Here is a 94,299-nt window from a genome sequence, read left to right as displayed (position 1 = left end):
TTTAAGCGGTTCTCTTTTCTTTGCGAGATTGATTTTCTAAATCTCTGCTCTTTGATCTTGCATTTATGTCTCAATATCAATCAAGAGAGGTTTGTATGATTGCTATAGAACTACTCTCTTGAAATGTAGTTTTTTGAAGGTTATTGTTTTTAATCTTTATATATACCTCATTTGCAAGTTGATTGGAGCAGAAGGTTGCGAGACTCCTGCGGGACAAGCGGTCAGGTGAGACACTTAAGGGCGCAAAGCGGCAAGTGGCTCACCGCCTGCCCCGCGGAAAGCGAGCAACCTGGAGCGGAAATCAACCTCTTTCAAAAGCACCTTACACCTTTTACAAAACCTTTTATGGAAAAAAGATAGATTACTACTGGCATATACCCATGGGATTTGTTTATAATGAAGAGTATGATTCTTCTAAAGAATGAGCACAATGTGTTGATATAAATGAGTGTGGAGAAGGAAAGGAAGTGCCGATGTGGCTATGCTGAACACGTACACGAAAGAACAAGTCGTTGAAATGTCAATGGTCGAAATCGCATTTGAAATTTTGCAGAATGCTAAGCAACCTGTACAATTCTATGATTTAGTAAAACAAATCGCTGAAATCAAAGGTTTGTCTAAAACTGCAGTTGAAAACCGAATTGCGTATTTTTACACAGATATGAATATTGACGGCCGATTCGTTTCATTAGGCGATAATAAATGGGGATTAAAAACGTGGTACCCAGTTGAGAGCTCTGAAGAGGAACTTGGTGCAACGAACAAACCAACAAAACGTAAAAAAGCGTCTGAAGATGACTATGACTTTGAAGAGGACTTCGATGATGAAGACTTCGATGAGTTAGAAGTAGAAGATGAGTTCGTTGATGAAGACGACGATCTTGCTGATGACGATGACGATGATGACGATGAAGAAGAAGAATTAGAATTCGATGAAGAAGATGAAGACTTCGACGAAGACGACGAAGATGAAGATGCAGATGAGGAAGAAAATCTGTAAGTCTTTGTGACTCATTAGAACCAGTGCCTTTTGGCGCTGGTTTTTGTTTTTTAGATGCAACTCGTGGATTGCAGGCAAAAACTTTTGGATTCAGGGCGGAAACTCGTGGATTAACGGCAAAAACTTTTGGATTCAGAGCCTAAACTCGTGGATTAACGGCAAAAACTTTTGGATTCAGGGCGGAAACTCGTGGATTAATGGCAAAAACTTTTGGATTCAGGGCGGAAACTCGTGGATTAATGGCAAAAACTTTGGATTCAGAGCCTAAACTCGTGGATTGCAGGCCGAAACTCGCCGATTGCCTAGGCTGAGCGCCATTTCACAAGCTTGTCACACTAAAAAATGGATTCTCACAGATCATCTTGACATGGGCTCTATACTCGGGTAATATTCTTTTTGGGCTATTCCTGTATCTTTTATTTAAAAGACTAATTTTATATGATATCAAAAGCAAAAGTGCCCCCTAACCATAGGGGAAGTGTCTTTTGCTTTTTATTTTTTTACGGATGAGTCTGTGTACACTTCACGTACACCGCCTCTCCCGATAGTAGAAAAAGCGTTAAACGCACATACTTATTTTAGAAAATTTAGGGGGATTGAAAACATGGCAAAATATATTTTTGTTACAGGCGGTGTTGTTTCTTCTTTAGGAAAAGGAATCACTGCAGCATCATTAGGCCGTTTATTAAAAAACCGCGGAGTGAAAGTGACGACGCAAAAATTCGATCCTTACATCAACGTGGATCCAGGGACGATGAGCCCTTATCAGCATGGTGAAGTTTTCGTAACGGATGACGGTGCGGAAACGGACTTAGACTTAGGTCACTATGAGCGTTTTATCGACATTAACTTAAATAAATACAGCTCAGTAACGACTGGGAAAATCTATTCTACCGTTCTTAGAAAAGAGCGTCGCGGTGAGTATCTTGGCGGAACGGTTCAAGTTATTCCGCATATCACGAACGAGATCAAAGAACGTGTTTTCCGTGCTGGCCGTGAAACAAATGCAGATGTCGTGATCACAGAGATCGGCGGAACAGTTGGGGATATCGAGAGCTTGCCGTTCCTAGAAGCGATCCGTCAGATTAAAAGTGATGTAGGCTCAGAAAACGTAATGTATATCCACTGTACACTGATTCCTTATATCCGTGCAGCAGGTGAGCTGAAGACGAAGCCAACACAACATAGTGTAAAAGAGCTTCGCAGCCTTGGTATTCAGCCGAACATCATCGTAGTTCGTACGGAGATGCCGGTTCCTCAAGAGATGAAAGACAAGATTGGTCTATTCTGCGACATCGATCCTAAAGCGGTTATCGAAGCTAGAGATGCAGATACGCTTTACCAAGTGCCGATCGATCTTCAAGAGCAGAAGATGGACGAGCTCGTTTGTAAACACCTTAAGCTTGAAACACACGAGCCGGATATGGCGGAGTGGAAAGAACTGATCAACCGCGTAACGAACTTAAAAGGAAAAGCAAAGATCGCTTTAGTCGGAAAGTATGTAGCGTTACAAGATGCTTATATTTCTGTTGTTGAAGCGCTTCGTCATGCCGGTTATCAATTTGATACAGATATCGAGATCGATTGGATCAACTCTGAGAACGTGACAGCTGAAAACGTGCACGAACTTCTTCAAGATGCTGATGGTATCTTAGTTCCTGGTGGATTCGGTGACAGAGGGGTAGAAGGTAAGATTCTAGCAACTAAATATGCGCGTGAGAACAAAGTTCCTTTCTTAGGAATTTGTCTTGGTATGCAGCTGGCTTCCGTAGAGTTTGCTCGTAACGTCTTAGGACTTGATGGTGCGCACTCTGCAGAACTTATGCCTGGCACACCGTTCCCGGTTATTGATCTACTTCCTGAACAAAAGGATATCGAGGACCTAGGCGGTACACTACGTCTTGGGCTATATCCGTGTAAGATTAAAGAAGATACAAAAGCGTTCGCAGCTTATAACGATGAAGTTGTTTACGAAAGACACCGTCACCGTTATGAGTTCAACAACGAATACCGTGAACAGATGGAAAAAGCAGGATTCATCTTCTCAGGAACATCTCCTGATGGACGTCTTGTTGAGATCATCGAGTTAGAAGATCACCCGTGGTTTGTTGCGTCACAGTTCCACCCAGAATTCACATCACGACCAACACGCCCGCAAGCACTATTCCGTGACTTTATCGGTGCAGTAACACAATTGAAGAACTAATTATGGCCGGCAGCTTCCCTTTCTGAGTGGGAGCTGCCGTTTTTTTGCGTTTTATGTGATGTTTGTCTATTCTTATGTGATGAGCTCTAATTTTTATGTGATGGATGCCGATTTTTATGTGATTAACTATGCTTTTTATGTGATTGAGTTTTTATGGCGACTAGAAGTACATAATTTTAAAAGCCTGGCATACAGCCAGGCTTCATGTTATTCATCATATTCTTCTAAAATCTCTTCCGTCGTCAAAAATAAGGCGTAATACGCGAATAAAGCGGTCAATCCAGATGGAAAACCGAGTCGTGAGCCATCATCCAGCGGTACTAATCCGCGAACGGCCTTTGTATCGATCACGATATCGGCTAATTCCTCCACATTCACATCCATTTCAGCATCTTTTCGTCGTCCGCCGATCAAAATGACGTTGCAATCAACATTTTTACGTAATTCTGAACAAAGTGATGCTGCTTCTTCGTCATCTAAAAAGCGCGAAGCCACTACTACACTATCGACGGGGAGCAGATCAGACAACGCTACATCTGAAAAATTAGCCCCGGCGAGAAATTTATTCTCTCCAAACAGTGCTTCACTCACAACGGCTTCCATCTCATCAAAGCCTTTAAAATATACAGTTCCTTCAGAAAGTACGCTTTGTGCCAACAAACGTGAAGCTTCTTCGATCGACTGTTCTTCTTTATCTGAAATGGATTTTAGCAATCCTGCAACTTGTGTTGAAAATATTTTTAACATGAAAAAGAACTCCTTACTTTTTTTCAAATCATCGTGTTTTTGTTTATTAATTTAGTATACTTAATTTAACAATACAAATCATCGGGAACAGCAGGAATTGGTATCCTCTGTCTCGAATGGTATAGGGACAATATGGTTTTGTAAAGAAACTCTAGATGAGGTGAGCAATAATGAGCGGGAAAATTTTAATTGTAGACGATCAGTATGGCATCAGAATTCTTTTGAACGAAATCTTTCAAAAAGAAGGTTATAAGACGTATCAGGCAGCGAACGGTGTACAAGCTCTTTCAATTGTGGAGAAGGACCGCCCTGATCTTGTCATTTTAGATATGAAGATTCCTGGAATGGATGGCTTAGAGATCCTTCGTCGTGTAAAAAAACATGATGAAACGATTCAAGTGATTATCATGACCGCTTATGGTGAGCTGGACATGATTCATGAGGCTATGAAGCTGGGAGCTATCACTCATTTTGCAAAACCTTTTGATATTGATGAGATTCGCGCAGCGGTTAGGAAAGAACTTCCATTAAACACGCCATCATCATAAAAGATTAAGAAATGCTGGTGTGTCGGCAATGATAGCGGTTACACCCCGAAAACGTTGATGTGTTGCGGTTTTCAGGCGATATTGGTATGCTATACTAGAATGAAATATGAGCATAATGAAATGTTTAGCAAGACGCCATGAAAGGTAAACTAAAGTGGCTTCTTTTTGCTGTGTATGCGCATTTCAGCAAATATACTATACAAAAATGTAGTTGGTCTGCTCGTGCCAATATCTAAGGAGGACATTACTATGCCTTTAGTTTCAATGAAAGAAATGCTTGAAAAAGCAAAAGCGGAAAATTATGCAGTTGGTCAATTCAACTTGAACAACCTTGAGTTCACTCAAGCGATCCTTAAAGCTGCTCAAGAAGAGAAATCTCCAGTAATTCTTGGTGTTTCTGAAGGTGCTGCTCGTTATATGGGCGGATTCAAACTTGTAGTAGCTATGGTTAAAGCTCTTATCGAAGAGTACAAAGTAACTGTACCTGTAGCGATCCACCTTGACCACGGTTCTAGCTACCAAAAGTGTGCTGAAGCGATTCATGCAGGTTTCACATCTGTAATGATCGACGGATCTCACCACCCATTAGAAGAGAATATCGCTCTTACTAAAAAAGTAGTTGAGCTTGCTCACTTCCACGGTGTTTCTGTTGAAGCAGAACTTGGCCGTATCGGTGGACAAGAAGACGATCTAGTTGTTGAAGATGCAGATGCAGCTTACGCGATCCCTTCTGAGTGTGATCAACTTGTTCGTGAAACTGGTGTTGACTGCTTCGCGCCTGCACTAGGATCTGTTCACGGACCTTACAAAGGTGAGCCTAACTTAGGATTTGACCGCATGAAAGAAGTAATGGAACTAACTGGTGTACCTCTTGTACTTCATGGTGGTACTGGTATCCCAACAAAAGATATCCAAAAAGCAATTTCTTTAGGAACTGCTAAAATTAACGTAAACACAGAAAACCAAATTGCTTCTCACAAAGCAGTTAAAGAATACATCGGATCTAACCCAGACAAGTATGATCCTCGTAGCTACTTAACTGCAGCTCGTGATGCGATCCAAGCTACTGTAGCTGGAAAAATGCGTGAGTTTGGTTCTTCTAACAAAGCTTAATATAACCTTTCTCATGAAACCGCCTATACATCATAGGCGGTTTCATTTACACTATAAGAGTGCAAAAACACGATCCACGTATAGATAATAAAAGTATGATACGAAGTTTTGTAAGCGTAATCCTTCGTGTATGAAGACGAACATGTTATAAAAGAATATAAAAGATAGACATACTCAAAAAAACAGGAGTGATCATTTTTGAAATTCTTTATTGATACTGCAAACATTGATGATATTAAAGAAGCCTATGACCTGGGCATTTTATCTGGAGTAACGACGAACCCTTCTTTAGTCGCTAAAGAAAAAGGCGTTGATTTTCATGAAAGACTGAAGGAAATCACGAGCCTAGTATCGGGTTCTGTTAGTGCTGAGGTGATCGGAACTTCTTATGAAGAAATGGTTTCAGAAGGTCGCGAACTAGCGAAGATCGCACCAAACATCACTGTAAAAGTTCCAATGACACTGGATGGATTAAAAGCTGTAAAAACGTTCTCTGATGAAAACATCAAAACAAACGTAACGCTTATTTTTAATGCAAACCAAGCCTTGCTCGCAGCTCGTGCAGGTGCAACGTATGTATCACCATTCTTAGGTCGTTTAGACGATATCGGTCAAGATGGCTTGGAGCTTGTTTCACAAGTGGCACAAATTTTTGCGATCCATGAGATTCCAACAGAGATCATCGCAGCATCGATCCGCCACCCTGTTCACGTAACAGAAGCGGCATTACGAGGCGCGCACATCGCAACAATTCCGCCAAACGTGATCAAAGGATTAGTAAAGCATCCACTAACAGATCAAGGGATCGAAAAATTCCTAGCTGACTGGGACGCTGCGAATAGAAAGTAATTGTAAACACTGCTTTTGGAAGTGGTTGATTTCCGTTACAGATGCTCGCTTTCCGTGGGGCAGGCCGTGAGCCACATTCGGACGTTTCACTCTTAAGTGTCTCACTTGTCTAGTTGCAGTGGCTAGACCCTCGAGGTCAAAAGTTAAATGGCTAAGAAGGCAAAGTGCGCCTTCAAATCCATTCACCTTTTGCTTGTCGGGTCTTAACGAGCCACTTCCACTTTTCGGACTGCCCGCCTGTCCCGCAGGAGTCTCGCATCTTTCACTCCAATCAACGATCATAGAAGACAAAATTTGAAAGTTACTTTCTTTTAGAAAAGTACGTCCTTTTAGATTTGTTTTTTCATCTTCATTGCAAGTTGATTGTAGCGGAAGGTTGCCGACTCCTATGGGACGAGTGGACTGGTGGAGACTCCTAATGGCGCAAAGCGGCAGGAGGCTCACCGTTCGCCCCATGGAAAGCGCGCAACCTGGAGCGGAAATCGACTACTCTCAAATAAAGCTACCTTAAACACTCAAATTTTCATACATGAAAAGAAAATATTGGTAAATAATAGTACTATCTAAAAAGGTAATGCAATCACAACTTTTGTGACTCTTACTGAAAGGAGTTTACCATGGAAAAACTGATGATTGAAGGGGGCTATCCTCTAGAAGGAACGGTCCATATAAGCGGAGCAAAAAACAGTGCGGTGGCTTTGATCCCCGCAACAATATTAGCAGAATCTACCGTTACCATTGAAGGTTTGCCTAACATATCAGACGTTCGTATTCTACGTGATCTGTTAGAGGAAATCGGAGGGGAAGCTTACCTGGATGAGAATCAGACTCTAACGGTTAACCCTGAAAAAATGATTGCGATGCCGCTGCCGAGCGGAAAAGTGAAAAAGCTTCGTGCTTCGTACTATTTGATGGGAGCGATGCTTGGCCGTTTCAAAAAAGCGGTCATTGGATTGCCAGGAGGCTGTAACCTAGGACCTCGTCCGATCGATCAGCACATCAAAGGCTTTGAAGCGTTAGGTGCAAAAGTAACGAACGAGCAAGGAGCGATCTATCTTCGCGCGGACGAGCTCGTTGGTGCAAAAATCTACTTAGACGTTGTTAGTGTTGGTGCGACCATCAATATCATGCTCGCAGCAGTAAGAGCAAAAGGCCAAACGATCATCGAAAACGCGGCTAAAGAACCTGAGATCATTGATGTGGCTACCCTTTTAACAAGCATGGGTGCCAAGATCAAAGGAGCAGGAACGGATGTTATTCGTATCGATGGTGTCGATGAGATGCATGGCTGCCGTCACTCGATCATACCTGACCGTATTGAAGCGGGAACATACATGATCCTAGCAGCATCTATGGGTCAGCAAGTATTGCTAGATAATGTGATTCCTCTACACTTAGAATCTCTCATTGCTAAATTGAGAGAGATGGGTGTATACATTGAAACAAAAGATGATCAAGTGCTCGTTTATCGTGGAAAAGATCCACTCAAGAGCGTTGACATCAAAACGCTCGTCTATCCAGGGTTTCCAACGGACCTTCAGCAACCGTTCACTTCACTTTTAACAAGCTCAGAAGGAACGAGCATTGTAACAGATACCATCTACAGTGCGCGTTTTAAACATATCGACGAACTTCGCCGTATGGGAGCGAATGTGAAAGTAGAAGGACGTTCTGCTATAATAAATGGGCCAGCCAAACTTGAAGGGGCAAAAGTGAAAGCTTCTGACCTTCGAGCAGGAGCAGCTCTTGTTGTAGCGGGTCTTATGGCTGAAGGTGTAACAGAGATCTCTGGTCTTGAGCATATCGATCGCGGCTATGAATCTTTAGTAGACAAGTTAAAAGGACTTGGAGCTAAGGTATGGCGTGAGAGCTTAGGTGCTGAAGAGTTGGAAGAGCTTAAGAATTCATAAGTTAAAACGAGAAATCACCATCACCTGGTGATTTTTCTTCAGGATAATTATGTAAGCGGTTAAAGTATGGGGAGGGAAACACACATGGAAAGAAGTTTATCGATGGAGCTTGTTCGTGTAACAGAGGCGGCAGCTCTTGCATCAGCACGTTGGATGGGAAGAGGAAAGAAAGACGAAGCGGACGATGCAGCAACAACTGCGATGCGTAACGTTTTTGATACGGTTCCGATGAAAGGGACAGTTGTGATTGGTGAAGGCGAGATGGATGAAGCTCCTATGCTTTATATCGGAGAAAAACTTGGGACAGGCTATGGTCCTCGTGTGGATGTTGCAGTAGATCCGTTAGAAGGAACGAACATCGTTGCATCTGGAACGTGGAACGCTTTAGCTGTTTTAGCGATTGCTGATCACGGAAACCTGCTTCATGCACCAGACATGTACATGGACAAGATTGCAGTTGGACGCGAAAGTGTTGGCAAGATTGACATTAACGCACCTGTTATCGATAACTTACGAGCAGTAGCAGAAGCGAAAAACAAGAATATCGAGGACTTGGTAGCAGTAATCCTAGACCGACCACGTCATGAGCAGATTATTCAAGATATTCGTGAAGCTGGTGCGCGTATCAAGCTGATTTCAGATGGCGATGTAGCAGCGGCGATCAATACGGCGTTTGACGATACCGGTGTTGATATTTTATTCGGTTCAGGAGGAGCTCCTGAAGGTGTAATCGCAGCTGTTGCATTAAAATGCCTTGGCGGAGAACTACAAGGTAAGCTGCTTCCTCAAAACGACGAAGAATTAGAACGCTGCAAACGCATGGGCATTGACGACGTTAATCGTGTATTGTACATGGACGACCTTGTAAAAGGGGACGACGCGATCTTTGCTGCAACAGGTGTTACAGACGGCGAGCTTTTAAAAGGAGTACGTTTTGACGGATCGACAGGTACAACGCAATCTGTTGTTATGCGTGCAAAGTCAGGAACCGTACGATTTATTGATGGAAGACACAGTTTGAAGAAGAAACCAGATCTTGTGATCAAACCATAAATAACGAGTGAGGCCGGACAACTTCGTCCGGTCTTTCCGTTACATTTATATGAATTAATCTTAGATTCAGTTGCAAAAGCTCGAGATGTATTGTAAATTCTCGTTAGAAGTGATTTACTTCTGAGTTTCTGTTGCTTGATTAAAGACCGAATATGTGGTTAAAATAAGAAGTATGATTCATTTTGTTCGATACATTTTCTTCATACCCACTAATACCCTTAACTTTCAAAGGAACTCCTTCCATTAAAAAAACCAAAACCAAACCAACAAAACAAACAAAAAAATCCCATCATAATTTTTAATAGATGTTTAGTTAGTTATTAATAGAAAAGCGTGGTGTCACTATGGGGATAGATTTAGCAACATTAGAGACAAAGAAATTAAAAGAGCTTTATGAGCTTGCCAAACAATATAATATTCAATATTACGGTAAATTAACAAAGCGTGAATTGATGTTTTCAATTTTGAAAGCACAAGCAGAACTTGATGGTTATTCATTCATGGAAGGTGTTTTGGAGATCATCCCGAACGAAGGATTCGGCTTCTTGCGTCCGATCAACTACTCACCGAGTTCTCAAGATATATACATCTCGGCTTCCCAGATCCGTCGATTCGATTTGAGAAACGGAGATAAAGTATCAGGGAAAGTTCGTCCTCCAAAGGAAAACGAACGCTATTATGGACTTTTACAAGTTAACGCGGTTAATGGTGAGGACCCTGAAACGGCAAAAGAGCGTGTGCATTTCCCTGCACTGACGGCTTTATATCCAGAAAAGAAAATGGTTATGGAGACAACAGGGAACAACATTTCAACGCGGATCATCGACATGATGGCGCCTGTTGGTTTTGGTCAGCGTGGTCTGATCGTCGCTCCTCCAAAAGCGGGTAAGACAAGCTTGCTAAAGGAAATCGCACATAGTGTGACGACGAACAACCCGCAAGTGGAGCTGATCGTCTTGCTTATCGATGAGCGTCCTGAGGAAGTAACAGATATCGAGCGTTCTGTTAAAGGAGACGTTGTAAGCTCAACGTTTGATGAAGTGCCAGAAAACCATATTAAAGTGGCAGAGCTTGTATTAGAGCGTGCCATGAGACTTGTTGAGCACAAAAAGGATGTTGTTATCCTGCTCGATAGCATCACTCGTCTGGCACGTGCATACAACCTTGTTATTCCGCCAAGCGGCCGTACACTATCTGGTGGTATCGACCCTGCTGCGTTCCACCGTCCGAAGCGTTTCTTCGGTGCTGCTCGTAACATCGAAGAAGGTGGGAGCTTAACGATCCTAGCAACGGCTCTAGTTGATACGGGATCTCGTATGGATGATGTGATCTACGAGGAGTTCAAAGGAACAGGAAACATGGAGCTTCACTTAGACCGTAAGCTGGCTGAGCGCCGTATTTTCCCTGCGATCGACATTCGCCGTTCTGGAACGAGAAAAGAAGAGATGCTTATCGCAAAGGATCATCTTGAGGCACTTTGGTCGATCCGTAAAACGATGGATGACTCGTTCGATTTCGTAGACAAGTTCATGAAACGCATGCGTAAAACGGAAAATAACGAAGAGTTTTTCGAGCTTTTTGAGAGTGAAAAAAAGGGAGCGCCAAAGCGAGCTAAACCCGTAACAAACTAACGAAAAAGTATGGTTGCAAATGGGTTTTGTCCCTGTTATACTATTTTTATGTGTTTATAACTCTGTCTCCGCATAGGAAACAGGGCAGAAGGAGTGGAATTAGAATGAAACAAGGAATTCATCCGAATTATAAAAAGGTTATCTTTGTTGACGCTCAAAGCGGATTTAGCTTCCTTTCAGGATCAACTTTGTCTTCAAGCGAGACAATGAAGTGGGAAGACGGTAACGAATATCCAGTAATTAAAGTGGATGTTAGTTCTGACACTCACCCGTTCTACACTGGCCGTCAGAAGTTCTCTGATGTTGGTGGACGTGTTGACCGCTTTAAGAAGAAATACAACCTTAAGTAATTTGTTGCAAGTAAAAGGGCAGGAGTCTTTCTTGCCCTTTTTTCTTTTGTATTTTATAGAAAACAAGAACTCGGTAACTGTTTTGATGGACCGGGTTTTTTATACGCCTTAAAAGGAGTAAAGCACTCCTGTAACGAACGTTTATGTATGGTAAAACATCATACATTTCGTACATACTAAGGAAAAGATTGTTGCGAAAGGGGGAGCAGGCCATGTATGTGATGAATCAAAATGGCTGGATCGAATTGATCTGCGGCAGCATGTTCTCTGGAAAATCAGAAGAACTTATTCGCCGCGTAAGAAGAGCGACGTATGCAAAGCAAAAAGTACAGGTGTTTAAGCCGCTTATCGATAACCGCTACAGCGAGGAATCGGTTGTGTCTCATAACGGAACCGCTGTTATGGCTGAACCAGTTGGACGTTCTGTTGAGATCTTAAAAAACGTATTGCCTGAAACCGAAGTCGTAGCGATCGACGAAGTGCAATTCTTTGATGAAGATATCATTCCGGTTGCTCAAGAATTAGCGGATCAAGGAATGCGCGTTATCGTTGCTGGACTAGATCAGGACTTTAAAGGCGAGCCGTTTGGACCCGTTCCAAAGATGATGGCTCTTGCTGAACATGTGACAAAGCTTCAAGCAATCTGCATGGTTTGCGGATCACCTGCGAGCCGTACACAGCGTTTGATCGATAACAGACCTGCTTCTTACGATGATCCAGTGATCTTAGTGGGAGCATCGGAGTCTTATGAGCCGCGCTGCCGCCATTGTCATGAAGTACCAGGAAAAAAAAGAAACCTCCTATCAAGCGCAGAGGGCTTAGAAGGTCGGTTGAAATAATATAGTGTGATCTGATTAGATATAGTCCGGGAGCTTTGTGCTCTCGGGCTTTTTTTGACGTTGGTGGTGCTTGCGGAAGGCAGCATTCAGTTGGAGTGGAGTCGAAACATGTCGTGGTGTGTCGACTCGTGGATAAATGGCCAAAACTTGTGGATTGAACGAAGAAATTTATGGATTGAAGGCCAAAACTTGTGGATTCAAGCTCCAAACTTGTAGATTCATCGCTACCTTTGACAATCATCCAGCCTAAAAACGTCTACCAACTTAACATAATCACCTCCTAAACAGGAAATCCTAACGATATGGGAGGTGTTTATAGTGAAAAAGGCAATCTATGCGCCGCTTTTAGCACTATTGGTAACAACAGCATGTTCACCTATGCAGTCTTATAAAGAAGAAGGGGCTAAAATTGAGCCTGCCGCTCATGAAGATAAACGGGATATTCGGGATAACCTGTTTGGTCATGGGATTATCAATTACCACCTAACCAAAAACGAACCACGAAACAACTACAGCTATGACACCAATATGAATCCAAATGATTATCGGACGATGAATACCACACGATTTGATCTTTCCGATGATCAAGATATGATTCGTCAGGCTGTTATTGATTCATCTGGGATCAATCCGCAGATGGTCACAGTAAACGGAAATTATGCACACATTCATGTGAATGTGCCGCATGATATGTCCAAGAAAGAACGGGCAGCTACGCATCGTAAAATTATGAACGCTGTAGAACGAGCAGTTCCACGATACAATTTCTCATTAAAAATCGATCATTAATGTGGGAAATAAAACGGGAAATGGGGTCAGACCCCATTTCCCAATTTATTTCCCAAGTCTTCGAGATGCTTGCTGGATAGGATCCCATGACCCATTATAAGGAGGAGCGTATGCTAAATCCAAATCTGCCAATTCCTCTACATCCATCTCATGATAAAGTGCTGTTGCGAGGACGTCGATCCGTTTATCTACGCCTTCTTCACCGACAATTTGTGCACCTAGTAATTTCTCTGTTTCTTTGTGATACGTTAATTTTATTTCTAACTTCTTTGGATTAGGATAATAACCGGCATGACTTTTCGAAGTAATCTTGATCTCTGCAAAAGGAATGTTCAGTTTTTCTGCTTCTTTATTCGATAATCCAGTTTTTCCTAGTGTTAGGTCCATGAATTGGATGATGGACGTTCCGACGATTCCTTTAAACGGTTTCTTTACACCCACCATGTTTAATCCGGCAATCCGCCCTTGCTTATTTGCTGTTGTTCCAAGTGGAATATGATCATTTAGTTTTTTTACACGGTGATAGTGAGTCGCACAATCACCAGCGGCATACACACCGTCCACACTCGTTTCCATCGACTCATTTACGACGACAACTCCCTGTTCATTGAGTGCCACGTCCGTTTCTTTTAAAAAGCCTGTGTTGGGTGACACACCGACTGACACGATTACAAGGTCTGTTGGATAATCTTTTTTAGCTGTTTTTACGAATTGAACGTGATCGTCGCCTTTAAAACCGAGCACTTCTTCTTCTAAACAAAGTTCGATCCCATGTTTCTCTGCTTCTTCATGGATGAATGGAGCAAAATCAGGATCAAAGATATTTCCAAGCTGATTGCTGCGCTGGATGATACGTACCTTTTTACCGAGTCTTAGTACGTTTTCGGCCATCTCAAGACCGATGTATCCTCCACCGATGATGGTTACGTGTTGAACATTTTTTAACCCAGCCATGAGATTCTCGGCATCAGGAATCGTCTTAAGCGGATAGATTCCTTGTAGATGCAATCCTGTCCATTGCTTCGGTATGATCGGACTAACCCCTGTCGCAACTAAGAGCTTATCATAAGGCACCTCAAACGATTGCCCTGTCTTCGTATGTATACCACTCACTTTTTTAGAGTTGGTATCTATAGCTTTTACTTCGTGAAACGTACGAGCATCCATGCCGTATTTTTCCCGGAACGTCTCAATACTGCGAGCGATAAGTTCATCAGTAGAAGGGATGAGCCCGCCTACTACATAAGGAAGTCCACATTGTCCATAAGAATAGATACCGCCTTTTTCAAGAACGGTTATGTTAGCATCTTTTTCATTTCGAACAATCTGCATAGCGGCACTCATACCAGCCGCATCTCCACCAATAATGCAATATTTCATCTGATCAGCTCCTTACGTCTCTCTAACCATATAGTATTCCCATTGTTGCGAAAAAAGTAACGTTTATAAGTATGATGCCACAACTCTCTTCACTTTGACCAACAAGAAGTACAGAGTTAAAACGAACTATGATAGTAGAAAGAGGTGGTGGACTGTGCTAGAGATCAAATCGAACGGAACGGACTGGAACGCACCGGTTCAGCCGATTCATACACTGATAAAAAAGCTTGAACAAAAACCATTGGATCCTGTCTATGAAGGCATGGGCAATTTTATTATTAAATATAAGAATGAAAATCAAACGGACAACCCGCGTTATGTTGGTTGTACGCATTTTCTTGGTCATTTTGCGACCATCCCTTATGTGTTCAATGTGATCACGAACGAAAAAGTGGTGATAGAGGAGCTGACGAAAGCGATTCGAATGAACCAAGAACGTATCGATTATGAGCAGTTGCGTCGCAATATCTTTTCCTATTAATTTCCTTTTGTCCTGTGCTATGCTTTTTGTGAGGTGAGGGGAATGATGGGCAATATAGCTTCGTTAAACATTAAGCTGCCAGAAGAAGTTAAGACACAAACTAAAACTTTTTTTACAGCCTACAATAAAAAGCCGCAGCAGCAACCTGTTTTTTTACATAAAACTCATTTTGAAGGTGACGGAGTAGGGGATACGAAGCACCATGGTGGAGCAGATAAAGCAGTATGTGTGTACCCGTTTGAGCATTATGAAAAATGGACCACTGAGCTGAATTTAGAAGCACCGTTGTCTGTCCCAGCATTTGGAGAAAACCTTACTGTTAAAGGTCTTTTAGAGGATGATGTTTGTATTGGTGACGTGTTTTCTGTGGGTAAAGCGATCGTGCAGATCACACAGCCTCGTCAGCCATGTCAGACGTTAGCTTCTATTCTTTGTCGGCCAGATATGATCAAAAAGGTTGTTGATACGGGGCGAACCGGTTATTACCTTCGAGTTTTAAAAGAAGGATTGGTTGCAGCAGGTGATGAGATGTTGCTGATTGAAAAACACCCTGCACACATTTCTGTAACAGAATCGAACAGGATCAAGTATGGGTTTTTAAAAGATGCTGAAAAAATTCAAAGACTGATCGAAGTGAAAGAATTGGCTGAATCGATGAGAGAGTCGCTGCAAAAACGAAAAATGTAAATATCGTCTCAAGTTTCATAAAGGCTCTCTTTTTAAGGAAAGGGCGGCCTTTTTTATTGATTTCGTTCCTTTTTGCTTTTGACTGTAACACCTGTAATAGTCTATAATTATAATGTTATGCATATAAAACAGAGGTGAAAAACCATGTTAGAACGTTTAGAGACGATCGAAGCAAGATATGACAAGTTAAATGAATTACTCAGTGACCCTGAGGTTATAAATGATACGAATAAGCTGCGCGATTATTCAAAAGAGCAATCTTCCCTTCAAGATACAGTAGCGGTTTACCGTGAGTATAAAGAAGCGAAAGAGCAATTAGATGAAGCAAAATTAATGCTCGAAGATAAGCTTGATGCTGAAATGACAGCGATGGTAAAAGAAGAGATCTCAGGGCTAAACCAACAGATCGAAGAATTTACTGCTCAGTTAAAAATTCTATTGCTTCCAAAAGATCCGAACGACGACAAGAACGTTATCGTCGAGGTTCGTGGTGCGGCAGGTGGAGACGAAGCGGCACTTTTCGCTGGCGACCTTTACCGTATGTACACGCGTTATGCAGAGATGCAAGGATGGAAGTCTGAAGTAATCGAAGCTTCTTACACAGAGCTTGGTGGATACAAAGAGATCATCTTTATGATCAATGGTGCTGGTGCTTATTCGAAGCTTAAATATGAAAACGGCGCACACCGTGTTCAGCGTGTCCCTTCAACAGAATCAGGCGGACGTATTCATACGTCAACAGCGACGGTTGCTGTACTGCCTGAGGCTGAAGAGGTTGAAGTTGAGATTCACGAAAAAGACGTTCGCGTTGATACGTTTACATCTTCAGGTCCTGGAGGGCAGTCTGTAAACACGACACAATCAGCGGTTCGTTTAACACACGTTCCTACAGGTACAGTTGTATCGTGTCAGGATGAAAAATCACAGATCAAGAACAAAGAAAAAGCGATGAAGGTTCTTCGTGCGCGTGTATATGATAAAATTCAGCGCGAAATTCAAAAAGAGTACGATGAGACACGTAAGAGTGCGGTTGGTTCTGGAGACCGTTCAGAGCGTATTCGTACGTACAACTTCCCGCAAAACCGTGTGACCGATCACCGTATCGGTCTAACGATTCAAAAGCTTGATCAGATCCTTCTTGGTAAGATGGATGAGTTCGTTGAAGCACTTATTACAGAAGATCAAACAAGCAAGATGAAAGCTCAGGCGGACGCGTAAAATGAGTACAAAAGTTCATGAAGCCCTCGCGTGGGCTTCTTCTTTTTTAGCTGAAAACGGACGTGAAAGTTTTGCTGCAGAAATTTTGATGAGACATGTGTTAGGGGATGTGAACCGAACAGAGATGCTTATGCGCCTTCATGATGTGATGAGTGAGGAGAATGAAGCGCAGCTTAAATCTGTGGTCGCTCGCCACGTTGAAGGAGAGCCTGTTCAATATATTATCGGTAAAGAAGAATTTTACGGTCGGACGTTCTCTGTGAACGAAGAAGTATTAATTCCAAGACCAGAAACAGAAGAGTTGGTCGAACACATCCTAACGCTGATCTCTGAACATTTTCGTGAGGATGAGACTGTTGCAGTTGCAGATATCGGAACAGGAAGCGGAGCCATTTCGATTTCATTAGCATTGGAAAATAATCGACTAAACGTATACACGGTTGATATTGCAGAGGAATCGATTGAGGTAGCGAAAGGAAACGCAGATCGACTTGGTGCAGAGGTTACATTCCTGCACGGAGACCTTTTACAGCCATTTATCGCTAAAGGGAAAAAACTTGATGTAGTCGTATCGAATCCGCCGTACATTCCTGATCATGAGATCGCCGTCCTTGAAACGATCGTAAAAGACCGTGAACCGATGAGAGCACTAAGCGGCGGGGAAGACGGCTATGTGTTCTATCGACGATTTATGGAAGAATTACCGCTCGTTCTGAAAGAAAAAGCGATTGTAGGCTTTGAAGTAGGAGCAGGGCAGGGCGAGACGGTAGCTGGCATGCTTCGTGTCACGTTCCCTGGTGCGGATGTGTATGTAAAGGAAGACATCAGCGGCAAGGATCGCATGGTGTTCGCCATCCTCGGGAAATAACGTGGGAAATGGGGTCTGACCCCGGGTCAGACCCCAAACAATTTACACACAATTCAAAGGCTGACTGAGTCCAAGCATGTTTCGCTTACACCCAGTCGGCCTTTTCTAACTTCATTCTTTCTTTCTATTATTATTTCTCCTCTTCACCTAGCTCTTACTCTTTCACCATCAACTTAAGTGGTGCTGCAATTTTCTTTTCTACTTTCTTTCCTGCTAGTACGTCGGATGCGGCTTTCACTGCAAGTTCACCGATCAGGTCAGGCTGCTGTGCAACGGTTGCTGCAAGCTTTCCTTCTTTTACAGCATTGATCGCATCTTCATTTCCGTCAAAGCCGACTACAAGCACATCTCGACCAGAGCTGTTGATCGCTTGAAGTGCGCCTAGCGCCATCTCATCGTTATGAGCGAATACGGCTTTAATATCTGGATTTCCTTGTAGAACGTTCTCCATAACATTTAATCCTTTTGTTCGATCAAAGTCAGCCGTTTGTTTGGCAACAATATCTAACTTTTGATCCGCTACATTGTGAAACCCTTTTCCGCGCTCACGTGTTGCAGAAGCGCCTGGTACACCTTCTAGTTCAGCTACTTTTGCACCTTCACCAAGCTGCTTCACGATAAAGTCACCCGCCATCTGGCCGCCTTTTACATTATCTGAGGCAACAAGAGTGGAGACATCTCCTTTATCTGTTGAACGGTCTAGTGTGACAACCGGAACATCAAGGTTGTTTGCAGATTGAACAGCAGTGGAGATTGCTGCAGAATCGGTTGGATTGATCAACAGAGCGTCAATGCCTTGCTGCAAAAGATCTTCTACATCGTTTACTTGTTTCGCAGAATCATTCTGTGCATCGACAACAATCACTTCTGCACCTTGCTTTCTCGCTTCATCGATCACGCCGTTTTTCATCGATACGAAGAACGGATTGTTAAGCGTTGAAACGGATAGACCGATTTTAATCTTTTCTCCGTCACCTTTTTTAGCCGGTTTTGCCCATGAAGGGGGCTCTAATGAACAGGCACCTAATAAGAAAATAGATAAAGACATGATGAGTAATAATGCTTTTTTCATTTAGAAACCCTCCTAAGCTGCTTTTTTACGGTCGATTAATACCGCGATTAGAATAACAATCCCTTTTACGACCATTTGGAAGAATGATGATACACCTAACAAGTTCAAACCGTTGTTCAACGTTCCGATAATCAATGCACCGATCAATGTTCCGACGATCAGTCCGCGTCCACCTGATAAGCTTGTTCCACCGAGAACAACAGCTGCGATCGCGTCGAGTTCATACGATGTACCGGCAGTCGGTTGAGCAGAGTTAAGACGTGAAGTAAGAATCGCTCCAGCTAGTGCTGCTAATAGCCCTGCTAGGGAATAGATCATAACTTTTACTTTTGTTACTTTGATTCCTGAGATGATCGCAGCTTTTTCGTTTCCGCCGATCGCATACGTTTTTCGTCCGAACGGTGTTTTATGAAGGATCACCCAAAACGCTGCAAATGCAAGCATCATCGTGATCGCTGGTACCGGAATACCTAAGAAATAACCTCGTCCAAACAGTTGGAACATATAGCTTTCGCCTAGACCCGTAATCGGATTTCCGTCTGTATACACTAACGTTAATCCACGGAAAATGGTCATCGTTGCGAGTGTAGCGATAAAAGGAGCCATTTTTCCTTTTGTGATCAAAAGGCCGTTGATCGCACCCATTACAGCACCTAGCAAACATCCGATCAAGATTGCTAGCATCGGATCGACGCCGGATACGATCATACCTGCCATCAATGCACTCGACAACGCGAGAATGGCACCAACAGATAAGTCGATTCCGCCTGTTAGAATAACGAATGTCATACCAAAGGCGATCAATGCGTTAATTGCGACTTGGCGCAGCAAGTTTAATAAGTTAAGGGGTTCTAGAAAACTAGGATTAAGGATTGAGACGATCGTTACGAGAATCAACAGTCCTAATAGAGGTCCAAGTTTCTGCATCAAATTTTCTACATGATTTACTTTAGCCGGTGACGTTTTCATTTTATTGTCCTCCCGTTGCATATGTCATAATTCTTTCTTGCGTGGCTTCAGTCTTCGTGAGCTCACCACTGATCTGTCCTTCGTGAACGACAAGAATGCGATCACTCATGCCAAGAACTTCTGGAAGTTCTGACGAGACCATAATAATCGCTACACCTCGATCGGTGAGTTCGTTCATCAACTGATAGATCTCACGCTTGGCACCAACATCAACACCTCTTGTTGGCTCGTCCAATATCAATACTTTAGGTCCGATTCCAACCCATTTTGCTATTACAACTTTTTGCTGGTTACCTCCGGAAAGGTTCTTGGCGTTTGTTTCGCTCGATTCGGTCTTGATCTGTAAACGTTTGATGAGCATGTCAACAAAGTCAGACTCTGTTTTATAATCGATCACGCCATTTTTAGAAAAACTTCGTAAGTTCGGCAGTGCCATGTTTTCACGTATCGAAAAATCGAGCACCAAGCCTTCGTTCTTTCTATCTTCTGTGATAAAACCGATTCCGCGTTTTACGGCTTCGTAAGGGTTTTTAATAGAAACCTTCTGACCGCCAACCCAGATCTCGCCCGAATCAAGCTGATCGAGACCGAATAATGCGCGCATGATCTCCGTACGACCTGCACCCATAAGTCCTGAAACGCCAACGATCTCACCGGCTCTTACAGAGAAATTAATATTTTCAAAGATTCCATTTCTTGTCGCGTTCTTTACTTCTAAAACGGTCTCACCAACTTGTGGATTTCGCTCTGGAAAGCGATCTGTAAGCTCGCGACCGACCATCTTTCGTACCACTTCATCAAAGCTAGTCTCTGAGATCGCTTTCGTATCAACCGTTCTACCATCTCTCATCACCGTAATACGGTCACAGATCGCGAAGATCTCTTCCATGCGGTGTGAGATGTAAACGATCGATACACCTTCTTTTCGTAGAGCGTTGATCACGTCAAACAATTTCTCGATCTCACGCTCTGTAAGGGCAGCGGTCGGCTCGTCCATAATGATGATTTTGGCGTTTGTCATAAGCGCCTTCGCGATCTCGATCATCTGCTGTTCACCAACTGAACAGAGTCCAGCGTCTTTTTCAAGTGGAATGGTAACGGCTAACTTTTCAAATTGCTTTTTTGCCAACGCTTTCATTTCTTTTGTTTTTAATAGACCGAACGGTGACCGCAGCTCTTTTCCGATAAAAAGGTTATCAAGCACGGTCATGTCAGGCCATACGTTCAATTCTTGGTGGATGAACGCGACCCCGTGCTTCTCGGCTTCTTTCGGGTTATCAAAATATCGTTCTTGTCCATCGATTCGAATGGTTCCTGAATCTCGTTTATGAAGACCGGTTAAAATGTTCATCAACGTTGATTTTCCAGCGCCGTTTTCACCCATTAAGGCGTGCACTTCGCCTGATTGAAGGTCGAAGTCAACACCTGATAAGACTTGATTGGCACCAAATGCTTTATATATGTCGTTCATTTGAATGTGCAACACGATCACCTCTTTTTAGAAGATTACACCTGCTTGCAGGATACAGTTCGCATACGGAGTGACTTCACCAGTTCGAATGACTACTTTCGCCTGCTTTGTTAATTGTTTAAACGCTTCATGAGAAACGAACTTTTGTTCAGATTCAGAAAACGTCTCGTTCATAAACGTTAAAGTCTTTTCGTTTTTCTCTTTAATCTCACTCGCAAGTATCACTTGTTCCACGACCATATCCTCTGATACAGCAGAAACAACATCCGAGAAGCTCGGTACCCCAAGCGTAAGTGCGAGATCGATCCGCGGAACATCGCTAGGAATCGGAAGGCCAGCATCAGCGATCACGATAAGATCGGTGTGTCCGAGGTCACTTAATACTTTAGAGATATGACTGTTTAAGATGCCGTGTCGTTTCATAGAGATGCCTCCACTTCCGATCGATTCGGCATGCCGCCTTGAGCACCGAACTTTGTAACGGATAGGGAAGCGGCTCGGTTGGCGAACTGCAAACTTTCAGAGATGCTTTTTCCTTCTGCTAATGCAACGGCTAATGCCGCATTGAATGTATCTCCAGCACCTGTCGTATCTATCGCCTCTACTGTGTAAGAAGGAACGGTGATCTCTTTTTTACCATCAAAATAACGAGCGCCTTCTTTTCCCTCTGTAATAAATACTTTGTTCGGATATTGTTTCAGTGCAGCCTCTGTTGACAGTCCATCGAAAAGAACAGCAGCTTCATGTTCGTTCGGTGTAATATAGCTTGCGGAGTCGATCACTTCTTTAGAGAGTTGGCGAGCAGGTGCTGGATTCAATAACAACGGAACATCAAGTTCCTTGCAAAGCTCACTTACATATTCAACCGTTTCTTCCGGAATCTCTTGTTGAATGAGCACCATATCCGCTTGTTTGATGAGTGCTTCTGATTTTTTTACATAATGGGGAGTCACATGATCGTTCGCACCTTTGACAACGACGATGCTGTTATCACCTTCAGCTAAAATGATATGAGCCGTACCGCTCTCTGTATCTGTAACCGGTTCCACATTCGTTACATCAACACCGTTTTGTTTAAAATTTTCTAGAATCGCTGTTCCATAATGATCGTCACCAACACATCCGATCATGTAAACCTCTGCACCAAGACGAGCAGCCGCGACTGCTTGGTTCGCTCCTTTTCCTCCGGGTACGGTTTTAAACGAACGTCCCAAAACAGTTTCTCCCGCTCCTGGACGTTGATCAGATGTCACGACGAGGTCCATCGAAGAACTTCCGATGACTACAATTTTAACCATTTGTATCAACCTTTCTTGTTGTGTTTCGATCTATAAATGTAACAGGCAGTTGAACTTGCTGTTGATGAATCTTTTCTTGATTGATAATCTTCACAAGCAGCTGTGCCGCTTCTTTTCCCATCTCATAAGCCGGTTGGCGGATGGTAGAAAGGGAAGGGAACAACAAACTACTTTGCGGAATATCGTCAAACCCAATAATCTGCAGTTGTTCTGGAATTGATTTTCCGAGACGAAGAGCTTCATGTAAGACGGCTGTGGCCACAATATCATTGCTCGCTAACACACCATCTGTATCAGGATACGTTGCAAAAAGTTCTTTCGCCCATTTCTCTGCATCTTCAAATGCAAAAGAAGTCGTCGACATCACATGAAAATCAATGTTCGATTGACTTAACACTTCTAACGCGCCTTGAAAACGGTCTTGGGCTGGCTGGATATGCGCGGGACCTTTTAAAATCGTGATCCGCTTGCTGCCTCTTTTTACGATCTCTTCTGCAGCTATTCTTCCGCCTTCTTTTCCATCCGCATAGACCGATGGATAATCACTTGAAGTTCGGTCTAGAAAGACTACGGGAATGGACAGGTTTTTATAGTTGTTCTTTGCTTTATTGTTGGTGGCTGAGATGATGCCGACTACATTGTTCTGAGTAAACGTGTTCAAATAATCGAGCTCTTTTTCCGCATTCTCATCACTGTTTCCAAAAAGAATACGATAACCGCCTTTTTGCATCTCATCTTCCACACCTCTTGCCAGCTGTGGAAAGAAGGGGTTCGTGATGTCCGGCAGCAATAAGCCGACCAGTTTGGATTTCTTTTTATAGAGGGAACGGGCGACTTCGTTTGGGCTATACTTCAGCTCAGCAACAGCAGCCATCACTTTTTTACGCGTATCTTCATGAACGTATCCATTCGCATTCAAAACGCGAGATACCGTCGCAACCGATACACCTGATTTCTTTGCCACATCACGAATAGTAACCAAATTTCCGCCTCCTCTAAAACAAATATGTAACCGTTTACACATTTAAGTTAACAGAAAAAGAACCAGCATGCAAGTTGGTAAATATTTCTCTTGTTTGGTTGTGTTTAAAAAGACTTTCTTCAGATCTTACTCTCCCGCATCTTTGAAAAGTTGATTGAAGTGAAAGGTGCGAGACTCCTGGGGGATCAGCGGGACAGGTGAGACACCTAACAGTGCAGAGCGCTAGGTGGCTCACCGCACGCCCCCCGGAAAGCGAGCATCCTGTAACGGAAATCAACCACTTTCATCACGACAAAGCACTAGCAGAAGTGTTTTTGTCGAATCATACAGAACGAAATTTACTAGATTACTAGTATGAAAAAATCCCACCGTGTCCAAACTGTGGTTAGATACGACGGGGGAGGAAAAAACAATGAAAAAGCGCAATCATTTCTTTATTCTAGTCCTTATCTCTTTAGCGGTGATGTTCTTATTCTTTGAAACACAAACCAAGGTGGCGAACGCAACAATGAACGCCTCTGTTAAAATACCGGAAGAGTCGATCAGACTTCGCATTCTAGCAAACAGCAATACGGATGCTGACCAAAAGCTGAAGCGCGAGATCCGTGACGAAGTGAACGCCCAGATTACAACTTGGGTGGATGAGTTATCTACGATTTCTGAAGCACGTGAGATCATTCGTAAACAACTGCCAACGATTGAAAAGATCGTTCAAAGTAAGCTGGATGAAGCAGGGCTTGAGAAGACGTTTTCTGTAGAATTAAACAAAGTAGCTTTCCCTACTAAAATGTATGGCGATTTCATCTATCCGGCAGGACAATATGAAGCAGTACTGATCACACTTGGTGAAGGTGAAGGGAAGAACTGGTGGTGTGTACTTTTCCCGCCATTATGCTTCCTAGATTTTGAAAATGGCGATGCTGTAAAAGAGAACAAAGGTGGCAAAGGTGAGGTAGTGGATACGGCTGCTGATGCAGGTGCGGATGAAGCGGTTCAAGCAGATGAAGCTGAGGAAATCGAGACGAAATTCTTTGTGGTAGAACTATTTGATAGCCTCTTCAGCTTTGTAGGTTCCTTATTCTCGTAAAATGTGCATATTTTCCTCCCTATTTTCATAGATTATAGAAAATGAAGAAGGTGACCGAGTGGTGGTTAGCCTTCTTTTTTAAAATGATTTTTGCGATGAAGGTGAAAAACAGCTGAATGAAGGCTGAAATTATATAGGAATAGGGGAGTTAGTGATGACGATTATTTTAAGGCAGGCTATGCAACACGAAGCAAAAGATCTGTTACAGCTAGTCGGAAAAGCTGGACTTCAGTCTGAAGGGATCAAAGACAGCATCGAAAATTATTTAGTGGTTGTAAACGATCAGGGTGAGACGATCGGTACGGTAGGTTTGGAGAGAATCGGAAACGACGGCTTGCTCCGTTCTTTCGTACTGAAGCAGAAATATTCCTCAGAGACGCTTCTGCTTAAACTCATTGATAAAATTTTGGTATACTCAAAAGATAAAGGAGTCGAAACCCTTTATTTACTTACGAAAGCTGTGCACATGTTTGAGCAACTTTCTTTTAAAACGATTCCTAAAGATAAAGTGCCTCCACACATTGAGAGTGCGGATCATATAAAAAATAACGCAACATCAGGAGCAGAACTTTTAGCATATGCACTGGATTAACAAGTGTTTGTCAACAAGTTGTCCACAATTTCCGACAAATTGTGTATAACTCTGTGGATATAAAAGTTTTGTAATCGACCTTTTCATATCATGTCGGCCTGAGTAATAGAAAGGATTTATCATATGAAATCATTCCAAACGGAACGCTGGCCTGTGGATAAAACAGAAAAATCTTTAGTAAATCATCCACATATTATTCAAGCTTCCCTGTGGATAAATAAGAACGAAGTAGTCGCTATCCCAACAGAAACGGTCTACGGATTGGCTGGAAATGCGAGAAGCGACGACGCCATCAAACGCATTTTTGAAGCGAAGGGAAGACCGAGTGATAACCCTCTGATCGTTCATATCTCTGATAACTCGCAACTGGAAGGTCTCGTTTCTTCTGTTTCACATACCGCTCAGAAATTGATGGACGCTTTTTGGCCGGGACCTTTAACGATTGTATTACCAAAAGGAGAAAGCGTTAGTGAACGAGTAACCGCTGGGTTATCCACAGTTGCTGTAAGGATGCCGGACCACGAGATTGCGCTCGCTGTCATCGCAGCTTCAGATGTTCCACTTGCAGCACCAAGCGCGAACCTTTCTGGAAAACCAAGCCCCACTTCAGCTCAGCATGTATATGAAGATCTGAAGGGTAGGATTCCGGGAATTGTAGATGGCGGTTCAACAGGTGTGGGCGTAGAATCTACGGTCGTGGAATGTACAGATGACCTTGTCACGATTTTAAGACCTGGCGGAATAACGTTAGAAAAGCTTGAAAAAGTAGTGGGTGCAGGTCGTGTCGCTGTTGATCCGGGAATAGAGAACGAAAAGCATGCGCCTAAATCGCCAGGTATGAAATATACACACTATGCACCTGACGCACCGTTCGTTCTTGTGGATGGAAGCCAGGAGTTTTTGCAGAAACTTGTGGATAAAGAACGCGAAGCAGGAAAACGGATTGGAATTCTGACGACAGAAGAAAGAGCTGGTGTTTATAAAGCGGATAGTGTAATTCCAGCTGGCAATCGTTCCAATCCTGAAACGGTGGCTCAACATCTATACGAAGCGTTACGAGCATTTAACGAAGCGGGTGTAGATCAGATTTTCGGAGAGGTTTTTCCGAAAACAGGCGTTGGAGTCGCGATTATGAACAGACTTGAAAAATCGGCCGGTGGAAATATCATTAAAGAGTAGAATTATGGCTCTGATTCAATGTTTATTGATTGAATCAGAGCTTTTTTTGTTCAAAAAACTAATAAGTACCAAAAGTAAGGCAGCGACACTAACTTCAACGTATTCTGAATGCCTCTTTTAAAGATAATTACGAGGTAATTCATAATAATTACGAGGTAATCCCAAATATATCCGTAAATAAAAGCAATATATCCGTAGATAAAAATTTTTATCCGATTTTCGACAAATAGAGGCTACACCAAGCGTCCAAATACAAAAAAACAAGCCAGCGTCGACTTAAGACGCTGGCTTGTTTTTATCGATCGGAAGCAGGATCGAGAAGGTCGTTCCTTCATCAATCTTGCTGTTGATCAAGATTTTACCGTGGTGGTTCTCTACGATCTTGTAACAAATCATGAGGCCGAGGCCGGTACCTTTTTCCTTTGTGGTATAAAACGGTTCACCCAACGTTGGCAAGCGTTCTTCTGAAATTCCACAGCCATGGTCGATGAAAGAAGCGACTACATATCCGCCTTCTCTTTTTAAATGAATATGTACAGAGCCGCCGGTTGGCATCGCTTCGATCGCGTTTTTTAGCATGTTCACAAATACTTGCTTGATCTGATTGTCAACACACCATATTTCGGGCAGATCTGGTTCACTCTCGAAATAGATCTGGACATTCGTTAAAATCGCCTGTGTATCAAGAATCGATATAACGTGTCGCAACAATTGGCGAAGGTCTGTTTGTGTAAAGTTCATCGCTTGCGGTTTGGCGAGTAACATAAACTCTCCGACGATGCTGTTGATTCGATCGATCTCTGAAAGCATGATCTCGTAATAGTCCTCGTTCTCTGATGCTCTAGACTGCAGAAGCTGTAAAAAACCGCGAATCGAGGTGAGCGGGTTGCGGATCTCATGCGCAACACCTGCGGCAAGCTGGCCGAGTACAGAGAGCTTGTCAGACTTTCTTAGCATTTCTTCTGTCTTTTTTCGTTCGGTTAGGTCGCGTGCAACAACAACGAACGAGTCAGGCTGATCAGAATCGTTTGCGATAGGGGTCGCGTTTGCTTCAAGGGTTACCCAGTGTCCGTGTGCGTGCTTGCATCGAACTTCAAACTTCACAGGCTTTTGAGTTTGAACCATCTCGTTCATCGCCATTCTTACTTTTGCCCGGTCATCTGAATGAAAGAATCCTTGAATCTTTTTTCCATCATAAAGTGAGGGATCAAAACCCAGTAAGAGACGATTTGAAGGAGATACATATTTGACGTTTCCTTCTAGGTCAACGACACCTACTAGATCAGTCGTGTTCTCTGCAATGATCCGATACTTTTCTTCGCTTTCTTTCAACGCTTTTTCTTTTAATTTTTTATCCGTAATATCTCTTGAGATCGCAGAAAGTGCGACGACTTCACCGTTTTCGCCATAAATGGGGCTTAAGGAAAGGCTTACATTTAATCGTTTGCCACACTTCGTCAATCGTATAGTCTCTACACCTTTTACATATCCTCCATGCTTGACGATCGTCATCAGTCTTTCGGATTCAGCTTCTTTATCTTCAGGTACTACGGGAAGGATGTGTGAAGTCAGGTTGTTGAGCTCGTCTTGAGACCATCCGTATATAAATTCAAACGCCGGGTTCACTTTTACAGAGTAGTCGGTTAAGTGGACGACCGAAATCGCATCACTAGAATGATAGATAACAGATTCCAGCAGATCCTTTGTTTCTCGAAGTTCTTTTTCTGATTCTCGCTTTGCGGTTACGTCTTTAGCGATCCCGAAAACACCGAGAACTTTATTGAGCACGATGATCGGAGTAAGGGTGAACATGATCTGACGCGTTCCACCGTTCTTTTGCTGAATTCGCGTTTCATACATTTTGGATTGGCCGTTTAGCGCATCCTTAAACTGATCGATCGCAGCGGCTCTTCGGTCAGGCATCATGAACGGATTAAAAGTCATGTTCAAAAGCTCCGTCTCACTATAACCGCTCAATGTCGTACACGCTTTATTGACCGTCGTAAACTTGCCTTCGAGGTCCAGTGAAAAAAGAGCATCGATGTTATGATCCATCAAGGATCGAAAACGCTGTTCACTTTCGGCGAGCTGAGTCTCAACAGATACTCTCTCTGTCAGATCGACACAGAATCCATAAACCTCAGAAACGGTACCATCGCTTTTATAAATAGGTCCGATCGCTGCTAGAAAAGGAATGCCGTTCAGCTCAGATTCGTACGTAAGGCTCTCTCCGTTTAGTGCTCTTTCGTACATTTCTTTTTTAAAGTCTGCCATCTCTTTAGGAAAGATGTCTTCTATTCTCTTTTGCAGTACGTTTTCTCGTTTGAGGCCAAACAAGTCAAACAGTTCACCTTCGCTCTCGGTCATAATGAGATCTTCATTATGCTTCATACATCGAAAAGTCATGCTTTTTTGGCGTGAAAGGCCAGTCGGGAATGGTGACGATCGCCACATGTCTTTTTCATTTTTCGTAATGGCCGATGCGTTATGGACCATGCTTGTTCCTCTCCTTTACGTACAGATTCACTTCCTTTTATATACGATATAAATCACATTATCCCTTCCTCTAAAGCGGTAAAGAGTTCATTTTTTCATCCGCTCAACAGCTTGTTTGTTTTTTAGTCTTTTTAAAAGTAGACATGCATAGTCTGAAAGTATGATGGTTAAGGGAGTGGGAACTATTTGGCAACCATGGGAGAATGGATGACACTTTTGTTTATGTCTGTTGCGCTAGGTATGGACGCTTTTTCGATCGGCCTAGGGATGGGGATGTTATCACTTCGATTCAAACAAATTATGAAAATAGGAATAACGATAGGGCTTTTTCATATGCTCATGCCGCTCGCTGGAATGTCGATCGGTAAACAGATCTCTGTGCATTTTGGAGGTATCGCAGCCATTATCGGTGGGATTTTGCTCGTTATCCTAGGTGTTACAATGATTCGGTCGTCCTTTTCGAATGATGATGAACCGTTCGTGCGTCCGGTTGGGTTTGGTCTATTCGTCTTTGCGTTGAGTGCTTCGTTAGATAGTTTTTCAGTTGGATTATCTTTAGGGATCTATGGAGCAAAAACATGGCTCACCATTGTGATGTTCGGAATGATGAGCATGATCTTAACCTGGGCAGGGTTGATGATGGGAAAAAAAGTGCAGAAGTGGCTCGGGTCGTATGGAGAAGCGTTCGGCGGCTGCATCTTGCTAGCTTTTGGGGTGAAGATCTTGTTTCCGTTTTAAAATATTCTGCTATATGTGTAGTTGGAAGCGGTTGATCTCCACTCCAGGATGCTCGCTTTCCGGGGGGCGGGCGGTGAGCCCCTTGCCGCTTTGCGCCCTTAAGGGTCTCATCTGTCCCACTTGTCCCCCAGGAGTCTCGCACCTTGCGTTCCTATCAACTTGTCAAAGAAGTCAAAAAGTAATATACCACCACTTGTCCGTATTGAAAGTAAAAAGTGAATCTTTTAAGCTCATTCACCTATGATCTTGTTACTGATAGTGAAACTGAAAAATAAAAAACGAAGCAACATCCTATATTTTTTATTCACTAATCCGATGATATACTTACTAATAAGAGCGTTAACCTATAGAAAAATAGGGAAAGATAGAATATGAGGTGAATTCACCATGAATGTTTTATTTATTTGTACAGGCAATACGTGTCGCAGTCCGATGGCTGAGGCCATTTTACGCAAAAAAGGAAAAGGTAAGTTCAACGTTAAATCAGCTGGTGTATTTGCTGGAAACGGTGCCGTGATGAGTTCGAACGCGACACAAGCTCTTTCAGAAAGAAGTATTAAAGAAAGTCATCAGTCACAAGGCGTGTCCAATTATTTGATCGAGTGGGCAGATCTTATCTTAACGATGACCGAGAGCCACAAGCATGCGCTCGTCGGACGTTGGCCAGATGCGGTGAATAAGACGTACACATTAAAAGAGTATGTTCTTGACGACGATGAGCAGAAGAAGATTGAAGAGATCTATGAGCTCTATACAGAGATCGAGATGCTGAAGCTTCAATACATGTCAAAGGATTCTGCAGATGAAGAAGTGAGACAGGCGTTTGAAAGGGAAGTTCGGCCGCTCGTTGAAAGAAGGATGAAGCTAGAAAGTGAAGTACCTTCTATAGACATTACAGATCCTTTCGGTGGACCGCTTCATCTTTACCAAGAAACAAGAGATGAGATTGAAGCGCTTATTGAAAAACTAATGAAAAAAGACGATAGCAAGAAGTAGTAAGACAAAATGAGGTAAGGCTGTCCTAAATTGCCTAGGAGTGACATTGAATAGGGAATGGGGACAGCATATAATGAAAAAAAGTATGAGAGAGCAGGTGCACACAACATGAAAGTAGCAATTGGATCAGATCACGCCGGAGTTGAATTAAGAAAAGAAATAATCAGCATGATTGAAGAACTGGGTATGCAAGTGGAGGATGTTGGCTGTGAATGCGACACATCTGTAGACTACCCAGACTATGCGATTCCTGTAGCAGAAAAAGTAGCCAACGGTGAAGCTGATCGCGGAATTCTAATCTGCGGTACGGGCATTGGAATGAGCATCGCAGCGAACAAAGTCAAAGGAATCCGCTGTGCGCTTGTTCATGATCTATTCAGCGCAAAAGCTACAAGACAGCATAATGACAGCAATGTACTTGCAATGGGTGAACGTGTCATCGGGCCAGGTCTCGCACTCGAAATCGCAAAAGTATGGCTGACGACAGAATATGAAGGCGGACGTCACGGTCGCCGTGTAGATAAAATCTCTCAATATGAAGGCCAATAGCAATAAAGCTATAAACCTATAAAATGAAGGGAAGACCATCTCATGAGCGATGAGCTCCAACAAATTCAAGACCAAGTCCTGAGTGTTTTGCAAGATCTGCAAAAGCATGCACAATTAAGACCTTCACAATTATTAGTAGTAGGCGCAAGCACGAGCGAAGTAATTGGTGAACGAATTGGCACATCAGGCACGATGGATACAGCGGGTGCACTTTACCGTGGTATCTTAGCGTTTCAAGAGGAAACAGGCGTGGCACTAGCCGTGCAATGCTGTGAACACTTGAACCGTGCGCTTGTCATCGAGCGCGAAGAAGCAGAACGACGAGGCTATGAAGAAGTGCGGGTCGTTCCAGCGCGATCAGCTGGAGGTGCGTTGGCCACACATGCTTACCACCATATGAATGAACCCGTGATCGTTGAATATATTAAAGCCGACGCAGGCATCGACATCGGTGACACCTTTATCGGCATGCACTTGAAGCATGTAGCCGTGCCGGTTCGCAGTGAAGTGAAAAAGGTCGGCGCCGCACACGTGACGTTGGCAAAGACACGTCCGAAGTTGATCGGCGGCGAACGCGCGGTGTATCCGAGTAAAGAAGACATACGGTGTTTTTAAATCGTGGAAAGCCCTCCTGGTGAGGGCTTTTTTCTATTGTGGTCGTGCCTTGCAACGATGACAGGTTGTCGTAACGTGTCGAGGATTGTAGACTCGCGGATAAACTCACAAAACTTGTGGATTCAGAGGCAAAACTCGTGGATAAAACACCCAAACTTGTGGATTCCAAGCCAAAACTCGTGGATTCATTCTTATTAGTTGTGTTCAATCTCGTAATGAATCCACTCTGAATTGATGTTTTTTCCGCCCATCTTCTTGTAAAGAGCTTGTGCAGACGTATTATCAATCGCAGTTTGCCAAGACATGTACGCGTAGCCTTCCTTTTTCGTGTATTCCAGCACATGCAAAAACAGTTTTTCTCCTAAACCAGCACCACGGAATTCAGCATCTACAAAAAGATCGTTCAATATGGCGATTTTCTGCAGCCGGGTCGTACTGAACGAAAAGTAGAGGGTTGCGAATCCCGCTAATCGGCCATCCTCTGTCTCAGCAACAAATTGAGTTCCTGCTTCATCTGAAGATAGCAGATGCTTGATATGATCCTCCAACTTTGATCCCTCAGGAGTTTTTCCTTTATAAAAATCAACAATGTAACGATGCATCATACCCTTTAACTGATCTACATCCTCTAAATCAACTGGACGAATTTTAAAACTATTCATCGTTATCCATCTCCTCTAATCTGGTTTCCTTAACAAAAGAAGCATTCATTTTACATCTATATTAAGTGATTCTTTCTGGTCTGAATAGTATGATGAATGAGACAAAGTAGAATCGGGCATTGTTTAGGAAGGGCATACTATGTTTGCTTCCTTTTTTATGTGAAAGGAGAAAGAGATCTTGAGAAATTATGCGATCGGAATAGATATTGGTACAACAAGTACGAAGGTTGTTCTTTTTGATGAAAAAGGAGCGGCTGTCGCACATCATTCAAAAAATTACCCGATGCTGTCGGAAGAACCAGGAGCTGCCGAGCAGAAGCCGGATGAAATTTATGAAGCAGTGAATGAATCGCTAAGAGAAACAGTGCGAAAAAGTGGAGATCTCGCGGAAAGAATCGGCTTCATTTCTTTTAGCACAGCCATGCATTCATTAATTGCAGTGGATTCTGATGGGACACCCCTTACAAACAGCATCACATGGGCTGATATTCGAAGTGAACCATACGTAGCAGCTTATAAATCAGATTACGGTGATGAAGCAGTTGAACTTTATAAACGGACCGGTGTCCCGCAGCATCCGATGACACCTCTTTTTAAATTGCAGTGGTTAAAAAATGATTGTCCCGATATTTTTCAGAAAGCAGCAAGATTTGTTGGCATTAAAGATTACATACTGTTCCGTTGGTTCGGTGAGTGGAAGACAGATCACGCATCAGCCGCAGCGACAAGCCTTTGGAACATGCATACAAAAACGTGGGATGAAGAAGCGCTGAAACTTGCAGATGTCACTCCAGAAAAACTTCCGACACTGCAACCATCGACGTATTATTGGGAGCAATTATCTGACGTTCTCACGAAGAAATCGGGTCTCGATTCCTCTGTAAAAGTGGTGATCGGTGCAACGGACGGTCCGTTGTCTAACCTTGGTGTCGGCGCGATCTCACCTGGAGATGTTGCGGTAACGATAGGTACGAGCGGTGCGATTCGAACTACTTCAGCTACACCAATACTTGATACAGATGGCCGCACGTTCTGTTATCCGCTCACGGAAAATCATTGGGTATCAGGCGGACCGGTTAACAACGGTGGAATCGCGTTTCAATGGATTCATGATATCTTGCAAAAAGACAGTGACAGTGCGGTCCATGAAAAGCTGTCTAGAGATGCCGAACAGATACAGCCTGGTGCAGAAGGCTTAGTATTCCTGCCTTATCTGACAGGAGAACGAGCACCATTATGGGATGCACAGGCAAAAGCATCGTTTATAGGGCTGACACTTCGCCATGATCATAATCATATGGTGCGGGCTGTGCTTGAAGGGACGATTCTTAACTTATTCAGCGTGTACTCACTAATAAAAGGTCAAGTGGCAGACATGGAAGTGAAGATCTTTGCAACTGGAGGCTTTACGAACTCGCCGCTTTGGAAACAGATAGTAGCTGATATTTTTCAAACAAAAGTGAGTATTCCTGAACATACGGAGAGCTCGTGCTTAGGTGCGGTCTTGCTCGGTCGATTCGCGATCGGTGAAACGAAAACGCTAGAAGAAGCGCCTGTTGAAACGAAGCAGTACGAAGAAATCACGCCTAATCCCGATCACAAGACAATCTACGAAGAGCTGTTCCAACTTTATCAATCTCTATCTGAAACGATGCAATCACAATATAAAGCGCTTCACGAATTTCAAAATAAGCATAAAAAAGAGAGCGGAAAATAATTCCGCTCTTTGTTTCTTAGTTGATATATGTCGCGTTGATCAGCGGAAGTCCGGTCTTAGCATCCTTACCTGTCTTAACGTTTCCGAATACTGTGACCTCAGAACCCTTTTCAAAGCCGCTGCCCATCGTAAAGTTCATCACTCTAAACTTGGTTTCTCCAACTTGGAACTCAAAGCTTCCGCCCATTCCTTTTTCATTATCCGTTAGCACTTTTCCAGTCGCTTTAACGATTTTTTCTTCGTACGCTTTTGGGTCTGCTTCAAGTGCTTTTGGATCTAACTGAACAGCTTTTTCTTCCATGTTCTTTATGATCTCAGCTTGTTGACCAGCAAGATCATCCGTTGTGCTTTGATCTTCGTTATCTCGTGTTTCTACTTTTTCCTTTGCTTCAGGCTTTGCTTTTTCTTCGCTACAGCCAGCCAAAGCTAGTACAAAAATAAGGAGACTCGCTCCAAACCACTTCTTCATCATGTTGATAACACCCCTTATAAATAGCTCTTTCTCTCTATTATGTATCATCATACCATGTTCATCCCTATCAAATAAAATGAATTTTCACACTTGTGCATTTCCTCTTACAACTTAAAGCTTTAACGTGTAAGATAGAGGGGTATGTTACAATCATAATTATTTTTCACATAAGGTAAGGGGGAAGCGAAATTGAACCATTTGAAAACAGCTGATCAAGAAGTCTACCAATCCATCATGGATGAATTGCACCGCCAGCGTACGAAAATTGAATTGATTGCTTCTGAAAACTTTGTAAGTCAAGCCGTAATGGAAGCGCAAGGCTCTGTACTTACGAATAAATATGCAGAAGGCTACCCGTCCAAACGCTATTATGGCGGATGTGAACATGTGGATGTTGTTGAAAACTTAGCAAGAGACCGCGCCAAGCAAATCTTTGGTGCTGAGCATGCTAACGTTCAACCTCACTCAGGTGCACAAGCAAACATGGCTGTATACTTTACGATTCTCGAGCAAGGCGACACCGTTCTAGGTATGAACCTTTCTCATGGCGGTCACTTAACACACGGAAGTGCCGTTAACTTTTCTGGCATTCAATATAACTTTGTGGAATATGGCGTAGATGCAAAGAAGAATGTTATCGATTACGAAGATGTTCGTCAAAAAGCACTAGAGCACCGTCCGAAGCTGATCGTAGCTGGAGCGAGCGCGTATCCGCGTGCGATTGATTTTGCAAAGTTCCGCGAGATCGCTGATGAAGTTGAAGCTTACCTTATGGTGGATATGGCCCATATCGCAGGTTTAGTGGCAGCAGGCCTTCACCAAAATCCAGTTCCTTATGCAGATTTTGTAACAACGACTACACATAAAACACTTCGCGGCCCTCGTGGCGGTATGATTCTTTGTAAAGAAGAATTCGCGAAAAAAATTGATAAATCGATCTTCCCAGGCATCCAAGGTGGTCCTTTGATGCATGTTATCGCAGCAAAAGCGGTATCGTTCGGTGAAGTGTTAACAGATGAGTTCAAGAGCTACGCTGAGCAGATCGTGAAGAACGCGAAGCGCTTAGCAGAATCTTTGAAAAAAGAAGGCATTACTATCGTTTCTGATGGTACAGACAATCACTTGATTCTGATCAATGTGAGTGAACTTGCACTAACAGGAAAAGTGGCTGAAAAAGCATTAGATGATATCGGAATCACGGTTAATAAGAACACGATTCCGTTTGATAAAGAAAGCCCGTTCGTAACGAGCGGTATCCGTATCGGAACAGCTGCTGTTACATCACGTGGTTTTGTTGAAGAAGATATGGACGAGATCGCTTCAATCATGGCGTCTGTATTGAAAAACATCGAGGACGAATCGGTGTTGAAGGATGCTGAATCACGCGTTGAGAAGCTAGCAGGAAAATATAAGTTGTACGAATAGGATAGCAATAAAAAAACCAGTTTCTTAAGCAGAAACTGGTTTTCTTTGTATTGCAGATTTGTTTTTGTTTCGTTTAGTTGGTACTGGGATAATAAATTGATGCTTGGGTACTTGCTGAATGATTTTAACAAAGAAAATAGTTGTGAACAGAACAACAAAGAACATAATAGGCATAAATCTTGTTTGCCATACTTCTGGTGGTAATGTTTTTGTAAACAGTATTAAAGTAAATGGGTGTATCAAATAGATGCCCATAGACAACTTTCCTATTACTTGTAATGAAACTTTCATCCAGTTTAATTTAACTAAATAAAAATATAATCCAATCGTTGCAAAACTTAAAATTGGGATGTTAATTAAATTTGTCTCTCTTCTAGATGAAATGCTTCCTACTATTTTGTATTCTAAATAAGCTCCAACATAGACGATTACAACACCTAAAGCAAGAAGTACAGAGTGTTTTTTTACCCAAACGGAAATCGGCTTCCAATAATGAGCTAGAAATCCTCCAAAGACAAAATAAAAGATCCAATGCATCACGAATACCTTATCAATTAAAACTTTTTCAATAATACCAGAAGCAAATGGTACGTCTATCAGATTTGTAAAATAAAGACTTATTGCCGCAGAAACAATTAATCCGATCCACCAGCCCATACCGCTTCTAATGAATTGAAGGATTGGAAACATAACATAAAACTGAACAACGATTGCCATAAAATAGAGATGGTAGAACGATTCTCCCATTGTAAAGTTGTATAGAAGCACTTTTGGATCTGTTGGAATGGTGCCTCCAAGAAAATATACAGTGACAAACTGATAGAACAAGCTCCAAATTACAAAAGGCATAATAATCTTAGTTGTACGTGAAGTAATAAAAGGTTTAAAAGAGAATCCTTTTTTATTTACTCCATTAAAAAGTAAAAAACCACTAATAACAGCAAACGTAGGTGTTCCAAATCGGCCTAACTGATTAAAGAAATAAGTAAACCAATTCCACACACCATCGGCTTCATTAAAGTAAGTTGCCGATACATGAACCAATAAAACACCAATACACGCGAAAGCTCTCAAAAAGTGAATCTCATTGAAGTATTCTTTGTTGTTAAGCTTAGTATCCACTTTTTACATCCTCTCCATGAACAAATCTCTCTTTTTTGGGTTAAATGCTATACGATAATTATTTCACGATAATAACCTTCGTTTCCATTTAGTTATTAACAAGGGTAAAAAGACTTGTAATAAATGGGAGATACAAAAAGAGGTATATTTCCGGCTTTTTCGAATAATACATCTACGTGTACAAAAAAAAGAAAAGAGGGAATGGTGTGTGTGGATAACGTAATTGTCGTTCAAGCTTTAAACAAGTCCTACGGAACAAAAAAAGCAGTTAACAATCTTTCTTTTTCTGTTAAAAAGGGTGAAATTTTTGGCATTATCGGACCAAACGGAGCTGGAAAGACGACCACGATCGAGATCATGGAAGGTCTTCGAAAAAAGGATAGCGGTGAAGTGTCTATTTTAGGCATGAATCCTGAAAAAGATCGGAAGGTGTTGAATCACCGCATTGGTGTTCAGTTTCAAGCAACTTCAATTCAAAAGAAGATGAAAGTAAAAGAGGCGCTGAAATTATTTGCAGCGATCTACAATAAAAGCAATACAGGCGATGAGATGCTGAAGCTGCTCGGTTTAGAGGAGAAGATGGATACATACTTTGATGATCTTTCCGGTGGACAAAAGCAGCGATTAACATTGGCCCTAGCTACTTTACATGAACCTGAGATCATCTTCTTAGACGAGCCGAGCATGGGGCTCGATCCGCATGCAAGGCGTGAGATGTGGAACATTATCCGTTCGCTGAGAGATCGAGGCACAACGATTGTAGTAACCACACATTACATGGAGGAAGCGGAAAAACTGTGTGACAGGGTCGCGATGATCTATAACGGAGAACTTCGTGCACTCGATGAACCAAGCAGATTGGTTGAGGATATCTCTTCTCACTTCATCAGTTTCCGAAGTCCCGATTTTCCTGTCGCTCTACTTCATCAGATTGCCGGTGTCATAGAGGTGGAACATGATAAAGAGCTAGATGCGTTCAAGATTTATACCGAAGATCTTCAATTTTGCTCTTATTTCTTATTTAAAACAGCACATGAAGAAAACTATCATATCTCGGATTACAAATTTGAGAGAGGCACACTCGATGACTTGTTCGTTCACTATCTAAAAGGAGGGGAATCTGCATGACAGCCCTATGGCAACTAACACTGCTTGAGACGAAGATGTTTTTTCGAGATAAGCTGCAGGTGTTTTGGACGTTTCTGTTCCCCGTACTCATGATTTGGTTGTTCGGTTCGATGTTTGAAAACCAAGCTCCCGAAGGCTTTTCATTTGCGAGTCTTTATATCCCCTCATGGATTGGGGTAAATATCGTAACAACCGCCTTTTTTACATTGGGGACGGTCCTCACAGGATACAGGGAAACTGGAGTTCTTCGCAGATATCAATCAACACCACTCGCTCCATGGAAGATTCTCTTTGCTCACACGATTCAAGGAACGGTGATTTTTAGTTTTTCAGCAGTTGTTCTTGTGGTGTTCGGAACGCTCATGTTTGACCTTCATGCCCCTGTCTATTTAGGAAGCACGCTAGTCGCTTTGTTGCTAAGCATCCTTGCCTTCTTTCCGTTCGCACTCTTCTTAACATCCCTAGCGAAAAACGTAGGAACAGCAGCAGCGATCAGCTCGCTTTTTCTAAACCTTATGCTGTTTTTATCAGGAGCCACATTCCCGTTAGAGATGATGCCTGACGTTCTGCAATATATAGCAAAAATCCTACCTCTTTACTATGTGATCGAATTGCTGCGTGCAACATGGAACACATCTCCACTTTGGGAAAACTGGACGCCTGTTTTGGTGTTAAGCTCTATTGCTCTCGTTTCAATCGTGTTGTCGTCTGTGTTCTTTAAGTGGAGCGGAAAAGCGGAATAATAGAAGGTTAAACTTTTGAAAAAGTATTGGGCTTAGATTAGCCAATACTTTTTGTTTTGGACATGTATTTTCTAGGTGTTTTTTGGCGTGCTGAAAACGAAGTGGACAGTAAAAAGCGGAAAGTGGACAGTATTTATGCCGAAGTGGACAGTAAAACAGGAAAAGCGGACAGTAAAGTTTTTTTGAGTACTATAAGGCAGGATGCTTAGCGAAAGTTTTCAGGATTTCACCTCTAAATTCAGGGAATAGTAGTAGAGGAGTTTATATGTAAAATTTGGAGGCAGAAAACTATCGTTTCTATGCTGATTTCCCTTGAAGTGAAGGTTGTTTTTCTGTACAATGCTAGAGATGCTTTTTGAACGAAAATAAATGTTACATAAGGAGAGGTGCTTAAAACATGAGTGAGGTATATGTCCTTGATCATCCGTTAATTCAGCATAAATTAACATACATCCGTGACGAACGTACGGGTACGAAAGAATTTCGTGAGCTTGTTGATGAAGTAGCGGGGCTTATGGCTTTTGAAATTACACGTGATCTTCCATTGCAAGAGGTAACGGTGAAAACGCCGGTTGCTGAAGCGACTATGAAAACGATCGCTGGGAAAAAACTAGGGCTAGTACCGATCCTTCGTGCAGGGCTTGGAATGGTAGACGGAATCCTTAAACTTATTCCAGCAGCAAAAGTTGGACATGTTGGGCTTTACCGTGATCCTGAAACATTAACACCGATCGAATACTATGTGAAGCTTCCTTCTGATGTAGAAGAGCGTGATTTTATCGTGATCGACCCGATGCTTGCAACAGGTGGATCTGCAGCAGCAGCGATTGAATCAATCAAGAAGCGCGGCGCGAAAAATATTAAGCTTATGTGTTTAGTGGCAGCTCCAGAAGGTATTAAAGTGATTCAAGACGAGCACCCAGACGTTGATATTTTCTTAGCAGCACTTGATGAAAAATTAAACGACCACGGCTACATCGTTCCAGGTTTAGGCGATGCTGGAGACCGTTTATTCGGAACTAAATAAGCAGTAAATAAAAAACTGACTTGATCGCGGGTGTAAACCCTCTTTCGGGGCAGTTTTTTTGTTCGTAAAAAGGATTAAATCTTCGTTGTGAGCGAAACGCAAGTAATCCTGAGCGAAAACCAGACTCCATTGAGCGAACGGAGATCAAACTGAGCGAAAACTCTGCTTAACTGAGCGAAACTCATGGTCTAGTGCGCGAACGTGTAATAAATAAAAGAACACGTACCGTAAAACCGAAAAAAGAAGGCTGACATCCGTCAGCCCGCACATAACGTTTATTTAATTCATTTCCTCAAACTTCATATCAATAAGCTTGTTGTCATCATGCATTACGCCAACTTTTACAAGGTGCATCTTATCTTGTTGATACAACAAGAAGTCAAAGTAATCCGAGATTGTGCCGTCCGGACTGATGTTCCGTGTATCGTACTGATAATCACTTACTCTGCTGTTCGGATATTTTTTCCTCGTCTCAGCCAGAGCCATCTTGCCCCATTTTGCATAGTCTTTTTGTGTCACAGATGAATTTAAATCTTCTGACGGGGTCTGGTCATTATACTGAACGTTCAATGGCTTGGTACGATCTTTTTCCACATTATTTCTCATATCTGTAGATTCTTCTGTAGGCTTTTTGTCATTGTTCATGCAGCCGCCCGTCACTAAAATTCCAGTCAACGCGAAGAAAAGAATTAATTTTTGTTTCATGTCGAACAAGCTCCTTCCATATATTTAATGTAAGTATTTATCAAATAGGGTGATTTATTCAGGAATATGGAAAGTGCAGGCAGAAGTAGTAAACAAAGTGAATAATAAACCATTGAAACAAGCCACAAAATTTCCACAATTTATTTAATAAACCGTCCCGTAAGTCGTTGACATAGAAATGTCACTATTGTATTCTTACAAAGGGAATATGGTAAGGTTTACATTCTTGTGTTTACAAGGGTTTTCAAGAAAATTATTACCAGATTTCCAGAAGGAAGGAGTCCATACGATATGAGCAACGGGAAACGCCCTTATAAAGCGATGGCTTTAATGTCTGGCATTCTTTCTCAGCTTGTTGGATGCATTTTAGTTGGACTTTTTGGAGGGAAATGGCTGGACGAGAAAGTCGGCAATGAATTTCCAATCTTCCTTATCATCGGGTTGTTTCTAGGTCTTGGAACAGGTGTTTACGGGATGATCCGCTTAATATCGAAGTTTTCAGGGGACGGGCAATGATGAATGAGTACAAATCGGTGTTTTTCAAATACATAAAGTACACATTATATCTTCTCTCTCTTTTTTTCGTCGGTTATGCTGTCACTCCTTACAAAGCTATCTTTTTAGGACTGGCTCTAGGAACTGTGTTTAGTCTCTACAATCTTTGGAGCATGTATTCGAAGATCGACCGCATGGGACAAGCAGTGATTCAGCAGAAAAGAGTGAAAACACTCGGTTCACTTTCAAGGCTCCTCTTTGCAGGGTTAGCGGTGCTCATCGCGATGAAATACCCGGAACATTTTCATTTATTAAGTGTGGTAGTGGGATTGATGTCAGTCTACATTATCATGTTAATAGATTCACTAACTCAAGTTACACGTACTCCAAAGGAAAAGAGGTGAACATAGGTGGAACATGGTGCAGTTACAGCTGATTTTCTAGGTTTGACGTTTAACCTGTCAAACGTACTAATGATCACAGTTTCATCCGTTATTGTTTTCCTTATTGCGGTACTCGCTACTCGAACCCTGTCAATGCGACCAGGAGGAATGCAAAACTTCCTTGAATGGGTAGTCGATTTCGTAAAAGGAATCATCAACAGCACAATGGATTGGCATACGGGCGGACGCTTTTTAGCTTTAGGACTTACATTAATCATGTATATTTTCGTTGCCAACATGCTGGGATTACCTTTTGCAGTAGTAGTCGACCATAATCTATGGTGGAAATCCCCTACTGCAGACCCAACTATTACTTTGACTCTAGCAGTTATGGTAGTGGCGCTATCACACTATTACGGTGTGAGAATGAAAGGGTTCAAGGAATATGGAGCTGAATTCTTCAAACCGATGAAGTTCTTGTTCCCACTAAAGATTATTGAAGAGTTTGCGAACACATTAACGCTTGGTCTTCGTCTTTACGGTAACATCTTCGCAGGTGAGATGCTTTTAGGTCTATTGGTAGGTTTAACTAAGATGGGTATTTTTGCTGGCGTACTTGGAATCTTCCCATTAATTGTGTGGCAAGGCTTCTCAGTATTCGTTGGTGCAATCCAAGCATTTATCTTCACGATGCTAACAATGGTTTACTTGGCACATAAAGTAAGTCACGATCACTAATCTTCAGGAAATATCAAGCTTCTATAATAAGAAGCCCATTTTCATAAAAACTTTAAGGGAATTCAGAAGGGAGAAATTTTATCATGAATCTTATTGCAGCTGCAATCGCGGTAGGTCTAGCGGCACTTGGTGCTGGTATTGGTAACGGTTTAATCGTAGGACGTACAGTTGAGGGGATCGCTCGTCAACCAGAACTACGTGGTACTCTTCAAACAACAATGTTCATCGGGGTTGCATTAGTTGAGGCACTTCCAATCATCGGTGTGGTTATCGCGTTCATCGCGCTTGGTTCTTAATCCTTAAAACAACCACTGTTTATTACGATTTCTATAATGGCGAAGCAAGTTTCCCAATAGGGACTACCCTTCGCCATTCCTTATGTATGATTGATTGAAGGGAGGAAATGGTGTGCAAAACTTAATTCTAGGTGCTGCTGCAGGTGGAGGCCTGAACACAGGTGATATTCTTTACCAATTAGCTGCATTTTTAATCCTACTAGTATTATTGCGTAAATTCGCATGGGGCCCGTTAATGGGAATCATGAAGGAGCGCCAATCACATATCAACAGCGAAATTGATGCGGCTGAAAAATCCCGTCAAGAAGCTAAGAGCTATCTTGAGTCTCAAGTTGCTGAGTTAAAGAAAGCGAAAGAAGAAGCAAAGTCTATTATCGACAATGCTAAAAAGCAAGGCGAAGCACAAGGTGAAGCAATCATTAAAGCATCTCGTGATGAAGCTGAGCGTGTAAAAGAAGCTGCATTGGCTGAGATCGCTTCTGAAAAAGAAAAAGCAGTTGCTACACTTCGTCAAGAAGTTGCTGCTCTATCCGTTAAGATCGCTTCTAAAGTTATTGCAAAAGAACTTGATGAGAGCTCTCAGGAGAAGCTTATTAACGAATACCTTCAAGAGGTAGGCGAGTCTCGATGAGCAAAGATCAAGCAGTCGTAGCAAAACGTTATGCATTAGCACTTTTTGAAGTAGTTGGTGTTACGAAACTTGAAGATACAGTTTCAGAATTGCGTCTTGTGAAGAACGTACTGGAGCTTAACAAAGAGCTTCAAAAAGTTCTATCACATCCAAAAGTATCGAAGGATCAAAAGAAATCTTTGATCAAAGAGAGCGTTGGAGCTGAACTTTCTACCGCTGTAATGAACACGATCTATCTGATGGTAGACCGTAACCGTTACACATACATCACAGAGATGGCAGCGCAGTTCATTGAATTAGCAAATGAAGCACAAGGCATTGCCGACGCAAATGTATATTCTGTACGTCCTTTATCAGACTCAGAGATACAGAAGTTGGAGCAAACGTTTGCTGCCCGAGTCGGCAAAAGAGCGTTGCGCATTAATAATATTGTAGATTCTTCTCTTGTTGGAGGAATTAAGATCCGCATTGGCAACCGTATTTTTGACGGAAGCATCAGCGGAAAGTTGAATCGAATGGAACGTCAATTAGCTTCTAACGGAAGCTGAGAGGATAGGGGTGAAATTCATGAGCATTAAAGCTGAAGAAATCAGTGCTTTAATTAAAAAACAGATTGAAAACTATCAATCTGAGATCGAAGTTAATGATGTGGGTACAGTTATCCAGGTCGGTGACGGTATTGCCCGTGCCCATGGATTAGATAACGTAATGGCTGGTGAGCTAGTTGAATTTTCTAACGGTGTAATGGGTATGGCCCAAAACCTTGAAGAAAACAACGTAGGTATCATCATTCTTGGGCCTTACCAAGAAATTCGTGAAGGTGACGAAGTAAAACGTACAGGACGTATCATGGAAGTTCCTGTAGGTGAAGAGCTTCTTGGCCGTGTAGTTAACCCACTTGGACAGCCTATCGATGGCAAAGGTCCAATTGCGACTACAAAAACACGTCCTATCGAGCAAAAAGCTCCAGGCGTAATGGCTCGTAAATCTGTACATGAGCCGCTTCAAACAGGTATTAAAGCGATTGACGCACTTGTGCCAATCGGACGCGGACAACGTGAGCTTATCATCGGTGACCGTCAAACAGGTAAAACAGCTGTAGCGATCGATACGATCCTTAACCAAAAAGATCAAGATATGATCTGTATCTATGTAGCGATCGGTCAAAAAGAATCAACAGTTGCGGGCGTAGTAGAAACACTTCGTGCACATGGAGCGCTTGATTACACAATCGTTGTATCAGCATCTGCTTCTCAACCTGCACCAATGTTGTTCCTAGCTCCTTATGCTGGGGTATCTATGGCTGAAGAATTCATGTGGGCTGGCAAGCACGTATTGATCATCTATGATGATCTTTCTAAGCAAGCTGCTGCATACCGTGAGCTTTCCTTGCTACTTCGTCGTCCTCCAGGCCGCGAAGCTTACCCAGGGGACGTATTCTACCTTCACTCACGTCTATTAGAGCGTGCAGCGAAGTTGAATGACGACTTAGGTGGCGGATCAATCACAGCGCTTCCGTTCATTGAAACGCAAGCATCTGACGTATCTGCTTATATTCCAACAAACGTTATCTCTATCACAGACGGACAGATCTTCTTACAATCTGACTTGTTCTTCTCCGGTGTTCGTCCGGCGATCAACGCAGGTATCTCCGTTTCTCGTGTAGGGGGAGCAGCTCAGATCAAAGCGATGAGCAAAGTATCTGGTACACTTCGTCTAGATCTTGCTTCATACCGTGAACTAGAAGCATTCGCTCAGTTCGGATCTGACCTTGATAAAGCGACTCAAGCAAAACTAAACCGTGGTGCACGTACAGTTGAAGTACTTAAGCAAGGACTTCACAAGCCACTAAAAGTTGAGCACCAAGTTGCAATCCTTTATGCATTGACTCGTGGTTACATCGATGATGTAGCTGTTGAAGATGTAAACCGCTTTGAAGAAGCGCTTTACGCTCACATGGAAGCTAACTCTAAAGACGTTCTTGATGCAATCAAAACGACTGGTAAACTTCCTGAAGGTGACAGCCTAGACGAAGCGATCAAAGCATTCAAAAAGACATTCGCGTAAGATATATAGACTTTAAAAGCAGAGGTGCAGTTGCAGTGATGAGCTGCGCCTTGCAACCAGCTTACTATGTTTAAAATGAGGTTAACCGATTTTTAAACTACCAATAAAGGTGGTGAAAATGAATGGCATTAAAAGATATTAAAGCACGTATAGACTCCACTAAAAAGACCATGCAGATCACAAAAGCGATGGAGATGGTTTCAGCTGCAAAGCTAAACCGCGCTGAGCAAAATGCGAAATCTTTCGGCCCTTACGTGGACAAGATCCAAGAAGTGGTAGGAAGCATCGCATCTGGAAGCAACGCGAAACACTCTATGCTTTTAACACGACCAGTGAAGAAGACGGGTTACTTCGTCGTTACAGCTGACCGTGGATTGGCAGGAGCTTATAACTCGAATATTTTGCGCCACGTTTACCGTACGATTCAAGAGCGTCACAAATCAGCAGATGAGTATGCATTGATCGTAATCGGTAAAGTCGGTGTGAACTTTTTCAAAAGCCGTAAGATGTCGATCTTGGACAGCATCACAGGCGTGGCAGACCAGCCATCCTTTGCTGAAATCAAGGCAATCGCTTCAAAGGCAGTCGGTCTTTATGCGGACGGAACATTTGATGAGCTTTACATGTATTACAACCATTTTGTAAGTGCCATTCAGAGCGATCTGACGGAGAAGAAGCTTCTTCCGTTAACAGATATCGCTGCAACAAAATCAAAATCTTCCTATGAGTATGAACCATCAGAGGACGAGATCCTTGAAGTGCTTCTTCCTCAATATGCGGAGAGCTTGATTTATGGTGCTTTACTTGATGCGAAAGCAGCCGAGCATGCTTCTCGTATGACTGCGATGAGAAATGCAACGGATAACGCTAATGAACTGATCGGCCAATTGAACCTCTCGTACAACCGTGAGCGTCAAGCAGCTATCACTCAGGAAATTACGGAAATCGTCGGCGGTGTAGCAGCTCTAGAATAGACTTTTTATAAGTGATTCTAGCAGCTATTTTGCAAAGTAAGATAGGAGGGAAACCGATGAATAAAGGCTATATTACTCAAATTCTTGGACCGGTCGTTGACGTTAAGTTCGAAGGCCAGCTTCCAGAATTGCTTAACGCTTTAACTGTTAGCGCTGAGGGTGTTGACTTAACACTAGAAGTAGCACTTCACCTTGGTGATAACATGGTTCGTACAATCGCAATGGATTCAACGGATGGTCTTGTTCGTGGAATGGAAATCGCTGACTCAGGTAAGCCGATCTCTGTACCAGTAGGTGAAGCAACACTTGGACGTGTATTTAACGTAACAGGTGATCACATTGACCTTGGTGAGGCAGTACCGGCAGATGTTCGCCGTGACCCGATCCACCGTTCAGCACCTTCTTTTGAAGAATTAACAACAAAAACGGAGATCCTTGAAACAGGGATTAAGGTAGTTGACCTTATCGCTCCATACGTAAAAGGTGGAAAAATCGGTCTTTTCGGTGGTGCGGGTGTAGGTAAAACAGTTCTTATCCAGGAGCTTATCAACAACATCGCACAAGAACACGGTGGTATCTCCGTATTCGCAGGTGTTGGTGAGCGTACTCGTGAAGGAAATGACCTTTTCCACGAGATGAGCGACTCTGGTGTTATCAAGAAAACGGCAATGGTATTCGGACAGATGAACGAGCCACCTGGAGCACGTGCGCGTATCGCTCTTTCTGGTTTGACAATGGCTGAATTCTTCCGTGATGAGCAAGGACAAGACGTTCTTTTCTTCGTAGATAACATCTTCCGTTTCACGCAAGCAGGTTCTGAAGTATCTGCCCTTCTTGGCCGTATGCCATCAGCGGTAGGTTACCAACCAACTCTTGCAACTGAGATGGGTCAATTACAAGAGCGTATCACATCAACGAAAAAAGGTTCTGTAACATCTATCCAAGCGATCTATGTACCTGCCGATGACTATACGGATCCGGCTCCAGCTACAGCGTTCGCCCACTTAGATGCAACAACAAACCTTGAGCGTAAACTTACAGCTATGGGTATCTATCCAGCGGTAGATCCACTAGCTTCAACTTCACGTGCACTTTCTCCTGAGATCGTTGGAGAAGAGCATTACGAAGTAGCTCGTAAAGTACAGGCGACTTTACAGCGTTATAAAGAACTTCAAGATATCATCGCAATCCTTGGTATGGACGAGCTTTCTGAAGACGACAAGCTAGTTGTACACCGTGCGCGTCGTATCCAGTTCTTCTTATCTCAAAACTTCCACGTTGCAGAACAATTTACAGGACAAAAAGGTTCATACGTTCCTGTTAAAGAAACAGTTCGTGGATTCAAAGAAATCCTTGAAGGAAAATACGATGATCTTCCGGAATCAGCGTTCCATCTCGTAGGCTCTATTGAGGATGCTATTGAAAAAGCAAAAACTTTGGCCTAATGCCTGAAAGGGGTAAGATTGGATGAAAACCATTCAAGTCAGCGTAGTAACCCCTGATGGTCCTGTGTTTGAAGGAAATGCGAAAATGGTCAGCGCGAAAGCAAAAAGTGGGGAGCTTGGAATTCTTCCAGGCCATATCCCTCTTGTAGCTCCTTTAACGATCAGCGCCGTGCGTGTTCACGACGTTGATGGGAAAACACAATATGTGGCCGTTAGCGGTGGATTTATTGAAGTGCGACCTGAAAAAGTCACGATTTTAGCAGAAGCTGCTGAGATCGCTGGCGACATCGAAGTAGATCGTGCACGTGCAGCAAAAGAGCGTGCCGAACAGCGTCTTGCTAGCAACAAACAAGACAACCTAGATGCAGCTCGTGCGGAGTTTGCGCTTAAACGCGCAATGAACCGTATCGACATAGCAACAAAACGTTAAGTCAAAAAGCTCTTCAGCTCTCTTTATAGAGAGTTGGAGGGCTTTTTTTGTGTTTGTAGGGGGTATGTGATGGTATAGGGAGTGCGAGCGATGTCGAGGATTGTAAACTCGTGGATAAAGGAGCAAAACTTTTGGATTGAAGGCTGAAATTCGTGGATAAACAGGCAAAACTTCTGGATAAACAGCTTAAACTTTTGGATTGCACAAATTTTATACCCCATAAGGTATATCGATTATACAGTTTCGGGATCCGAAACTGTACCTTCATTCTTATTCCGAACTCAAAACCCCTCTGACTTGTCCAAAAATAAAGTCAAAGGGGTTCTATACGAGGACATCACGTTCAGTTTGAGAAGGTTGAACATCGGATGAATCGTTTTTTATTTAGTTTCTTCCAAAAATCGGCGGAGCACATGAAACCCTACGTACCCACAATTGATCGCCATTTTCATCAGTCATCGCGTTCGTTTCTGTTACCTCTTCCATTTGAACCACTTCATTACCAAAAGGATTTTGAAAGTCGCCAACAGGAGAGATCACAGGTTTTTTTCTCTTTTTAATCATGCTTTTCACCTCCTCAAGCAAAGGAAGTGCTTAAAATATAGCTTCATTTAAAAGCTATACACTATTTAATGCTCGTCCGTCGGTAGTTGTATGTGTTATTATCACTTAATATGTAAAAAAGGCGGTTTACCGGGGTTTTTGCAATAAAATGTGAGAACTGGTGAATGATAAGAACGTAAGGGGTGTGCAAGATGAGCTTCCATGGACAAAAAGTTTTGCCGGCAGCGAGAAAGATGAAGGATTTTGAGAAGCTGCTAAACAGCAAATACACATATATCGTATGTTTGGATACGCATATCAGTCAGTTGAAATTCATGATCGCTATGGCGAACGAAAGAAAGAAGAAAGTTTTGGTTCATCTCGATCTGATCAACGGGCTGAAAGCAAATGAGTATGCAGTCGACTTTTTAGCACAAGAAATGAAGCCAGCAGGAATCATTTCAACGCGATCTAACTGCATTATTCGTGCAAAAAAGAAGAACATGATTGCTGTTCAGCGCTTGTTTTTATTAGATTCATTAGCACTTGAAACGAGTTATAAAGTGATCGAACGTGCTCAGCCAGACTATTTAGAGGTTTTGCCAGGCATCATGCCGGAAATAATAAGAGAAGTGAGTGAGCAAGCGGGTATTCCGGTAATCGCTGGTGGATTGATTCGTACAAAAGTGAATGTGATGGAAGCACTTGAAGCAGGTGCAGAGGCTGTGACGACTTCAAACCCTGAATTGTGGATCTAATGTTCTAGTGAAATAACGTTTGACAACGTTTTCATCCTTGTTATAATAGAGACAAGTTCATAAACGTGACGGAGAACATGGAGATCCACAAGGGTTACTTATAGCAAAACTATAGGTATCTTTTGCTGGGTCTTTTTTTGATGAAATCCGTACACATCATTGCACTTATATTTGATAGCGATTGCACAAAAGGAGGAAAATACATGTCAACATTTATGGCAGAACTGATAGGAACAATGATTCTAATCATATTTGGTGGGGGCGTTGTTGCAAACGTTTCCTTGAATAAATCAAAAGCCCAAGGTGGGGGATGGATCGTTGTCGCACTTGCTTGGGGGCTAGCTGTTGCAATGGCGGTATATGCAGTCGGAAGCTTTAGTGGTGCACACCTTAATCCGGCAGTAACACTAGGTCTCGCTTCAATCGGTGAATTTGCTTGGTCGGATGTGCCAGCATATATCATTGCACAAATAATCGGCGGTATCTTAGGAGGAATAGTCGTATACTTCCACTTCCTTCCTCACTGGAAAGCAACAGATGATCCAGCGGTAAAATTAGGAGTTTTCTCAACGGACCCTGCAATTCCGCATACGTTTTCGAATCTTTTATCAGAATTCATTGGAACTGCGGTTTTACTAGTAGGATTATTGTCAATTGGAGCGAATAAATTTTCAGACGGGTTAAATCCACTGATCGTCGGATTCCTAATCGTAGCAATCGGGTTGTCACTTGGAGGACCAACAGGTTATGCCATCAATCCTGCACGTGACCTTGGTCCAAGGATCGCACATTTTATCTTGCCGATACCAGGTAAGGGTGGATCCAACTGGACGTACTCGTGGATTCCAGTTGTAGGACCAGTGCTTGGAGGAGTTTTCGGAGCATTGTTCTATCAAGCTGTTTTTACAGGAAAAGTTACAACGTTATTCTGGATTTGGACAGTGGTATCACTAGCAATCTTCGCTATAACGTTCTTCTTAGGAAGTAAAGGCACACATGCACTGCCTCATGGAGATGAAATAGAAAACTAAAACAAGAACAAACCATTTTGGGAGGGTTTACCTATGGAAAAGAAATATATCATTGCACTCGATCAAGGAACGACAAGCTCAAGAGCGATCCTTTTTAACAAAGCAGGAGAAGTCGTTGAGATCTCACAAAAGGAATTTAAGCAGCACTTCCCGAAGCCAGGCTGGGTAGAGCATGATGCACAAGAAATTTGGGGAACGATTTTAGCAGTAGTGGCTGAAGTTTTATCAAAAACAGATACAGACCCAGGCGAGATTGCTTCGATCGGAATCACGAATCAGCGTGAAACAACGGTCGTTTGGGACAAAAACACTGGAAAACCTGTTCACAACGCGATCGTTTGGCAGTCTCGTCAAACCGCTGAAATCTGTGATGAGCTAAAAAACCAAGGCTTAAACGATAAATTCCGTGATAAAACTGGATTGTTGATCGATGCTTATTTCTCAGGAACAAAAGTAAAATGGATCCTTGATAATGTTGAAGGTGCAAGAGAAAAAGCGGAAAACGGTGACCTGTTATTCGGTACGATCGATACATGGCTAGTTTGGAAGCTAACAGGCGGAAGAGCGCACGTAACGGACTATTCCAACGCATCTCGTACACTAATGTACAACATTTACGATTTGAAGTGGGATGACGAACTTCTTGATATCTTAGGCGTTCCGAAATCAATGCTTCCAGAAGTAAAATCATCTTCAGAAGTATACGGTGAAACGATCGACTATCACTTCTTCGGTAAAAATATTCCGATCGCAGGTATCGCGGGCGATCAGCAAGCGGCACTTTTCGGACAAGCTTGTTTTGAAAAAGGAATGGCGAAGAACACGTATGGTACAGGCTGTTTCATGCTTATGAACACAGGAGAAAAAGCGGTTAAGTCAGAGCATGGCCTTTTAACGACGATTGCTTGGGGTGTGGACGGAAAAGTCGAGTACGCACTTGAAGGAAGTATCTTTGTAGCAGGTTCAGCGATACAATGGTTGCGTGACGGACTTCGTATGTTAAAAGATGCGGCAGACAGTGAAGATTATGCAGAGCGCGTTGCATCAACAGATGGCGTGTACGTTGTGCCAGCATTCGTTGGCCTTGGAACTCCTTACTGGGATTCAGAAGCACGCGGTGCGATCTTCGGACTTACACGCGGTACAGAAAAAGAGCATTTCGTTCGTGCAACACTTGAGTCACTGGCTTATCAAACAGCTGATGTTTTAACAGCGATGGAAGCAGACTCAGGTATCGAGCTGAAGAAGCTTCGTGTTGATGGCGGAGCAGTAAAGAACAACTTCTTGATGCAGTTCCAAAGTGATATTTTAAACGTTCCGGTTGAGCGTCCAGAAATCAATGAAACGACGGCACTCGGTGCTGCATATCTGGCAGGTCTAGCAGTCGGTTTCTGGGGCGATCGTCAAGAAATTGCAGATAAATGGAAAGTGGACAGAGACTTCGACGTAAACATGAAAGAGGAAGAGCGTAAAGAGCTTTATGATGGCTGGAAAAAAGCTGTTGAAGCAACGATTGCGTATAAACCTAAAGCATAACCCTTTCAAAATCTAGAAAACTGCGTTATACTAATCACAAGTTGATATTGAACCGGTTGGAGATCAGGAGAGACCACAAAACCTCGTACAAACGATGCGGGGTTCTTGTGGTCTTTTTTGCGTGCCAATACACGGAAATGTTTAAAAATGTGTGTTGGGTTCGCTGATTCCGGGAAAACTACCCGTATTATATTTGTCCAACGGTTCTGTACAGAAGGAGTGAAGAGAAAATGACAGCATCATTTTCAACATATAAAAGAGAAGAAATCATCACAGGTATGAAACAAGAGAAGCTTGATCTTCTTGTAATCGGAGGAGGCGTAACAGGAGCGGGAATTCTTTTAGATGCACAGACTCGCGGGATGAAGGTAGGTCTTGTTGAGATGCAGGACTTTGCTGCTGGAACATCCAGCCGTTCTACAAAACTTGTTCACGGTGGACTTCGTTATTTAAAACAGTTCGAAGTGAAACTTGTGGCCGAAGTAGGTAAAGAACGTGCGATCGTGTACGAGAACGCTCCGCACGTAACAACACCAGAATGGATGCTACTTCCGTTTTACAAAGGTGGTACGTTTGGGAAATTCTCCACTTCCATCGGTCTAAAAGTGTACGATTTCTTAGCAGGTGTAAAACGCAAAGAACGCAGAAAGATGTTTTCAGCTGAAGAAACATTACGCCGTGAACCATTATTGAAAAAGGATAACTTGCTTGGCGGCGGGTATTACGTGGAATACAAAACAGATGACGCTCGTCTAACGCTTGAGATCATGAAAGAAGCAGTATCACGCGGAGCATCAGCTGTGAACTACGCGAAAGTTACAAGCTTTATCTATAACGGAAAAAGAGCGGTCGGTGTAAAAGTGGAAGACCAGCTCACTGGTGAAATTCATGAGATCTACGCGAAAAAGATCGTAAACGCAACAGGTCCATGGGTAGATGAGCTTCGTGAAGAAGACCGTTCGAAAACAGGAAAAGAGATCCACCATACAAAAGGAATCCACCTTGTTATTGATGGCTCGAAGTTCCCACTGAAGCAAGCGGTTTACTATGACACAGAAGACGGCCGTATGGTGTTCGCGATCCCACGTGCGGGTAAAACGTATATTGGCACGACAGATACAGATTATAAAGGTGACCTTGCAAACCCAGGTATGACGGAAGAGGATCTTCAATATGTATTGAACACGATCCACTTCATGTTCCCAGACGTGAAGATCACGCGCGACGATGTTGAATCTTCATGGTCAGGACTGCGTCCGTTGATTCACGAACCGAAAAAAGGACCTTCAGAAATTTCTCGTAAAGATGAAGTGTTCCACTCTCCATCAGGATTATTAACAATCGCTGGTGGTAAGCTGACAGGTTACCGTAAGATGGCTGAAAAAGTCGTTGATATTGTTCGTGATCAGCTTGGTGAGGAAGAAGGGGCAAAATTCCCAGGATGCCGCACGCAACACATGGAGTTATCCGGCGGTAAGATGGGTGGAAGTCAAAACTTTGCAGATTTCCTTCGTACGAAAGTACAAGAAGGCTTAGCGTTAGGTTTAGATGAAGCAAAAGCTCGCGAGCTCGTTCAGCGCTACGGAACGAACATTGATATCGTTTATGGTTATATGAAAGAACGCGGTGAAGAGGCGAAGAGCTACAACTTACCAGTAAGTTTGTACGCATCCCTACTCTACGCATTAGAGTATGAGATGACATCAACACCATCTGACTTCTTGATCCGCCGTACGTCTGCTCTATACTTTGACATCGATACGGTATATGAGTGGAAAGAAAGTGTAATCAACTGCATGGCAGACAAATTGGGCTGGAACGCAGAACAAAAACGCGAGCATGCAGAAGATTTCGAAGAGCAATTGCGATTGTCTGTTGAGGCAATCTGATAAAAGTATATAGGTATGGCAGAAAGGCATCCCGCTTAGTTGAGCGGGGTGTTTTTTTTATGTGTGGGGTATATGAGGAGTTATTTGTGACTGACAGGTGTCGAGGTTTGTCGACTTGAGGATAAATAGCCAAAACTTTTGGATTCAAGCTAAAAACTCGTGGATTGTACACCGAATTTTGTGGATTGGAGGCTTAAATTTCTGGATTGGTTGTTGGAGATACCCAACAGGGTATACATAACAAACAGTTTCGTTCACCGAAACTGCACCTATATTAGACAAAACAAAAGGATGATCCCACAACACGACGGGAGCATCCTCAATTCTTGATAAATGTTGAACGTGATAAGTAATCTGAAGGGTATTTTTGAAGCAAATATTGCAAAAAAAGATCCATTTCATAAGGCATTTCATCATAATACTCTTTATCTGACTCTCTCAACGTGGTCAGCAGCGAAAAAAAGTGCTGCTTGTCCACTTCCTCGGCTGATTTTTTAAAATAACCCCAAACATGTTCTAACGTGTTGCATAAAGCACGTCGCTCAAAAGGTTTTTCCTTATACTCAGCAATCAACATCGTCACTTTTTCATAGTCAGAGTCAGATTGAGCATCCCTCATCTGCCCTTGAACCTCTTTATAAAGGTTATATCCCTTAGCCATCACGGTGTATTTTTCACTCGCCCACAGCTGCTCGGTCTCTTTTTTCAATTGAGATCACATCCTTTAATAACGACATTTCATTAAAGATAAATGTAGAGAGCAAGTGCGATGATCGAAACAAGGATCACCACTGCATAGATGAGTGTAAGGCGAACGAGGTTCTGACGAGTTGAACTTCCGTATTTTTCGTCCTGTGTTTTAGAAATCATGATCGTACCGACTAACCCAGCGATCGAGATTACGACAATCAAGAAATAAGCAATCCACCATATATCCATTACGAATCTCCCCTTTACACCTATCATACTGCTAACGGTGATGAGTCACATCCAAAAAATTTACAGGATTATGAACATTTCTATAGAAAAATAAGGGGGAGACCCTAATATAGTGTAAGTACCATATGTGAAGAAGCACATCGACACAAAATATGGAATTTGCTATAATTAAAGCGGTTACAGAATTTAAAAAATTCTGAAGATTAGGAGGTAGTCAGAATGGATTTTTATCATCTGTATCAAAACAATTACCTCATTGTGGCTGTATTTTTATTTTTAGGGGTCCTTTTGCCGGTTGTCGCATTGACTGCAGGCCGTTTATTGCGCCCTTATAAACCATCAGCAGAAAAATACACCACCTACGAAAGCGGAATTGAACCATTTCATCAAAGTTGGGTTCAGTACAATGTCCGCTATTATTTGTTTGCGCTCATGTTCGTTATTTTTGATGTTGAAACCGTATTTTTATACCCCTGGGCCGTTGCCTATGAAGAGCTAGGTGTGTTCGCTCTGATCGAAATGGGGATTTTTGTTGTTCTTTTAACGTTAGGTCTTGTATACGCTTGGAAAAAGAAGGTGCTGAAATGGACATAAAGTGGGAACTTACGGCTGAAGAACGCGCCGAGCTAGACCGCAACGTATTCATGGTAACACTCGAACAAGTGAAAGCCTGGGCCAGAAGTAACTCACTATGGCCGTTAACCTTTGGACTCGCCTGCTGTGCGATCGAAATGATGGGCACAGGTTCGTCTCATTATGACTTAGACCGTTTCGGAAGTATATTCCGTACGTCACCTCGTCAATCTGACGTGATGATCGTTTCAGGAACCGTAACGAAGAAAATGGCGCCCGTTTTAAAGCGATTATATGAACAGATGCCAGAACCGAAGTGGGTCATCGCGATGGGTTCATGCGCCACAGCTGGCGGACCTTACATCAAATCGTATGCCGTCGTAAAAGGCGTCGATCAAATCGTACCCGTGGATGTGTACATACCAGGATGTCCACCTAACCCTGCAGCACTCATTTATGGCATCAACAAGCTTCAAGAAAAAATCCGTTATGAAGCGAAGACAGGCAAGAAGGTGATGAGCGAATGACAGATAAGCAAAATGATTCCAATGAAGGATTATCGATAGAAGAACAAAAGAAAAAAGCAGCCGCAGAAGCGAAGGCAAAAGCGTTGGAACTTGCGAAACAGCGCCAGGCTGAAAAGGCGAAGACAGCGGAAGGTACAGAGCAGCCAGCAGCCGAACCGGAGCTAACAAAAGAAGAGCTAAAAAAGAAGGCTGCCGCAGAAGCAAAGGCAAAAGCACTGGAACTCGCGAAACAGCGTCAGGCTGAAAAGGCAAAGGCGGCTGAACAGTCAGAGCCGAAAGCAGCCGAACCGGAGTTAACAAAAGAAGAGCTGAAGAAAAAGGCTGCCGCAGAAGCAAAGGCAAATGCACTGGAACTCGCGAAACAGCGTCAGGCTGAAAAGGCAAAGGCGGCTGAACAGTCAGAGCCGACCGCAGCTGAACCGGAGCTAACAAAAGAAGAGCTAAAAAAGAAAGCGGCTGCAGAAGCGAAGGCAAAAGCGCTTGAACTTGCAAAACAGCGTCAGGCTGAGAAAGCAGAAACATCAGAAGTTCCAAAAATCGATGAGCCAACAGACGATCTTGCGAAACAAAAAGCACTAGCCGCCGCGAAAGCGAAAGCAGCCGCAGCAGCAAAGGCGAAGGCAGCAGCTGCCGCTAAAGCAAAACTAGCAAGAGAGAGTGGAGGCAACGCATCCAACGAACCCGCTTCAGACGATGAAAAAGCGAAAGCGGCGGCAAAAGCAAAGGCTGTCGCTGCAGCCAAAGCAAAAGCCGCCGCCGCTGCAAAAGCGAAGGCTTCCCGTGAAGCAGGATCAGATGCACCAACTAGTCCAGCAGGTGATGACGAAAAAGCGAAAGCGATCGCCGCAGCCAAAGCAAAAGCAGCTGCAGCCGCAAAAGCACGTGCTGCCGCGAATGCAAAAGGTGCAGCAACCGAACCTGTCGCAGAAGAAAAACCATCACCAAACCAACCTATCCTCGATACCTACACAAAAGTCATCAAAGAACATCTAGGAGAAGATGTACTCGAAGATTCCTATATTAACAGACTGTCAAAAGACGTCCCTACCTTAGTTGCAAAACCTGAATCCTATTATAAAATTGCGGAGTTTTTAAAATATAACGACCAGCTTCGTTTTGATTATTTATCTGAAATGCACGGCACGGATTTTGAAACGCATTTTGAAGTCTATAACCACCTGTATTCGTACAATCATCGCCAGTCCGTTGCATTAAAAGTAAAGATAGACAGAACGAGCGCTACTACCCATTCCATTACCCCGTTATGGGAGGGAGCAAACTGGCCAGAGCGTGAAACATATGATCTTTTAGGCATCCATTTTGAAGGTCATCCGAACTTAACGCGCATCATGCTGCCAGACGATTGGGTAGGATATCCGCTTAGAAAAGATTACGAACCACATGACGTGGAGGTGTAGAGACATTGATCAGAACAGAAGAGATGCTCCTCAACGTTGGGCCACAGCATCCGAGTACGCACGGTGTTTTTCGAATCGTACTAAAAATTGACGGAGAGACGATCATCGAAGCTACGCCAGTGATCGGATATCTTCACCGAGGCACCGAGAAATTAGCAGAGAACCTTCAGTACACGCAGATTATTCCATACACAGACCGCATGGATTATCTAGCCGCGATGACGAACAACTATGTGATCTGCCATGCTGTTGAAACGATGATGAGTTTAGAGATACCTGAACGAGCGGAATATTTGCGCGTGATTGTGATGGAGCTCGGCCGCATCGCAAGCCATCTCGTTTGGTTTGGTACATATTTATTGGATATCGGGGCGATGAGTCCATTCCTATACGCGTTTCGTGAACGAGAAGCCATCATCAATATGCTGAATGAGATTTGTGGGGCTCGCCTTACGTTCAACTATATGCGTGTTGGCGGTGTGAAGTGGGACGCACCAGAAGGTTGGATCGAGAAAGTCCGAGATTTTGTTCCGTACATGAGAGAAGAGCTTGCTGGCTATCACGACCTTGTGACAGGCAACGAAATCTTCTTGAATCGTGTTAAAGGAATCGGCTACTACACGAAAGAAGAAGCACTGAACTTTTCATTAAGCGGCGCGAACTTAAGATGCACGGGTACGAATTGGGATCTTAGAAAAGATGAACCTTATTCGATCTATGACCGCTTTGATTTTGATGTACCGGTCTTTCATACAGGCGATGCATGGGCGCGGTATCAGTGCCGCATGCAAGAGATCGAAGAATCACTCAAGATTGTAGAACAAGCGGTGAAACAGTTTCCAGAAGAAGGTCCGGTCATGGCAAAAGTGCCAAGAATCATCAAGCCGCCAAAGGGTGAAGCATTCGTCCGCATTGAGTCGCCTCGTGGAGAGATCGGCTGCTACATCGCGTCAGAAGGAAAAAAAGAACCGTACCGCTTGAAGTTTCGCAGGCCATCTTTTTACAACCTTCAGATTCTGCCAAAACTTTTAGTCGGTGAAAACATCTCCAACTTGATTACCATCTTAGGCGGGATTGATATCGTTCTCGGGGAGGTTGATGGCTGATGGAGGAGCTTTTATACGCACAGCCAGGCTGGACGCATGTTGCGATTTTCTTTGCGCTCGGCGCGGCATTACTCGTCACGGTGCTCGGTTTCGTAACCTACGCGATTCTAGCCGAACGAAAAGTGCTCGGGTTCATGCAGATGCGTACAGGGCCGAACCGGGTTGGAGGAAGATTCGGTCTTCTGCAAACGGTAGCAGATGTTTTTAAACTTTTGATAAAAGAAGACACCATACCGAAACTAGCTGATCGGCCGTTGTTCATCTTGGCACCGGTCATCGCATTTGCACCAGCGTTCATGGTGCTTGCGACGATTCCGTTCTCAGAAAACATGCAGTTCGCAGACCTCGGTGTCGGCCTTCTGTATTACGTAGCTGTTTCGGGAATCTCAACGATCGGCATCTTAATGGGTGGCTGGGCATCGAATAATAAATACTCGTTACTCGGCGGCATGCGTGCTGCAGCACAGATGATTTCATACGAGATCCCGCTCGTCATCTCTGTGATCGGGGTGATTTTGTTCGCTGGAAGTCTAAACTTAAACGATATCGTAAGAGGACAAGAAAACATTGCGTACATCTTTTTAACACCGATCGGCTTTTTTGTTTTCTTGATTTCTTCCATCGCTGAGTTGAACCGTACACCGTTCGATTTACCTGAAGCAGAGTCAGAGCTCGTTGCAGGGTATCACGTCGAATACTCAGGATTTCGCTGGGCGTTCTTCATGCTCACAGAATATGTGTATCTGTTTGCAATGGCTTCCTTAACGACTGTTCTGTTTCTCGGCGGCTGGAACCCGATTCCGTTCTTAGATTTCATTCCAGGTATGCTGTGGTTCGGCGTCAAATTCAGCATCGTCGTATTTTTCATGATTTGGATCCGTGGAACACTTCCACGACTCCGCGCCGATCAACTGATGGGCTTCGCCTGGAAGGTCCTACTACCGCTAGCACTGCTAAACATTTTCGTCAGTGCAGCAGTTAAGGAATTGTTTTTATAAAAGTGTTTAGAGCAGACTGCTGGTTATTGAGGGTGTTGGTTTCCGTTACAGGTGTTCGCTTTCCGCGGGGCAGGCGGTGAGCCACATTCGAATGTTTTACATTTAAGTGTCTCACCCGCCCACCTGTCCCGCAGGAGTCTCACACCTTTCACTACAACCAATAGTTCAAAGAAGACGAAAAATGATTGAACAGCAACAAGCTTCTAGAAACTTCTAGAAAAAAGAATCTTATAGAATGACCTTAGCCATAACTTTAAGTTTCGAAGGTCAGGCTACAAATCATTGGAAGTATTACAAGCATACTTCCTCGAATAGTTGATTGGAGCGCAAGGTGCGAGACTCCTGGGGGATCAGCGGGACAGTTCGAAAAGTGGAAGTGGCTTGTTCAGCCCCGACAAGCAAAAGATAAATGGGTTTGAAGGCGCACTTTGCCTTCTTAGCCATTTAACTTTTGACCTCGAGGGGCTAGCCACTGTAACTAGACAGGTGAGACTCTTAACAGTGCAAGGCACTAAGAGGCTCACCACACGCTCCCCGGAAAGCGAGCAACCTGGAGCGGAGATCAACACTTTCAAAATGCTACAGAGCAACCTGGAGCGGAAATCAACACTTTCATAAACGACAGAGCTCAATCACTCAAAAAGTTTTTTAATCGAAAGACCAACGCATAAGGAGCGTGATCTCAGGATGAAAGGTCTTGTAAAAGGTTTAAGCTATACCGTCAAAAACCTAACAAAACAAAACGTTACAACAAGCTATCCAGACGTGCCGATCCAGATGCCTGACCGTTTCCGCGGCATCCAAAAGTTTTATCCCGAAAAATGCATCGTCTGTAACCAATGCGCGCAGATCTGCCCAACCGACTGCATTCAGTTAACGGGTAAGCCCCATCCCGATCCTGCGAAAAAAGGGAAGATCATTGATACGTATGACATTAACTTTGAAATCTGTATTCTATGCGATTTGTGTACAGAAGTCTGTCCGACTGAAGCGATTGTTATGACAAATCAGTTTGAGCTTGCTGAATATAGCCGTGATGAACTTTTCAAAAACCTCGAGTGGCTCGATGAGAACGACGAGAATGTTAGAAAGGAGAACAAAGCATGACCGGTGAAATGATCGCTTTTTTCTTTCTCGCCTTAACAGCCATTGCCGGCGGCGTTCTTCTTATCAACCTATCCAATGTCGTTCACATGGTTGTTGCTCTTATTTTTACGTTCATTGCCATTGCAGGAATCTATATCACACTATCAGCAGAGTTCGTTGCCGTTGTGCAGGTTCTGATCTATTCAGGAGCGATCACCATCATCATGTTGTTCGGGATCATGCTGACACGTCATCAGGAAAAAGAAAAGCGTGCACCACGGTTAAAAGTCATCTTAACGGGGCTTGCGATCGGGCTTTTCTTTCTGATCATGTACGGCAAGATCAAAGACCTTGATTTTGGTCAGCAGAACGCAGAGCTTCACATCGATAATACGAAAAAGATCGGAATCGAGCTGTATTCGCATTATGTCATTCCGTTTGAGTTAACTTCTGTCTTGCTTCTTGTTGCCTTGATCGGTTCTATCATTCTGGCAAAGCGGGATGACGATGAAAAGGAGGCAAAAAAATGAGCTCTGTTCCTTTAGCAGCTTACTTGACGCTTGCCTTGATCCTTTTTTGTATCGGTTTGTTTGGAGCATTAACCAAAAGGAATGCGGTCATCGTATTGATTTCGATCGAATTGATGCTGAATGCGGTAAATATTAATCTCGTGGCATTTGCCAAATACTCAATAAACCCTGGATTAACAGGTCAGATCTTCTCGCTGTTTACGATTACGGTTGCTGCGGCAGAAGCGGCAGTCGGACTTGCGATTCTCATAGCACTGTACCGCAACAGACAGACGGTCAACGTGGATGAGATGGATACGATGAAGCGATAAGGAAGGAGATGGACGATTATGTTGCAGAATAGTTGGCTTATACCGTTGTTCCCGCTTTTATCCTTCGTTTTATTGCTGATTTTCAGAAAATCAAAAAGTGAGGGCACTGCATGGATCGGTGTGCTTCTAACCGGATTATCGCTCATTCTTTCTATCGGGGTTTGGATGGCGGTGTGGCAAGGGGACGGAATTAAGGTTGAAGGTACTTGGTTTGAGATTGGTGAGCAGGCCATCACGATGGGATATGAAGTCAATCCACTGAATGCTCTTATGCTTGTGATCGTTTCACTCGTCAGTTTTCTTGTACATCTTTATTCAAAAGGATACATGCATGGCGATGAACGGTTTCCTGTGTTCTTTGCGTATTTAGGATTGTTTTCCTTTGCGATGCTAGGACTCGTTCTTTCTCCAAATCTATTACAGCTCTATATGTTTTGGGAGCTTGTAGGACTTGGTTCGTTTCTGTTGATCGGATTCTACTATTTTAAACCAGAAGCAAAAGCCGCTGCGAAAAAGGCTTTTGTGATGACCCGAATTGGGGACGTTGGTCTTTTTATCGGTATGGTTTTGCTATTTTGGCAAGTTGGTAGTTTTGAATATGACGAAATTTTTGCTGCTGTTCGAAATGGTGATATATCATCTGGTATGCTCACTCTTACAGCACTATGTATATTTGTAGGAGCAATCGGAAAATCAGGTCAGCTACCTCTACATACGTGGCTTCCGGACGCGATGGAAGGTCCAACACCCGTATCAGCGCTCATTCATGCGGCAACGATGGTTGCAGCTGGGGTGTACTTGGTCGCTGCGATGTATCCGCTCTTCCAAGCTTCAGAAACGGCACTAACGGTCGTTGCTGTAGTCGGAGGAGTCACAGCAATCTTTGCGGCATCGATCGGACTTATGCAAAAAGACATCAAACGCGTGCTGGCGTACTCAACGGTCAGTCAGCTAGGGTACATGATGCTCGCACTTGGCGCATCCGGCTATGTGGCAGGTATCTTTCACCTGACGACGCACGCATTCTTTAAAGCATTATTGTTCTTAGCTGCAGGAAGCGTGATCCATGCTGTACATACACAAAACATCGATGAGATGGGCGGACTTTGGAAAAAGCTCCGGCTGACAGGGCCTCTCTTTTTAATTGGTGCTCTAGCCATATCAGGAGTTCCGCTATTATCCGGTTTCTTTTCAAAAGACGAAATTTTAGCCAGTACCTACGCAGATGGCCGTTACGGATTGTTCTGGCTGGCAGTCGTGGCAGCATTCATGACGGCGTTTTATATGTTCCGTCTATTTTTCCTTGTGTTTACAGGAAAACCACGCGGTGATCAGAGTGGCGTACATGAGTCACCAAGTGTTATGACGCTTCCGATGATTGTACTAGGTGTTCTAGCAATCGTGGCAGGCTATCTGAATACAGCTTGGTTTGGTACGTTTTTAACGGATTACTTAGCAGAAGGTCCTGTTGAACTAGCGCATGGTGATCATCACGGTCCAAGCTGGATTCCGATCGTGGCAACAGGAGCGTCTCTTTTAGGAATCGGGCTAGCTTATCTAATCTACCAAAAAGGAGCGCTTTCACGCGATTGGATCACTCGATCGTTGCCAGGACTTAGCAACGTAATCTACAACAAGTGGTACGTTGATGAAGGATACGACGCAACTTTCGTTAAAGGAACGAAGGGTTTGAGCAAGCTTGGTGTCTTGTTTGATAGATATATCGTTGACGGACTCGTGGCAGCCGTTGTGAGTGCTGTTCAAGGACTGAGTAAGTTAGGATCGCGCCTTCAAAATGGCCAGGTCCAATCATATGGTACGTTCGCCATCTTTGGCATCGTGATTTTATTGCTGATCGTCGCATTAACTGGGGGGTACTTCACATGAACACATGGCTTCTATCCATCTTAATTTTTTCCCCGTTGTTAGGCGTTTTGGTTCTCCTATTTACTCCATCTCATGATGAGAAATCGATCAAATGGATCGGGATATTAGGTACATTATTTCCGCTCGGAACAGCACTCGTTACATTGTCTGCTTTTAATAAATCGGGTGAAGGCCTTCAGCTTGCTGAGAAATTTCAGTGGGTATCTTATGAAGTCTTTCAAACGAATGGTGATGTGAGCTATCCGATCTTTTATGAAGTCGGTGTAAACGGTCTATCGATGGTGCTCATCTTATTAACAACGGTAGTGAGTGTCCTTGCAGCCATTGCATCCTTTTCGATCAAAAAGAATTGGAAAAGTTACTTCATATTGTTCTTTTTGCTTGAAATGGGCATGATTGGCGTGTTCGCCGCACAAAATTTATTTTTGTTCTTTATTTTCTTCGAGATCACACTCATTCCGATGTTCTTTCTCATCGGACGATGGGGTTATCTTGAAAAAGAAAAAGCTGCGTACAGTTTTTTGATTTATAACGGTGTTGGTTCAGCCATCCTTCTAATTGTGTTCGTGGCGATGTTCATGAAGACGGGAACGATGAATTTTGAGCAGCTCGCTTACACATTCTCGCTTCCGCAATCTGAACTGAACGAGATGAACATCACGAAGGGTTTTAAGATGGGGATGCTGATCGCACTTCTACTCGCGTTTGCTGTCAAGCTGCCGGTTGCACCGCTTCACTCTTGGATGGTGAGGGTCCACGTTCAGGCGCCACCGCCGATCGTTATGCTTCACTCAGGAATTCTTTTGAAAATTGGGGCGTACGGTTTGATCGTTTTTGGAGCAGGGCTGTTTCCAGAACAGTTTGAGTCACTCGCTTTTATCATCGGATTGTTTGGCGTGATCAACCTGCTTTATGGAGCATTCTTGGCACTCACACAACGTGATATGAAGCGCGTCTTAGCGTATTCATCTGTCTCGCATATGGGAATCGTTCTGATCGGGCTCGCCGCATTAAACGAAGCGGGTATGACGGGTGCAGTGTTCCAAGTCGTTTCACACGGATTGATCTCGGCGCTGTTGTTCTTCTTAGTAGGCGTTCTGTATGAACGGTCGGGTTCATCTCAGTTAAAAGACTTTGGTGGGGTAGCCAAAAGGATGCCGATCTTTGCAGGAGTCTTGCTCGCAGGGGGACTCGCATCATTAGGACTTCCCGGAATGTCTGGTTTTATAAGTGAGTTCATGGCGTTTTTAGGATTGTTTGAGACGATGCCCGTGTTAGCAGCTGTAGGAACGTTAGGGCTGATCTTAACAGCCGTCTATGTGCTCCGCGCGGTGTTAGCGATAACGTTTGGTACTGAAAAAGAACTATCGAACGCACATGATCTTTCATCAACAGAACGAATTCCGGCGTTTATCTTGCTTGCAGCGATTTTGTTCATCGGCATCTATCCTGCATGGTTAAGTGATATGCTCCGTCCAACATTAGATAGTATTCTGCTAGGGTTAGGGGGCTAAATCATGGATCTAGATACTTTATTATCGTTTAGATGGAGCGTCATGCTTCCTGAATTTATTATCTTAGGTGTTGCGACCCTTTTATCTGTCATCGATCTTTTTATGAAAAAAAATTCGAGCAGGAAACCGCTAGCCTGGCTTGCTGGAGCAGGTATTCTAGCTGCCCTCATCACCATTTTTATGCAGCTCGATATAGAAGTTACAGCCATTCTGTATGATACGTACAGACTTGATTCGTTCTCAAAAGCATTTAAGATTCTGCTTTTGTTAGGAACGTTATTAGTAATCGTTCTTTCTTCTAATTATACAAAAGAAGATCTCGAGGAAAACCGGGGAGAGTTTTATTACTTACTCCTTGCAGCTTTATTAGGAGCCATGATGATGGCGTCGAGCGCTGATTTGATCACATTGTTTGTCGGTCTGGAGCTTCTCTCTCTTTCTTCTTATGTAATGGCGGGACTTGAGAGACGCAATAAACGAAGCAACGAATCAGCGTTCAAGTATATTGTGTCTGGCGGAATCGCTACGGCTATCACCCTTTTTGGAATGAGTTACATTTTCGGGTTGACTGGAGAGACGAATCTGTTCAAGATTGCAGAGAACATGGGGAACGTTGAGCTGTTAGAGCACAGCTTTCTCATCGTCTTCGCGTTCATCATCACGTTTGCCGGACTAACGTTCAAGATCGCGGCTGCTCCACTACACATGTGGGCACCAGATGTATATGAAGGTGCGCCTGTTCCGGTTACAGCATTCTTGAGTGTCGTGTCCAAAACAGCAGGCTTTGTGATCTTGCTACGAGTAATCATCATCTGTTTTATTGCGGCTCCAGGCATTGATAGTGAACCAATCCTGCTGCAAGTTCAGCCGTATGTGATGGTATTGGCTGCGGCAACGATGATCATTGGTAACGTTACAGCGCTTCGTCAACGAAATATAAAAAGAATGTTTGCGTATTCGTCTATCGCACAAGCGGGTTACATTTTAGTACCGTTCGTGTCAAATTCGTCATTAATCTTCGAACTGATCTGGTTCTATCTGCTGGCGTATTTGTTTATGAACATTGGCGCGTTTACCGTCATTCAGCTTTTAACAAGTCAAGAAGGTTCAAATGATATCGGCGTTTTCCGCGGATTGTTCCGACGCTCCCCGTGGCTCGCGGTTCCAATGACGTTCTTTATTCTTTCTCTTGCTGGAATTCCCATCACAGCTGGATTTATCGGTAAGTTTGGAATCTTTATGGGCGCGCTTGGACTTGAGCAGCCACAATATTGGCTGGCTGCTGTAATGATGGCAACCACGCTCGTATCGTACGTGTATTACTTTAACATCATTGCGATCATGTTTTTCCGAGACAGTGAAGGAACGAAGGTTTCAATCCCAGGTGGAATGGCTGCCGTACTCGCTTTCTGTGCAGCATCCGTTCTTATCTTAGGGGTTATGCCAGATCTCGCACTCGATTTCTTTTACGGTAACTTTGATGTGAATGAATTCTTTATGCAGATTGAAACCGAAGTTCATACGCATGATCATTGATTGTTGAGCACAAAGGATAGTCCATCAACCTTCTCCTTAGTTGGAGGTTGGTGGGCTTTTTTTTGTTTTCTTAAGGGGTATCCGCTAATCGATCGTTGTCGATTTTTTGAAGATTCGCCGTATTATATTAAAACCGCGCCGAATTAATACATCTGAAGGTTGTTCCCTTTTAAATCTTTTTATTTACTACTTTGACTGTAGATTGAAGTGTAGGATGCGAGACTCCTGCGGGACAGGTGGGCAGTCCTCAAAGTAGAGGTGGCTCGTTCAGTCCCGACAAGCAAAAGGTGAATGGGTTTGAAGGCGCACTTTGCCTTCTTAACCATTTAACTTTTGACCTCGAGGGGCTAGCCACTGCAACTAGCCAGGTGAGACACTTAAGAGTGAAACGTACGAATGTGGCTCACTGCCTGCCCCACGGAAAGCGAGCATCCGAAACGGAAATCAACAACTTCTTAATCAGTAACCCACACCCGAAAAAAACCCAAAAAAATGAGCCGAAACTACCGTAACTTTCTCGGTTTTGTTTCGTCTAATCATAGTGAAGCGACTTTCTATCGAGATTTACATTTATTAGTCGTTACAACTTTTTGAACTTATCGAAAGAAAGGGCTTACAAAACACCTTACTAGGGAAAAAGTATCTATCTAAAATGTTGGGAAAGACGTATGCTTAAGATGTCGAAATATGTAATGAGGAGGTCAGACTTTTAAATGATTCCAATCGGACAACAAGCTTTGTTACATATCATCGTACATCTATTGTTTCTCGTGATCTCTTGGTGGGCATTGCAGGCCGTTCATTTTGATAAATGGATCAAAAAAGGAAAGGTCATGCAGGCTAGAGTGTTATATATACTTTTAGTGATCAGCTTAGCAAGCATCGCGAGCGATTTCTTTCTTAAGTATCTACAGTATTCCAAAAATCTTAGTCAGCTATTTGGATGATTTCACAACTGTTACAGAAGTAGTGGACTTGTCGGAATATGACTACAACTTCCACGGATATCCTCTGTTTCATTGGCAACAATGAGAAATAGAGAGGATGTGCTGGGGAATGAAAAAATGGACGATGACGATTACAGCGATTTTGCTATTGGTTATGATTACTTCTGGATATGCAAAAACAGATGAAAAAACAAATGAAGTTACACATATAATAGACGTTCTAAAGAAGAGCGGGGCAACGCCTGACAAATGGACTATGTATTTTCGTGGTCAAACAGGTTTTGCATCCAAAGGACTAGGGTATGTAAAACAAGCAGAAGAGCTTAAACGTAATTATCCTGAATTTAGCTGGGTGGTAACTGAAGATGAAGCCGGACATTATAAAATGACCGGACTATTTGAGCGTAATGATATCGGGGTTAGAGAGAAAATGACCGTCATTACATACCCCCAAAAAGAACAATCTGCATCGTATTTTATTTATGCGGTTGAAGGACTTGTAAATACAAATCAAAATTGGAAAGAAATCCAGAACCTGATTGATAGCCGTGTTGAACAATCAATTGGAGGAAATCCCAAAATTTTCTCTTGTGTTACCGGTACATACGGTGATAAAATGGTGGTTGATTTGTATTCGCAAGCAAATGAATTGGTACGCGCCTTTTCTGGTGATCCTGTCGAGGAACTAAAAGAAGAGACGTTTGTGTCGCTTTCTGCATATACTGAGCAGTGGGAACAAGCGATTTATACCGGTCATCAACATAAAATGAATCTTCAGGTGGCACTGCGATCTGAAGGATTGGGCAGCGGAACAACTGTCACAATTGGCACACCAATAATTACGTCTGAATATTAATATACAAATTGGACGCGGAGGGGAATATCGTTGGAAAAAATCATTGTCCGTGGTGGTAGGCGGTTAGAAGGCTCTGTTCGAGTTGAAGGAGCTAAGAATGCCGTACTTCCTGTCATCGCAGCATCCATTTTAGCAAGTAAGGGCAAAAGCACAATTAAAGACGTGCCGAGTCTAGCTGATGTGTTTACGATTAACGAAGTATTACGTTATTTAAATATTGATGTAGCATTTGAAAACGGTGAAATTTCTGTTGATGCTACAAACGAATTGAAAACTGAAGCACCATTTGAGTATGTCCGCAAAATGAGAGCATCATTCCTAGTTATGGGTCCGTTGCTTGCTCGTGTTGGATTGTCTCGTATCGCACTTCCAGGAGGATGCGCGATTGGATCACGTCCGATCGATCAGCATCTAAAAGGATTTGAAGCGATGGGTGCAACAGTAAAGATTGGGAACGGATTTATCGAAGCAAAAATTGATGGCCGCTTGCAAGGTGCAAAGATTTATTTAGACTTCCCTAGTGTAGGAGCTACTGAGAATATCATGATGGCTGCAACACTTGCTGAAGGAACGACTATCATCGAAAACGCTGCAAAAGAACCAGAAATCGTATGTCTAGCTAACTACTTGAACGCGATGGGTGCTACAGTAATCGGTGCCGGAACAGGTACGATCCGCATTGTCGGAGCTGAAGAACTTGTTGGTGCTGAGCACACTGTAGTTCCAGACCGTATTGAAGCTGGTACGTATATGGTAGCAGCAGCGATCACACAAGGTGACGTTTTAGTTGAAAATGCAATCGCAGAACACCTACGTCCTTTAATCGCAAAAATGGAAGAGATGGGTGTACAGATTCAAGAAGAAGGAAACGGACTTCGTGTTCGCGGACCTCGTGAATTGAAACCTGTTGATATTAAAACAATGCCACATCCAGGATTCCCGACTGACCTTCAGTCGCAAATGATGGCGCTATTGCTTCGTGCGAACGGAACAAGCGTAATCACGGAAACTGTATTCGAAAACCGTTTCATGCACGTGGAAGAATTCCGTCGCATGAATGGTGATATTAAAATTGAAGGCCGTTCTTCTGTAATCAACGGACCTGTAAATCTGCAAGGTGCTGAGGTTGCTTCAACTGACCTTCGCGCAGGTGCTGCTTTGGTACTTGCTGGGCTTGTCGCTGATGGTTACACGCGTGTAACTGAACTGAAGCACATCGACCGCGGATATGTTGATTTCACTGGGAAATTGGCTGCATTAGGTGCTGACATCGAGCGTGTAAACGAAGATGTGAAAACAACACCTGCAAAAGAAGAGCAATCATTAAAAAGTAATTTAGCATAATATATGATAAGAGGAACCCTTTCTCATTGTTGAGGAAGGGTTTTTCTGTTTTCTTAGTGATTCTGTAGTTATGAAAACTGTACTGTATTTCAATTTTACGGTACGCGTTCTTATATTTTGTTACACGTTCGCCGGAAAACTGGTGGTGAGCACCTGAAAAAGTGTGTAGTTCCACCTGAACGCAGCCCCTTTTAACCGGTGATTCATGTTCAACCACCTGAAAATGATATTTTTCCACCGAGCTCCAAGATTTTAGAGGCGTCATCCGTTTAATTCATAGCGTATTCGGGAAATCTAAACCGTATACTTATACTTTTTTATATTAATGAAGGGATGTCGAACTCATGCTTTGGACCATTATCGGAATATTAGTTGTACTGTGGTTATTAGGTGTCATTTTTAAAGTAGCCGGCGGTATCATTCATATCTTACTTGTAATCGCATTGATCGTTTTTGTTTTAAATTTTATTAAAGGCCGAAAATCGAAATAGCTGTACAAGCTGGCTTTCATAGTCAGCTTTTTTTAATGGAAAATTTTCGTCTTATTTTCTCGAACAAAGATAAAAAAACAGTTCCTAATACCTGCTTTTTGTTGAAAATTTTTGCTTTTAGTACGATATAATCAAAATTTTAAGAATAGTTTGAAAATAAAAAGAATGGTGCTATTATAAATCCACTGGCTTTAAAATTCATGAAGCAAAGGGGATTGGGAAGCGATGAAAAAGCAATTATCAGTATGGGGTTTAGCGCTTGGTCTGGCCGTAAGTCCGTTAGCAGCAGGACAAGCATCAGCGGAGGCACCTGTGAATGTTTTATCAACAAAAAAGATGAACAGCATAACGGGCACACCGTCTTTTGTATCTGGAAAACTGTCTGAGGCTTCTTCAAAATCGGCAAAGGATGTTGTATTCAATTACCTTCAAAAAGAATCGAAAACATTTAAATTAGGAACTCAAAAAGCACAGGACTCGTTCAAGGTAAAGTCTGTTACAAAGGATGAGTTGGGCAGACAATTAGTGCGAATCCAGCAAACCTATAAAGGAGTTCCAATTTGGGGCTCGACACAAGTTGCGCATGTTAACGAAAAGGGTGAGCTCGTTGTGTTTTCAGGAACGGTTACTCCTGATCTTCAAAGTAAACCAGGGTTAGGGTTCGCTAAAAAGATTACAGCTGCAAAAGCGGTAACAGTTGCTGTTAAAGACCTCGGTTTCACACCGGAATATGAAGCAGATCCAACATCTGAACTGGTTGTGTATACAATTGGAGATAAAGCCACTTATGCGTATTTGGTGAATCTAAATTTCTTATCTCCTGAACCAGGTAACTATAATTATTTTGTAGACGCCGTTACAGGCAAGATCCTGAATTCTTATAACGACTTGGATGAAGCGCATGGTGATCATAAAGCACCGCCAACGGGTGGAGGATCGTTAGTAGGAACGAATGCGATTGGTACAGGGACGGGTGTCCTTGGCGATACGAAATCACTCAACACATTATTATCGAGTGGTAAGTACTACCTGCAAGATAACACACGAGGAAACGGCGTATTTACATACGATGCCAAGAACCGTCAACAGCTACCGGGCACACTTTGGGCAGATGCGGATAACAAGCTGAACGCGACCTATGACAGAGCGGCTGTAGATGCTCACTATTATGCAGGTGCGACGTACGATTATTATAAAGAAGTCTTCAACCGCAACTCGTATGACAATAAAGGAGCAGCATTAAAATCAACGGTTCACTATGGCCGTAATTACAACAACGCGTTTTGGAACGGACAGCAGATGGTCTACGGTGATGGCGACGGATCGACGTTCGTCTCATTATCAGGCGGGTTGGATGTTGTCGCCCATGAATTAACACATGCAGTTACGGATTTCTCATCCGATCTGATCTATCAAAACGAGTCTGGTGCATTGAACGAAGCGATGTCCGATATTTTCGGAACATTAGTCGAGCACCATGAAAATAACAACCCGGACTATGAGATCGGAGAAGATATCTACACACCAGGAACGCCAAATGACGCGCTTCGTTCGATGAGCGATCCGACCAAATACCAAGATCCTGATCATTACTCGGTTCGCTATACAGGAACAGGTGACAATGGCGGAGTGCATATCAACAGCGGTATCATCAACAAAGCGGCATACTTGCTGGCAGTCGGTGGAACGCATTATGGTGTAACGGTTCCGGCGATCGGGAACCAAAAAGTTGGAGCGATCTACTACCGCGCTAACACGGTATACTTAACAGCTTCATCAAACTTCAGCCAAGCAAGAGCAGCTCTTGTTCAATCAGCATCTGACCTTTATGGAGCAACCTCTCCAGAAGTAGCAGCGGTTAAAAAATCGTATGATGCAGTTGGTGTGAACTAAATTTTATTGCCAAACCCTGATCTCTGTGTGAGAGGTCAGGTTTTTTTATCGTTATCAAATAATTATTAGGAGAATTGGGAAGTTTAACCTGTAGTTACAAATTTAATAGGTCACCCATAAAGGAAGATGAAATATGGAATTGAAACATGTTTTATTTGAAGCAGAGGATTTAAGTATTATTGAACAAGTCTTTAGAACTTCCTTGCTCTATTTTTTGTTATTCGCGTCTGATAAAGCAATGGGCTTTAAGCAGAATGCTATTACGACTCCTTATAACTTCATAATGGCAGCTGGTATCAGTCATATTTCTGCTACTAGAATCGTAGTTCCTGATTCAAGGCCGATCGATGCTTTTGCAATAATCATTGTTTATACCATTTTTATGCTTTGTTTTACTTACTTTGGGTACCTTAAGCTACCGTCGATTGTATCGCAAACGCCTACTATCATCGTAAAAAACGGTAAAATCATAAAGAAAAATTTAAAGAAAACGAGGCTAACACTTGATAATGTATTATCCATTTTACGAGTGAAAGATGCTTTTAATCTTGAAAAAGTGAAGTTTCTAGTAGCAGAAACAACCGGTGATTTTAGTGTTGCCATCGACAGTAAAGATCAGCCCGTAACTAAATCTTCTGTGGGTATACCAACGACTCCAAATGAGCTATCTCAGCTTGTCATATATGAAGGGAGAGTGGATCAGCGGGTGCTGAAGAAAAACAACCTTGACCATGATTGGTTAAACCAGCAGTTACAAATACTTAATATTCAAGCGATAAATGATGTTTTCGTTGGGATTCTCACTCCTGAGAAAACACTTTACATAAACCGGCAGGAGGTTTAAGATGCCTCAAGTTTTTGGTGAGTTAAAAGATATTACATTGATGGGGTATGTTATTCGAACAATTCTTGTAGGGGTTATAGTCTTCTTGGTCGGAAGGTTTGTGACGAAAAGGTCCTTTAGCCAAATGACGACCTTTGACTTTGCATTGATCTGGATACTAGGAGCCCTTACTGTATCTCCCTTATTAGAAGGGGATGTGACTTTTACAAGGACGATCACCCCTATATTAACGCTTTTCTTCTGGCATACCGCACTCAGTATGATTTCTTTAAAGAGCAGGTCTTTTGCTCATTTTTTTAATGGAAAACCATTGCTGATTATTGATGATGGGAAAATCATCAGGAAACATTTAAAAAAACACTTTATGAATATTGATCTTTTGCTAGCTGAGCTTAGGATTAGAAAAGTTTTCGATATATCAGAGGTTAGGTATTGCATGTTAGAGCCGAATGGTCAGCTGAGCATCATGAAATACAGTGCACACGATCCAGTTACAGCGTCAGATATGAAAACTGCAGTATCTCCAGTTGACATCCCGTTAGTGGTGATAAATGATGGGAAACTTTTTGAAGAGAATCTTAAAACAGCAAACGTAGATCTGACGTGGCTAAAAGAAAACTTGAAAACACATCAAGTGGACTGCGTGGAGTCCGTGTATTTGGCAACTGTTGATCAAGATAAAAAGTTGTATGTTTCAAAAAGATAGAGCTGAAATCGTAACGGAATCCGTTGCGTTTTTTTGTTGAGATTTCAATATTCACTTTACAAAATATGTAAAAGTAAAGTATACTTTACGTAAAGTTAGCTTTACGTAAGGGTGATTCATTTGGAACATCGTATTAAAGAACTTAGATCGAGATGTGGCTGGACCCAAGAACAACTGTCCGAAAAACTTGGGGTTTCCAGACAAACCGTAATATCAATCGAGAACGGCCGATACAATCCTTCATTAGAGCTTGCCTATAACATCGCACAATTATTTCGGCTTAGCATCGAAGAAGTTTTTATTTTCGAGAAGGGGAGTGACTGAAAAAGTGGGTTTAGACCAGTTGTTAGCATTACTAGGATTGTTACTTGGGGTATTAGGCGGTCTTTTTGGGCTCTGGTGGGGGAGAAAGTTAGCAGCACGAAAGAGAGGAATCGATGAAAGGTATGAAAATATTGCCGTGAAGGCTCTTGCGAATGGGTGGAGAGTCACTTTAGTTTATATTTCTGTTTTATTTATTTTATTGGTAATGGGAATTAAGTTATCTGTTGCACCTGTTTTAGGGACGCTTTTATTGATTCATATGGCAGGATGGGCATTATCATTTATTTATTATCAGATTAAGTTTTAATGAAATAGATAGGATATAAAAAACATCCAGACTTAAAAATCTGGATGTTTTTTGTCTGGTCCCATAAATTACAGACCATTCACGGCCATTTTTCCGAGCGGTCCGTTCTCATCAATGATATCCTGTAGATCAAAAACAAAGATAGGAAACATGGGAAAGCCATATACATAGGCGGTGATCTCGTATAGCTGAAAATAGATCACGAGTGATTTATCAGCGATATAAAAATCTTGGTCTGGCCGGATGCTTTTGAATGGTTCGAGCGTGTCAATCTGCCTGGCTTTAAGCTGTTCTTTTATATGACGATTGATCACTTCCACATAATTACTTCCGGATTTAAATAGATCTTTTAACTGATACGTTTTTCCTGTAGAAAGATCCCACGTCTCTGATTTGATATACGTCATTCCATGGGCGGCCATGGGCGTATAGGCAAAATTTAAGAAACCGATGCTCAAGATGTTCTTTTCGTTCGTTTTGACGGCAAACTCCCCATACATGCCTGGACGAGCCTCGGGATTCTGGTAATTCGCGAGCTGCTCGTTGATCTGAACGATTCTTCGGTTTACTTGCTGCTCAATACGAGGATCGATCTTGCCTTCGATCTGCGGGTAGTAAATCTTAATATTGCCAGGTGCATACGTGAGCGTACGAACCAAGACAGGAGGTTGAAAACTGTCCATGCTGTTCACCCTTTCGTGCCGATCATCTCTTCATATTATGCGAGGAAATGCCTGTCTCAGTCTGCGTATATAAAACTTGTAAACCGGTATGTTCTTCATTGTAAAAATGCTAGTTTCGTGTTCTAAATTCCCGCCTTTTTGTATAAGTTGTATAGTAGATAACAATCTAGGAGGGCATGGGAACGTGAATGTAAATATCAAGCCGCTGATTTGGATTCTAGCTATTTTTGTCGCTATCATCGTCCTTCTCCCGACGATACTCGTACTACCATTTTCGTCAGCACCTCCCCAGTGGAAAGAAGAGAAGTCTGCACGCCCATCTGAGAGAGTGCTAGCTTTAGAAGTCCCGCATTCAGACATCGTCGTGCCTGTTTTCAGAAAATCGATGGATACGGTTCAAAACATCCCGTTAGAAGAGTATGTAGCCGGAGTGGTCGCTTCTGAAATGCCTGCAGACTTTGAGCTAGAAGCGCTGAAAGCACAAGCGTTAACCGCACGGACGTTTATTGTAAAAGCTCTACTAAACCGCGGCAAAGACGATAGTCTGCCAGAAGGTGCGGTCGTGTCAGACACGGTGATGCATCAAGTGTACAAAGGAAACGAAGAGCTAGAGACGCTTTGGGGAGATGATTTCAACAAAAAGATAGAGAAGATCATCAAAGCGGTCTCTGAGACAAAAGGACAGATTTTAACGTATGAAGGAGATCCGATTCAAGCGAGTTTCTTTTCCACAAGCAATGGCTTTACCGTTAATTCCGAGGACTATTGGAAAAACGAATATCCGTATTTACGAAGTGTAGAAAGTCCGTGGGATAAAAAAGAGTCTCCGAAATATACAGAGACCGTCCAGCTGCCTGTCAGCACGGTAGAACAGAAACTCGGCGTTTCGCTAACAAAAGATGGCCAGATCGGAAAAGTCGTAGCCACAACAAGTGGAAAACGAATCGGCAAGTGGGCGATTGGTAAAAAAGAGTTCACCGGAAAAGAAGTACGAGAGAAGCTGGAGCTGCGGTCGACGGATTTCCAGATGAAGAAAAAAGGAAAGCAAGTTACCGTGACAACCAGAGGATACGGTCATGGAGTGGGGTTGAGCCAATATGGCGCGAACGGAATGGCAAAGGAAGGTAAGTCGTATAAAGAGATCGTGAATCATTATTACAAAGGGATAGAGATAACGGATTATAAACCGATTGCTGACAAGGGGCTCGCGTATCAGCCTCAGTAAATTGTGTGGAAATTGTAGGGGGTCTGACCCGGGTCAGACCCCCTCTTTATCGTTGTTAGGAAACCGCTAGATGTCATAAGGCATTCGGCGGTTTTTTCAATTGTCGAAAGAAATCTTCAAAAAAGTTTTGCACCAAAGTATATATTTTCAGAATTCTGTTCAAACTTGTTGCTGAGGTGATGAAAAATGAAAGAAGAAGAAAAACAAAACAAAAAAACAGTACCGATGAAAGGTAAGAGTGCTATGAAAAAACGTTGGGTTTATCCTGCAGTATATTTAAGCTTTGCAGCAGTCATTCTAACTTCTGTTCTATGGTATCAAAACGATGCGAAGAATACGGAGAATAATAATACTCCAGATAGCGCATTAGAGGACAATGGAGCAGCAGTGCCTGTATCCCTTACAAAAGAAGTTTTCCAGATGCCCGTTTCTGACCCTGAAGCCATTGAAGTGGTAAAAGATTTCTTTAGCCCAGAAGCTCCAGCTCAAGAACAAGAAGCAGCTCTTGTATTCTATAACAATATCTACTACCAAAACCGCGGTATCGATCTAGCGACTGCTGATAACAAAGCATTCGACGTAACCGCAGCATTAAGTGGTAACGTTGTAAAAGTTGCAAAAGATCCTGCACTAGGATTCGTAGTAGAAGTAGAGCATGACAAAGGTGTAGTCACACATTACTCATCACTTGCTTCTGTCTCTGTTAAGCAAGGTGACCAAGTGAAGCAAGGCGCAGTTTTAGGACAAGCTGGTGAGAACGCATACGATACTGATGCGAAGATCCACGCACACTTCGAAGTTCGTAAAGACGGAGAAGCAGTCGACCCAGTGATGGCTTGGGATCAATCTGTTGCACAACTTGCAACCGCTGTTGATGACTCTCGTAAAGAGATGAAAAAAGCGGAAGAGAAAAAAGCAGTAGAAGAGCAGAAGAAAGCTGAAGAGAAAAAGCCTGCTGAAGAAAAGAAGCCAGCACCAAAGGCTGAAGACAAAGGTTCTAAAGACACTAAGGACACAAAAGATTCTAAAGGCACAAAAGATACGAAAGACACGAAAGATGGCAAAGATGGTAAAGATGCCAACCGTGAGCAAGAATCATCATCTCAATCAGCCGAAGATACGAATGCTCCTGCAGCAGACGACTCTGGTGCTAACGAATAATAGCAAAAAGGAAGCTGTCTCGGTTCGATCCGAGGCAGTTTTTTTATTTTTATCTAAAGTTCAACCGTTTATCGGTGAACCAATTCACTTTTTTAGGTGGTCCCGATTGCATAACCGGTGTAACGAAGCAGTTCTCAGGTGGTCACAGAAGTTTTACCGGTGAAAAAGCACGGTTACCGGCGAACCCCTACATATAAAAACACGTACCGTAAAAAATATTTCCATCATTCTTATCGATTAAATAACTTAATTTTCCAACTGTTTATGCAGGTTTTTTCACAAATATGGACATTTCCCCTTGTCCCAGTTGAGATTTAGGCATATAACGAAAACTTGGTTAATAAGATGTTACAAAACCTACAATAATTCAATTGAGGGTGAGCGGTGAGAAATCGTACTATGGCTGCGGTGGAAAAAGGGGAATGGAAGCAATACTTATAAGCCGAAGATGACAACGAAACTTGTCACGTAGCTTGTTCATACAAGTCTCTATCGCATCTCTCACATCCATTTTAGGGAGGCGAGTGGTGTGCACGATTACATCAAAGAGCGAACCATCAAGATAGGACGGTATATCGTGGAGACAAGAAAAACAGTCCGCATGATCGCAAAAGAATTCGGGGTTTCCAAAAGCACGGTGCATAAAGACCTCACCGAGCGGCTGCCTGAAATTAATCCAGATCTTGCAAACAACGTAAAAGAGATCCTCGAATACCATAAGTCCATCCGCCACTTGAGAGGTGGAGAAGCGACTCGCGTAAAGTACAAAAAAGGCACAGAGGAAGTTGTTCAGTAAGTTTATGAGAATGAAGGATGTTAGATGAAACAAAATTACATTATGTGCCGCATCGTTCCAGTATCAAATAATTAATTTTTGACAATATTTCACCTTGTTCGACAGACTTGTGATATAATGATAAATTGGATAGAACTTCGATTTTTTACTAAAAATGTCATTATATCGTATGGATGTTAACAGGGAGGATATAACATGTTTTCAAGGGACGTTGGAATTGACCTTGGTACCGCTAATGTACTGATTTATGTAAAAGGAAAAGGGATCGTACTCGATGAGCCATCTGTCGTTGCGATCGACACGAATACCGGAAAAGCACTCGCTGTAGGAGAAGAAGCCCGCCGCATGGTAGGCCGTACGCCTGGGAACATCGTGGCGATCCGCCCGTTAAAAGACGGCGTTATCGCTGACTTTGAAGTAACCGAGCAGATGCTGAAACATTTTATTAATAAGATTAACGTAAAAGGCATGTTTGCCAAGCCTAGAATCTTGATCTGTACACCAACGAACATTACGTCCGTTGAACAAAAAGCGATCAGAGAAGCTGCGCAAAAGTGCGGAGCGAAACATATTTTTCTTGAAGAAGAGCCAAAAGTGGCTGCAATTGGGGCGGGGATGGATATCTTCCAGCCGAGCGGCAATATGGTTGTGGACATCGGTGGTGGCACAACTGACATTGCGGTCTTGAGCATGGGAGATATCGTTACGTCCTCTTCTATTAAGATGGCTGGGGACAAGTTCGATACTGAAATCCTTCAATATATTAAAAAAGAGTACAAGCTGTTGATCGGTGAACGTACGGCTGAAAATATTAAATTGAACGTAGCTACCGTTTACGAGCGTGACGAAGAGCTCGAGATCCGTGGTCGTGACATGGTATCAGGACTTCCACGTACGATTACAGTAGGTTCAAAAGAAATTCAACGCGCATTGATGGAGCCAGTGATGGTGATCGTTCAAGCGGCAAAGAGCGTCCTAGAAAAAACGCCGCCTGAATTATCCGCTGACATTATCGACCGTGGTATCATGCTAACAGGTGGTGGAGCGCTTCTTCACGGAATCGACCAGCTGTTTGCAGATGAATTAAAAGTACCTGTATTGATCGCAGAAGAGCCGATGAGAGCCGTAGCGAACGGAACAGGCTTAATGCTTGAACATATGGATAAGATCGCGAAAAGAAAAGTGTTTTAATGATGGAAATGCCGCCCAATGTGGGTGGCATTTTGTTTTTGTATGAAGAAATGGAAGGCTAGAGAAGCGCGAAAAACAGCTTCTAGGCCCTAAATCTAACTTTCTAGGCCTTCAAAATAATTTATAGTCCTTGAAATTATTTTATAGGCCTTTGAAAAAATTTATAGTCCTTCAAATTCATTTATAGGCTTTTCGACAAACAAGCGGGTTCGCACCTCTTCTTGAAAACTTCAAGCTTCCTTCATCATTCCTAAAGCAAGTCCGTCATCATGAAAAAGGAATCTCACAATTTTTACAGAAATCTATTAATAATTGTAAAAAACTGTCGATACAACGGATGAGACATATTGTGTCCAGATTACAAATACAGGAGGAATACTCCGTGTTAAGAGGCTTTTATAATGCTGCAGCTGGCATGCTGGCACAGCAGCGCAAACAAGAAATTTTAACAAACAACATGGCGAATGCGAATACGCCTGGATATAAAGCGGACAATGCGAGTCTGCGCACGTTTCCATCGATGCTGCTTCAGCATATGGGAGAGACGGAAATGAACGGTAAGAAGCTGCCGAACAATTACCCGATCGGACCAGCGGCACTCTCAACAGGTGTATACGTTCAGGAAACTGCACCTAACTTTTTGCAAGGTGACATGCGCGAAACGGGAATCAAAACAGATATGGCGCTTCTTCAAGGACAAGTTCCACTTGACCCCGAAACAGGTAAGCCCGGCGGTCTGTTTTTTAGATTGAACGTGAACGGAGAAGAACGCTTTACGAGGAATGGTCATTTTTCAGTGGATGCAGAAGGTAGTCTTGTAACGCCGGAAGGAAATTATGTGCTTGGAACCGATGGTAACCGAATCACGGTGAGAAGCGACAACTTTACAGTGAACAAAGACGGCACGGTGCTCGATAACGGTGCAGTTGCGGGGCAGATCGATGTTGCGTACATCACGAACCCTAACGATCTTGTAAAAGAAGGCTCAGGATTATTCAGACTGGATGGAAACGGGGATGCGCCGAGTGCTCTTGGGAATCCGAACATCACGTACAACGTGCAGCAAGGTTTTGTAGAACGTTCGAACGTGAACACGGAACAGACGATGACAGAGATGCTGACGGCTTATCGTGCGTTTGAAGCCAACCAAAAAGTACTTCAAGCCTATGACCGTACCATGGAAAAAGCATCGAACGAAATTGGCCGAATCGGCTAGGGGGACCAAAAATGAACCAGTCTATGATTTCAGCAGCAGTAACGATGGGGCAGCTGCAGCATAAGCTTGATACCATCTCAAATAATATGGCGAACAGCACGACGAACGGATATAAAAGACGCGAGGCGCAATTTTCGGATATTCTTTTTCAGCAGATCAATAGTGAAGCACTGAATCCGACTGAAGCGGGCCGACTAACGCCCAACGGAATTCGACTGGGCAGCGGAGCGCGTGTTTCTTCAACTGCACTTAGTTTAGAAGCGGGCACGCTGCAACAGACTGGACGACTTCTTGATGTAGCGCTCACACAGCCTAGCTTTTATTTTCAGGTTTCGGCCGTGGATAACAACGGAAACGAAACGCAGCAGTTCACAAGGGACGGCGCGTTCTATTTATCACCGTCTGCTAACAACCCGAATCAGTTGGAACTTGTTACATCAGAAGGCAATAAAGTAATGGGTGTAGACGGACCGATTACGATTCCAGCTGATCATAGCAAAATTACCATTGGACAAAACGGCCAAGTTTCGGTAACGTTAAATAATGGAGCGATTGTTGAATCAGGACAGCTAGCGATTGTGAACATGGTTCGGCCGCAGTTGATGGTATCTGTCGGGCAGAACTTGCAAGCGCCACAGGACATTCCGTTGAATCAACTGATAGAGGAAGTAAATGCTGGAGCAGGTAACTTCGTTCAGCAAGGGGCACTCGAATCCTCGAATGTAAACATTTCCACCGAGATGACGGAAATGATTCAAACACAACGTTCTTATCAATTTAATGCGCGTTCTCTTACAATTGCTGACCAAATGATGGGGTTAGTAAACGGGCTTCGCTAAATGAGGTAGGTTTGTATGACGAATAAGATGCAAGAGTTGAATAAAAACGAAAAACCGAAAACACAGCGTTACCAAGAAAAAGAAACGTCTACTAAAGAAGAGAAGAAACAGTGGTACCAACGCCGAACGAAAAGAAGCTTTCCAATTTGGCTTCGTCTTCTGCTCCTCATCTGTGGAATCATCGTCTGCTTTGCTGTTGGTACGATGGTTGGCTATGGCGTGATTGGTGACGGCAAACCGATGAACGTGTTTGAAAAAGAAACATGGACACACATCATCGACCTTGTAGAAAAAGATGGGTAAAGATATAATAAAAAAAAACAATGGCAATGAATGTAGTCATTGTTTTCTTTTGATGTAAAATTAGTACCAGGTAACAATACCAAGTATAATAAAAATAGATTAGAAACAATGAGTGAAAAAGAAAGGTGATGTTTGTATATGCTAACAATCGAAGAAATTAAAGAAATCATCCCGCACCGTTATCCGTTCTTGCTGATCGACCGCATCTTAGAAGTAGAAGAAGGAGAGCGTGCTGTCGGAATCAAGAACGTTACAGCGAACGAAGAATTCTTCAACGGTCACTTCCCGGAGTATCCGGTTATGCCAGGCGTATTAATCGTGGAAGCACTCGCTCAAGTAGGTGCAGTTGCGATGCTGAAAAAAGAAGAAAACCGTGGACGCCTAGCCTTTTTTGCAGGCATCGATAACTGCCGCTTTAAAAAACAAGTCGTACCAGGCGACCAACTGCGTCTAGAAGTTGAGATGACACGTGTACGCGGTTCGATCGGTAAGGGCAAAGGGATCGCAACCGTTGATGGCCAAGTAGCCTGCGAAGTCGAGATCACCTTCGCACTAGGCAAATAAAAAACCACAGTGGGGTCTGACCCCACACAATTATCATAAAAGCTTGAAATGGAGCATTCCCTTAGGGTGTATGTCCTATTTCAAGCTTTCTTTTTATGCTATTTTAAATTTGAGCTTCAAAATATGGCTGCGAAGGAGAGTAAATCAGGATGAAGAATTATAAATATATCTTGTTTGACTTAGACGGCACTCTTTCTGATCCTAAAATCGGTATCACAAAATCTGTTCAGTTTGCCTTGAGAAGAATGGGCATTACAGAAGAGAACCTTGATCACTTAGAATCTTTCATCGGACCACCACTTCAACAATCTTTCCAAGAATTCTATTCCTTTAATGAAACGCAGATCCGAACAGCGATCACGTACTATCGTGAAAGATTCAAGGACATTGGCATGTACGAGAATACACTTTACGAACATATCCCTTCACTTCTTCAAGAACTCAAAGACTATGGCCTTACAGTAGTTGTCGCAACCTCTAAACCTACCGTATTTGCTGAAGAAATCTTAAAGTATTTCAACATCTACCACTATTTCGACCTGATCGTTGGCAGCAATCTTAATGGAACACGTACGAGTAAAACGGAGATCATCCAGCACATCCTTCACCATTACATCGATCAACCAAAGGAAACGTTCATCATGATTGGTGACAGAAAGCATGATATGATCGGCGCACATAACACAGGTATCGATTCAATAGGAGTTACATACGGATATGGTTCAATGGAAGAACTTACAAATGCAAAACCTACTTCTATTGTTAAAACTGTCTCAGAATTAAGGGAAGTCATATTGAAAAACACAACTATTCAAATCCAGAGCTGAAAATAATTGGATTAAGTGTACATGTGGAAAATACACTAATCCGATATGTCCGCATAAGATGGTCGCTGTAAAATTATTACGAGGTAATTCCTTTTATATCCGCAGATAAGCTCAATAATTCCGGGTTTAAGCTCAACAATTACGTGTATAAAATGATTTATCCGATTATCGACATGTTTCGCTATCAATCTGTTAACTAACATTAAATATTTTAAAGAACTTACAAAAAAAGAACACATCAAAAAAACCTGGAGCCCTCTCCAGGTTTCACACATTCCTATTTCGCCCTCGCCACAATTCCATTATGCACCTTAATGTAACCGTGTCGCATAATGTCCAGACCATTTTCATGCAGATAGAGCCCCATCTGCTCTAACGTCATCAGCTCCCGATACGTATGATTCATCACATCAGCCATGATCTCGTAATATAGCTTGGAACGCATTTGCGCACGAGGTGTCGTCATCACGATATAGCCACTTGGTTTCAAGAATTTTCGATGCCACTCAACGACTTCAGCTTTCATAGCGTCTGGAAAATGTTCTAACAACCCTACGCTGAGCACGATATCGAACTCTTTGCCATATGGGAGATTGCGAATATCATCCACGACATACGAGATATTGAAGTCATTTTTATAATAAACTTTGTCTCCGCCAGTCCGTGAATTTTTCCCCAAAAACGGATAAGACTCAGGAAACTCTGCGAACCGTGTATCTCGGCAGAACGGATCATAATCCACCATCACCACTTCACCGTCAGGGTACATCGCTGACAGCTGCATCGCTTCATAGCCTTCAGCAGCTCCCAAAAATAGAATGCGAGGTTTCAGAACGTCCAGTCCTTCGAACAAAGCTCTCTTTCCACGCGGATCCCAGATGCCGTCTTGAATGCGGTGCACATAATTCCAGAGGTGAATCCGCACGTAATCACTAAGTGCCGTTTTTACTTCACTAGGCTTGAAGCTTGTTAAACTTTTAAAAAAAGCGCTCTTTTTATCCCCAATCTCATTGGGTACATCCTTAGAGAACCACTCGTGAAAGGACTGGTTGAACATCGTCCATGAGGTGTGGACCGGGAGCATCTCTCCGTGCGTCTGTTCCCACTCTGTTTTTTCTTTTGAAAAAGAAGTCACCTCATACGGTTTGCCAATGTCTTTCCAAGTCACTGTGGACCAATCGTTCACCGTATTTACTTTTACAAACTTTTCATATTCTTTTCTGTCTCTATACTGTCGCAGATCCATTCGGTATGACGGCCTAATTTCCGTTTGGCCGAACGTTTTCGGTTGCTGAACTGCTGTTTCAAGCATGATACGACCTCCTTAAAAAAGGATTTTTTATAGATATTCAAAGAAAGAATGTAAAATCCTTTAAATCCTAACATTTCGGTTCGACGTGATAAAATAGAATAAAGAAAACAGGGAGGGAAATGGAGATGAAGATAATTTTTATCGGTGACAGCATTACAGCTTCAAATAAAAACACAGACGCAGATCGGCTTGGTGACGGTTACGTTCGCATGATTAAAGAAGTCTTGCCAAAGGAAGTAACAGTGATCAATAAAGGTGTGAACGGACATCGCGTGACAGACCTCGCTTTTCGGTGGCAGCGAGATGTAATTGATCTTGAGCCTGATCTGCTATCTGTTTCCATTGGAATCAACGATGTGTGGAGACAGCTCGACAGCCCTCAATTGCAGCAGATCGATGTTTCTCAGTTTGAAGAGGTTTACCGCAGCTTGTTATCTCAACTTTCAACAAAAACAAAACTTGTCTTAATGGAACCTACGATTATAAAGGAAAACACAGAATCTCAAGGAAATCAGCTGTTGATGCCGTACGTGGAAGTGGTCCGAAAGTTAGCAAAAGAATTTGATGCCGTGCTCGTGCCTACACATGATACTTTTATGAATCACCTAAACAAAAAGCCAGATGTGTCCTTAACAACAGACGGTGTACACATGAGACGAAAAGGAAACGAACTTATGGCAAAAACGTGGCTGGAAGCGGCAGAATCACTCGTTACCCTATAAAACTGAACAGGAGTTACATAGATGGCAAACACAACACTAACATTCTTTCACGAGATACATCGAGAAGCGTTAAATGCATTTTATTTACCACAGGAGCAAGAAAAATTCACGGCTATGCCGAATGATGCTTTAAAGAAATGTGAAAAAGATCAGGGGCGTCATCCTGTAGTTATTGAGGGTGACAACAAAACAGTCGGCTTTTTCGTTCTGCATAAGGGTGAAAACATTGGAGATTTTACCGCAAACCCGAACGCGATGGTGATTCGTGCTTTATCCATCAATCACCCTGAGCAAGGAAAGGGGTATGCAAAAGTTGCGATGCTGCAGCTTCCTCTGTTTGTTTCCAAACACTTTCCGGAAGTAAACGAACTCATTTTAGCAGTAAACTTCAAAAATGATCCTGCAAAAAGACTTTACGAAAAAGTAGGCTTTGTAGATCGTGGCCAGATCAAACCTGGTCCAGTCGGGCCGCAATATGTGCTGCATTATGATCTATAATTATTAAGCTAATATAAAGCTGATTTTAGTATTGTAAAGTGTTGGTTATGACTTGGTAAATTGCGTCTTTTCGGGTTTTTTTCATGATATATTCTGAACAGGGACAAAGAAATCCCATACTCATGCAAAAATCATAATGAAAATCCGAAGGGAGCAATTGAACAATGAGCAAAACGTTTTTGGCTAAAATCGGAGCATCTCTTTTGGCAATTATGTTAATCACTGCATGTAACAACGCGGAAGACACGAACACGGATGAAGAAACAAACACAGAAGAAACAGAGACTCAAGATGAAGAAACAACGACCGATGAAGAAGGTTCTACAGAAGAAGAAACTTCAACAGATGAGGAATCAACAGAAGAGTCAGCTGAATAAGATAAAAGAAGTGCCGGGCCTCTACCTACCAGAGAGGACCCGGTTTTTTGTTGTTTGAAGTAATTTGATATGGGACAAGCAAATTTTACTGCAAGGTGCGTGCATCTTATAAAATTTCACGGTACGTGTTTTTGTATTTATTACACGTTCGCTCAAACATGGCCGCTTTTCGCTCCAAACATCTCTTGTTCCGCTCCAATTAACCATCGTTTCGCTCAATAAACCCCTGGTTTCGCTCCATAACCCTCAGATTTCACTCTTGACTTAAAAAAACAAGTAAACAGCTATCAACTTCATATTTCCAAACCCTCTAACGCCTTGGAAATGTCGAAAACATAAGAATATTTAACTATTTATAAACAGTTTTATCAGCCGAACGGCTCATTTCCAAGAAAAGAAAACATGGCATAATAAAAGGAATGAAAGCGTTATCTTAAAAGCATTTGTGCAAACGCTTTCGCTAATTTGCACAACAATAAAGGGGGAAATGAAGTGAGGAAAATGAAAACTCGCAACACGGTTTCTTGGTTATTGCTTTTTACGCTTATTTTGCAAACGTTTGCATCTGCATTACTCATACAACCTTCTTCAACAAAAGCGGTGAATCGCAACGTAACACTTGTTGGAGATCTACAATCTGAACTTGGTGGTTCTAGTGACTGGAACCCGGCTGACACTGCTACAAAAATGGAACAGCAACCGAACGGAAAATACGGACTAACAGGTACTCTTCCTGCCGGGACCTATGAATACAAGGTTGCGATCAATGGTTCATGGGACGAGAACTATGGAGTGGATGGAAAACAAGGTGGGGATAACTACAAGTTGACGATCGACACGGAAAAAGAAGTTACATTTGTTTATGATGACACGACTCACAAATTAACGATTTCAGAACCACTTCCTGCTGAAAAAACACCACGAATCGTAGGTGACATCCAGCCGGATATCGGAGCAGGAGGCGAGTGGACACCTGGTGAATCGACTGCACTATTACAAGATGAAGACGGTGACAACATCTACACGTACACCGCACAAGTGCCAAAAGGTAAGCACGAATTTAAAATAGTGCTCGGCAACAATTGGGATGCCCCAAATTATCCGGCAGACAACATGAAGTTGAACGTACTGAAAGACGCAGAGATCACTTTTTTTTACAACCATGACACAAAAGAAGTGTACACGAACTATGACGCGGGTCTTCCGGATGGCAGCGTGAACGCAGGAAAACTTCACCATGATACATGGAACGAAGCATTTCGTGCGCCGTTTGGAGCGATCAAAGCTGGACAAGACGTAACACTGCGCCTGCAAACGAAAAGGGGCGATCTGACTGGCGCAAAGCTATATCTTCGTAACTATAACTCAGGTAATACGACGGTAAAAGATATGGTGAACGCTGGCTGGACGACAGTGAACGGCGAAGACATCGAGCTGTGGGAAGCTACGGTTACACCTGAAGAAAAAGGGGTGTACGGCTATAAATTCACCGCCCGTGATGGAGATGCGGTAAAAGAATACGGAGAAGATACAGGTGAAGGTGGAAAAGGGGCAGCAGCCGATACGAACGCCGCTCTATTCCAGATGACTGTATACGACCCGTCTTATAAAACACCTGACTGGATGAAAGAGTCTGTTGTATATCAGATTTTCCCTGATCGTTTTTATAACGGAAACAAAAAGAACGACAAAGCAAAAACAACAGCACGTGGCACTGAACCGATCGAGCACCGAGATTGGAATGAGCTGCCAGATAACCCTCGTCAAGCAGAAACAGAAGGCTATGATGGAGACGAGATTTGGTCGAACGATTTCTTTGGCGGCGATATTGCTGGTATCCAGAAGAAATTAGACTATATCGAGTCACTTGGCGTAAATACGCTGTACTTGAATCCAGTTGCACATGCAGCATCCAACCATAAGTATGATGCGACGGACTATAAAGCGATGGATCCGATGTTTGGGTCACCGGAAGAATTTAAGGCTTTTACAAAAGAACTGAAAAAACGGAAGATGCACTTGATTCTTGATGGGGTATTCAACCATGTTGGAGATGATTCGATCTATTTTGACCGATATGGCAAGTATAAAACGGTCGGAGCGTACGAATATTGGGCAAGCATCTATGACCTGATGAGTTCGAAAGGTCTGACAGAAACAGAAGCAAAAAATCAAACAGAAGCGAAGTTCAAGAAAGAAGGACAAGAGTTTAGTCCGTACGGCTTTCACAACTGGTTTAACATCGAGAACGAAAAAGTGAACTGCGTCTATAAATACCAGGCGTGGTGGGGCTTTGACTCACTCCCTGAAATCAAATCGATTCCAGGTGAAGCGGTAGACTATGATTCTGAGTTGAACAACAAACCATTCGCAGACTATATCATGTATGACAAAGATTCGGCTGCAAAATCATGGTTAGATCGCGGTGCATCAGGCTGGCGTTTGGATGTTGCGAACGAAGTAGATACAGAGTTTTGGAGAGAGTTCCGAAAAGAGCTGAAGGAAGGCAAGAAAGATGATCCGTTAATTCTAGGTGAGATCTGGGATGACGCATCTGAATACTTCCTTGGTGATCTGTATGATTCTGTGATGAACTATCGTTTCCGCGGGGCGATGATCGATTACTTGAAGAACGGTAACGCAGAAGGCGCGGAAAACCAGATGAACGCCGTGTTTGAAGATTACCCACAAGAAGCGTTCTACGCTTTGATGAACTTGATGGGATCTCATGATACACCTCGTGCAGCGTTTATCCTTGGAAACGGAACAGATTCTTACGAGCGTGCTGAGCTGGATCCGAAATATGATCACGAGCTAGGCGTGAAACGACTGAAGCTCGCGGCAATCTTACAGATGGGTTATGCAGGAGCACCAACACTTTATTATGGAGATGAAGCAGGTGTTACGGGCTCTAAAGATCCGGACGATCGAAGAACATATCCATGGGGTTCTGAGGACAAGGATCTTATAAAGCATTATCAAAACATCGGAAAAGTACGTAGTGATTACCATGATCTCTTCAGCTATGGTGAACTTCACCATCTATACGCTGAAAAAGATGTGCTCGCATACGCTCGTACAGATAAGAAAAATGCAGCCCTTGTGATTACAAACCGTGGTAACGAATCTAAGACTGTTGAACTGGACGTGAAGAAGCTGATCGTAAACAACGTGAAGCTAACAGATCAGCTGAACAAAAAATACAAAACAGCTGTTAAGGATGGAAAGCTATCAGTAACTGTGCCAGCGATGAGCGGTCGTATGCTCGTTTCGGACAAGCACCAGAATTTGAAAGCGCCAAAAGCTGTTAAATACGTAAAAGCGTTAGAAAGTAGTCACTCTGTTTCTCTTTTCTGGAAAGGTGACGCAAAACGTTACGCAATCTATCAAACCACGATCTCTGGTGCTTTTTATGAAAAGGTAGCAGAAACGAAAGGTAACTCAATCAAAATCGATAACCTAGACAACGGACGCAAGTATTATTTTGCAGTTGTTGCGATCGATAAAAACAATAACGAATCGATGAAAACAGATTCAAAAGCCGCAATTCCGCATGTGGCGTTAAAGAACGGAAACTATAACATTTCAAATGTAACAGCGTTAAAGAATGGCGTGATTGACCTATCTAAACCACAAACAGTTACAGCAGATATCAAAATCACAGGTGAAACAGAGACAGATCTTGCAGAAGGATTACAGAGTGAGCTGCAAGTAAAAGAGCCAGGTAAAACAAACTGGACATCTCACAAAGGTACGTACACCGCTCAAAACGGAGAATTTAACACGTTTAGCGCAGATTTCTTACCTTTTAAAGAAGGAGCGTATCAGTATCGTTATGCGTTCTCAACCGATTTAGGCAGAACGTGGGTCACGAGTGAAACGAAGACAGTTACGTTCACAAAAGGGGATGACACGACTGCTCCTGCAACATCCGTAACATTAGAAGAACCAGCGCAAGAATCAGGCCAAGTGAATCTGAAGTGGTCTGTAGAAGGAGCGAACGAACCTTATCTGTTCACGATCGTTCGTGATGGAGAAGTTATCGACCAAGTCCTTGATACAAGTGCCACAACGTACAAAGATTTGAACGTAACAAACGGAAAAGTCTACAGTTACGAAGTGCACATCTTCGATAAAGCCGGTAACAGTGTGAAGTCGAACGCCGTTCAAGTTACACCCGATCTTGTGATGGTAAAAGTAACAATGAAAGTGAACGCACCAGCTTATACACCACAAGGCGTGGATATTACGATGCCAGGCAGCAAGAACGGCTGGAACACAGGTGCGTGGAAGATGACGCGTGGCGGCGCGGTAACAAATGACTATGAATATACGTTTGAAGCGCAAGAAGGCGAAGTCATTACCTACAAATACGCCAAGAATAGCTCTTGGGATCAAGAAGGACTAGCTGACCATACACCGGGTAATCCGAACGATGATGACGTAAGTTACTACGGATACGGTGCAACAGGAACAGACTTGAGTTTTGTTGTCACGAACCAAGGCGGCAATGCGATGGTCGTTCAAGATAAAATTTTACGATGGATCGACATGCCGGTTGTTGTGACATCTCACACAGATGGCCAGACTGTTACATCAGACACGATCACCCTAAAAGGAAATGCCATCAAAGAGGGTGTGATGACGATCAACGGCCAGCCGGTTACCATCAACGATGACATGACGTTCTCACACACGGTGAATTTGAATGCAGGAGAGAACAAGCTGAACATTCATATCGAACCGTCAGAAGAGAATAAAACGACTATTTTCAAAAATGACGGCGGAGCGATTGGAAAGAACACGAAAGATATTTTGATGACGATTAATAAGAACTAGAAAAAAATAGATGCCACTGAGAAAAAGTTCGGTGGCATCTATTTTTTTGTCGAATTTAATAATAAAATAATAGAATTTTCAAACATTTTATTGTAAACGTTTTCATATTATGATAATGTACGAGTTGCAATATACAAATAATTGTACAAGAGTGATGATATGGAAATCTTTGAACCTTTGTATTCAAAAAAAGTACTTGTTCTTCAAAAAATAGCAGAAGAATTACTTTTTGTTGATGTAAATGAAAGAATCCCTAAGATTGGTGAGTTAGCTGATAAGTACCAAGTTGGAAGGGGAACGATTCAAACGGCATTAAAAAATCTTGATTCTGTCTCCTGCATTAAATTAGATTCAAGGGGACATTTAGGAACATTTTTAAGAGCAAAAGATATCTCGTGTCTTTTGAAGTATGCCGGAACTTCCAGAATCATAGGAGTTATGCCTCTTCCTTACTCTAAAAAGTATGAAGGGCTTGCCTCTGGTTTTAATTCAGAATTTGAAAAGTTAGATCTGAATCTTAACATTGCATTCATGAGGGGAGCAAAGCTCAGGCTAGAAGGAGTAAAAGAAGGAAGATACGATTTTGCCCTAGTTTCTAAATATTCAGCGCTTGAAGCGATTAAGGAAAACAAAGAGTTAGAGATTGTTTTAAGATTTGGAACAGGTACGTATGTATCGAAACATGCTGTGATTTTTGCTGATGTTAACAACAAAGAAGTAAAAAGCGGGATGAAAATTGGTATTGATTCTTTCTCAACAGATCAAAAAACATTAACGATGGCTGAAACGAAGGATCTAGATGTAGATTACGTTGATCTTAACTATATGCACCTTTTACAGCACTTAAAAGCAAAATCTATTGATGCTGCGATTTGGAACACAGATGAGATTGATTTAGAAATGTATCACACGTCTCCTCTTTCCTCTACCCTTGCAAAAAAAGAGGAGCTGCAAATTACGGAAGCTGTCTGTGTGATTCGAAAAAATAATAAAAAGTTAGAGTACATGCTCAATCTTATATCGATTAACCAGGTGATAGAAACACAGCGAAAAGTGGAAGAAGGAAAGCGCATCCCAAAATATTAAATGCTTTCTTATAAAATCAAAATACAAAAAACTGTACATTGAAGGTGAATGAAATGCAGGCATTAGAAACAAGACTGCAAATTTTAAAATCAGCCGACAGCATCACGAATAAGGCTGAAACGATTTGCAAAAAAACAATAGACAAATTTGTAACACCAGAAAATGAAAACAAATATACCATGTTGATTACTCACTTGGCTATGGCAGTTACTCGGATGGAAAGAAGAGAGAAACTATATCCTCCGCCAAAAGAAATTATGAATGAAATACATTCGTCTTTATGTATTGAGGAAGCCGATCTGCGTGTGAAATGGATTGAAAAAGAGTTGGGTAGCTCAATACCAAAGGAAGAAAGAGATTTTTTATTAATGCACTTTGTTACTGTATTATCCGCTTAAAAATATAAAGGAGGAATTATTGTGAAGATTGTTGTTGGAGGCCAGGTAGATAAGGCAGAAATTGAACAGCTTGTAAAAAAGTGTGGAGGTGATTCTGTAGTAGTCATGGTTAAGAATGATCTAGATGCCGCTATGTTAATTAAATCTGGAGGTGCTGATTATTACGTTGGAGCTTGTCATACAGGAGGTGGAGGAGCACTCGCCATGGCTATAGCACTTTTAGGAAAACAGCAATGTGCAACAATTTCTATGCCAGGTAAGCCGCCAGTAAAAGAAAAAGTGGAAGAAAGCGTGAGCAGTGGTGCTAAGGCATTTGGATTTACAGGAGACCACAAAGAAAAAGCAGTTGAATTTTTAATGGATGCACTATTGAAGCAGCAAGTGTAGAAAGGGTTAACCATTTAGGGGGAGGGTTTTGGGATGTTAGAAATTATTTTGATGGCATGTATTGGTGGTTTAGCTGCTGTTATGGCGAACTTAGGAATAGCCGTTTTCAACGATGGTCTCCGTCCTATTGTTCCGGAAAACTTAGAAGGAAGAATGAGTCGTAAAGAGTTAGGTGTAACAGCTTTTGCAATGAGCTTTGGTCTTGTAATCGGATTCGGTATTCCGATCTCAATCGCAGGAAGTATTATTCTAATCCATAGCATCCTGCTTGGAACTGATATTATTGGTCTTACTTTTCAAAGAGGAAAAGTTTACGCCATTGTTGCAGGTATAGTAGGAGCTCTTTATGGAGTAGGGATTTACCTTGGTCTTCAGGCGGTAGTGGATGCATTCAAGTTGCTTCCGTTGAATTTCGTAGAAGGGTTCAACAAAGTAGGTGAACCTGTTGTTGTTGCGTTTATGGTATTCCCGGCGATCGCGATCGCACTTCAATTTGGTATTAAAAAAGGTATTATCACATTTTTAGCTGCAGCAATTGCCCGTCAGCTTATCGTATTTTCAAACACAGAACAGCTTCTCAAAATTGATGGATCACCGGTTGTATTGAGCCCGGAAGGTATCGCACTAGTTGTGGGGATGTTCTTCTTGATTGGATTTGCAGTTCGTGAAAAGTCTGATGAACAGAACCTGTCAACGCTTGCGACCCTTTTTACCGAACGTGTAGCCAAAATTAAAAAATATGTGTGGGTACTTATGCTGAGCGGTGCATTAGTTGCTGCAGCTACAAATCTATTATTAATTGCAGGTGACCCAATCTCACTAAACCTCCTAGCAGAAGGGAAGATTTCTGAAGGTGGAATCGCTTCATTAGCTAAAGCGATTGGATTCGTTCCCCTTATTGCAAGTACAGCGATTGCAACAGGAGTTTATGGGCCAGTAGGATTCACCTTTGTTTTTGGAGCAGGAATCTTCACGCCAAATCCGCTCATTGCAGCAATTCTTGGTGCAGTGATCATCTTTGCTGAAGTTATGCTTTTAACACAGCTAGCGAAACTATTAGACCGCTATCCAGGTATCCGTGCATCTGGAGAAAATATTCGTACGGCGATGACACGCGTGTTGGAAGTTGCTCTCTTGATTGGTGGAGCGAACGCGGCAAATGCAATCGTGCCTGGTTTTGGTTTCTTTGCTATCGCAGGATTCTATTTACTAAATGAAGCTGCAGGTAGACCAATCGTTCGAATGGCAGTTGGACCTGTAGGAGCAATAGCTGTTGGTATAATCGGAAATCTTCTGGTGCTATTAGGACTGTTTACGCCCCCGGCTGGTTAGGAGAGAAGTGATATGTATGTTCAAACCGTTTTAGGAAAGATTCCGTCCGATCAACTAGGTGTTTGTGCTTGTCACGAACACCTTTATGTTGATCTGAGCCGGATAAAAAAAGATGAAGATACTAGACTTCAAGATTTAGATCTTGTAATTGATGATCTGCAACTTTTTAAAAGGCTTGGTGGTCAATCAATCATTGAAGTGACGAATGATGGAATGGGCCGTGATGTGCCAAAACTGCAGGAGATAAGTAGAAGGTTAAATCTGCATATCGTGGCAAGTACCGGTTGTTATAAAGATCCTTTCATCCCTGACGGAAGGTTAACGTGGAACCGTGAACAGCTTGCAGACTGGATGATATCTGAGATCGAAGAGGGAATTGAAGGTACAGGGATTAAGCCAGGAGTGATCGGGGAGATCGGTAGTAGCTTGAACGAATTTAAGCCGATAGAAATTGAAATGTTTCATGGTGCGATTCA

General features: G+C 42.7%; 98 protein-coding genes (1 of these 98 cut by a window edge). 79 read left to right on the top strand and 19 right to left on the bottom strand.

Annotated elements, in window-relative coordinates:
* Window positions 1-481 precede the first annotated feature (481 nt).
* Together rpoE and IHV09_RS18930 are read left to right on the top strand one after the other, a co-directional pair.
* A complete protein-coding gene (gene rpoE, locus IHV09_RS18935) occupies window positions 482-1,000 on the top strand; it encodes a DNA-directed RNA polymerase subunit delta (RefSeq protein WP_197129867.1) in 519 nt (172 codons plus the stop codon).
* A 604-nt stretch (window positions 1,001-1,604) separates the two neighbouring features.
* Window positions 1,605-3,206, top strand: coding sequence for a CTP synthase (locus IHV09_RS18930; RefSeq protein ID WP_197265197.1), 1,602 nt, complete (start codon window positions 1,605-1,607; stop codon window positions 3,204-3,206).
* A gap of 207 nt (window positions 3,207-3,413) precedes the next feature.
* On the opposite strand, the gene IHV09_RS18925 is transcribed toward IHV09_RS18930, so the two are convergent.
* Entirely contained in the window at window positions 3,414-3,953 is a 540-nt protein-coding gene (locus IHV09_RS18925; protein WP_197265196.1) for a DUF2529 family protein, read from the bottom strand.
* Between the two features lie 167 nt (window positions 3,954-4,120).
* On the opposite strand from IHV09_RS18925, the gene IHV09_RS18920 reads away from it, so the two are divergent.
* The 3 genes from IHV09_RS18920 (at window position 4,121) to fsa (ending at window position 6,463) form a co-directional block, all read left to right on the top strand.
* Window positions 4,121-4,501, top strand: a complete 381-nt coding sequence (locus tag IHV09_RS18920; protein ID WP_171005594.1) for a response regulator — start codon at window positions 4,121-4,123, stop codon at window positions 4,499-4,501.
* A gap of 249 nt (window positions 4,502-4,750) precedes the next feature.
* Window positions 4,751-5,614, top strand: coding sequence for a class II fructose-1,6-bisphosphate aldolase (gene fba / locus IHV09_RS18915; RefSeq protein WP_066399034.1), 864 nt, complete (start codon window positions 4,751-4,753; stop codon window positions 5,612-5,614).
* Window positions 5,615-5,812: 198 nt separating this feature from the next.
* Window positions 5,813-6,463: a fructose-6-phosphate aldolase gene (gene fsa, locus IHV09_RS18910; protein ID WP_197128276.1), complete on the top strand. Its 651-nt coding sequence runs from the start codon at window positions 5,813-5,815 to the stop codon at window positions 6,461-6,463.
* Here the strand turns inward: fsa and IHV09_RS18905 are convergent.
* Window positions 6,431-6,919 carry a hypothetical protein gene (locus tag IHV09_RS18905; RefSeq protein ID WP_197190185.1) on the bottom strand — a complete coding sequence of 163 codons (489 nt, stop codon included), beginning with the start codon at window positions 6,917-6,919 and terminating at the stop codon, window positions 6,431-6,433. The two genes, fsa and IHV09_RS18905, sit on opposite strands and share 33 nt — an antisense overlap.
* Before the next feature lie 161 nt (window positions 6,920-7,080).
* Here IHV09_RS18905 and IHV09_RS18900 point away from each other — a divergent pair, with 161 nt between their 5' ends.
* From IHV09_RS18900 to IHV09_RS18875, 6 genes are all read left to right on the top strand, one after another.
* The gene (locus tag IHV09_RS18900) at window positions 7,081-8,373 is read left to right on the top strand and encodes a UDP-N-acetylglucosamine 1-carboxyvinyltransferase (RefSeq protein WP_197128278.1); all 1,293 of its coding nucleotides are present in this window, start codon (window positions 7,081-7,083) and stop codon (window positions 8,371-8,373) included.
* Window positions 8,374-8,457: 84 nt separating this feature from the next.
* Complete coding sequence (glpX, locus tag IHV09_RS18895; RefSeq protein WP_066244703.1) at window positions 8,458-9,426, top strand: class II fructose-bisphosphatase; 969 nt, start codon at window positions 8,458-8,460, stop codon at window positions 9,424-9,426.
* Window positions 9,427-9,770: 344 nt separating this feature from the next.
* A complete protein-coding gene (gene rho, locus IHV09_RS18890; protein WP_197128279.1) occupies window positions 9,771-11,057 on the top strand; it encodes a transcription termination factor Rho in 1,287 nt (428 codons plus the stop codon).
* Between the two features lie 104 nt (window positions 11,058-11,161).
* The gene (locus IHV09_RS18885) at window positions 11,162-11,407 is read left to right on the top strand and encodes a type B 50S ribosomal protein L31 (protein WP_066399025.1); all 246 of its coding nucleotides are present in this window, start codon (window positions 11,162-11,164) and stop codon (window positions 11,405-11,407) included.
* A gap of 212 nt (window positions 11,408-11,619) precedes the next feature.
* Window positions 11,620-12,246 (top strand): thymidine kinase, encoded by a 627-nt coding sequence (locus IHV09_RS18880; RefSeq protein ID WP_197128280.1) that lies wholly within the window; start codon window positions 11,620-11,622, stop codon window positions 12,244-12,246.
* A 318-nt stretch (window positions 12,247-12,564) separates the two neighbouring features.
* Complete coding sequence (locus IHV09_RS18875) at window positions 12,565-13,035, top strand: hypothetical protein (protein ID WP_197128281.1); 471 nt, start codon at window positions 12,565-12,567, stop codon at window positions 13,033-13,035.
* A 45-nt stretch (window positions 13,036-13,080) separates the two neighbouring features.
* Here the strand turns inward: IHV09_RS18875 and IHV09_RS18870 are convergent, their stop codons facing one another.
* Window positions 13,081-14,415 carry an FAD-dependent oxidoreductase gene (locus IHV09_RS18870; RefSeq protein WP_197265195.1) on the bottom strand — a complete coding sequence of 445 codons (1,335 nt, stop codon included), beginning with the start codon at window positions 14,413-14,415 and terminating at the stop codon, window positions 13,081-13,083.
* A 154-nt stretch (window positions 14,416-14,569) separates the two neighbouring features.
* On the opposite strand from IHV09_RS18870, the gene IHV09_RS18865 reads away from it, so the two are divergent.
* From IHV09_RS18865 to prmC, 4 genes are all read left to right on the top strand, one after another.
* Window positions 14,570-14,896 carry a hypothetical protein gene (locus IHV09_RS18865; RefSeq protein WP_144696872.1) on the top strand — a complete coding sequence of 109 codons (327 nt, stop codon included), beginning with the start codon at window positions 14,570-14,572 and terminating at the stop codon, window positions 14,894-14,896.
* A 42-nt stretch (window positions 14,897-14,938) separates the two neighbouring features.
* A complete protein-coding gene (locus IHV09_RS18860) occupies window positions 14,939-15,583 on the top strand; it encodes an MOSC domain-containing protein (RefSeq protein ID WP_197265194.1) in 645 nt (214 codons plus the stop codon).
* Window positions 15,584-15,727: 144 nt separating this feature from the next.
* Window positions 15,728-16,801, top strand: a complete 1,074-nt coding sequence (prfA, locus tag IHV09_RS18855; RefSeq protein ID WP_066399006.1) for a peptide chain release factor 1 — start codon at window positions 15,728-15,730, stop codon at window positions 16,799-16,801.
* Between the two features lies 1 nt (window position 16,802).
* Window positions 16,803-17,669 carry a peptide chain release factor N(5)-glutamine methyltransferase gene (gene prmC / locus IHV09_RS18850; protein ID WP_197190182.1) on the top strand — a complete coding sequence of 289 codons (867 nt, stop codon included), beginning with the start codon at window positions 16,803-16,805 and terminating at the stop codon, window positions 17,667-17,669.
* 154 nt (window positions 17,670-17,823) lie between these two features.
* On the opposite strand, the gene rbsB is transcribed toward prmC, so the two are convergent.
* From rbsB to IHV09_RS18820, 6 genes are read right to left on the bottom strand one after another with little or no spacing between them, the layout of a single operon-like run.
* Window positions 17,824-18,741 carry a ribose ABC transporter substrate-binding protein RbsB gene (gene rbsB, locus IHV09_RS18845; protein ID WP_197190181.1) on the bottom strand — a complete coding sequence of 306 codons (918 nt, stop codon included), beginning with the start codon at window positions 18,739-18,741 and terminating at the stop codon, window positions 17,824-17,826.
* A 12-nt stretch (window positions 18,742-18,753) separates the two neighbouring features.
* A complete protein-coding gene (gene rbsC, locus IHV09_RS18840) occupies window positions 18,754-19,710 on the bottom strand; it encodes a ribose ABC transporter permease RbsC (RefSeq protein ID WP_144696880.1) in 957 nt (318 codons plus the stop codon).
* Between the two features lies 1 nt (window position 19,711).
* On the bottom strand, window positions 19,712-21,193 hold the full coding sequence (locus IHV09_RS18835) for a sugar ABC transporter ATP-binding protein (protein ID WP_197190376.1): 1,482 nt from the start codon (window positions 21,191-21,193) through the stop codon (window positions 19,712-19,714).
* A 15-nt stretch (window positions 21,194-21,208) separates the two neighbouring features.
* On the bottom strand, window positions 21,209-21,604 hold the full coding sequence (rbsD, locus tag IHV09_RS18830; RefSeq protein ID WP_197128287.1) for a D-ribose pyranase: 396 nt from the start codon (window positions 21,602-21,604) through the stop codon (window positions 21,209-21,211).
* Window positions 21,601-22,479: a ribokinase gene (gene rbsK / locus IHV09_RS18825; protein WP_197190180.1), complete on the bottom strand. Its 879-nt coding sequence runs from the start codon at window positions 22,477-22,479 to the stop codon at window positions 21,601-21,603. The genes rbsD and rbsK overlap by 4 nt, the downstream gene beginning before the upstream one ends.
* Complete coding sequence (locus IHV09_RS18820; protein ID WP_197190179.1) at window positions 22,472-23,461, bottom strand: LacI family DNA-binding transcriptional regulator; 990 nt, start codon at window positions 23,459-23,461, stop codon at window positions 22,472-22,474. Before IHV09_RS18820 ends, rbsK begins: the two co-directional genes overlap by 8 nt.
* A gap of 412 nt (window positions 23,462-23,873) precedes the next feature.
* Here IHV09_RS18820 and spoIIR point away from each other — a divergent pair, with 412 nt between their 5' ends.
* The 3 genes from spoIIR (at window position 23,874) to IHV09_RS18805 (ending at window position 26,319) form a co-directional block, all read left to right on the top strand.
* The gene (spoIIR, locus tag IHV09_RS18815; protein WP_197128290.1) at window positions 23,874-24,548 is read left to right on the top strand and encodes a stage II sporulation protein R; all 675 of its coding nucleotides are present in this window, start codon (window positions 23,874-23,876) and stop codon (window positions 24,546-24,548) included.
* Between the two features lie 154 nt (window positions 24,549-24,702).
* Window positions 24,703-25,140, top strand: a complete 438-nt coding sequence (locus IHV09_RS18810) for a GNAT family N-acetyltransferase (protein WP_066398985.1) — start codon at window positions 24,703-24,705, stop codon at window positions 25,138-25,140.
* A 123-nt stretch (window positions 25,141-25,263) separates the two neighbouring features.
* Complete coding sequence (locus IHV09_RS18805; RefSeq protein ID WP_197265193.1) at window positions 25,264-26,319, top strand: L-threonylcarbamoyladenylate synthase; 1,056 nt, start codon at window positions 25,264-25,266, stop codon at window positions 26,317-26,319.
* Between the two features lie 276 nt (window positions 26,320-26,595).
* Here the strand turns inward: IHV09_RS18805 and IHV09_RS18800 are convergent, their stop codons facing one another.
* Window positions 26,596-28,815: a PAS domain S-box protein gene (locus tag IHV09_RS18800; protein ID WP_197265192.1), complete on the bottom strand. Its 2,220-nt coding sequence runs from the start codon at window positions 28,813-28,815 to the stop codon at window positions 26,596-26,598.
* Between the two features lie 195 nt (window positions 28,816-29,010).
* Here IHV09_RS18800 and IHV09_RS18795 point away from each other — a divergent pair, with 195 nt between their 5' ends.
* From IHV09_RS18795 to IHV09_RS18780, 4 genes are all read left to right on the top strand, one after another.
* Window positions 29,011-29,553, top strand: coding sequence for a manganese efflux pump MntP family protein (locus IHV09_RS18795; protein WP_231618411.1), 543 nt, complete (start codon window positions 29,011-29,013; stop codon window positions 29,551-29,553).
* A 387-nt stretch (window positions 29,554-29,940) separates the two neighbouring features.
* Window positions 29,941-30,549: a low molecular weight protein arginine phosphatase gene (locus IHV09_RS18790; RefSeq protein ID WP_197265191.1), complete on the top strand. Its 609-nt coding sequence runs from the start codon at window positions 29,941-29,943 to the stop codon at window positions 30,547-30,549.
* Window positions 30,550-30,657: 108 nt separating this feature from the next.
* A complete protein-coding gene (gene rpiB / locus IHV09_RS18785; RefSeq protein ID WP_066398975.1) occupies window positions 30,658-31,098 on the top strand; it encodes a ribose 5-phosphate isomerase B in 441 nt (146 codons plus the stop codon).
* 42 nt (window positions 31,099-31,140) lie between these two features.
* Entirely contained in the window at window positions 31,141-31,713 is a 573-nt protein-coding gene (locus tag IHV09_RS18780) for a TIGR01440 family protein (protein ID WP_197265190.1), read from the top strand.
* Window positions 31,714-31,907: 194 nt separating this feature from the next.
* Here the strand turns inward: IHV09_RS18780 and IHV09_RS18775 are convergent, their stop codons facing one another.
* A complete protein-coding gene (locus IHV09_RS18775; RefSeq protein WP_197265189.1) occupies window positions 31,908-32,375 on the bottom strand; it encodes a GNAT family N-acetyltransferase in 468 nt (155 codons plus the stop codon).
* 178 nt (window positions 32,376-32,553) lie between these two features.
* Between IHV09_RS18775 and IHV09_RS18770 the strand changes: the two genes are divergently transcribed.
* On the top strand, window positions 32,554-34,092 hold the full coding sequence (locus IHV09_RS18770) for a gluconokinase (protein WP_231618402.1): 1,539 nt from the start codon (window positions 32,554-32,556) through the stop codon (window positions 34,090-34,092).
* 16 nt (window positions 34,093-34,108) lie between these two features.
* Here the strand turns inward: IHV09_RS18770 and IHV09_RS18765 are convergent, their stop codons facing one another.
* Window positions 34,109-34,564 carry a hypothetical protein gene (locus tag IHV09_RS18765; RefSeq protein WP_197128296.1) on the bottom strand — a complete coding sequence of 152 codons (456 nt, stop codon included), beginning with the start codon at window positions 34,562-34,564 and terminating at the stop codon, window positions 34,109-34,111.
* A gap of 189 nt (window positions 34,565-34,753) precedes the next feature.
* Between IHV09_RS18765 and glyA the strand changes: the two genes are divergently transcribed.
* Complete coding sequence (gene glyA, locus IHV09_RS18760; protein WP_197190174.1) at window positions 34,754-35,989, top strand: serine hydroxymethyltransferase; 1,236 nt, start codon at window positions 34,754-34,756, stop codon at window positions 35,987-35,989.
* Between the two features lie 24 nt (window positions 35,990-36,013).
* Here glyA and IHV09_RS18755 read toward each other — a convergent pair whose 3' ends face one another.
* A complete protein-coding gene (locus IHV09_RS18755) occupies window positions 36,014-37,111 on the bottom strand; it encodes an acyltransferase (protein WP_197190173.1) in 1,098 nt (365 codons plus the stop codon).
* Window positions 37,112-37,321: 210 nt separating this feature from the next.
* Between IHV09_RS18755 and IHV09_RS18750 the strand changes: the two genes are divergently transcribed.
* The 3 genes from IHV09_RS18750 (at window position 37,322) to upp (ending at window position 40,009) form a co-directional block, all read left to right on the top strand.
* Complete coding sequence (locus IHV09_RS18750; protein ID WP_197190172.1) at window positions 37,322-38,239, top strand: ABC transporter ATP-binding protein; 918 nt, start codon at window positions 37,322-37,324, stop codon at window positions 38,237-38,239.
* Window positions 38,236-38,982, top strand: a complete 747-nt coding sequence (locus IHV09_RS18745; protein ID WP_197128299.1) for an ABC transporter permease — start codon at window positions 38,236-38,238, stop codon at window positions 38,980-38,982. Before IHV09_RS18750 ends, IHV09_RS18745 begins: the two co-directional genes overlap by 4 nt.
* A 397-nt stretch (window positions 38,983-39,379) precedes the next feature.
* On the top strand, window positions 39,380-40,009 hold the full coding sequence (upp, locus tag IHV09_RS18740; RefSeq protein WP_137791119.1) for a uracil phosphoribosyltransferase: 630 nt from the start codon (window positions 39,380-39,382) through the stop codon (window positions 40,007-40,009).
* A gap of 279 nt (window positions 40,010-40,288) precedes the next feature.
* On the opposite strand, the gene IHV09_RS18735 is transcribed toward upp, so the two are convergent.
* Complete coding sequence (locus IHV09_RS18735; RefSeq protein ID WP_197265188.1) at window positions 40,289-40,714, bottom strand: DUF3889 domain-containing protein; 426 nt, start codon at window positions 40,712-40,714, stop codon at window positions 40,289-40,291.
* 291 nt (window positions 40,715-41,005) lie between these two features.
* Here IHV09_RS18735 and IHV09_RS18730 point away from each other — a divergent pair, with 291 nt between their 5' ends.
* The 10 genes from IHV09_RS18730 to IHV09_RS18685 all read left to right on the top strand — a co-directional run bounded on the left by IHV09_RS18730 (window position 41,006) and on the right by IHV09_RS18685 (window position 48,173).
* Complete coding sequence (locus IHV09_RS18730; protein ID WP_066244770.1) at window positions 41,006-41,230, top strand: AtpZ/AtpI family protein; 225 nt, start codon at window positions 41,006-41,008, stop codon at window positions 41,228-41,230.
* Window positions 41,227-41,613: an ATP synthase subunit I gene (locus tag IHV09_RS18725; RefSeq protein WP_191754312.1), complete on the top strand. Its 387-nt coding sequence runs from the start codon at window positions 41,227-41,229 to the stop codon at window positions 41,611-41,613. The genes IHV09_RS18730 and IHV09_RS18725 overlap by 4 nt, the downstream gene beginning before the upstream one ends.
* A gap of 6 nt (window positions 41,614-41,619) precedes the next feature.
* Entirely contained in the window at window positions 41,620-42,330 is a 711-nt protein-coding gene (gene atpB / locus IHV09_RS18720; protein WP_197128303.1) for a F0F1 ATP synthase subunit A, read from the top strand.
* An 83-nt stretch (window positions 42,331-42,413) separates the two neighbouring features.
* Entirely contained in the window at window positions 42,414-42,626 is a 213-nt protein-coding gene (gene atpE, locus IHV09_RS18715) for a F0F1 ATP synthase subunit C (protein WP_066244772.1), read from the top strand.
* A 112-nt stretch (window positions 42,627-42,738) separates the two neighbouring features.
* Complete coding sequence (atpF, locus tag IHV09_RS18710; RefSeq protein WP_137791115.1) at window positions 42,739-43,257, top strand: F0F1 ATP synthase subunit B; 519 nt, start codon at window positions 42,739-42,741, stop codon at window positions 43,255-43,257.
* Window positions 43,254-43,805 carry a F0F1 ATP synthase subunit delta gene (locus tag IHV09_RS18705; protein ID WP_197190170.1) on the top strand — a complete coding sequence of 184 codons (552 nt, stop codon included), beginning with the start codon at window positions 43,254-43,256 and terminating at the stop codon, window positions 43,803-43,805. The genes atpF and IHV09_RS18705 overlap by 4 nt, the downstream gene beginning before the upstream one ends.
* Window positions 43,806-43,824: 19 nt before the next feature.
* Window positions 43,825-45,324 (top strand): F0F1 ATP synthase subunit alpha, encoded by a 1,500-nt coding sequence (gene atpA / locus IHV09_RS18700; RefSeq protein WP_197190169.1) that lies wholly within the window; start codon window positions 43,825-43,827, stop codon window positions 45,322-45,324.
* 122 nt (window positions 45,325-45,446) lie between these two features.
* Window positions 45,447-46,298 carry an ATP synthase F1 subunit gamma gene (gene atpG / locus IHV09_RS18695; RefSeq protein ID WP_066398937.1) on the top strand — a complete coding sequence of 284 codons (852 nt, stop codon included), beginning with the start codon at window positions 45,447-45,449 and terminating at the stop codon, window positions 46,296-46,298.
* 56 nt (window positions 46,299-46,354) lie between these two features.
* Entirely contained in the window at window positions 46,355-47,743 is a 1,389-nt protein-coding gene (gene atpD / locus IHV09_RS18690; protein ID WP_066398935.1) for a F0F1 ATP synthase subunit beta, read from the top strand.
* Window positions 47,744-47,765: 22 nt separating this feature from the next.
* Complete coding sequence (locus IHV09_RS18685; RefSeq protein WP_066398933.1) at window positions 47,766-48,173, top strand: F0F1 ATP synthase subunit epsilon; 408 nt, start codon at window positions 47,766-47,768, stop codon at window positions 48,171-48,173.
* A gap of 384 nt (window positions 48,174-48,557) precedes the next feature.
* Here IHV09_RS18685 and IHV09_RS18680 read toward each other — a convergent pair whose 3' ends face one another.
* The gene (locus tag IHV09_RS18680) at window positions 48,558-48,737 is read right to left on the bottom strand and encodes a hypothetical protein (RefSeq protein WP_197265187.1); all 180 of its coding nucleotides are present in this window, start codon (window positions 48,735-48,737) and stop codon (window positions 48,558-48,560) included.
* A 191-nt stretch (window positions 48,738-48,928) separates the two neighbouring features.
* On the opposite strand from IHV09_RS18680, the gene IHV09_RS18675 reads away from it, so the two are divergent.
* The 4 genes from IHV09_RS18675 to IHV09_RS18660 all read left to right on the top strand — a co-directional run bounded on the left by IHV09_RS18675 (window position 48,929) and on the right by IHV09_RS18660 (window position 53,930).
* Window positions 48,929-49,474, top strand: coding sequence for a glycerol-3-phosphate responsive antiterminator (locus tag IHV09_RS18675; protein ID WP_144696936.1), 546 nt, complete (start codon window positions 48,929-48,931; stop codon window positions 49,472-49,474).
* A gap of 203 nt (window positions 49,475-49,677) precedes the next feature.
* A complete protein-coding gene (locus IHV09_RS18670; RefSeq protein WP_197265186.1) occupies window positions 49,678-50,505 on the top strand; it encodes an MIP/aquaporin family protein in 828 nt (275 codons plus the stop codon).
* A gap of 33 nt (window positions 50,506-50,538) precedes the next feature.
* Window positions 50,539-52,041 (top strand): glycerol kinase GlpK, encoded by a 1,503-nt coding sequence (gene glpK, locus IHV09_RS18665; protein ID WP_197128308.1) that lies wholly within the window; start codon window positions 50,539-50,541, stop codon window positions 52,039-52,041.
* A 230-nt stretch (window positions 52,042-52,271) separates the two neighbouring features.
* Window positions 52,272-53,930: a glycerol-3-phosphate dehydrogenase/oxidase gene (locus IHV09_RS18660; RefSeq protein WP_197265185.1), complete on the top strand. Its 1,659-nt coding sequence runs from the start codon at window positions 52,272-52,274 to the stop codon at window positions 53,928-53,930.
* A 319-nt stretch (window positions 53,931-54,249) separates the two neighbouring features.
* Here the strand turns inward: IHV09_RS18660 and IHV09_RS18655 are convergent, their stop codons facing one another.
* Window positions 54,250-54,639, bottom strand: a complete 390-nt coding sequence (locus IHV09_RS18655; protein WP_197265184.1) for a DUF1722 domain-containing protein — start codon at window positions 54,637-54,639, stop codon at window positions 54,250-54,252.
* Between the two features lie 32 nt (window positions 54,640-54,671).
* Window positions 54,672-54,869 (bottom strand): hypothetical protein, encoded by a 198-nt coding sequence (locus tag IHV09_RS18650; protein WP_066398908.1) that lies wholly within the window; start codon window positions 54,867-54,869, stop codon window positions 54,672-54,674.
* 219 nt (window positions 54,870-55,088) lie between these two features.
* Between IHV09_RS18650 and IHV09_RS18645 the strand changes: the two genes are divergently transcribed.
* The 20 genes from IHV09_RS18645 (at window position 55,089) to IHV09_RS18550 (ending at window position 74,067) form a co-directional block, all read left to right on the top strand.
* A complete protein-coding gene (locus IHV09_RS18645) occupies window positions 55,089-55,463 on the top strand; it encodes an NADH-quinone oxidoreductase subunit A (RefSeq protein ID WP_066398906.1) in 375 nt (124 codons plus the stop codon).
* Window positions 55,454-55,969, top strand: a complete 516-nt coding sequence (locus IHV09_RS18640) for a NuoB/complex I 20 kDa subunit family protein (protein ID WP_137791106.1) — start codon at window positions 55,454-55,456, stop codon at window positions 55,967-55,969. The genes IHV09_RS18645 and IHV09_RS18640 overlap by 10 nt, the downstream gene beginning before the upstream one ends.
* The gene (locus IHV09_RS18635; RefSeq protein ID WP_197265183.1) at window positions 55,966-57,387 is read left to right on the top strand and encodes an NADH-quinone oxidoreductase subunit C; all 1,422 of its coding nucleotides are present in this window, start codon (window positions 55,966-55,968) and stop codon (window positions 57,385-57,387) included. The genes IHV09_RS18640 and IHV09_RS18635 overlap by 4 nt, the downstream gene beginning before the upstream one ends.
* Before the next feature lie 5 nt (window positions 57,388-57,392).
* Window positions 57,393-58,493 carry an NADH-quinone oxidoreductase subunit D gene (locus tag IHV09_RS18630; RefSeq protein WP_197190162.1) on the top strand — a complete coding sequence of 367 codons (1,101 nt, stop codon included), beginning with the start codon at window positions 57,393-57,395 and terminating at the stop codon, window positions 58,491-58,493.
* Window positions 58,490-59,491 (top strand): NADH-quinone oxidoreductase subunit NuoH, encoded by a 1,002-nt coding sequence (gene nuoH / locus IHV09_RS18625; RefSeq protein WP_197129877.1) that lies wholly within the window; start codon window positions 58,490-58,492, stop codon window positions 59,489-59,491. Before IHV09_RS18630 ends, nuoH begins: the two co-directional genes overlap by 4 nt.
* Window positions 59,492-60,178: 687 nt before the next feature.
* Complete coding sequence (gene nuoI, locus IHV09_RS18620) at window positions 60,179-60,598, top strand: NADH-quinone oxidoreductase subunit NuoI (RefSeq protein WP_066244809.1); 420 nt, start codon at window positions 60,179-60,181, stop codon at window positions 60,596-60,598.
* Entirely contained in the window at window positions 60,595-61,107 is a 513-nt protein-coding gene (locus IHV09_RS18615) for an NADH-quinone oxidoreductase subunit J (RefSeq protein ID WP_066398893.1), read from the top strand. The genes nuoI and IHV09_RS18615 overlap by 4 nt, the downstream gene beginning before the upstream one ends.
* Entirely contained in the window at window positions 61,104-61,418 is a 315-nt protein-coding gene (gene nuoK / locus IHV09_RS18610; protein WP_066398890.1) for an NADH-quinone oxidoreductase subunit NuoK, read from the top strand. Before IHV09_RS18615 ends, nuoK begins: the two co-directional genes overlap by 4 nt.
* 18 nt (window positions 61,419-61,436) lie before the next feature.
* Complete coding sequence (gene nuoL / locus IHV09_RS18605) at window positions 61,437-63,305, top strand: NADH-quinone oxidoreductase subunit L (protein WP_197265182.1); 1,869 nt, start codon at window positions 61,437-61,439, stop codon at window positions 63,303-63,305.
* Complete coding sequence (locus IHV09_RS18600; protein WP_197265181.1) at window positions 63,302-64,819, top strand: complex I subunit 4 family protein; 1,518 nt, start codon at window positions 63,302-63,304, stop codon at window positions 64,817-64,819. Before nuoL ends, IHV09_RS18600 begins: the two co-directional genes overlap by 4 nt.
* A gap of 3 nt (window positions 64,820-64,822) precedes the next feature.
* A complete protein-coding gene (gene nuoN / locus IHV09_RS18595; protein ID WP_197265180.1) occupies window positions 64,823-66,355 on the top strand; it encodes an NADH-quinone oxidoreductase subunit NuoN in 1,533 nt (510 codons plus the stop codon).
* Between the two features lie 713 nt (window positions 66,356-67,068).
* The gene (locus IHV09_RS18590) at window positions 67,069-67,302 is read left to right on the top strand and encodes a DUF1146 family protein (RefSeq protein ID WP_137791098.1); all 234 of its coding nucleotides are present in this window, start codon (window positions 67,069-67,071) and stop codon (window positions 67,300-67,302) included.
* Between the two features lie 109 nt (window positions 67,303-67,411).
* A complete protein-coding gene (locus IHV09_RS18585) occupies window positions 67,412-68,158 on the top strand; it encodes a YwmB family TATA-box binding protein (RefSeq protein ID WP_197265179.1) in 747 nt (248 codons plus the stop codon).
* Window positions 68,159-68,188: 30 nt separating this feature from the next.
* The gene (gene murA, locus IHV09_RS18580) at window positions 68,189-69,502 is read left to right on the top strand and encodes a UDP-N-acetylglucosamine 1-carboxyvinyltransferase (RefSeq protein WP_197128319.1); all 1,314 of its coding nucleotides are present in this window, start codon (window positions 68,189-68,191) and stop codon (window positions 69,500-69,502) included.
* Between the two features lie 344 nt (window positions 69,503-69,846).
* Entirely contained in the window at window positions 69,847-69,993 is a 147-nt protein-coding gene (locus IHV09_RS18575) for a lmo0937 family membrane protein (protein WP_137791095.1), read from the top strand.
* Between the two features lie 225 nt (window positions 69,994-70,218).
* Entirely contained in the window at window positions 70,219-71,886 is a 1,668-nt protein-coding gene (locus IHV09_RS18570) for a M4 family metallopeptidase (protein ID WP_197265178.1), read from the top strand.
* 133 nt (window positions 71,887-72,019) lie between these two features.
* Window positions 72,020-72,730 (top strand): DUF421 domain-containing protein, encoded by a 711-nt coding sequence (locus tag IHV09_RS18565; protein ID WP_197128321.1) that lies wholly within the window; start codon window positions 72,020-72,022, stop codon window positions 72,728-72,730.
* Between the two features lies 1 nt (window position 72,731).
* The gene (locus IHV09_RS18560) at window positions 72,732-73,436 is read left to right on the top strand and encodes a YetF domain-containing protein (RefSeq protein WP_197128322.1); all 705 of its coding nucleotides are present in this window, start codon (window positions 72,732-72,734) and stop codon (window positions 73,434-73,436) included.
* A gap of 120 nt (window positions 73,437-73,556) precedes the next feature.
* Window positions 73,557-73,760, top strand: coding sequence for a helix-turn-helix transcriptional regulator (locus tag IHV09_RS18555; protein WP_197128323.1), 204 nt, complete (start codon window positions 73,557-73,559; stop codon window positions 73,758-73,760).
* Between the two features lie 4 nt (window positions 73,761-73,764).
* Window positions 73,765-74,067, top strand: coding sequence for a hypothetical protein (locus IHV09_RS18550; protein ID WP_197128324.1), 303 nt, complete (start codon window positions 73,765-73,767; stop codon window positions 74,065-74,067).
* A gap of 68 nt (window positions 74,068-74,135) precedes the next feature.
* Here IHV09_RS18550 and IHV09_RS18545 read toward each other — a convergent pair whose 3' ends face one another.
* Entirely contained in the window at window positions 74,136-74,750 is a 615-nt protein-coding gene (locus tag IHV09_RS18545) for a DUF3298 and DUF4163 domain-containing protein (protein WP_197265177.1), read from the bottom strand.
* 184 nt (window positions 74,751-74,934) lie between these two features.
* Here IHV09_RS18545 and spoIID point away from each other — a divergent pair, with 184 nt between their 5' ends.
* The 9 genes from spoIID (at window position 74,935) to IHV09_RS18500 (ending at window position 82,872) form a co-directional block, all read left to right on the top strand.
* A complete protein-coding gene (gene spoIID / locus IHV09_RS18540; protein WP_370569001.1) occupies window positions 74,935-75,975 on the top strand; it encodes a stage II sporulation protein D in 1,041 nt (346 codons plus the stop codon).
* A gap of 186 nt (window positions 75,976-76,161) precedes the next feature.
* On the top strand, window positions 76,162-77,136 hold the full coding sequence (locus IHV09_RS18535) for a M23 family metallopeptidase (RefSeq protein ID WP_197190151.1): 975 nt from the start codon (window positions 76,162-76,164) through the stop codon (window positions 77,134-77,136).
* Between the two features lie 529 nt (window positions 77,137-77,665).
* Entirely contained in the window at window positions 77,666-77,932 is a 267-nt protein-coding gene (gene spoIIID / locus IHV09_RS18530) for a sporulation transcriptional regulator SpoIIID (protein WP_007203593.1), read from the top strand.
* Between the two features lie 195 nt (window positions 77,933-78,127).
* Window positions 78,128-79,123, top strand: a complete 996-nt coding sequence (locus IHV09_RS18525) for a rod shape-determining protein (RefSeq protein WP_197128328.1) — start codon at window positions 78,128-78,130, stop codon at window positions 79,121-79,123.
* 382 nt (window positions 79,124-79,505) lie between these two features.
* Complete coding sequence (locus tag IHV09_RS18520) at window positions 79,506-80,339, top strand: flagellar hook-basal body protein (protein WP_197265176.1); 834 nt, start codon at window positions 79,506-79,508, stop codon at window positions 80,337-80,339.
* A gap of 11 nt (window positions 80,340-80,350) precedes the next feature.
* Complete coding sequence (locus IHV09_RS18515) at window positions 80,351-81,178, top strand: flagellar hook-basal body protein (protein WP_197128330.1); 828 nt, start codon at window positions 80,351-80,353, stop codon at window positions 81,176-81,178.
* Between the two features lie 15 nt (window positions 81,179-81,193).
* Complete coding sequence (locus tag IHV09_RS18510) at window positions 81,194-81,481, top strand: DNA-directed RNA polymerase subunit beta (RefSeq protein ID WP_231618401.1); 288 nt, start codon at window positions 81,194-81,196, stop codon at window positions 81,479-81,481.
* Between the two features lie 138 nt (window positions 81,482-81,619).
* Entirely contained in the window at window positions 81,620-82,045 is a 426-nt protein-coding gene (fabZ, locus tag IHV09_RS18505; protein WP_066398842.1) for a 3-hydroxyacyl-ACP dehydratase FabZ, read from the top strand.
* A 149-nt stretch (window positions 82,046-82,194) separates the two neighbouring features.
* Window positions 82,195-82,872 carry an HAD family hydrolase gene (locus IHV09_RS18500; RefSeq protein ID WP_197265175.1) on the top strand — a complete coding sequence of 226 codons (678 nt, stop codon included), beginning with the start codon at window positions 82,195-82,197 and terminating at the stop codon, window positions 82,870-82,872.
* A 277-nt stretch (window positions 82,873-83,149) separates the two neighbouring features.
* Here the strand turns inward: IHV09_RS18500 and IHV09_RS18495 are convergent, their stop codons facing one another.
* Window positions 83,150-84,184, bottom strand: a complete 1,035-nt coding sequence (locus IHV09_RS18495) for a class I SAM-dependent methyltransferase (RefSeq protein ID WP_197265174.1) — start codon at window positions 84,182-84,184, stop codon at window positions 83,150-83,152.
* Window positions 84,185-84,309: 125 nt separating this feature from the next.
* On the opposite strand from IHV09_RS18495, the gene IHV09_RS18490 reads away from it, so the two are divergent.
* From IHV09_RS18490 to IHV09_RS18450, 9 genes are all read left to right on the top strand, one after another.
* The gene (locus IHV09_RS18490; RefSeq protein ID WP_370569000.1) at window positions 84,310-84,906 is read left to right on the top strand and encodes an SGNH/GDSL hydrolase family protein; all 597 of its coding nucleotides are present in this window, start codon (window positions 84,310-84,312) and stop codon (window positions 84,904-84,906) included.
* Between the two features lie 21 nt (window positions 84,907-84,927).
* Window positions 84,928-85,404: a GNAT family N-acetyltransferase gene (locus IHV09_RS18485; protein ID WP_197265172.1), complete on the top strand. Its 477-nt coding sequence runs from the start codon at window positions 84,928-84,930 to the stop codon at window positions 85,402-85,404.
* A gap of 164 nt (window positions 85,405-85,568) precedes the next feature.
* Entirely contained in the window at window positions 85,569-85,781 is a 213-nt protein-coding gene (locus tag IHV09_RS18480; protein ID WP_197221553.1) for a hypothetical protein, read from the top strand.
* Between the two features lie 501 nt (window positions 85,782-86,282).
* Window positions 86,283-90,620 carry an alpha-amylase family glycosyl hydrolase gene (locus tag IHV09_RS18475; protein ID WP_197265200.1) on the top strand — a complete coding sequence of 1,446 codons (4,338 nt, stop codon included), beginning with the start codon at window positions 86,283-86,285 and terminating at the stop codon, window positions 90,618-90,620.
* Between the two features lie 159 nt (window positions 90,621-90,779).
* Window positions 90,780-91,706 (top strand): GntR family transcriptional regulator YhfZ, encoded by a 927-nt coding sequence (gene yhfZ / locus IHV09_RS18470; RefSeq protein WP_231618400.1) that lies wholly within the window; start codon window positions 90,780-90,782, stop codon window positions 91,704-91,706.
* Window positions 91,707-91,759: 53 nt separating this feature from the next.
* A complete protein-coding gene (locus IHV09_RS18465; protein ID WP_197190142.1) occupies window positions 91,760-92,104 on the top strand; it encodes a PRD domain-containing protein in 345 nt (114 codons plus the stop codon).
* A gap of 21 nt (window positions 92,105-92,125) precedes the next feature.
* Window positions 92,126-92,491 (top strand): DUF2620 domain-containing protein, encoded by a 366-nt coding sequence (locus tag IHV09_RS18460; protein WP_197190141.1) that lies wholly within the window; start codon window positions 92,126-92,128, stop codon window positions 92,489-92,491.
* Between the two features lie 33 nt (window positions 92,492-92,524).
* Window positions 92,525-93,823, top strand: coding sequence for a YhfT family protein (locus IHV09_RS18455; RefSeq protein WP_197190140.1), 1,299 nt, complete (start codon window positions 92,525-92,527; stop codon window positions 93,821-93,823).
* A 12-nt stretch (window positions 93,824-93,835) separates the two neighbouring features.
* On the top strand, window positions 93,836-94,299 hold the start of the coding sequence (locus IHV09_RS18450) for a phosphotriesterase family protein (protein WP_197190139.1). It continues 469 nt past the right edge of the window; 464 of the gene's 933 nt are visible here — the first part of the coding sequence; it begins with the start codon at window positions 93,836-93,838; the stop codon falls past the right edge of the window.

This window comes from Fictibacillus sp. 23RED33 (assembly GCF_015903925.1).
GTDB classification, from domain to species: domain Bacteria; phylum Bacillota; class Bacilli; order Bacillales; family Fictibacillaceae; genus Fictibacillus; species Fictibacillus phosphorivorans.
Note: the sequence above shows the minus strand (reverse complement) of the source record. Positions and strands in the feature narration are given on the sequence as shown.

Excerpts from the sequence above, each read along its gene's own strand:
- rpoE (WP_197129867.1), top strand. The coding sequence starts at position 482 with ATGCTGAACACGTACACGAAAGAACAAGTCGTTGAAATGTCAATGGTC.
- IHV09_RS18930 (WP_197265197.1), top strand. The coding sequence starts at position 1,605 with ATGGCAAAATATATTTTTGTTACAGGCGGTGTTGTTTCTTCTTTAGGA.
- IHV09_RS18925 (WP_197265196.1), bottom strand. The coding sequence starts at position 3,953 with ATGTTAAAAATATTTTCAACACAAGTTGCAGGATTGCTAAAATCCATT.
- fba (WP_066399034.1), top strand. The coding sequence starts at position 4,751 with ATGCCTTTAGTTTCAATGAAAGAAATGCTTGAAAAAGCAAAAGCGGAA.
- IHV09_RS18905 (WP_197190185.1), bottom strand. The coding sequence starts at position 6,919 with ATGGGGCGAACGGTGAGCCTCCTGCCGCTTTGCGCCATTAGGAGTCTC.
- IHV09_RS18900 (WP_197128278.1), top strand. The coding sequence starts at position 7,081 with ATGGAAAAACTGATGATTGAAGGGGGCTATCCTCTAGAAGGAACGGTC.
- glpX (WP_066244703.1), top strand. The coding sequence starts at position 8,458 with ATGGAAAGAAGTTTATCGATGGAGCTTGTTCGTGTAACAGAGGCGGCA.
- rho (WP_197128279.1), top strand. The coding sequence starts at position 9,771 with ATGGGGATAGATTTAGCAACATTAGAGACAAAGAAATTAAAAGAGCTT.
- IHV09_RS18885 (WP_066399025.1), top strand. The coding sequence starts at position 11,162 with ATGAAACAAGGAATTCATCCGAATTATAAAAAGGTTATCTTTGTTGAC.
- IHV09_RS18880 (WP_197128280.1), top strand. The coding sequence starts at position 11,620 with ATGTATGTGATGAATCAAAATGGCTGGATCGAATTGATCTGCGGCAGC.
- IHV09_RS18870 (WP_197265195.1), bottom strand. The coding sequence starts at position 14,415 with ATGAAATATTGCATTATTGGTGGAGATGCGGCTGGTATGAGTGCCGCT.
- IHV09_RS18860 (WP_197265194.1), top strand. The coding sequence starts at position 14,939 with ATGATGGGCAATATAGCTTCGTTAAACATTAAGCTGCCAGAAGAAGTT.
- prfA (WP_066399006.1), top strand. The coding sequence starts at position 15,728 with ATGTTAGAACGTTTAGAGACGATCGAAGCAAGATATGACAAGTTAAAT.
- prmC (WP_197190182.1), top strand. The coding sequence starts at position 16,803 with ATGAGTACAAAAGTTCATGAAGCCCTCGCGTGGGCTTCTTCTTTTTTA.
- rbsB (WP_197190181.1), bottom strand. The coding sequence starts at position 18,741 with ATGAAAAAAGCATTATTACTCATCATGTCTTTATCTATTTTCTTATTA.
- rbsC (WP_144696880.1), bottom strand. The coding sequence starts at position 19,710 with ATGAAAACGTCACCGGCTAAAGTAAATCATGTAGAAAATTTGATGCAG.
- rbsD (WP_197128287.1), bottom strand. The coding sequence starts at position 21,604 with ATGAAACGACACGGCATCTTAAACAGTCATATCTCTAAAGTATTAAGT.
- rbsK (WP_197190180.1), bottom strand. The coding sequence starts at position 22,479 with ATGGTTAAAATTGTAGTCATCGGAAGTTCTTCGATGGACCTCGTCGTG.
- spoIIR (WP_197128290.1), top strand. The coding sequence starts at position 23,874 with ATGAAAAAGCGCAATCATTTCTTTATTCTAGTCCTTATCTCTTTAGCG.
- IHV09_RS18810 (WP_066398985.1), top strand. The coding sequence starts at position 24,703 with ATGACGATTATTTTAAGGCAGGCTATGCAACACGAAGCAAAAGATCTG.
- IHV09_RS18805 (WP_197265193.1), top strand. The coding sequence starts at position 25,264 with ATGAAATCATTCCAAACGGAACGCTGGCCTGTGGATAAAACAGAAAAA.
- IHV09_RS18800 (WP_197265192.1), bottom strand. The coding sequence starts at position 28,815 with ATGGTCCATAACGCATCGGCCATTACGAAAAATGAAAAAGACATGTGG.
- IHV09_RS18795 (WP_231618411.1), top strand. The coding sequence starts at position 29,011 with ATGGGAGAATGGATGACACTTTTGTTTATGTCTGTTGCGCTAGGTATG.
- IHV09_RS18790 (WP_197265191.1), top strand. The coding sequence starts at position 29,941 with ATGAATGTTTTATTTATTTGTACAGGCAATACGTGTCGCAGTCCGATG.
- rpiB (WP_066398975.1), top strand. The coding sequence starts at position 30,658 with ATGAAAGTAGCAATTGGATCAGATCACGCCGGAGTTGAATTAAGAAAA.
- IHV09_RS18780 (WP_197265190.1), top strand. The coding sequence starts at position 31,141 with ATGAGCGATGAGCTCCAACAAATTCAAGACCAAGTCCTGAGTGTTTTG.
- IHV09_RS18775 (WP_197265189.1), bottom strand. The coding sequence starts at position 32,375 with ATGAATAGTTTTAAAATTCGTCCAGTTGATTTAGAGGATGTAGATCAG.
- IHV09_RS18765 (WP_197128296.1), bottom strand. The coding sequence starts at position 34,564 with ATGATGAAGAAGTGGTTTGGAGCGAGTCTCCTTATTTTTGTACTAGCT.
- IHV09_RS18745 (WP_197128299.1), top strand. The coding sequence starts at position 38,236 with ATGACAGCCCTATGGCAACTAACACTGCTTGAGACGAAGATGTTTTTT.
- upp (WP_137791119.1), top strand. The coding sequence starts at position 39,380 with ATGAGTGAGGTATATGTCCTTGATCATCCGTTAATTCAGCATAAATTA.
- IHV09_RS18735 (WP_197265188.1), bottom strand. The coding sequence starts at position 40,714 with ATGAAACAAAAATTAATTCTTTTCTTCGCGTTGACTGGAATTTTAGTG.
- IHV09_RS18730 (WP_066244770.1), top strand. The coding sequence starts at position 41,006 with ATGAGCAACGGGAAACGCCCTTATAAAGCGATGGCTTTAATGTCTGGC.
- IHV09_RS18725 (WP_191754312.1), top strand. The coding sequence starts at position 41,227 with ATGATGAATGAGTACAAATCGGTGTTTTTCAAATACATAAAGTACACA.
- atpE (WP_066244772.1), top strand. The coding sequence starts at position 42,414 with ATGAATCTTATTGCAGCTGCAATCGCGGTAGGTCTAGCGGCACTTGGT.
- IHV09_RS18705 (WP_197190170.1), top strand. The coding sequence starts at position 43,254 with ATGAGCAAAGATCAAGCAGTCGTAGCAAAACGTTATGCATTAGCACTT.
- atpA (WP_197190169.1), top strand. The coding sequence starts at position 43,825 with ATGAGCATTAAAGCTGAAGAAATCAGTGCTTTAATTAAAAAACAGATT.
- atpG (WP_066398937.1), top strand. The coding sequence starts at position 45,447 with ATGGCATTAAAAGATATTAAAGCACGTATAGACTCCACTAAAAAGACC.
- atpD (WP_066398935.1), top strand. The coding sequence starts at position 46,355 with ATGAATAAAGGCTATATTACTCAAATTCTTGGACCGGTCGTTGACGTT.
- IHV09_RS18685 (WP_066398933.1), top strand. The coding sequence starts at position 47,766 with ATGAAAACCATTCAAGTCAGCGTAGTAACCCCTGATGGTCCTGTGTTT.
- IHV09_RS18680 (WP_197265187.1), bottom strand. The coding sequence starts at position 48,737 with ATGATTAAAAAGAGAAAAAAACCTGTGATCTCTCCTGTTGGCGACTTT.
- IHV09_RS18675 (WP_144696936.1), top strand. The coding sequence starts at position 48,929 with ATGAGCTTCCATGGACAAAAAGTTTTGCCGGCAGCGAGAAAGATGAAG.
- IHV09_RS18670 (WP_197265186.1), top strand. The coding sequence starts at position 49,678 with ATGTCAACATTTATGGCAGAACTGATAGGAACAATGATTCTAATCATA.
- glpK (WP_197128308.1), top strand. The coding sequence starts at position 50,539 with ATGGAAAAGAAATATATCATTGCACTCGATCAAGGAACGACAAGCTCA.
- IHV09_RS18660 (WP_197265185.1), top strand. The coding sequence starts at position 52,272 with ATGACAGCATCATTTTCAACATATAAAAGAGAAGAAATCATCACAGGT.
- IHV09_RS18650 (WP_066398908.1), bottom strand. The coding sequence starts at position 54,869 with ATGGATATATGGTGGATTGCTTATTTCTTGATTGTCGTAATCTCGATC.
- IHV09_RS18645 (WP_066398906.1), top strand. The coding sequence starts at position 55,089 with ATGGATTTTTATCATCTGTATCAAAACAATTACCTCATTGTGGCTGTA.
- IHV09_RS18640 (WP_137791106.1), top strand. The coding sequence starts at position 55,454 with ATGGACATAAAGTGGGAACTTACGGCTGAAGAACGCGCCGAGCTAGAC.
- IHV09_RS18635 (WP_197265183.1), top strand. The coding sequence starts at position 55,966 with ATGACAGATAAGCAAAATGATTCCAATGAAGGATTATCGATAGAAGAA.
- nuoI (WP_066244809.1), top strand. The coding sequence starts at position 60,179 with ATGAAAGGTCTTGTAAAAGGTTTAAGCTATACCGTCAAAAACCTAACA.
- IHV09_RS18615 (WP_066398893.1), top strand. The coding sequence starts at position 60,595 with ATGACCGGTGAAATGATCGCTTTTTTCTTTCTCGCCTTAACAGCCATT.
- nuoK (WP_066398890.1), top strand. The coding sequence starts at position 61,104 with ATGAGCTCTGTTCCTTTAGCAGCTTACTTGACGCTTGCCTTGATCCTT.
- nuoL (WP_197265182.1), top strand. The coding sequence starts at position 61,437 with ATGTTGCAGAATAGTTGGCTTATACCGTTGTTCCCGCTTTTATCCTTC.
- IHV09_RS18600 (WP_197265181.1), top strand. The coding sequence starts at position 63,302 with ATGAACACATGGCTTCTATCCATCTTAATTTTTTCCCCGTTGTTAGGC.
- nuoN (WP_197265180.1), top strand. The coding sequence starts at position 64,823 with ATGGATCTAGATACTTTATTATCGTTTAGATGGAGCGTCATGCTTCCT.
- IHV09_RS18590 (WP_137791098.1), top strand. The coding sequence starts at position 67,069 with ATGATTCCAATCGGACAACAAGCTTTGTTACATATCATCGTACATCTA.
- IHV09_RS18585 (WP_197265179.1), top strand. The coding sequence starts at position 67,412 with ATGAAAAAATGGACGATGACGATTACAGCGATTTTGCTATTGGTTATG.
- IHV09_RS18575 (WP_137791095.1), top strand. The coding sequence starts at position 69,847 with ATGCTTTGGACCATTATCGGAATATTAGTTGTACTGTGGTTATTAGGT.
- IHV09_RS18570 (WP_197265178.1), top strand. The coding sequence starts at position 70,219 with ATGAAAAAGCAATTATCAGTATGGGGTTTAGCGCTTGGTCTGGCCGTA.
- IHV09_RS18565 (WP_197128321.1), top strand. The coding sequence starts at position 72,020 with ATGGAATTGAAACATGTTTTATTTGAAGCAGAGGATTTAAGTATTATT.
- IHV09_RS18560 (WP_197128322.1), top strand. The coding sequence starts at position 72,732 with ATGCCTCAAGTTTTTGGTGAGTTAAAAGATATTACATTGATGGGGTAT.
- IHV09_RS18545 (WP_197265177.1), bottom strand. The coding sequence starts at position 74,750 with ATGGACAGTTTTCAACCTCCTGTCTTGGTTCGTACGCTCACGTATGCA.
- IHV09_RS18535 (WP_197190151.1), top strand. The coding sequence starts at position 76,162 with ATGAAAGAAGAAGAAAAACAAAACAAAAAAACAGTACCGATGAAAGGT.
- IHV09_RS18525 (WP_197128328.1), top strand. The coding sequence starts at position 78,128 with ATGTTTTCAAGGGACGTTGGAATTGACCTTGGTACCGCTAATGTACTG.
- IHV09_RS18515 (WP_197128330.1), top strand. The coding sequence starts at position 80,351 with ATGAACCAGTCTATGATTTCAGCAGCAGTAACGATGGGGCAGCTGCAG.
- IHV09_RS18510 (WP_231618401.1), top strand. The coding sequence starts at position 81,194 with ATGACGAATAAGATGCAAGAGTTGAATAAAAACGAAAAACCGAAAACA.
- fabZ (WP_066398842.1), top strand. The coding sequence starts at position 81,620 with ATGCTAACAATCGAAGAAATTAAAGAAATCATCCCGCACCGTTATCCG.
- IHV09_RS18500 (WP_197265175.1), top strand. The coding sequence starts at position 82,195 with ATGAAGAATTATAAATATATCTTGTTTGACTTAGACGGCACTCTTTCT.
- IHV09_RS18495 (WP_197265174.1), bottom strand. The coding sequence starts at position 84,184 with ATGCTTGAAACAGCAGTTCAGCAACCGAAAACGTTCGGCCAAACGGAA.
- IHV09_RS18490 (WP_370569000.1), top strand. The coding sequence starts at position 84,310 with ATGAAGATAATTTTTATCGGTGACAGCATTACAGCTTCAAATAAAAAC.
- IHV09_RS18485 (WP_197265172.1), top strand. The coding sequence starts at position 84,928 with ATGGCAAACACAACACTAACATTCTTTCACGAGATACATCGAGAAGCG.
- IHV09_RS18480 (WP_197221553.1), top strand. The coding sequence starts at position 85,569 with ATGAGCAAAACGTTTTTGGCTAAAATCGGAGCATCTCTTTTGGCAATT.
- IHV09_RS18475 (WP_197265200.1), top strand. The coding sequence starts at position 86,283 with ATGAAAACTCGCAACACGGTTTCTTGGTTATTGCTTTTTACGCTTATT.
- yhfZ (WP_231618400.1), top strand. The coding sequence starts at position 90,780 with ATGGAAATCTTTGAACCTTTGTATTCAAAAAAAGTACTTGTTCTTCAA.
- IHV09_RS18465 (WP_197190142.1), top strand. The coding sequence starts at position 91,760 with ATGCAGGCATTAGAAACAAGACTGCAAATTTTAAAATCAGCCGACAGC.
- IHV09_RS18455 (WP_197190140.1), top strand. The coding sequence starts at position 92,525 with ATGTTAGAAATTATTTTGATGGCATGTATTGGTGGTTTAGCTGCTGTT.